General features: G+C 65.9%; 102 protein-coding genes, 2 tRNA genes and 1 pseudogene (1 of these 105 cut by a window edge). 50 read left to right on the forward strand and 55 right to left on the reverse strand.

What is annotated here, in order from left to right; translation table 11 throughout:
* Window positions 1-4,314, reverse strand: the start of a protein-coding gene (locus tag OG874_RS29175) for a non-ribosomal peptide synthetase (RefSeq protein ID WP_330250306.1). It extends 20,151 nt beyond the left edge of the window; 4,314 of the gene's 24,465 nt are visible here — the first part of the coding sequence; the start codon lies at window positions 4,312-4,314; its stop codon lies off the left edge, out of view.
* A gap of 863 nt (window positions 4,315-5,177) precedes the next feature.
* On the opposite strand from OG874_RS29175, the gene OG874_RS29180 reads away from it, so the two are divergent.
* Entirely contained in the window at window positions 5,178-5,444 is a 267-nt protein-coding gene (locus OG874_RS29180) for an MbtH family protein (RefSeq protein ID WP_330250307.1), read from the forward strand.
* Window positions 5,445-5,488: 44 nt separating this feature from the next.
* On the opposite strand, the pseudogene OG874_RS44905 reads toward OG874_RS29180, so the two are convergent.
* From OG874_RS44905 to OG874_RS29200, 5 genes and pseudogenes are all read right to left on the reverse strand, one after another.
* Window positions 5,489-5,677: pseudogene (locus tag OG874_RS44905) on the reverse strand (IS982 family transposase); the annotation flags it as partial.
* Window positions 5,678-5,968: 291 nt separating this feature from the next.
* Entirely contained in the window at window positions 5,969-6,433 is a 465-nt protein-coding gene (locus tag OG874_RS29185) for a hypothetical protein (RefSeq protein WP_330250308.1), read from the reverse strand.
* Between the two features lie 709 nt (window positions 6,434-7,142).
* A tRNA-Leu gene (locus OG874_RS29190) sits at window positions 7,143-7,216 on the reverse strand.
* 133 nt (window positions 7,217-7,349) lie between these two features.
* Entirely contained in the window at window positions 7,350-8,873 is a 1,524-nt protein-coding gene (locus OG874_RS29195) for an amino acid permease (RefSeq protein ID WP_330250309.1), read from the reverse strand.
* Between the two features lie 55 nt (window positions 8,874-8,928).
* A complete protein-coding gene (locus tag OG874_RS29200) occupies window positions 8,929-10,395 on the reverse strand; it encodes a peptide MFS transporter (RefSeq protein ID WP_330250310.1) in 1,467 nt (488 codons plus the stop codon).
* Between the two features lie 274 nt (window positions 10,396-10,669).
* Here OG874_RS29200 and OG874_RS29205 point away from each other — a divergent pair, with 274 nt between their 5' ends.
* Both OG874_RS29205 and OG874_RS29210 read left to right on the forward strand, forming a co-directional pair.
* The gene (locus OG874_RS29205; protein ID WP_330250311.1) at window positions 10,670-11,122 is read left to right on the forward strand and encodes a VOC family protein; all 453 of its coding nucleotides are present in this window, start codon (window positions 10,670-10,672) and stop codon (window positions 11,120-11,122) included.
* Window positions 11,123-11,236: 114 nt separating this feature from the next.
* Window positions 11,237-12,061, forward strand: coding sequence for a neutral zinc metallopeptidase (locus OG874_RS29210; protein WP_330250312.1), 825 nt, complete (start codon window positions 11,237-11,239; stop codon window positions 12,059-12,061).
* A 3-nt stretch (window positions 12,062-12,064) separates the two neighbouring features.
* On the opposite strand, the gene OG874_RS29215 is transcribed toward OG874_RS29210, so the two are convergent.
* The 9 genes from OG874_RS29215 to OG874_RS29255 all read right to left on the reverse strand — a co-directional run bounded on the left by OG874_RS29215 (window position 12,065) and on the right by OG874_RS29255 (window position 21,478).
* Window positions 12,065-13,012, reverse strand: coding sequence for a Ppx/GppA phosphatase family protein (locus OG874_RS29215; RefSeq protein WP_330250313.1), 948 nt, complete (start codon window positions 13,010-13,012; stop codon window positions 12,065-12,067).
* A 17-nt stretch (window positions 13,013-13,029) separates the two neighbouring features.
* Window positions 13,030-13,551, reverse strand: a complete 522-nt coding sequence (locus OG874_RS29220) for a DUF501 domain-containing protein (RefSeq protein WP_330250314.1) — start codon at window positions 13,549-13,551, stop codon at window positions 13,030-13,032.
* Window positions 13,548-14,183 carry an FtsB family cell division protein gene (locus tag OG874_RS29225; RefSeq protein WP_330250315.1) on the reverse strand — a complete coding sequence of 212 codons (636 nt, stop codon included), beginning with the start codon at window positions 14,181-14,183 and terminating at the stop codon, window positions 13,548-13,550. The genes OG874_RS29220 and OG874_RS29225 overlap by 4 nt, the downstream gene beginning before the upstream one ends.
* 17 nt (window positions 14,184-14,200) lie before the next feature.
* Window positions 14,201-15,487, reverse strand: coding sequence for a phosphopyruvate hydratase (eno, locus tag OG874_RS29230; protein ID WP_330250316.1), 1,287 nt, complete (start codon window positions 15,485-15,487; stop codon window positions 14,201-14,203).
* 137 nt (window positions 15,488-15,624) lie between these two features.
* On the reverse strand, window positions 15,625-16,350 hold the full coding sequence (locus OG874_RS29235; protein ID WP_330250317.1) for a lytic transglycosylase domain-containing protein: 726 nt from the start codon (window positions 16,348-16,350) through the stop codon (window positions 15,625-15,627).
* Between the two features lie 140 nt (window positions 16,351-16,490).
* Window positions 16,491-18,089 (reverse strand): ABC transporter ATP-binding protein, encoded by a 1,599-nt coding sequence (locus OG874_RS29240; protein WP_330250318.1) that lies wholly within the window; start codon window positions 18,087-18,089, stop codon window positions 16,491-16,493.
* A complete protein-coding gene (locus OG874_RS29245; protein WP_330250319.1) occupies window positions 18,082-19,038 on the reverse strand; it encodes an ABC transporter permease in 957 nt (318 codons plus the stop codon). The genes OG874_RS29240 and OG874_RS29245 overlap by 8 nt, the downstream gene beginning before the upstream one ends.
* Window positions 19,035-19,961, reverse strand: coding sequence for an ABC transporter permease (locus OG874_RS29250; protein WP_330250320.1), 927 nt, complete (start codon window positions 19,959-19,961; stop codon window positions 19,035-19,037). The genes OG874_RS29245 and OG874_RS29250 overlap by 4 nt, the downstream gene beginning before the upstream one ends.
* Window positions 19,961-21,478, reverse strand: a complete 1,518-nt coding sequence (locus OG874_RS29255) for an ABC transporter substrate-binding protein (RefSeq protein WP_330250321.1) — start codon at window positions 21,476-21,478, stop codon at window positions 19,961-19,963. Before OG874_RS29255 ends, OG874_RS29250 begins: the two co-directional genes overlap by 1 nt.
* Before the next feature lie 315 nt (window positions 21,479-21,793).
* Here OG874_RS29255 and OG874_RS29260 point away from each other — a divergent pair, with 315 nt between their 5' ends.
* From OG874_RS29260 to OG874_RS29285, 6 genes are all read left to right on the forward strand, one after another.
* Complete coding sequence (locus tag OG874_RS29260; protein ID WP_330250322.1) at window positions 21,794-22,987, forward strand: TauD/TfdA family dioxygenase; 1,194 nt, start codon at window positions 21,794-21,796, stop codon at window positions 22,985-22,987.
* A complete protein-coding gene (locus OG874_RS29265) occupies window positions 22,959-23,969 on the forward strand; it encodes an ornithine cyclodeaminase family protein (RefSeq protein WP_330250323.1) in 1,011 nt (336 codons plus the stop codon). The genes OG874_RS29260 and OG874_RS29265 overlap by 29 nt, the downstream gene beginning before the upstream one ends.
* Window positions 23,960-25,480 (forward strand): Y4yA family PLP-dependent enzyme, encoded by a 1,521-nt coding sequence (locus tag OG874_RS29270; RefSeq protein WP_330250324.1) that lies wholly within the window; start codon window positions 23,960-23,962, stop codon window positions 25,478-25,480. Before OG874_RS29265 ends, OG874_RS29270 begins: the two co-directional genes overlap by 10 nt.
* 49 nt (window positions 25,481-25,529) lie before the next feature.
* Entirely contained in the window at window positions 25,530-26,564 is a 1,035-nt protein-coding gene (locus OG874_RS29275; protein WP_330250325.1) for a PLP-dependent cysteine synthase family protein, read from the forward strand.
* 13 nt (window positions 26,565-26,577) lie between these two features.
* On the forward strand, window positions 26,578-27,981 hold the full coding sequence (locus OG874_RS29280) for an MATE family efflux transporter (protein WP_330250326.1): 1,404 nt from the start codon (window positions 26,578-26,580) through the stop codon (window positions 27,979-27,981).
* Between the two features lie 72 nt (window positions 27,982-28,053).
* Window positions 28,054-28,968 carry a putative PEP-binding protein gene (locus OG874_RS29285; protein ID WP_330250327.1) on the forward strand — a complete coding sequence of 305 codons (915 nt, stop codon included), beginning with the start codon at window positions 28,054-28,056 and terminating at the stop codon, window positions 28,966-28,968.
* Here the strand turns inward: OG874_RS29285 and OG874_RS29290 are convergent.
* The gene (locus OG874_RS29290; protein ID WP_330250328.1) at window positions 28,950-29,525 is read right to left on the reverse strand and encodes a TerD family protein; all 576 of its coding nucleotides are present in this window, start codon (window positions 29,523-29,525) and stop codon (window positions 28,950-28,952) included. The two genes, OG874_RS29285 and OG874_RS29290, sit on opposite strands and share 19 nt — an antisense overlap.
* A 108-nt stretch (window positions 29,526-29,633) precedes the next feature.
* Entirely contained in the window at window positions 29,634-30,110 is a 477-nt protein-coding gene (locus OG874_RS29295; RefSeq protein ID WP_330250329.1) for a hypothetical protein, read from the reverse strand.
* A 658-nt stretch (window positions 30,111-30,768) separates the two neighbouring features.
* Here OG874_RS29295 and OG874_RS29300 point away from each other — a divergent pair.
* On the forward strand, window positions 30,769-32,214 hold the full coding sequence (locus OG874_RS29300; RefSeq protein WP_442943438.1) for a stealth family protein: 1,446 nt from the start codon (window positions 30,769-30,771) through the stop codon (window positions 32,212-32,214).
* On the opposite strand, the gene OG874_RS29305 is transcribed toward OG874_RS29300, so the two are convergent.
* The 6 genes from OG874_RS29305 to OG874_RS29330 all read right to left on the reverse strand — a co-directional run bounded on the left by OG874_RS29305 (window position 32,162) and on the right by OG874_RS29330 (window position 40,987).
* Window positions 32,162-33,115, reverse strand: a complete 954-nt coding sequence (locus OG874_RS29305; RefSeq protein ID WP_330250330.1) for a phosphodiesterase — start codon at window positions 33,113-33,115, stop codon at window positions 32,162-32,164. The two genes, OG874_RS29300 and OG874_RS29305, sit on opposite strands and share 53 nt — an antisense overlap.
* A gap of 399 nt (window positions 33,116-33,514) precedes the next feature.
* Window positions 33,515-34,606 carry a glycerol dehydrogenase gene (locus OG874_RS29310; RefSeq protein ID WP_330250331.1) on the reverse strand — a complete coding sequence of 364 codons (1,092 nt, stop codon included), beginning with the start codon at window positions 34,604-34,606 and terminating at the stop codon, window positions 33,515-33,517.
* A 311-nt stretch (window positions 34,607-34,917) separates the two neighbouring features.
* Window positions 34,918-35,715: a MazG family protein gene (locus OG874_RS29315; protein ID WP_442943134.1), complete on the reverse strand. Its 798-nt coding sequence runs from the start codon at window positions 35,713-35,715 to the stop codon at window positions 34,918-34,920.
* Window positions 35,712-39,326: a transcription-repair coupling factor gene (mfd, locus tag OG874_RS29320; RefSeq protein ID WP_330250332.1), complete on the reverse strand. Its 3,615-nt coding sequence runs from the start codon at window positions 39,324-39,326 to the stop codon at window positions 35,712-35,714. Before mfd ends, OG874_RS29315 begins: the two co-directional genes overlap by 4 nt.
* A 217-nt stretch (window positions 39,327-39,543) precedes the next feature.
* Entirely contained in the window at window positions 39,544-40,191 is a 648-nt protein-coding gene (locus OG874_RS29325) for a TetR/AcrR family transcriptional regulator (protein WP_330250333.1), read from the reverse strand.
* A gap of 181 nt (window positions 40,192-40,372) precedes the next feature.
* Window positions 40,373-40,987: a TetR/AcrR family transcriptional regulator gene (locus tag OG874_RS29330; protein ID WP_330257466.1), complete on the reverse strand. Its 615-nt coding sequence runs from the start codon at window positions 40,985-40,987 to the stop codon at window positions 40,373-40,375.
* Window positions 40,988-41,329: 342 nt separating this feature from the next.
* On the opposite strand from OG874_RS29330, the gene OG874_RS29335 reads away from it, so the two are divergent.
* The 7 genes from OG874_RS29335 (at window position 41,330) to OG874_RS29365 (ending at window position 46,534) form a co-directional block, all read left to right on the forward strand.
* Window positions 41,330-41,400: transfer RNA gene (locus OG874_RS29335), tRNA-Gln, on the forward strand.
* Window positions 41,401-41,491: 91 nt separating this feature from the next.
* Window positions 41,492-42,982 (forward strand): bifunctional UDP-N-acetylglucosamine diphosphorylase/glucosamine-1-phosphate N-acetyltransferase GlmU, encoded by a 1,491-nt coding sequence (gene glmU, locus OG874_RS29340; protein WP_330250334.1) that lies wholly within the window; start codon window positions 41,492-41,494, stop codon window positions 42,980-42,982.
* Window positions 42,979-43,959: a ribose-phosphate diphosphokinase gene (locus OG874_RS29345; RefSeq protein ID WP_330250335.1), complete on the forward strand. Its 981-nt coding sequence runs from the start codon at window positions 42,979-42,981 to the stop codon at window positions 43,957-43,959. Before glmU ends, OG874_RS29345 begins: the two co-directional genes overlap by 4 nt.
* A 100-nt stretch (window positions 43,960-44,059) precedes the next feature.
* Window positions 44,060-44,653, forward strand: a complete 594-nt coding sequence (locus tag OG874_RS29350) for a hypothetical protein (protein ID WP_330250336.1) — start codon at window positions 44,060-44,062, stop codon at window positions 44,651-44,653.
* 70 nt (window positions 44,654-44,723) lie between these two features.
* Window positions 44,724-44,984, forward strand: a complete 261-nt coding sequence (locus tag OG874_RS29355; RefSeq protein ID WP_330250337.1) for a hypothetical protein — start codon at window positions 44,724-44,726, stop codon at window positions 44,982-44,984.
* A 36-nt stretch (window positions 44,985-45,020) separates the two neighbouring features.
* Entirely contained in the window at window positions 45,021-45,752 is a 732-nt protein-coding gene (locus OG874_RS29360) for a hypothetical protein (protein ID WP_330250338.1), read from the forward strand.
* A 137-nt stretch (window positions 45,753-45,889) separates the two neighbouring features.
* Complete coding sequence (locus OG874_RS29365) at window positions 45,890-46,534, forward strand: DUF2461 domain-containing protein (protein ID WP_330250339.1); 645 nt, start codon at window positions 45,890-45,892, stop codon at window positions 46,532-46,534.
* A gap of 2 nt (window positions 46,535-46,536) precedes the next feature.
* On the opposite strand, the gene egtD is transcribed toward OG874_RS29365, so the two are convergent.
* The 4 genes from egtD to egtA form a co-directional block, all read right to left on the reverse strand.
* Window positions 46,537-47,508 (reverse strand): L-histidine N(alpha)-methyltransferase, encoded by a 972-nt coding sequence (gene egtD, locus OG874_RS29370; protein WP_330250340.1) that lies wholly within the window; start codon window positions 47,506-47,508, stop codon window positions 46,537-46,539.
* Entirely contained in the window at window positions 47,505-48,344 is an 840-nt protein-coding gene (egtC, locus tag OG874_RS29375; protein WP_330250341.1) for an ergothioneine biosynthesis protein EgtC, read from the reverse strand. The genes egtD and egtC overlap by 4 nt, the downstream gene beginning before the upstream one ends.
* A 142-nt stretch (window positions 48,345-48,486) precedes the next feature.
* A complete protein-coding gene (gene egtB / locus OG874_RS29380) occupies window positions 48,487-49,827 on the reverse strand; it encodes an ergothioneine biosynthesis protein EgtB (RefSeq protein ID WP_330250342.1) in 1,341 nt (446 codons plus the stop codon).
* 61 nt (window positions 49,828-49,888) lie between these two features.
* On the reverse strand, window positions 49,889-51,220 hold the full coding sequence (gene egtA, locus OG874_RS29385; protein WP_330250343.1) for an ergothioneine biosynthesis glutamate--cysteine ligase EgtA: 1,332 nt from the start codon (window positions 51,218-51,220) through the stop codon (window positions 49,889-49,891).
* A gap of 167 nt (window positions 51,221-51,387) precedes the next feature.
* Between egtA and OG874_RS29390 the strand changes: the two genes are divergently transcribed.
* From OG874_RS29390 to OG874_RS29405, 4 genes are all read left to right on the forward strand, one after another.
* Window positions 51,388-52,572: an aminotransferase class V-fold PLP-dependent enzyme gene (locus OG874_RS29390; RefSeq protein ID WP_330250344.1), complete on the forward strand. Its 1,185-nt coding sequence runs from the start codon at window positions 51,388-51,390 to the stop codon at window positions 52,570-52,572.
* Window positions 52,572-53,489 (forward strand): ribonuclease Z, encoded by a 918-nt coding sequence (locus OG874_RS29395; RefSeq protein WP_330250345.1) that lies wholly within the window; start codon window positions 52,572-52,574, stop codon window positions 53,487-53,489. The genes OG874_RS29390 and OG874_RS29395 overlap by 1 nt, the downstream gene beginning before the upstream one ends.
* Window positions 53,490-53,734: 245 nt before the next feature.
* Entirely contained in the window at window positions 53,735-54,007 is a 273-nt protein-coding gene (locus tag OG874_RS29400) for a hypothetical protein (protein WP_330250346.1), read from the forward strand.
* Window positions 54,008-54,163: 156 nt separating this feature from the next.
* Window positions 54,164-55,816: a fatty acyl-AMP ligase gene (locus tag OG874_RS29405; protein WP_330250347.1), complete on the forward strand. Its 1,653-nt coding sequence runs from the start codon at window positions 54,164-54,166 to the stop codon at window positions 55,814-55,816.
* 63 nt (window positions 55,817-55,879) lie between these two features.
* Here the strand turns inward: OG874_RS29405 and pth are convergent, their stop codons facing one another.
* Window positions 55,880-56,461 (reverse strand): aminoacyl-tRNA hydrolase, encoded by a 582-nt coding sequence (gene pth / locus OG874_RS29410; RefSeq protein WP_330250348.1) that lies wholly within the window; start codon window positions 56,459-56,461, stop codon window positions 55,880-55,882.
* A 23-nt stretch (window positions 56,462-56,484) separates the two neighbouring features.
* Window positions 56,485-57,090, reverse strand: coding sequence for a 50S ribosomal protein L25/general stress protein Ctc (locus OG874_RS29415; protein WP_330250349.1), 606 nt, complete (start codon window positions 57,088-57,090; stop codon window positions 56,485-56,487).
* 302 nt (window positions 57,091-57,392) lie between these two features.
* Here OG874_RS29415 and OG874_RS29420 point away from each other — a divergent pair, with 302 nt between their 5' ends.
* Window positions 57,393-59,036 (forward strand): peptide chain release factor 3, encoded by a 1,644-nt coding sequence (locus tag OG874_RS29420; RefSeq protein ID WP_442943136.1) that lies wholly within the window; start codon window positions 57,393-57,395, stop codon window positions 59,034-59,036.
* Between the two features lie 9 nt (window positions 59,037-59,045).
* On the opposite strand, the gene OG874_RS29425 is transcribed toward OG874_RS29420, so the two are convergent.
* Both OG874_RS29425 and OG874_RS29430 read right to left on the reverse strand, forming a co-directional pair.
* Window positions 59,046-59,594, reverse strand: coding sequence for a nuclear transport factor 2 family protein (locus OG874_RS29425; protein ID WP_330250350.1), 549 nt, complete (start codon window positions 59,592-59,594; stop codon window positions 59,046-59,048).
* A 101-nt stretch (window positions 59,595-59,695) separates the two neighbouring features.
* Window positions 59,696-60,574 carry an Abi-alpha family protein gene (locus OG874_RS29430; protein WP_330250351.1) on the reverse strand — a complete coding sequence of 293 codons (879 nt, stop codon included), beginning with the start codon at window positions 60,572-60,574 and terminating at the stop codon, window positions 59,696-59,698.
* A gap of 337 nt (window positions 60,575-60,911) precedes the next feature.
* Between OG874_RS29430 and OG874_RS29435 the strand changes: the two genes are divergently transcribed.
* Both OG874_RS29435 and OG874_RS29440 read left to right on the forward strand, forming a co-directional pair.
* Complete coding sequence (locus OG874_RS29435; RefSeq protein ID WP_330250352.1) at window positions 60,912-62,234, forward strand: DUF445 domain-containing protein; 1,323 nt, start codon at window positions 60,912-60,914, stop codon at window positions 62,232-62,234.
* Window positions 62,225-63,145: an Abi-alpha family protein gene (locus OG874_RS29440; protein ID WP_330250353.1), complete on the forward strand. Its 921-nt coding sequence runs from the start codon at window positions 62,225-62,227 to the stop codon at window positions 63,143-63,145. The genes OG874_RS29435 and OG874_RS29440 overlap by 10 nt, the downstream gene beginning before the upstream one ends.
* Window positions 63,146-63,324: 179 nt before the next feature.
* On the opposite strand, the gene OG874_RS29445 is transcribed toward OG874_RS29440, so the two are convergent.
* The gene (locus tag OG874_RS29445; protein ID WP_330257468.1) at window positions 63,325-65,115 is read right to left on the reverse strand and encodes an ABC-F family ATP-binding cassette domain-containing protein; all 1,791 of its coding nucleotides are present in this window, start codon (window positions 65,113-65,115) and stop codon (window positions 63,325-63,327) included.
* 485 nt (window positions 65,116-65,600) lie between these two features.
* On the opposite strand from OG874_RS29445, the gene OG874_RS29450 reads away from it, so the two are divergent.
* Entirely contained in the window at window positions 65,601-66,449 is an 849-nt protein-coding gene (locus OG874_RS29450; RefSeq protein ID WP_330250354.1) for an LLM class flavin-dependent oxidoreductase, read from the forward strand.
* Between the two features lie 56 nt (window positions 66,450-66,505).
* Here the strand turns inward: OG874_RS29450 and OG874_RS29455 are convergent, their stop codons facing one another.
* Window positions 66,506-67,438 carry a 4-(cytidine 5'-diphospho)-2-C-methyl-D-erythritol kinase gene (locus OG874_RS29455; protein WP_330250355.1) on the reverse strand — a complete coding sequence of 311 codons (933 nt, stop codon included), beginning with the start codon at window positions 67,436-67,438 and terminating at the stop codon, window positions 66,506-66,508.
* A gap of 234 nt (window positions 67,439-67,672) precedes the next feature.
* Between OG874_RS29455 and OG874_RS29460 the strand changes: the two genes are divergently transcribed.
* Window positions 67,673-67,879, forward strand: coding sequence for a heavy-metal-associated domain-containing protein (locus OG874_RS29460; protein WP_330250356.1), 207 nt, complete (start codon window positions 67,673-67,675; stop codon window positions 67,877-67,879).
* 80 nt (window positions 67,880-67,959) lie between these two features.
* The gene (locus OG874_RS44910; RefSeq protein ID WP_442943137.1) at window positions 67,960-68,334 is read left to right on the forward strand and encodes a hypothetical protein; all 375 of its coding nucleotides are present in this window, start codon (window positions 67,960-67,962) and stop codon (window positions 68,332-68,334) included.
* 242 nt (window positions 68,335-68,576) lie between these two features.
* Here the strand turns inward: OG874_RS44910 and rsmA are convergent, their stop codons facing one another.
* Complete coding sequence (gene rsmA, locus OG874_RS29470) at window positions 68,577-69,494, reverse strand: 16S rRNA (adenine(1518)-N(6)/adenine(1519)-N(6))-dimethyltransferase RsmA (RefSeq protein ID WP_330250357.1); 918 nt, start codon at window positions 69,492-69,494, stop codon at window positions 68,577-68,579.
* 123 nt (window positions 69,495-69,617) lie between these two features.
* Between rsmA and OG874_RS29475 the strand changes: the two genes are divergently transcribed.
* Window positions 69,618-69,890, forward strand: coding sequence for an alpha/beta fold hydrolase (locus OG874_RS29475; protein ID WP_330250358.1), 273 nt, complete (start codon window positions 69,618-69,620; stop codon window positions 69,888-69,890).
* On the opposite strand, the gene OG874_RS29480 is transcribed toward OG874_RS29475, so the two are convergent.
* Both OG874_RS29480 and OG874_RS29485 read right to left on the reverse strand, forming a co-directional pair.
* Window positions 69,887-71,014, reverse strand: a complete 1,128-nt coding sequence (locus OG874_RS29480; protein WP_330250359.1) for a transglycosylase family protein — start codon at window positions 71,012-71,014, stop codon at window positions 69,887-69,889. The two genes, OG874_RS29475 and OG874_RS29480, sit on opposite strands and share 4 nt — an antisense overlap.
* A 186-nt stretch (window positions 71,015-71,200) precedes the next feature.
* Entirely contained in the window at window positions 71,201-72,028 is an 828-nt protein-coding gene (locus OG874_RS29485) for a TatD family hydrolase (RefSeq protein ID WP_330250360.1), read from the reverse strand.
* A gap of 184 nt (window positions 72,029-72,212) precedes the next feature.
* Here OG874_RS29485 and metG point away from each other — a divergent pair, with 184 nt between their 5' ends.
* On the forward strand, window positions 72,213-73,772 hold the full coding sequence (gene metG / locus OG874_RS29490; RefSeq protein ID WP_330250361.1) for a methionine--tRNA ligase: 1,560 nt from the start codon (window positions 72,213-72,215) through the stop codon (window positions 73,770-73,772).
* A 44-nt stretch (window positions 73,773-73,816) separates the two neighbouring features.
* On the opposite strand, the gene OG874_RS29495 is transcribed toward metG, so the two are convergent.
* Entirely contained in the window at window positions 73,817-74,569 is a 753-nt protein-coding gene (locus OG874_RS29495) for an isocitrate lyase/PEP mutase family protein (RefSeq protein ID WP_330250362.1), read from the reverse strand.
* Between the two features lie 104 nt (window positions 74,570-74,673).
* Entirely contained in the window at window positions 74,674-75,534 is an 861-nt protein-coding gene (rsmI, locus tag OG874_RS29500; protein WP_330250363.1) for a 16S rRNA (cytidine(1402)-2'-O)-methyltransferase, read from the reverse strand.
* Window positions 75,535-75,700: 166 nt separating this feature from the next.
* Here rsmI and OG874_RS29505 point away from each other — a divergent pair, with 166 nt between their 5' ends.
* Window positions 75,701-77,302, forward strand: coding sequence for a dolichyl-phosphate-mannose--protein mannosyltransferase (locus OG874_RS29505; protein WP_330250364.1), 1,602 nt, complete (start codon window positions 75,701-75,703; stop codon window positions 77,300-77,302).
* Here OG874_RS29505 and OG874_RS29510 read toward each other — a convergent pair whose 3' ends face one another.
* Both OG874_RS29510 and arcA read right to left on the reverse strand, forming a co-directional pair.
* Entirely contained in the window at window positions 77,303-77,662 is a 360-nt protein-coding gene (locus OG874_RS29510; protein WP_330257469.1) for a GntR family transcriptional regulator, read from the reverse strand.
* Window positions 77,663-77,669: 7 nt separating this feature from the next.
* The gene (gene arcA / locus OG874_RS29515; protein ID WP_330250365.1) at window positions 77,670-78,971 is read right to left on the reverse strand and encodes an arginine deiminase; all 1,302 of its coding nucleotides are present in this window, start codon (window positions 78,969-78,971) and stop codon (window positions 77,670-77,672) included.
* Window positions 78,972-79,291: 320 nt separating this feature from the next.
* Between arcA and soxR the strand changes: the two genes are divergently transcribed.
* Complete coding sequence (soxR, locus tag OG874_RS29520; RefSeq protein ID WP_330250366.1) at window positions 79,292-79,777, forward strand: redox-sensitive transcriptional activator SoxR; 486 nt, start codon at window positions 79,292-79,294, stop codon at window positions 79,775-79,777.
* On the opposite strand, the gene OG874_RS29525 is transcribed toward soxR, so the two are convergent.
* The 7 genes from OG874_RS29525 to OG874_RS29555 all read right to left on the reverse strand — a co-directional run bounded on the left by OG874_RS29525 (window position 79,746) and on the right by OG874_RS29555 (window position 87,855).
* Window positions 79,746-80,585, reverse strand: coding sequence for an SDR family oxidoreductase (locus OG874_RS29525; protein ID WP_330250367.1), 840 nt, complete (start codon window positions 80,583-80,585; stop codon window positions 79,746-79,748). The two genes, soxR and OG874_RS29525, sit on opposite strands and share 32 nt — an antisense overlap.
* An 84-nt stretch (window positions 80,586-80,669) precedes the next feature.
* Entirely contained in the window at window positions 80,670-81,797 is a 1,128-nt protein-coding gene (locus tag OG874_RS29530; RefSeq protein ID WP_330250368.1) for a glycosyltransferase, read from the reverse strand.
* A 121-nt stretch (window positions 81,798-81,918) separates the two neighbouring features.
* Window positions 81,919-83,736 (reverse strand): putative bifunctional diguanylate cyclase/phosphodiesterase, encoded by a 1,818-nt coding sequence (locus OG874_RS29535; RefSeq protein ID WP_330257470.1) that lies wholly within the window; start codon window positions 83,734-83,736, stop codon window positions 81,919-81,921.
* A 67-nt stretch (window positions 83,737-83,803) separates the two neighbouring features.
* A complete protein-coding gene (locus OG874_RS29540; protein WP_330250369.1) occupies window positions 83,804-85,963 on the reverse strand; it encodes an Rv1355c family protein in 2,160 nt (719 codons plus the stop codon).
* A complete protein-coding gene (locus OG874_RS29545) occupies window positions 85,960-86,724 on the reverse strand; it encodes a hypothetical protein (RefSeq protein ID WP_330250370.1) in 765 nt (254 codons plus the stop codon). Before OG874_RS29545 ends, OG874_RS29540 begins: the two co-directional genes overlap by 4 nt.
* Before the next feature lie 256 nt (window positions 86,725-86,980).
* On the reverse strand, window positions 86,981-87,415 hold the full coding sequence (locus tag OG874_RS29550) for an effector binding domain-containing protein (RefSeq protein ID WP_330250371.1): 435 nt from the start codon (window positions 87,413-87,415) through the stop codon (window positions 86,981-86,983).
* Complete coding sequence (locus OG874_RS29555) at window positions 87,415-87,855, reverse strand: GyrI-like domain-containing protein (protein ID WP_330250372.1); 441 nt, start codon at window positions 87,853-87,855, stop codon at window positions 87,415-87,417. The genes OG874_RS29550 and OG874_RS29555 overlap by 1 nt, the downstream gene beginning before the upstream one ends.
* 253 nt (window positions 87,856-88,108) lie before the next feature.
* Here OG874_RS29555 and OG874_RS29560 point away from each other — a divergent pair, with 253 nt between their 5' ends.
* Window positions 88,109-89,395 carry a M20 metallopeptidase family protein gene (locus OG874_RS29560; RefSeq protein ID WP_330250373.1) on the forward strand — a complete coding sequence of 429 codons (1,287 nt, stop codon included), beginning with the start codon at window positions 88,109-88,111 and terminating at the stop codon, window positions 89,393-89,395.
* Between the two features lie 21 nt (window positions 89,396-89,416).
* On the forward strand, window positions 89,417-90,148 hold the full coding sequence (locus OG874_RS29565; RefSeq protein WP_442943138.1) for a uracil-DNA glycosylase: 732 nt from the start codon (window positions 89,417-89,419) through the stop codon (window positions 90,146-90,148).
* A 15-nt stretch (window positions 90,149-90,163) separates the two neighbouring features.
* On the opposite strand, the gene OG874_RS29570 is transcribed toward OG874_RS29565, so the two are convergent.
* Window positions 90,164-90,826, reverse strand: coding sequence for a hypothetical protein (locus OG874_RS29570; RefSeq protein ID WP_330250375.1), 663 nt, complete (start codon window positions 90,824-90,826; stop codon window positions 90,164-90,166).
* A 482-nt stretch (window positions 90,827-91,308) separates the two neighbouring features.
* Here OG874_RS29570 and OG874_RS29575 point away from each other — a divergent pair, with 482 nt between their 5' ends.
* A complete protein-coding gene (locus OG874_RS29575) occupies window positions 91,309-92,559 on the forward strand; it encodes a KasA/KasB family beta-ketoacyl-ACP synthase (protein WP_442943139.1) in 1,251 nt (416 codons plus the stop codon).
* A 199-nt stretch (window positions 92,560-92,758) separates the two neighbouring features.
* Complete coding sequence (locus OG874_RS29580) at window positions 92,759-93,655, forward strand: alpha/beta fold hydrolase (protein ID WP_330250376.1); 897 nt, start codon at window positions 92,759-92,761, stop codon at window positions 93,653-93,655.
* Between the two features lie 36 nt (window positions 93,656-93,691).
* Here the strand turns inward: OG874_RS29580 and OG874_RS29585 are convergent, their stop codons facing one another.
* Both OG874_RS29585 and OG874_RS29590 read right to left on the reverse strand, forming a co-directional pair.
* The gene (locus tag OG874_RS29585) at window positions 93,692-94,912 is read right to left on the reverse strand and encodes a fatty acid desaturase family protein (protein ID WP_330250377.1); all 1,221 of its coding nucleotides are present in this window, start codon (window positions 94,910-94,912) and stop codon (window positions 93,692-93,694) included.
* Between the two features lie 11 nt (window positions 94,913-94,923).
* On the reverse strand, window positions 94,924-95,097 hold the full coding sequence (locus OG874_RS29590; RefSeq protein WP_330250378.1) for a hypothetical protein: 174 nt from the start codon (window positions 95,095-95,097) through the stop codon (window positions 94,924-94,926).
* 174 nt (window positions 95,098-95,271) lie between these two features.
* Between OG874_RS29590 and OG874_RS29595 the strand changes: the two genes are divergently transcribed.
* Window positions 95,272-96,057, forward strand: coding sequence for a TetR/AcrR family transcriptional regulator C-terminal domain-containing protein (locus tag OG874_RS29595; RefSeq protein ID WP_442943141.1), 786 nt, complete (start codon window positions 95,272-95,274; stop codon window positions 96,055-96,057).
* Window positions 96,023-96,436 (forward strand): DUF5994 family protein, encoded by a 414-nt coding sequence (locus OG874_RS29600; RefSeq protein ID WP_330250379.1) that lies wholly within the window; start codon window positions 96,023-96,025, stop codon window positions 96,434-96,436. The genes OG874_RS29595 and OG874_RS29600 overlap by 35 nt, the downstream gene beginning before the upstream one ends.
* 10 nt (window positions 96,437-96,446) lie before the next feature.
* Here the strand turns inward: OG874_RS29600 and OG874_RS29605 are convergent, their stop codons facing one another.
* Entirely contained in the window at window positions 96,447-97,163 is a 717-nt protein-coding gene (locus tag OG874_RS29605) for a TetR/AcrR family transcriptional regulator C-terminal domain-containing protein (protein ID WP_330250380.1), read from the reverse strand.
* A gap of 295 nt (window positions 97,164-97,458) precedes the next feature.
* On the opposite strand from OG874_RS29605, the gene OG874_RS29610 reads away from it, so the two are divergent.
* The gene (locus tag OG874_RS29610; protein ID WP_330250381.1) at window positions 97,459-97,908 is read left to right on the forward strand and encodes a DUF5994 family protein; all 450 of its coding nucleotides are present in this window, start codon (window positions 97,459-97,461) and stop codon (window positions 97,906-97,908) included.
* Complete coding sequence (locus OG874_RS29615; RefSeq protein ID WP_330250382.1) at window positions 97,905-98,399, forward strand: DUF5994 family protein; 495 nt, start codon at window positions 97,905-97,907, stop codon at window positions 98,397-98,399. The genes OG874_RS29610 and OG874_RS29615 overlap by 4 nt, the downstream gene beginning before the upstream one ends.
* A gap of 33 nt (window positions 98,400-98,432) precedes the next feature.
* On the opposite strand, the gene OG874_RS29620 is transcribed toward OG874_RS29615, so the two are convergent.
* Window positions 98,433-99,524, reverse strand: a complete 1,092-nt coding sequence (locus OG874_RS29620) for a glycosyltransferase family 4 protein (protein WP_330250383.1) — start codon at window positions 99,522-99,524, stop codon at window positions 98,433-98,435.
* A 246-nt stretch (window positions 99,525-99,770) separates the two neighbouring features.
* Here OG874_RS29620 and OG874_RS29625 point away from each other — a divergent pair, with 246 nt between their 5' ends.
* The 6 genes from OG874_RS29625 (at window position 99,771) to OG874_RS29650 (ending at window position 106,030) form a co-directional block, all read left to right on the forward strand.
* Entirely contained in the window at window positions 99,771-100,952 is a 1,182-nt protein-coding gene (locus tag OG874_RS29625; RefSeq protein WP_330250384.1) for a glycosyltransferase, read from the forward strand.
* The gene (locus OG874_RS29630; RefSeq protein ID WP_330250385.1) at window positions 100,949-101,959 is read left to right on the forward strand and encodes a glycosyltransferase; all 1,011 of its coding nucleotides are present in this window, start codon (window positions 100,949-100,951) and stop codon (window positions 101,957-101,959) included. Before OG874_RS29625 ends, OG874_RS29630 begins: the two co-directional genes overlap by 4 nt.
* A complete protein-coding gene (locus tag OG874_RS29635) occupies window positions 101,959-103,233 on the forward strand; it encodes a glycoside hydrolase family 130 protein (protein ID WP_330250386.1) in 1,275 nt (424 codons plus the stop codon). The genes OG874_RS29630 and OG874_RS29635 overlap by 1 nt, the downstream gene beginning before the upstream one ends.
* Window positions 103,234-103,442: 209 nt before the next feature.
* Entirely contained in the window at window positions 103,443-103,886 is a 444-nt protein-coding gene (locus OG874_RS29640) for an SRPBCC domain-containing protein (RefSeq protein WP_330250387.1), read from the forward strand.
* Window positions 103,886-104,230 (forward strand): ArsR/SmtB family transcription factor, encoded by a 345-nt coding sequence (locus tag OG874_RS29645; RefSeq protein ID WP_330250388.1) that lies wholly within the window; start codon window positions 103,886-103,888, stop codon window positions 104,228-104,230. Before OG874_RS29640 ends, OG874_RS29645 begins: the two co-directional genes overlap by 1 nt.
* Window positions 104,231-104,575: 345 nt before the next feature.
* Complete coding sequence (locus OG874_RS29650) at window positions 104,576-106,030, forward strand: hypothetical protein (RefSeq protein WP_330250389.1); 1,455 nt, start codon at window positions 104,576-104,578, stop codon at window positions 106,028-106,030.
* A gap of 91 nt (window positions 106,031-106,121) precedes the next feature.
* Here the strand turns inward: OG874_RS29650 and OG874_RS29655 are convergent, their stop codons facing one another.
* Window positions 106,122-107,747 (reverse strand): IS1634 family transposase, encoded by a 1,626-nt coding sequence (locus OG874_RS29655; RefSeq protein WP_330250390.1) that lies wholly within the window; start codon window positions 107,745-107,747, stop codon window positions 106,122-106,124.
* A 728-nt stretch (window positions 107,748-108,475) separates the two neighbouring features.
* Window positions 108,476-109,186 (reverse strand): hypothetical protein, encoded by a 711-nt coding sequence (locus OG874_RS29660; protein WP_330250391.1) that lies wholly within the window; start codon window positions 109,184-109,186, stop codon window positions 108,476-108,478.
* 681 nt (window positions 109,187-109,867) lie between these two features.
* On the opposite strand from OG874_RS29660, the gene OG874_RS29665 reads away from it, so the two are divergent.
* The 4 genes from OG874_RS29665 (at window position 109,868) to OG874_RS29680 (ending at window position 112,619) form a co-directional block, all read left to right on the forward strand.
* Window positions 109,868-110,272 carry a hypothetical protein gene (locus OG874_RS29665; RefSeq protein WP_330250392.1) on the forward strand — a complete coding sequence of 135 codons (405 nt, stop codon included), beginning with the start codon at window positions 109,868-109,870 and terminating at the stop codon, window positions 110,270-110,272.
* Between the two features lie 165 nt (window positions 110,273-110,437).
* The gene (locus OG874_RS29670) at window positions 110,438-110,917 is read left to right on the forward strand and encodes a hypothetical protein (RefSeq protein WP_330250393.1); all 480 of its coding nucleotides are present in this window, start codon (window positions 110,438-110,440) and stop codon (window positions 110,915-110,917) included.
* Window positions 110,918-111,303: 386 nt separating this feature from the next.
* A complete protein-coding gene (locus OG874_RS29675; RefSeq protein WP_330250394.1) occupies window positions 111,304-112,131 on the forward strand; it encodes a hypothetical protein in 828 nt (275 codons plus the stop codon).
* 35 nt (window positions 112,132-112,166) lie between these two features.
* Window positions 112,167-112,619, forward strand: coding sequence for a hypothetical protein (locus OG874_RS29680; protein WP_330250395.1), 453 nt, complete (start codon window positions 112,167-112,169; stop codon window positions 112,617-112,619).
* A gap of 865 nt (window positions 112,620-113,484) precedes the next feature.
* Here the strand turns inward: OG874_RS29680 and OG874_RS29685 are convergent.
* Window positions 113,485-114,303 carry an alpha/beta fold hydrolase gene (locus OG874_RS29685; RefSeq protein WP_330250396.1) on the reverse strand — a complete coding sequence of 273 codons (819 nt, stop codon included), beginning with the start codon at window positions 114,301-114,303 and terminating at the stop codon, window positions 113,485-113,487.
* A gap of 78 nt (window positions 114,304-114,381) precedes the next feature.
* Between OG874_RS29685 and OG874_RS29690 the strand changes: the two genes are divergently transcribed.
* On the forward strand, window positions 114,382-115,206 hold the full coding sequence (locus OG874_RS29690; RefSeq protein ID WP_330250397.1) for a helix-turn-helix domain-containing protein: 825 nt from the start codon (window positions 114,382-114,384) through the stop codon (window positions 115,204-115,206).
* Window positions 115,207-115,343 lie beyond the last annotated feature (137 nt).

Raw genomic sequence — 115,343 nt, forward strand, 5'->3', positions numbered from 1 at the left:
CGCACGGTCCATGTTCTCGAAGGCGAGATAGACCTGGCACAGCGGTGCATACGCCATCGACCGTGCCAGATCGAGTTCCTCGACGACGCGTTCGTACGGCAGGTCGCTGCAGGCGAAGGCATCCACATCGATGTCTTTGACCCGCGCCAGGAATGCGGTGAACGATTCGTCATCACGCACCTCGGTGCGCAGCGGCACAGTGTTGACGAACATCCCGATGAGCGGCTCGAGCGCGCGCTCACCCCGACCTGCGACCGGCGTCCCGACGGTGATGTCCGAGGAGCCCGACAGCCGGGCGAGCAGCACGGCCAGCGCGGCGTGGACAACCATGAAGGTCGTGACGTTCGCGGCGCGAGCCAACCGCTCGATCTCGGCGAAGGTCTCAGCCGGGATCACCGTGCCCGCGACGTCGCCGCGCATGGACTGGCGGCCAGGACGTGGACGATCGGCAGGTAGCTCCAGCAGCGGCGGCATTCCCGCCAATTGCTCTGTCCAATAACCCAACTGGTGTGCGGCCAGCGAGTTCGGATCGTTCTCGTCGCCGAGCAGTCCATGGTGCCAGATGCTGTAGTCGGCGTACTGCACCGTCAAAGGCTGCCAGTCCGGAGTCTTTCCTTCCGACCTCGCGCCGTAGGCGGCTGCCACATCGGCCGCGAGTGGTCGAAGAGATGAGCCGTCGCAGCAGATATGGTGCAGGACAAGGACCAGTACGTGGCATCGGCGGTCGCCGGTCGCAAGCAGGGCGCACCGGATCGGCGGACATTCGCGCACGTCGGTCCCGATCGACGCCAGCTCACGAATACGGTTCGCGATCTCGTCGGGGTCGGTCGGCTTCGGGGTCAGATCGAGCTCCGCGACGACCTGCTCGGCCGCCAGAATGACCTGTGTCCCTGCACCGTCCACAGCCGGGTAGAAGGTGCGCAGCGACTCGTGCCGATCGATCACGTCCATCAGGGACGCACGCAAAGCCGCGGTGTTGAGACGTCCGGTCAGCTGCACCACCAGCGGAATGTTGTACGCCGCGGATGCCGGGTCGGCCTGATTGACCAGCCACATCCTGTTCTGCGCGGGCGACAATGGAATCGGCTCGGTCCGCCGCACCGTGCGCAGCGCCGGCCGACTGGCGCGGTGCCCGTCTTCGATATGCGCGGCGAGTTCAGCGACGGTCGGTTTACCGAACAGGTCGCGGACCGACACGTCGCATCGGGTTATCTCAGCGATGCGCACGGCGGCGCTGGTCGCGGTGAGCGAATTGCCGCCGAGTTCGAAGAAGCTGTCCAACACGCCTACCCGCTCGGTGTCGAGAACCTCGGCGAAGACGTCTGCGATCGACTCCTCGACCACCGTGCGGGGCGCGACGTACGCTGCGGCCGAATCGAATACCGGCTCGGGCAGCGCACGGTGGTCCACCTTGCCGTTGACCGTCAGCGGCAACGTCGCCAACACGACGATGCCCACCGGGACCATGTATTCCGGCAGTCGCGCACCAACGTGCGCGCGAAGGGAATCGGCCTCGCAGATGGCGTCGCCGGCGGGCACGACGTATCCGACGAGCCGGGCCGCCTCCGTGCCGGGACGATGCACGACGACGGCCGCCGCCGAGACAGCGCTATGGCTCAACAGCGCGTTGCGGATCTCGTCCAGCTCGATCCGGAAACCGCGCAACTGCACCTGTTGGTCGGCTCGGCCGCGGTATTCCAACTCGCCCTTGTGATTCCATCGTGCGACGTCGCCGCTGCGATATAGGCGCTCGCCCGACGTCCCGAACGGATCGGCAACGAAGCGTCCCGCGGTCAACGCGGGTCGGTTCAAATAGCCGCGCGCAAGTTGGGCTCCCGCGACGTAGATCTCGCCCCACGCTCCCAGCGGAACCGGACGCAACCGTTCGTCCAGGACAAACGTCCGCAAACCCGGCAACGCCGGTCCGATTGCGCTCGGCGCGCCCGGCACGGCGATGTCCGGTGTCAGGCCGAGGTAGGTGACGAAGACCGTGGTTTCGGTGATCCCGTAGCTGTTGGCCAGCACGGGCAAGTTCGGGTTGTGTTCATACCAGTCCGCCAACCCCGCCGGATGGAGAGCCTCGCCCGAGAGAATGACCAATCGAAGGGAAAGTTCACCGTGCGGCACAGCTGCGGTCACGTACCGCTGTTGCGCGGCCGCGAACTGGAAGAACGCCGACGGTGTCTGGTTGAAAACGGTCACCTTCTCGCGTGCCGCGAGTCGCACGACATCGTCCGGCGAACGCGTGGTGAGGCTGTCCACGACGACGACACGGCCACCGGTGACCAGCGCGCCGAATATTTCCCATACCGAGTAGTCGAACGCGATCGAGTGGAAGAACGTCCAGACGTCCTCGGACCGGACTCCGATCTCGGCACACGCGTTCACCAAGTAAGTGGCGACGGCGCGATGGCTTATCGACACGCCCTTCGGTCGACCGGTCGATCCGGACGTGTAGATGACATAGGCGACGTGGTCGGAACACAGCGGGCCCCTCCGATCGGCATCGGTGATCGGATCCGAGGCATCATCGCGGGCAGCACCGGGAACGTCGTCGAACAGCACGACGCGGCCGGGGTCGCCCGGCACGTGCTCGCGCACGCTCCGGTTCGTCACGACAACGATCGGATCGGCATCGCTCAGTACGTATTCAAGCCGCTCGGTCGGGTGGGCTATGTCCAACGGCAGATAACCGGCGCCCGACTTCAGCACGGCCAGCAGAACGACGATCAGATCGGCATCCCGTGGCAGTGCGATGGCCACCAGTGATTCCGGCCCCGCACCGAGGGCGATAAGCCTGCGAGCGAACCGGTTGGACAGCTCGTTCAGCTCGCGGTAAGTGAGGGCGGTCTCGCCCGACGTGACGGCCACCGCAGACGGCGTCGCGGCGGCCTGTCGCGCCAGCAGATCCACCAGTGTCGCGCAGGGCGATTCACCGTCGCGGCCGGCGAGTTCCCCGACGATTCGCAGCTCCTCGTCGGGGTCGACGAGCGGGATGTCGACAACAGGGGTGCCGGGAGGCGAATCGATCAGCCGATGCAGGAACTCGATGAACCGGTGTGCGTGCGATTCGAGTTCATCCTGGCCATACAGGTTCGCGTTGCCGTGCAGTTCGATGAGCAGCGGCGCATCGGCCCCGGAACGGTACATGTTGAGCTGCAGGTCGTCGAGCACCCCCGAGGTCAGTGCGCGGTATCGGCCGACGGCTGCCCCGAGGCGAATCTCGGAGTCGAAGAACAGGATGTTGACGATCGGACCGAACGAGTTCGCGGCCGCGTCCAGCGCGTTCGAGTCGCGGCGCAGATCCTCGAATCGGTAGAGCTGGTGCCGCATCGCCGAGACGAGTTCGGACACCGACGCACCGACCAACTCTTCCACGGTGGTCGTCGCGTCCACGGCGAATCGAATCGGCACCATGTTCGCCAACATCGCGGCGGCATTGCGCAGCCGCATCGTGACACGCCCGCTCACCGGCATCGACAACACCACATCGTCGGTACGTGTCATCCGGGCGAGGAACGCGGCGAATGCGGCGATCACCACCTGCGCGGGCGAGGCGCCCAGGTTATCGGCGAAGCGATCGAGCATGTCGGACAACCGCGACGGAAGCTGCAGACCGGCTATGCGGTCGTCGCTCCACCGTGCGGTGCGACCGGACAGACTCGCCGGCGTCGGAAGGTCGGCAACCTTGTCGAGCCAGTATGCCTTGTCGTTATCGAACCGCGAGCTGGCGCGATAAGTGCGCTCCGCCTCGACGATGTCGTGCAATTTAGCCGCCACCAACCGTGCGGGCGGCCGGTTCTCGAGGATGGCGTTGTAGTGCTCGGCGATTCGGGTGACGACGTTGAACGCGCCATAACCGTCGATCACGAGATGATGAGCGCGCCCGTACCAGAGATACCGGTCTTCGCCGAGTCGGATGAGCCGCGTCGCGGTGAGCCGGTCACGGCTCAAGTCGACAGCCTTGGTGTTGTAGTCGCGGCGCATCCATTCCATCGCCGCCGCGAACGGATCGTCCTCATCACTGACATCCAGCACGGGCTCGTCGTAGATGATGCTGCGGTCGACGAATTGATATGGGCGACCATCGGACTCGATCACCCGTACCACCAGAGACTCGGTGTCCCGCCCGGCGCTGTTCACCGCCTGAGCGAACACATCCGCGTCTATCGGGCCTTCGATCTCGACGTACTGTGCGATATTGACAGGCGGGCCACCGGGCATGCTGTCTGCGAACCATATACCGTACTGCGCCCTGGACAGCGGAATCAGATCCAGATCGCCGTCGGCAGTTCCTGCTGACTTCAGACTCATCCTGTAACCCCTCGCTCAGACTCGCAGGCACTGCGACGGAACTACGCCGTGCCACCTGTCCGAAATTCCCCTTGTATCTACTTTTTCCAATTTCGAACCGGCACTACCCCTGCTCCCGAATGCGCCGATTACATACGGCGCGTGTAGCTCGATACGCCCTGCCCATCGATCAGCAGGCGGCACCAGCCCAGCCGGACCGAGACGCACGGCCGCGAAATCGCACTCACACGGACCGTCCTGCCGGTCGGTGTCACCGCCCGCGAGATGGCATCAAGACCTATTCGAAGCCGCGGAGATCGTGGATCGTAACAATTTTTCGCAGTCTCGTTTGCCATTGCGTGCACGGTATGAGCTGATATCGGCGGTCTGTCCGATTCGGGGTCGAACAGGTTCCGACCCGCACACTTCGGTACTACCTATTAGCAGTTGATGACTTCTTGCCCCACGGCGGGAGATATCATTTCGCTCCCATCCGCACGTCGTGCTGCCTCGAATACTGTGCAGTTCGTAACCTTCACCTGCCAGGAATGTCGCCCCAGAGTATGAAGGAGAACCCGAAAGTGTGGCAGCGTATCGGTCATCCGGTCGGAGCAATCGCCGCTGTGCTCGAGACTCCTCTCACCGCGTGATCGCGAATCCCCAATCCCCCGGTTGTGTGCCACCGATACACATACCCGGGGATTTTTCTGCTCGCTATTCCTGCTCGCGGTGAACAAGGTCCTGTTCTTCTTCCGAGCCGAGATACCCGCCCTTTTGTCAGGGTGCATTGCCAGGCCGATGCACCGCTCGGGAGATCCGACCCGGATGAGACGGACTACGAGCGTTGTCCGTCCGTGCACAATGTCAGTATCCAGTGAGGTGAAATGAGCACCAATCCCTTCGACGACGAAGACGGCCGGTTCTTGGTTCTGGTCAACGACGAGGAGCAGCATTCCCTCTGGCCGACCTTTGCCGAGATCCCGTACGGCTGGAGAGTCGTGTTCGACGAAAACAGCCGGGCCGCCTGCGTCGAGTACGTCGACAAGAACTGGACAGATATGCGGCCGAAGAGTCTGCGCGATGCAATGGCCGCCGACAACGCGGCACGCAAGGCCGCCAGGCCCAGGTCCTTAGCCGGCGATAGCAGATAGTGCGCAGCGGCGGTTCGGCCCAAGATACGGGGCTGTGTGACGCCGCCGGTGTCACATGCCCCCGCACCCGCCCGCTCACTTCCCGTTTCCCGAGACCGGCCACACTCGACCAGGGTGGAATCGTCCACCACACCGTCGGTCCGCAATCTGGTGTCTGCCAGTGCCCGGGTCACCGCACAGATCAGTCCGGCGGCGTTCCGCGGCCGCTTGTTATAGCCGGGCTGTTTCGGTAGGCAACGAGCAGGTACACCACCGATCGGCGATCTCGAGTTGGCCGGAGATTCGATCGATCCCGAATATGTGCCTGTTCTTCCCGTGTCGCACGCGCCTCCTTCACTTGCTTAAATGCAAAGACCGCAGCTCCAACAGCGACAGCAGTGGTTGTCCATCCGGCGCTGGCAGCCCAAGCATCAGCGGTCATCCCGAATAATTGGTCCCACACATCTCCGAACCAATTGCCAATATCTTGTGTCCACTCGGGTAGAGCAAGGTTCACGCGGCGATTCTGTCACCCGGCACCGACATCACACCGCGCTCATGTCCGGGTCAACGCGGCGCAACGCCGACGCCAGCAATTCACTTCGGAGGTGCTCGGCTGGCATCGCGGCCAGCCCGTGTGTCGCTTCCCCAACAGCTTCGGCCGTGCGCCCCAGCAGCGACAGAACACCGCCACGCTGCACCGCCCCGAATCCGGTGCTCCACCAATACATCGACGCCGGAGGTTCAACACCGTCCGCCGCTTCTGTCGCAACGTTGGCCAGAGCGAGCGCGCGTTGCGCTTCGCCCTTGTCGCCGTGCGCGGCCAACAGCTCAGCCCGCCGCATTCGCCCGTAGGCCGTGATGACGGGGTGCGCGTTCCGTACCGCCAGCGCTGCATCCGACAGGGCGACAACCTCGCCGTACTCCCCCGCGCTCACGGTCACGTAGCCGAGGAATCCTAGACTGTGCGCCAGACGGTCCGCGTCGCGAGATTCCTTGGCCAGGTTCACCGCCGTACCGAGGCTGCGACGCGCTGCTGCGTCAGCTCCGATCGCGTGCTCCAGCCATCCCCGATATTGCGTGATCTCCGATGCGAGGGACGCCGAATGCTCCGCCCTGTGCGCGCCTCACCGGCAAAGGTCTCGGCCATCTCGCCCATGCCTCGGACAGCGGGCAGAACCGTCAAAGCCCCTGCTTCGTCCTCGATTCGCCGGGTAGCCGCCAGCATCAATGCACCGGGCTCCATATGTCCAGCCTCCGCTAGCACACCCTTGTAAACCCGCATCCGTACTCAACCCCAAAAACCGATGCCACGGCCGCGATTGCCGCTGCGACGTTCGCACCAATTGACGCGGACCTGCTGGCCGATGTCTACGGGGGCCTCCTGTCCCTGCCGCCGGCAATCGACATAGAGCCAACGTCGGTGCGAGACACCGGAATGCCGTGAGCAGCGGCATGAACACATTCGACTGATCCTGGCGATTGGTATTCCGCTGGTGGTGCTGTTCGGTGCGTTGTTCTGGCCGGAGCGCATTCCGAAGGACCGCACTGTTCGCGCAATCCGAGCGCGCATCACCGAAGAAGACAGCTCAGACGACCACCTGCGTAAACGCCACCTGGGTAGTTGCCCACCCGCAGCGGGATGGCACGGGGGTGGCATGGCAGGCCGTGTTGACCTGTCGCACCATCCTCGTAAGCCCCCTACCAGGTGCGATGCAGTGCCCCCAGTCGGACTCGAACCGACACTTTGCAGATTTTAAGTCTGCTGCCTCTGCCAATTGGGCTATAGGGGCCTCAGGCTAGCGTACCGACCCGTACGGCTGTACCGGAATCCCGAGTGGTCTTGGCAGGACCGGGCGCCTGAGCCCTGAGCGGGGCACATATGTGCTGCTCGGGGTGCGGGCGCTCGGAGTCCTTGGGGGACAGCTATTCTCGCGTGGCTGCCGAGGTCGGCGGCAGTGCGTCGTCGGCGGAATTCGCCGTGGGCGTGTTGCCGAGGACGGAGTGTCGGCGGCTGTAGGCGAAATACACGATCAGGCCCAGTGCCATCCAGATGATGAAGCGCAGCCAGGTTTCGACCGAGAGGTTGAGCATCAGCCAGAGGCAGGCCAGCACGGCCAGGATCGGGATCAGCGGGACCAGTGGGACGCGGAAGCCGCGCGGGAGATCGGGGCGGGTACGGCGCAGGATCAGGACGCCGACCGAGACCAGCACGAAGGCGAAGAGGGTGCCGATATTGACCATCTCTTCGAGGGTGCCGAAGTCCACGAATCCGGCGAGTAGGGAACAGACGATGCCGACAACGATGGTGAGCCGGACCGGCGTGCCGTGCTTGCCGGTGTGGGCGAGGCGGCGCGGCAGCAGACCGTCGCGCGACATCGCGAACAGCACGCGGGTCTGCCCGAGGAACATCACCATGACGACCGTGGTGAGCCCGGCCAGCGCGCCGATGGAGATGATGTTCTTCGTCCAGGTGGCCCCGTGCTGCGCGAAAGCCGTTGCGAGCGTTGCATGCTCGCCGGACAGCGCGGTGTAGGGCACCATGCCGGTGAGGATCAGGGATACCGCGACGTAGAGGATCGTGACGATGATCAGCGATCCGAGGATGCCGCGGGGCACCGCGCGCTGCGGGTTTTTCGTCTCCTCGGCGGCGGTCGCGACGACGTCGAAGCCGATGAACGCGAAGAACACCAAACTCGCCGCAGCGAGCAGGCCGTACCAGCCGAAGTTGCTGTGCCCCGCGCCGGTGAGGTAGGAGAACAGCGACTGGCGCAGCCCCTCGCCTTCGGCGCCCGGCTGTGACGGCGGGATGTAGGGCGTGAGGTTCGACTTGTCGAAATAGGTCGCGCCGACGACGAGCACCAGCGCGATCACGCTCAGTTTGATGGCGACGGCCACCGCCGAGACGCGCGAGGACACCTTGGTGCCGATTGCCAGCAGTACGCCGAGTACCGAGATGAGAAGTACTGCGCCCCAGTCGAAGTCGATCGAACCCAGATGCACGATCGGTGAATGCGACCCCATCACCTCACCGAGATACTGCGACCACCCCTTGGCGACCACCGAAACCGCGAGCGCGAACTCCAGAACCAGGTCCCAGCCGATGATCCACGCGACGAGTTCACCGAAAGTGGCGTAGGAGAAGGTATAAGCGCTGCCCGCCACTGGCACGGTCGAGGCGAATTCGGCGTAGCACAGCGCGGTCAATCCGCAGGCGATGGCGGCGAAGACGAAGGCCAGCGAGACCGACGGCCCGGCCACATTGCCGGCGGTCCACGCGGTGAGCGTGAAGATGCCTGCACCGACGACCACGGCGACACCGAAGATGGTGAGGTCCCAGGCGGTCAGGTCCTTGCGCAGTTTCGAGTCGGGTTCGTCGGTGTCCCGGATCGACTGCTCGACCGACTTGGTGCGGAACAGACCGCCCCATCGAGTTCCAGGGGTCGCCACACTCACTCCTCGCTGTCGACGACGGGTTCTCCGCCGATGTTTCGATCCACCGGTGTCAATGCACACCGGCCATATGTCGGCTCACCCATGGTGTGAGTGCGACGACGATCAGACCGGCACAAATCGCCACCGCTCCGGTGATACCGAAGTAGGCGAATTCGTGGTCCGCGTCATAGAACCGAGCCAAAGTACCGGACATCGAGGTGCCGATGCCAACGGAGAAGAAGTACAGCGCCATCATCTGTGCGCGGAACGCCTCGGGCGCCAACTGCGTGGTCACCGAGAGACCGATCGGCGAAAGCAGCAGCTCCGAGACCGCGAAGGCGCCCATGATGAGCAGCACCGCCAGCGCCGGAACCGACTTCCCGCTGGTGCCCGAGAACAGCACGAACAACCAGAACGCCAGTCCCATCCCGATCACGCCGAGCGCGAATTTGCGCGGTGTGCTCGGCGCGCGATTGCCCAGCTTGGTCCACATCAGCGCGAACAGCGGCGACAGGCAGATGATCCACACCGGTTCGACCGAGCCGATCCAGTTCGACGGTGCGGTCCAGCCGAAGACGCGCCAGTTCATCCGCTCGTCGGAGTAGACCGCGAGCACGGTGAAGATCTGCTGGAACAGCGACCAGAAGACCGCGTTCGCGATGAACAGCGGAATGAACGCGCGGACCCGGCTGCGCTCGATCGGCGTCACCTCGGCGCTGGTCAGCATGATCACGAAGTAGGCGAGCGCGGCCGCGATGATGACACCCGTGGTGACCTCGGAGAGGTTGTCCAGATTCACCAGTCCGGTGACCATGGCCAGCACGACCACGATGGCCGCACCCACCACCAGCGCGGCGATCGGCCCGACGGCGCTGCGCGGCAACGGATTGGGCACATGCTTGCCCGCGTCGCCGAGATTGCGCCGGAACACCACGTACTGGGCAAGTCCCAATGCCATGCCGACCGCGGCCGCGCCGAAGCCGTAGTGGAAGCCCCAATTCCGTTGCAGCAGACCGGTGAGCAGCGGGCCGACGAACGCGCCCAGGTTGATGCCCAGGTAGAACAGTGTGAAGCCGCCGTCGAAGCGCGAGTCACCGGGCTGGTACAGCGTGCCGAGCAGCGAGGACGCATTGGCCTTGAGCCCGCCGCTGCCGAGCGCGACCAAGACCAGGCCGACGCCGACACCGGTCAGCCCCGGCAGGATCGCCAGCGCGATATGTCCGGCCACCACCACGACGCCGCCGTAGAAGACGGTGCGCTCCATGCCGATCAACCGGTCGGCGACCCAACCGCCGAGCACCGTCGACAGATACACCAGACCGCCGTACGCGCCGACGATGCCGACACCGGTGCTCTGCGACAGGCCGAGTCCGCCCTCGGTCGTCGAGTAGTAGAGGTAGTACCCGAGGATGGTGAGCATCCCGTAGAACGAGAACCGTTCCCAGAGTTCGACTCCGAAGAGGTTGGTCAACCCGATGGGGTGACCGAACAGGGTCCGGTCCCGGACCGATTGCTCCGCCATTGCTGCATCGGACATGCTCCGACCATCCCATATGGGCAGAGAATTTCCGGCATCCCGAAGAAAGTTTCCCTGTTCACCCGAGATGCCTGCACGAGCCCGCACACCAGGGGAATCGCAAACCGCTACCCACGCTATGCAGCATGGAAATAGTCGACCAAGGCGGCGCCATGGCGAATTTTCGGCAACATCGAATATTCGTCGAGCGTCAACGATCCCGGGTGGCTCAGCAAGTCCGGCGAGTATCGAGATCGTGCCGGTGTACCGCGAAGCCCTAGATCAGACTGGTCATATGGCATTGAGTTGGAAGCTGGTCATCGACAGCGTGAACGCCCCCGCCCTCGCCGACTTCTGGGCCGCGGCACTCGAGTACGAGGTGGAAGATCCGAGCCCGCTGATCGAGCAGTTGCTCGCCGCCGGGCACCTGCCCGAGGAGGCGGTCGTCGAATATGGCGGCCACAAGATCTTCCGCGGCTATGCCGCGATCCGCCACCCCGAGGACCCATTCGACCAGACCAGTGGCGTCGGTCACGGTCGGCGACTGCTCTTCCAGGACGTGCCCGAGGGCAAGTCCGGCAAGAACCGCCTGCATATCGACATCCATAGCGAGTCAGGTGACCTCGACAAACTGGTGGCCCGGCTGGAAGAGCTGGGAGCGACCCGCGTCCGCGAGGTCGACCAGGGGCCCGCCGGGCACTGGTGGATCATGCGAGATCCGGAAGGCAACGAATTCTGCGCCGCGTAATTGTGAGCCAGCTCATCCAGCGATAACGCTCGACGAGAAGCCATCGGGACTTCCCGGTAGAGTGCGTCCTCGATAGACGGGGAACCCTCGTTGTTGGCTACCCGGGGGAACCTGATGAAGTGCTCGAGCGCGCGAGTTGCGCTGTTGATCGCCGCGATCGTCACGCTGGTTTCGCTGCTCGGCACCGGGTGCGCACCGGTATCCGCGGTGGACGCGGTGCAGATATCCGATCCGGTCGAAATGGCCGCGGCCGAGCCGCCGCTGTCGGCCAATACCCTGCACGCCGATCTGCGGCTCGCACCATTTCGGTGTGGGCTGCCTGCGATCGGCATGAGCGCGGCCGACCAGCGGCAGTTCGTCCAGACTGCCCTGGACTGCCTGGCGAAGACATGGGGCGCGACCCTGAGCTCGGCCGGTATGACCGTGGCGCCGCTGGAGCTGGTCGTGGTGGACAGCGTGACGTCCGGCTGCTCGAAGCAGGTCCAGCCGACCGATGCCGCCTTCTACTGCGGCGGGCGCGTGTACTGGCCCACCGACGATCCGATTCATCACGGCTGGGGCCCGTTGCTCCCGCAGTACCTGCTGTTCGTCGTGATGCACGAATACGGCCACCACCTGCAGTCCTCCACCGGCATCCTGCGCAAGGCCGATACGGACATCGGTAGCGCGGGCGAGAAGTCCCCGCTCGGCCTGGAACTCAGCAGACGAATCGAACTGCAGGCCCAATGCCTGGCCGGAGTGACGCTGGCAGCCGCACAGGCGGGCGGCCTGGTAACCCCGTCCGCGGCCGCCGAGTTGATCGAAATACAAGCCGATACCGAAGAGGACCCGACCCACGGCACCGGGACCAACAGCCAGCGCTGGGCCGAGGCGGGTTATCGAAGCACGTCCACATCGGTATGCAATACGTGGGCAGCAGCGCCGGACGAGGTGAACTGACGGTCAGGCGATGGACAGGGCGATGCCGTCGAGGATGTCGTGTTCGCTGACGATGAGTTCGGAGATGTCGGCGCGGCGGGACAATTCGGCGGCGAGGACTTCGGTGATGACGGCGCCGCCGCCGATGACGTCGACGCGGCCCGGATGCATGGGACCCAGGGCGGCGCGCTGGTCGTGGTTCATGGCGATGAGGCGGTCGCAGACGTCGCGGATCTGATCCAAGGTCAGGTGGGTGAGATGGACGCGCTCGGAGTCGTATTCGGGGAGATCGAGGGCTACGGCGGCGATGGTGGTCATGGTGCCAGCCACGCCGACCCAGGTGTGCGCGCCATCGACGGGCACCTCGGCGAAGGCCTCGGCTAGTCGTTCGGCGGCGAATTCCCGTGCGGCGGCGACCTGTTCGGCGGTCGGCGGATTACCGGGCAGACAGCGCTCGGTGATCCGGACACAGCCGATATCTGCGGAGAACGCGGCCCGCACACCGGCGCTGTCGCCCAGGACGAGTTCGGTCGAACCGCCACCGAGATCGACGACGACGAAAGGCCCTGTCGCACTGGACAGTTCACCGACCGCGCCGGTAAAGGACAGCCGCGCCTCCTCGTCACCGGTGATCACCTCGGCCTCCGCACCCGACACCACGGCGCCGAGTTCGGCACGCGCCATGGCGAAGAAGTCCTCGCGATTGGCGGCATCCCGAGTGGCCGAGGTGGCGACCATCCGCACCCGGCTGACACCGGCCTCCCGCATGAGCGCGACATAGTCGGCGAGCGCGATCCTGGTGCGCTCGATGGCCTCCGGCGCGAGCGAACCGGTCGCGTCCACACCCTGCCCGAGCCGGACGATGCGCATCTCCCGGTGCACATCCGCCAGCCGCCCGTCGCCGAGCACATCGGCGATCAATAGTCGAATGGAGTTGGTGCCGCAATCCACGGCCGCTACCCGGTCACTCATATCCTGCTCCGCTCATATCACTGCCCGTCGTGGGACCGCTTGTACTCGGGCCAGTCGGCGGGAATCGCGGTGCCGCGCAACCCATTGTCGGCGGCCATCGCCACCGCTTCGTCACCGAAGGGATTGACGCCAGGGCCCTTGGCCAGCGCATGTGCGATCAGCACGTGCAGGCATTTCACCCGCTCCGGCATGCCGCCGCCGGTGAAATCGGTACCGAGCGACTCGATTTCGTTGCGTTCGGCCAGATAGCTCTCGTGGGCGGCGCGATAGGCGGCGGCCAATTCCGGGTCGGTGGCGAGGCGTTCGGTCATTTCCCGCATGACGCCGGCGGATTCCTGCCTGCTCGCCTCGGCCGTGAGCCGCGGATCGGTCAGGTAGTACAGGGTCGGGAAGGGGGTGCCGTCGGGCAGCCGCGGCGCGGTCTTGACCACCGCGGGCAGCCCGTCCGGGGTGCGGTACGCGACGGCGAGTACGCCGCGCGGCTCGCGTCCCAGCTGCTTGGCGATGGTCTCGAGATCGCGCTCGTTCGGCGTGCTCACCTGGGTCCTTCCGATGCTGGCGGCGCGGCAGGCGGTGGCGCGGCCGGTGCGGCCGCGGGCGCCGGAGCCGGCTGCGGTTGGGAGATGCTGCGCCACAGGTCGGTATACCAGGGCTCGGGCGCCTTCGACTGGGTCGGCGCGGCGGGCGGAGCGGGCGCTTCGATGCCGGGCACCTGCACGATGTAGGGCGTCTCGCCGGGCATCACCAGCCGCAGCCGGTCCCTGGCCTCGGAGCGGACATAGGCCGGATCCTGTTGCTGCGCACGGCGATCCCGCAGTCGAGCCAGATCGGCCTCGAGTTCGCTGCGCTCCTGGGCCAGGTTTGCGGCCTCGGCGCGCTGGGTGAAGTAGGTGCGCAGCGGCACGGCCAAGGTGAGCGCCAAAGCGCACACCACGATGGCCAGAATGACCGCTTTGCCGGTGGAGAGCCCGAGAATGGTGCGATCGTGCCTGTCCTCGTGCCCGGCGCGCGGCTCTATCTTCTGCGGCTTCGCCTTCTCACTGGACTGTCTGCGCGTCCGATTGGGCGCGGCCGCCGGACTCTCGGCGGCCGGGCGGGATCTGGCGGCGCGCGACGTGCGGCGGTTCCCACGTCCGGCCGGACTGGTCCCACGCGCACGTCGCTCCGTCATATATCCACCCCTATTGGCTAGCCCTCGAACGCGAACCGCGGGAACGCGACATCCCCCGCATAGCGCGCGGAGTCGCCGAGCGCGTCCTCGATGCGCAGCAGCTGGTTGTACTTGGCGACGCGCTCGCTGCGCGCGGGGGCACCGGTCTTGATCTGACCGCTGCCGACGGCGACGGCGAGATCGGCGATGGTGGTGTCCTCGGTCTCGCCGGAGCGGTGGCTCATCATCGTCTTGTAGCCGTTGCGGTGCGCCAGCTCGACCGCGTCCAGGGTCTCGGTGAGCGTGCCGATCTGGTTGACCTTCACCAGCAGCGCGTTGGCCGCGCCCTTGGTGATGCCCTCTTCCAGACGCTCCGGGTTGGTGACGAACAGGTCGTCACCGACGAGCTGCACCTTGTCACCGATCTGATCGGTCAGCGCGACCCAGCCGTCCCAGTCGTCCTCCGACAGCGGGTCCTCGATGGAGACCAGCGGGTAGGCGGTGAGCAGATCGGCGTAGAACTGCGCCATCTCGGCGGCCGAACGCACGCTGCCCTCGAACTTGTAACCAGTGCCCGCGGTGTAGAACTCGGTGGCCGCGACATCGAGGGCCAGCGCCACATCGGTGCCCAGCTTGAGGCCGGTCTTCGCGATGGCGACACCGATCAGGTCGAGCGCCTCCTTGGTGCCCGCGACGGACGGCGCGAAGCCACCCTCGTCGCCGAGACCGGTGGACAGGCCCTTGGACTTCAGCACCGACTTGAGCGCGTGGTAGACCTCCGTCCCCCAGCGCAGCGACTCCTTGAACGTCGCCGCGCCGATCGGGGCGACCATGAACTCCTGGACGTCGACGCCGCTGTCGGCGTGCGCGCCACCATTGAGGATGTTCATCATCGGCACCGGAAGCACGTGTGCGTTCGGGCCGCCCAGGTAGCGGAACAGCTCGAGGCCCGAGGATTCGGCGGCGGCGCGGGCCACCGCGAGCGAGACGCCGAGCAGCGCGTTCGCGCCGAGGCGGGACTTGTCCGGGGTGCCGTCCAGATCCAGCAGGACCTGGTCGACGGTGCGCTGCTCGACCGCGTCGAGTCCGATGACGGCGGGCGCGATCTCGTCGAGGACGCCCTCGACGGCCTTCTGTACACCCTTGCCGCCGTAGCGCTCCCCACCGTCACGCAGTTCGACGGCCTCGTGCTCGCCGGTGGATGCGCCCGAGGGCACGGCTGCCCGGGTCAGGGTGCCGTCGTCGAGGGCGATCTCGACCTCGACAGTGGGGTTTCCGCGAGAATCCAGGATCTCGCGAGCTCCGACCTGTTCGATGATGGCCACGAAAACGACTCTCCTTCAGCTGCCGGCACGGTAGGTCTGAAGCCTAGCGTCCTCGGCGATCACCGAGTAACCGGCACTCCGACGAAAGCCTTCCCGTTGTCGCGGCCGACACCTGTCATTTCCGCCAATCGGATCGATTACGCCCTGCGTCCGACGCTGTACGCGGCGGCGCGATCGCGCACGGTGAGCAGATAGGTATTGGATTGGTTGTAGGTCAACAGGGCTTGCTGCCAGCCGCGCTCGGAGGTCAGATCACCGCTGCTCGCGCACAGGTAGCGGGCCGCGGTGAGGGCGGCGTCGTCGATGTTCTGCGGATCGGTCACGCCGTCGCCGTTGGCGTCGACACCCCAGCGCTTCCAGGTTTCCGGGATGAATTGCAAGGGGCCCAGGGCCCTGTCATAGACCGAGTCGCCGTCGAGTTTGCCGCCGTCGGTGTCCTTGACCAGCGCCACGCCCGGCGCACCGTCCAGCGCGATGCCGATGATCGGCGGGCGCACGGTGCCGTCGGCGTCGACTTCCGAACCCCGGTGGCTGCCGTGCTTACTTTCCACGCTGGCGATTCCGGCGACGGTGGTCCAGGCGATCCCGCAATCGGGCCGGGATCTGCCCATGATCGCCGCGGCATAGCCGTACGCCTCCAGCGCGACGCTCGGAATGCCGAGAGTGTCGGATTGCTCATCGGCCCACCCGCGCAACTGCACGGCGGTCCGACCCGGAGCGTCCAGATCGATGACGGGCAGCGGTGTGCCGGGACCGGGCGGAATGCCTTCGGGAATCGGCGGCAGACTGCGTTCCGAACCGCAACCGGCTAGCACGAGGGTCACCGCGGCGGCGGCCAAGGCGCCGGTCAGTTTCAGGAGCACCACTCCATCATCCAGACTCCGGCATATGCCGCCCTTGGCGTTCGCATAAGACGCGCCGAGGGTTCAGCGCGCACAGATCCAGTATTCGTCGCGCACAGGGCATAACCCTGTGTGCGGCGATAAACCGGTGTGCGGGAGCGTCAGCCGAGTAGTTCGCGGGTTGCGGTATGGGTTGGGGACGCGAGAACCGTGGTGACGTCACCGGATTCGACGATGCGGCCGTGGTCGAGGACGACGAGATGCGAGCAATGGCCGGCAACGAGGGGCATGTCGTGGGTGATGACGAGTAGGCCGGTGTCGTGGTCGGCGCGGATGCGGTCGAGCAGTCGCATGATCGAGACGGCGGTGGTGTGATCGAGGGCCGAGGTGATCTCATCACAGACCAGGACGGCGGGCTCGGCCGCGAGCGCTCTGGCCAGTGCCACGCGCTGACGTTGGCCGCCGGAGAGTTCGTGCGGGTAGCGGGTCGCCAATTCGGGGGCGAGGTCGACGGAATCGAGCAGATCGGTGATGTGCTGCGCCAGTCGCCGTTTCGGTATGCCGCCGATCCGGCGCAGGGGGCGGCCCAGCGTCTGGGCGACGGTGCGGCGCGGATTGAGTGCGGACAGCGGGTTCTGGGTGACCAGCTGAATACCATTGCGGCCGTTCCGAGTTCGCCGACCGCGCCCGACCGGGACCGGTGTGCCGCCCAGTTCGAGCGAGCCCGTTGCCGTGCGGTGCAGACCGGCGATCACTCGCGCGAGGGTGGTTTTGCCCGCTCCCGAGGCTCCGACAATCGCCAGTGCCGCGCCGCTGGGAAGCGCGATATCGATGTCGGCCAGCACGTCGGTTCCGGCGATCGAGGCGTTGATATCCCGAGCGTGCAGTAGGGGTTTCATGGGCTCGGTCGCCAACTCGACTGTCCTGGCTTGTACTGCTACCGAACCATTTCCCTCGAGAATCGGCCGCACACTTACCGAACCCGACGCAATGGACGCCTCGTGGACCGGCGTGAGCGCGTCGTCTGCCTCGGCCGACCGGTCCACCATGGGTACCGCGGCGCTCGGTACAGGCAGGTGTAGCGCAACTCCGATGCCTTCGGTAGCCACGGCACCGAGTTCCACCACATCATCCGCGATGGTGTGGATAGTGGCGGTGTCGTGACCGGACAGCAGTATGGCGGCGGACCGCTGAGCCGCGATATCGACCAGCAGGCGGGCGATTTCGGTGCGCAAGGATCCATGGAGACCGGCGAGGGGTTCATCGAGGACGAGGATCCCGGTATGGCGGACCAGGGCGCGCGCGAGCGCCACCCGACGCTGCTGACCGCCGGAGAGTTCGCCGGGGCGGCGACGCAGATGCTCTGCGGATAGCCCGACCAGTTCCAAGGTTTCGTGCACCGCGGCGGCCGACGGATGGCTGACCTCGTTGAGCAGCGTGCGCACCCGCATCATGGGATTGAGCGCCGAGCCCGGATCCTGGCCGACGTAGGCGATATGATCACGCCGGAACCGTTGCAGCGCCTTGGAATTCAGCGCGAACACATCGTGCCCGGAAACCAGCGCCGAACCCGCGGATCGGGCCGCCCCCGTCGGCAGATGCCCCAGCAGCGCACGCATCAAAGTCGTCTTGCCCGACCCGGACGGACCGGTCAGCGCCGTAACGGCACCTGCCGCAACGCGAAACGTGGTGGGCCCGAACAACTCCTGACCATTCGATCCGCGCACGGTCAGCGCATCGACGACGACAGGGTCACTCATCTCGACTCCGCACCGAAATCTCCTCACCCGGCGACACCGTGTCTCGGTGCGCGACAAGTCGATCGGTTCGGGTTCGGCCGGACACCCGGTGCGGGCGCCACGCGGCAGGCTCCTTGCCCCCGCCCGCGCGACGCGAGGCCCGCCCGATCGCTGCGACGCGCTTGGACCGACGGCCGTGCTCGAACGATGTCACCGCGAGATTCACGCTGACCGCCACCACCGCGATGGCGAGGCTGGGAGCCAGCACCGCCCAGGGGTTGAGGAGCATTCCGGAGGAATTCTCACGCACCATGACCGCCCAGTTGCTCGCACCGAGAGTGGTCGGCAACTGAAGGAACGACGCGGTGCTCACCACATAGATGCCCTCCACGAAGCGCAAGCCCAACTGCGCGGCGAGCACCTGACGGAGGTTCGGGATCACCTCACCGAACACCAAGTGCCACAGCGTTTCCCCACTCGCCTGCGCACTCTCGACATACCCGCTGGCCGCGACCCCGGCGGCAGCGGCCGCGAAGACTCTTGCGCAGTACGGTGTGCCGAACAGCAGCGCGACCGCGATCAGCCCGTAGGTGCCCGCATCCGGCCATGCGGTCAGCACCAGCAAGATGCCGAGCACGGCCGGGAGCAGCATGACGAAGTCGGTGGCGGTTTCGATCACCACACCGACCCTCGGTCGCAGTGCCGCCACCGCGCCGAGCACGCAGGACAACCCCGTCACCGCGACGGCGATCACCGCCGCCAGCAGCAGCAGACCCCAACCGCCGTACAGCAGTTGGGCTACGACATCTCGACCGAGCCGATCGGTCCCCAACCAGGCATCCGCGCTGGACGGCCCGAACGGGATCCCGACCGCTTCCTCGGCGGGCCGGGTCGCCAATGTCGGTCCGAGCGCGGCCGCGACGACCACCAGCACCGCGGGCAATACCGTGAGCAGTCGGAACTTGTTCATGCCCGCCCCCGCAACGCCCACGCCCGAATGCCGTCGGCCACCGCCAACATCACCATGATGACCACTCCCGTCAACGCGACCACCGCAGCGATCAAGGAGGTGTCGCGATCGGCCACCGAACCGGCCAGCACCGCCCCGAGTCCCGGGTAGTTGAAGATCGTCTCGACTACCAGCGCGCCGCCGAGCAGCATGCCGACCGTGGTCGCGAAGCTCGCCACCACGGTCGGCAACGCGAACGGGAATACCTGGCGCGTCAGCACCTTGGTGGGCGAAAGGCCGTCCAGCACAGCGCTTTCCACATGCGGCGCGCGAGCCGCGTCGAGTAGCGCCGCGCGCACCACCCTGGTGTTCCAGCCGATCTGCGGTATCGCCAGCGCGAGCACCGGCAGCACCAACATGTCGGGACTGGCCGGGAAACCCGAACGGCCGGTAATGGTTACGGCGGGCAACCAGCCGGTCGCCAACGAGAACACCAGGATCAACAAGGTGGCGACAACGAACTCCGGAATCGCCACGGCCGTAGTGGTTGTCGGCTGCAGCAACCGCGACAGCATCGACCCGCGCCGAGCCGCCCACCAACCACCCAGCACCAGCGATGCCACCACCGTCACCAGAAACGCGATCCCACCGAGCAGCAGCGTCGGCGGAAACTTGTCGGCCAGTAGCTCATTGATCGATCGCCCACGCGCCGTGCGCCCGAAATCGCCGGTCGCCACCCCCGAGATCCACTCGAAGAAGCGCACCGGCAGCGGACGGTCCAGTCCCAGTTCGTGTTCCTTCGCCGCGATCTGATCCGGACCCGCCTCGCGCCCGAGCACCGCGCGAGCGCTATTGCCCGGCAACAGGTCGACGGCCACGAACACCGTCGCGAGCAGCGCGATCAGCAGAGCGACGCGCCGGATGAGGAGTCGGGCGAAGGCCATCAGTCCGCGAGCCAGGCTCGTTCCAGCTGCACCCTGGCGAAGCCGCCGAGCGTCGGCACGTCGCGCACCTGGGAGGTCGCGATATCGATGCCGTCGGCCATGCCCCACACCAGGTAGCCGCCGCGGGCGTATTCGATCCGCTGCACGTCGCGGCAGGCCGCCGCGTATTCCGAGTCACCGGGCGCGGCAAGGGCTTTAGCGGTGGCGGCATCGAATTCGGCGTCCTTGAAGCCGGTTTCGTTGCGATTGGAGCCCGAGGACATCAGCTTGGTCGCGAAGAACAGCGCGGAATCATTGGTGCCCCAGGAGACCGTGTAGAACGGGGCTTTCAACCAGGTCTGGTCGTAGAAGGCATTCGACTCCTGTGTCACGACGTCGAGCCGCAGCCCGATATCGGCCAGTTGGGTGGCGATCACCTTCGCCGATTCGACCTCGCCCGGCGCCTCGGCCTTGGTGAGCAGCTGGTAGCTCTTACCGGTATCGAAACCGGCCTCGCGCAGCAGCGTCTTCGCCCGGTCCACATCGCGGGTCCGCTGCGCGATGGTCTTGTCGTACAACGGATCTCCGGTGCCGAGAATATCGTTGCCGACCGTGCCGTACCCCGAATGCACCTGGTTCACCAGTGCCTTCCGATCGACACCCAACCGAACCGCCGCACGCACCCGAGCATCCGCGAACGGTCCATCGGAGGTCCGCATCGCGACACCGACCATGGTGTCGTTCGGCCGCCGGACCACGCGCAGATCACCACGCCCCTCGGCGGTACGTCCAGCGATCGCACCGACATTGGAGGCCAGATCGATCTGCCCGCCGAGCACCGCATTTCCCAGCGCGGTGACGCTGTCGAACATGGTGATCTCGATGGCGTCCAGCAGCGGCGCCGGACCGTGCCACCGCTCGTTGCGCACCAGTCGGGCATTGCCGTCCTGGTAGGACTCGAGCCGGAACGGCCCGGTGCCGATGGCCTTGGTGAAGTCGGTGGTGTCCTTCTTGACGGTGAAGGTCATCAGCTGAACCAGCAGCGGCAGTTGGGTATTCGGTTCGGGCAGCGCGATCACCACCCGGTTCGGACCGTCTGCGGTGATGTCCTCAACGGCGGCAGGCATTTTCGACGCGCCACCGACGGTGCGCAGCCTGCGCAGCGACCACACCACGTCATCGGAGGTGACCGGGGTTCGGTCATGGAAGGTCGCGCCGTCGGCGATGGTGAAGGTCCAGCGCCGGCGCTCCGCATCGGATTCCCACCGGTTGGAAAGGCGCGCAGCAACATTCGGGTCCGCGGCGGGTACCGTGAGCGCGTCGTATACCAGCGAGGTGATGAGGAAGTCGCTGTCATTGCTGAGATTCGCGTGCGGATCGCGTTCGATCCGCGCCGCGCTGCCGAGCGCACCGACCCGCAGGGTGCCGCCGCGGCGCGCGGGGCCGCCGGAATTCCCGCCGTCCGAGCATGCGGCGACCAACAGCACCGCGCCGACGCCGAGTCCCGATCGCAGGAGCTGTCGTCGATTCCATCCCATGGCGCTGCCTTCCTCGAACCTTGCGAGTTACCCACGCGCGATCGCGAAACTCTAGCCAACCGAGCTAGGACAGGCTAGCCTAATGGCGGTCCGGCCGTTGAATTTTCCCGCCGTTACACCCCCGCTCACCACCCCAAGATCTAAGCCACGAATTAACTACAGCTACACCCACTGAGCCCTGGCCTCAGTCATGCGCACTTGTCATTTTTCGCAACGCGCTTAGGTAAGCCTTGCTTAAGGAGGCCAGAGGCACTAGCTTCGCAGATCGAATCGTCATCCCCCACTTTTCGACCCGATGCGAAGAAGGGATCCCTGGTGAAAGGCGTTCTCTCCGAACGTAAGACGCTTCACCCAGTAGAAATCGAACGTCGCGAGCTACCGACCACCGCCGGATATGCGGTGCGCGCGCTCGCCCGGGAGATATGTATCACACTCGACTCCGAACCCGATGGCGCAGCCGATATCGCGCGCACGCTGACCGATCCGGCATTGCTCGAGCAAATCGATGCCCGTGTCGGCGAGTTGCCCGAGCAGGTGCGCGTCGCGCTGCGCCCACCCGCCACCGCGGCGGGCGCCACCATCGTCGGCAAACTGCCGCTGACCGATGCCGAATTCGGGCCGACCCCGCCGAGTTGGGTCGAGGCGGCCCGCTGGAGCGGGGAGGCCGCGCGCCGCGCGAAATCGTTCGAACTCGATATCGCCATGCTGCTGCTCGCCCGGAGTGCGGGTGAACCGTTCGGCTGGTCCGGCCAGCAGGGCGGACGGCTGGTCAACAACATCGTGCCCTCCCACGGCCACGAACACGAACAATCCGGCGCGAGCAGCAGAACCCTGCTCAGCCCGCATACCGAGGACGCGTTCCATCCGGACCGGGCAAACCTGCTGATGCTGGCTTGCCTGCGCAATCCCGATGGCGTCGGCACCACCGTCTCCTCGGTGCGCCGGACCGATCTCGCCGACGACGAGCGCCGACTACTGAGCACGGCGACGCTGCCGATCCTGCCCGACGTCTCCTACGGCACCGGCCACGAGCGCTACCGCGCCACCCCGCTGCCGACCCTCTGGACCGCCGAATCCGACAGCGACACAGCGGATCTCACACTGCGCTACGACCCCGCCTACACCCCGCTCGACGACGCCGACCCGGCATTCCGGCTCGCGTACACGCGCCTCACCGCGGAGCTCGAACGCGTCTGCGTCACCGCCGCGCTCACTCCTGGCGAACTGCTCCTGGTCGACAATGACGTCGCCGTGCACGGTCGGGTACCGTTCGCCGCGCGCTACGACGGCACCGACCGCTGGCTCAAGCGCGTCAATATCCGTTTGCCCGAACGACGCCGTCGGGCCGCAGAGGCCGACGAAAATGGCTATGGGCAACGGATCGTCGCCCCGTTCCGAGCGATAGGCAAACCGCTCGCGATCGACGGTGTACCGGCCCGGGTTACCGCCCGGACCGCTGTGAGGCTGGATACAACACACGATGATCGAGGAACCGTTGAGCACTCGTGACCGGAGCACACCACTGCGTGTGCTGAGCCGCAGCGACCTCGCGGACGTGCCCATCACGCCCGCCGATGTCGTGCGTGCGGTGGAGGATGCGTATCTCGCGTTCGCCGCGGGCGATTCGGATAACCCGCGCAAACTCAGCGTGGCGAATCCGGACGGCTGGTCGGTGGCCTACGCCATGCTCGGGCGCGACGGCCGCCGCCGGGTGGTCGCGATGAAGACCTCCTACAAATTCGATCCCGGCCACGACCGCAGCACCAAGCGCTATTACACGACGATCACGCTCTACGACGACAGCACCGGCGCGCCGATCGCGATGATGGACTGCGCCAGGGTCGGCGCGCTGCGCACGCCGGCGGTCTCGGCGCTGCTCGTCCGCGAGACCGCGCGCCGTGGCGCGGAGAGCGTACTGCTGATCGGCACCGGCACGCAGGGCCGAAACGCGTTGCCGCACTTGCTCGCCGCCAATCCGCAGCTGCGCAAGCTGATGCTCTACGGCACGCATCCCGAGGGACTGGCGGCGGTTCGCGACTACCTCGCAACATACAACCCGCACGCACTGCTGGAAACGGTCGAGGATCCGCGTGCGGCCGCGGGCAGCGCCGATGTCGTACTGGCCACCGCGGGCCCCGGCACCGAAGTCGCCATCGAATCCGAGGATCTCGCACCGGGATCGACGGTGGTCCTGGTCGGTTATGGATTGGCGCCGTCCACCCTGATCGACGCGGATCGCGTCATCGCGACCAGCGCTGAGCAAATGGCACTGACCGGCATCGATATGGCCGGTCCTGACGGCAGGCTGCGGCCGGTGGACGCCGAACTGCCGCAGATTCTCAACCGCCGCGCGGTCGCCCGCCGCTCCGACGACGAGCGGATCTTCGTCTACAACAGCGGGTTGGTGCTCACCGATATCGCCGTCGCGCACGCACTGGCCGAGCGGGCCATCGCCGAGGGCCGCGGCACGGAGGTACCCCTGTGGGACTAGACATCAGCGGCGTCGGGTTCGACAAGAAGATGCGCGCTCCCGGCATCACTGAACCCGACGGCACGCTGCTGTTCGACAACGGCTCGCACCGCGACAAGGTCAAACTGGGCGAGCAGCCGACGAGTGGGGAAAGCACAGTGGATCCGGCGGTGCTGGAGGCCGTGCACGCGCTACTGAGTATCTGCGCGGCGCCACTACCCGCGCGCACCGACGATTGGGAACGGCGGTTGCTCGCCGACCCGAATCTGCTGGGCGATATCGCCTTTGCGATCGGCGGGCCGTTCCACGTCATGTATCCACCGCGAGTCGCGGTGAATATCAACGGATTCCGGCAGGCGTTCGAGCAGTACGGGGTGGACGGCGCGATCTACTACGGGAAGAAGGCGAACAAAGCGGCCTGCGTGGCGCGCGCCTGCGCCGAACATGGTGCGGGCGTTGATGTTTCCAGCATCGGCGAACTGAATGCGGCGCTGTCGCATGGCGTTCGCGGCGACGAGCTGATGGTGACCGGCCCGGCCAAATCCGATGATCTGCTGTGGCTGGCGGTGCGACACGGTGCGTTGATCGCCCTCGACAGCCTCGACGAGCTCGCGCGGTTGGCCGCATTCGCCACTCCGGGCGCGGCGGCGCGCGTCCTACTGCGCGTGCTGCCCAACGGATCCGCCAGCCGATTCGGCATGACCGGCGATGAACTCGACCGCGCGATATCGGTGATCGGCGCTTCCGGCACCGTCGGCCACGAATCAATACGCCTGCAGGGCTTCAGCTTCCACCTGTCCGGCTACGACGCCGTCGCCCGTGCCGAACACGCCGACGAACTGATCACCCGTTGCCTGGATGCACGCACCCTCGGCCATCCCGCCACCACCATCTCCATCGGCGGCGGATTCGGCGTCGATTACGTCCCGGCGACCGCCTGGTCCGAATTCACCGAGCACGCGAACCGGCAGTGGTTCCACGCGGGCAAGTCCTTCGACTCGTATTACCCGTACCACTTCCCGGCACCCGGCCCGGCCATGCTGGCCGCCATCTTGGCACCCGACGGTCTGGCGGAACGACTGCGCGACAACGATATCCGGCTCGCCATCGAACCCGGCCGGGCGCTGCTGGACCGCGCCGGATCGACGGTCTTCCGGGTGCAGGGCAGCAAGACCCGCCACGCCGACGGCCACCCCTACCAGCTACTCACCGTCGACGGCACCAGCCTCAGCTTGTCCGAGCAGTGGTTCGACAGCGAGTACCTACCCGATCCGATACTGTGGCCGCCGCGTCCCGGCGAGCTCACCCCGACCTGCGTAGGCGCGGCCAGCTGTCTCGAATCCGACATGCTCAGCTGGCGGCGCATCCCGCTCCCCAGGCAGGCCGAGGTCGGCGATCTGCTGATCTACCCGAATACCGCTGGCTACCAGATGGATTCGAACGAGTCGGCCTTTCACGAACTGCCGATCCCACCGAAGGTGGTGCTGCGTGATACCGGCGATCGGCTCCGCTGGACGCTCGACGCCGGATAGTCCGGCCCCTTTTCGACCTACCCCTTCCGCCCCGAACGAGGAGACCTCCATGCCGCTCGTCACGCGCGTGACGGATCTGATCGGCCGCACCCCGCTGTTCGAACTCGCGACCACCACGACCGGCACCCGGCTGCTGCTCAAGCTCGAGCAGTTCAATCCCACGGGCGCGGCCAAGATCAGGATGGCGCGCGCGATGGTCGACGATGCCGAGCGCAGAGGTTTGCTGAGCGATGGCGGGCATATTATCGAGTCGACATCCGGTAACACCGGGCTCGGCCTCGCGGTAGTAGCTGCCGAACGTGGGTACCGCTTCACCGCAGTGGTCGATCATCACGCATGTAAGGACAAGCTGCGCGCGATGCGAGCAATGGGTGCGGAGTTGGTATTCGTCGCCGATGACGGCGACGACAACCTGGCCACCTCGGCGCGGGAGGATCTCGCCGAGGCGATGGCGGCCGAGCGGTCGGACGCGTACTTCACCGAACAGCACAACAATGACGCCAACGCGGTCGGCTACTACGCCGTGGCCGAGGAATTGCTGGAAGACGTCGACCGCGTCGATATCCTGATCTCCGCGGTGGGTACCGGCGGTTCGCTGTTCGGCACCGCGACCCGGCTGCGCCAACTCGGCTGCACGCCACGGGTGATCGGTGTGGAGCCGGTCGGCTCGATCGCCTTCGGCGGTCCCGGCGGACCGTACTGGCAGTCCGGCACCGGCACCCCGCCGGGCGCCACCATCGGCACCGCCGTCGACTATTCGCTGCTGGACGAGGGCGTCAAGGTCTCCGATGTCGCGGCCTTCGCCGCCGCCCGCGCGGTCGCGGCCGAACTCGGCCTGATGATCGGCGGCTCCGCGGGCGGCTCGGTACACGCCGCACTCACCCGGCTCGAGGAATTCCCGCCCGGCTCGACCGTGGTCACCATCGTATGCGACGGCGGCGAGAAATACCTCGACTCCGTCTTCGACGACAACTGGATGAACGAGCGCGACCTGCTCGACGCCGCCGCCGAACGTGAGGTGCGCGCGATGCTCGACCGCTACGCTCCAGCTACCCGGAATGATCAGCTTGTGGAGGCGCGATGAACAGGAGTGTGCGGTGATCTTGTCTCGGTACCGCGCCGATGGACGCCAGCTCACCGCGCTGGCCGCACCCATCGCGTTGACCCAGCTGGCGCAGATCGCGGTGTCCACCACCAATATCGCGCTGATGGGCACGCTCGGTGTGCGTGAGGTCGCCGCGGGCGGGCTGGCGATGGTGCTGTTCAACCAGATTCGCACCATGTGCGTCGGGTTGATCACCGGGACCGGGAACCAGATCGCTACCTCGGTGAGTGCGGCGGGCAAGCGGGGCGAGTCCCCGGATCGGGAGGTCCGCGCTATCGTGCGGTCGAGTTTCCTGATCGCCACCGTCGCCGGAATCGTCGGCGGCGCAGTGCTCGTCGGTCTCGGCTGGGCGTTGCGGTGGCTCGGTCAGGACACGGCGGTGCTGGCCGACGCGCGGCCGCTGATGATCGCGCTCGCGCCCGGACTGCTGCCCTGCCTGTGGTTCCAGGTGCTGCGGCAGTACACCGTCGGTATGCAGCGTCCGCAGGCGCTGCTGCTGGTAACCCTGGGCTCGGTGGCGCTGAATCTCGTACTGGCCCTTGCCTTCATCCACGGCTGGGCCGGACTGCCCGCCCTCGGGCTGACCGGCATCGGCATCGCGACCTCACTGGTCTTCCTGATCACCTTCGGCGTGTTCTGGGCGATGGTGCGCGCGGATGCCGAACTCGGCGCGACGCTGCCGCTGCGGCCGTGGCCGGTGCACCCGCCGACCATCCGGGCCGAGTTGAAGCTCGGCGCGCCGATCGCGCTCACCTACGGTTCGGAGGCGGGCATGTTCTCGGTGCTCGCCCTGGTGATGGGCAGCATCGGACCGGCCGCGCTGGCCGCGCACAATGTGGTCTACCAGATCATCTACATCGTCTTCCAGGTCGCGATCGGCCTGTCGCACGGCGCGTCCATTCTGGTCAGCCATGCCGTCGCCCGCGACGAATACGGGCACGCCCGAGCACTGGCGTGGCTGGCGCTGCAGCACGCCGGCATCGTCGCCGCGGTCACCGGCGTGGTCTACATCGCCGCGCCGAAGCTCGTGCTGACCCCCTTCCTGGAACCCAGCGACACCGCGACGATCGAACTGGCACGCTCCCTGCTTCTCATCGGCATCGTGCTCCAATTCTTCGACGCCGCACAGAACATCGGCACCGGACTGCTGCGCGGCCTCGAGGAAACCAAGGCGGGCTTCCGCCTGTCCCTGGTCGGCTACTGGCTCGTCGGCCTCCCCACCGCCCTACTCCTGGCCTTCCCCGCCGGCCTCGGCGCCGCGGGCGTCTGGTGGGGCCTCACCGCGGGCCTGGCCGCCACCGCCGTCCTCATGCTGCGCCGCTACTTCACCCTCCTCGACGCCGAACAGCGGGCTCACCCGCACCGCATCCCCGAATCCCTGCCCAGCCCCGGCTGACCCGAGGCGGGCAAATAGGCGTGGGTGGATCCGGCGGAAAGTGTTGGCGGGCAACCTGATAGCCTGCCGGGAATGCGGCAGAGCCTGGCATTGAGTTGTGAGCGGATCTCCGCTGAACTGCTCGACCACTTCGACGGTGTCGGGATGGTGCGCGGTGAATATGTATTCCGCGCGGCCGGGAAATACCCGACACCGGAATCGGTTTCGGGTTATCTGGTGCCGTATCTGCGGCATATCTCCAAGCGTGCGAGCGGGACCATCTGGTATCGCACCATGGAAGCCGATACCGCCGAATGCAATACCCTCGACGGCGTCGAAGAGATCATCCACGAGCCGAACACCCTGCTCGGTCTGCGCGGAATTCGCCGGGCGCGCCGCTTTCCCGAGGCATTCGTCGCGGAACTCGAGGGCATCGCGCAGGTGCGCGACGAGGGCGCCGATATCGGCGTGCTGTTTCCCTTCGTCACCTATGTGGACGAATTGCAGTGGGCCATCCAGCAAACCAGGGCCGTCATCGGTGACTGCCCGGTCGCCACGATGGTCGAAATCCCATCACTGCTGCTCGAAGTAGACCGCGTCGTTGCCACCGGGGTATCGCGCGTGGTGATCGGTTGCAACGACCTGTCGTCGCTGCTGCTCGGCCAGGCCCGCGCATCACTGCGACCGGTGCGCCCCGTTCCCCCGCTGCTGCGCGCGATCGAACGCGTCACGATGGTGGCCGCCGCCGCGGGCGTGCAGACCGCGGTCGCGGGTTATCTACATCCGGACCTGGTCGCGGCCTGCGCGAACCTCGGCGTCGACGAATGCGTGCTGCACTACTCCGACCTCCCCGAACTACTGGGTGACGAGTTCGCGGAGCTGCCGGATCTGGATGTGCTGCAAGCGATCAAGCGCAAGACGCGCGCCGCGATCGCGATATTCGAGGCCGAGCGGGCGGCCGGTTCCGATCCCGACCACCCGCAGGCCCATCAGACTTTGACGCCGTAGTCGCGGGCGATCCCCGCCAGTCCGGAGGCATAGCCCTGACCGATGGCGCGGAACTTCCACTCGTTGCCGTACCGGTACAACTCCCCGAACACCATGGCGGTCTCGGTGGACGCGTCCTCGGTGAGGTCATACCGGGCCAGTTCGGCGCCCGTGGTCGCGTCCACCACTCGGATGTACGCGTTGCGGATCTGTCCGAACGACTGTCCCCGCGCATCGGCATCGTGGATCGAGACCGGGAAGAAGATATTGGTGATCGTCGGCGGCGTGGCCGCCAGATCGACATTGATCACCTCGTCGTCGCCTTCGCCCTCACCGGTGAGATTGTCACCGGTGTGTTCGATCGTGCCCTCGGGCGAGCGCAGATTGTTGTAGAACACGAAGTGCTGATCGGACAGCACCCGCTGATTCGAGCCCGTGGCGAGCGCACTCGCGTCGAGGTCGTAATCGGCCCCGGTGGTCGTTCGCACATCCCAGCCGAGCCCCACCGCTACCTTGGTGAGGTTGGCCGCCTGCTTCGACAGCGAGACATTTCCGCCTTTGGCCAATGTGACGCTCATGATCCCCTTCCGTTCGACGCGTTCGCGCCGCCTTTCTCCACGATTATTACCCTGTCCGGGACTGGTTACGCCCGTTCAGTTCTGGTTGTGGGCCTTCGCGAGCAGTCGCTAGCGGGCCCAAGCGCGCAGCGTCTGGACGCGCCCTTCGAGTGCGTGCAATTCGCTCGCGTCGAGCACCGTGCGCTCGATGCCGTGCGCCACCGCGAATGCCGATTGGCGGTGATCGTCGATCACCTCGACATCGATCTGCACCGCCACATACTCTGGCGCGCCGGGCATTTCCTCGGCAACGACCTTCGCCCGTCCGCGCGCGCACAGTGCGACATTGCCGCCGCCGAGAATCAGCAGGGCGACCTCGGACCGCTCCCGCAACCGGGCCAGCGAACCGCGGTCGAATTTGAGACTGAGCAGAATGCGCCGGTCACCGGCGCGCACGGGCCAGGAGACCGGAATCGCATGCGGCGCGGGATCGGTGGTGACCAGCACCGCGATCGTTTCCTGGGGCCATTCCGGTAGCACGTCCAGCTCGGGATGATCGGTCGTCGAGTGGTCCTGATGTTGCGCGGGGCTCGCTGCGGCTGCCATCTTCGTCACCTCATGGATTGATGCAACGCGGCGGGCTGTGCCACGTTACTTGCAAGTCTAAGGTGCTGTGTCCCTTGTTCGCTGGCCCTGCCAGCTTTGTCCGAAGTGCTCTCAGTGACCTCTAAGGACGCCAGCGCGGCGCCGCTGGCTATCTTTGCTCGTTCGTCGGAGATTATGCGGTGAGGCTACCCTTATTTCAATGGGACAATCGCGCTGAACAGTCTGTCCCGGACACTATTGGAGTGTCCGGATTGACGGGTCGGCACAGTCGATGCATCATTCCTAACAGCACCCTGTTCATCAGGGACTTCTCCATTCGTCGGCCAATGATTGTCCGGCCCGGCGTGCTGCTCCCGTCACGCTCGGCCGCCGCGCCGTGCCCAGGTGAACAGCACTCCTTTCAAGAAGACGCGATGGCGTCCGGCCGTGAGTGAGGTGAGAACGACATGGTTTACCGATCGTCTGAGACTCGGCTGATCACATCGTTGCTGCACTACGGCATCGTCCCGAACTTCTGAATTCAGCCGCGCCGGGCGCGGCATCCGGAGGACGACGTCGAGGACGTCGCCCGGAGCACTGCTCGGGTTATTGCGCGGCACCTCGGGACATTTCGGCACAGCTACGGACGTGGAGCGGACACATGGTGGATTTCGGGGCAATGAATTCCGGGGCGATCGATATGGTCGCGTGGCCGACGACGGGCAATCTCGTCGTCTCGCCTGCGATGCTGGCGGATCTGGGATATCTACGGGGCGAACTGGCGGCGGCGGAGGTGCCGTTCCTGCTCATTCGCGACCGCGACCATCGGCTGGCGCTCGCCGCGGATGCGGCGCACCAGGCCATGGTGCGCCGGGTGCGGGCCACCGCGATCGCCGCGGGTTTCGCCTGTGCCGAGGTGGGGCACAACGTCTTCCGATTCAGCCGCAACGCCGATCCGGCGCACTACGTCGATCTGGAACTGTGGGAGTACCACGGCGACACCGTCGCATGCCCGCGCCCGAATGCCTTCACCCGCAACGTCTTCGACCTCGCCGATGTCGAGCGTACCGAAGTCCGCCTGTTCGACCGCAACTGGCCGACGCTGACCGATATGTTCGCACCACAGCCGACCGACGTCGGCTTCGATATCGACCTGGTGTTCTCCTGGGTCGACGGGACCGATCCCGAATTCCGTGCGCGCCGTGCGCGAATGCTGGCGCAGGTCGTCGTCGGCGAGGGCGATGACGCCGATGCCAGGATCCGTCAGATCGATGAACTGAAATACGCGCTGCGTTCGGTATACAAGAACGCGCCGTGGATCCGCCGGATCTTCATCGCCACCGACTCCGCGGTGCCGCGCTGGCTGGACGAGCATCCGCGGGTGACGGTGGTGCGCGCGGTCGATCACTTCAGCGACACCAGTGGGCTGCCCACCTTCAATTCCCATGCGGTGGAATGCCAACTGCAGCACATCGATGGCCTCAGCGAGCACTTCCTCTACTCCAACGACGATATGTTCTTCGCCCGGCCGGTGCGCCCGTCGATGTTCTTCACCGCGGCCGGGGTGAGCCGGTTCATCGAGGCGGACACCAGGATCGGGCCCGGTCGAAACAACGAGCGACGCAGCGGTTTCGAGAATGCTGCCCGGGTGAACCGGGAACTGCTGGCCGGGCGGTTCGGTCACCTCATCACCCGGCATCTGGAACACACTCCGGTTCCGTTGCGGCGCAGCGTATTACTCGAGATGGAGCAGGAGTTCGCCAGTGACTTCGCGCGGACCAGGTCCAGCAGATTCCGTGCGGCCACCGACATTTCGGTGACCAATTCGCTGTACCACTACTACGCCATGCTCACCGGGCGCGCGGTACCGCAGGACGCGGCGCGGATGCGCTACGTCGATACCACCAGCCAGCGCGGGCTCACCCTGCTCGACGGGCTCGCACAGCATCGCGACGTCGACTTCTTCTGCCTCAACGACGGCAGTTTTCCGGAGATCGCCGAGGTGGATCGCGTGCGCGCGGTCTCGGCGTTCCTGTCCACGTACTTCCCGGACCGCGCGCCCTGGGAGCGGGTCAGTGAACGGCCTCGTCATCCGATTGCGGAGTCTGCGCCTGGCGCCGCATGACCCGCGGGATGCGCGCGGCGGGCGGGATCACTATGCCCGCCTCGGCCAGCTTGCGCGCGGCCTCCTCCGGGGTGGACGGTGCGCCGACGGTCGGGCCGCGATCGATCGGGACCACCGAGTGCACGATGGTGTCCGGGTAGATGTGCACATAGTTGAAGCCCTGCGCGCCGTCGCGGCCACGCAGCCCGCCCTCGGCGACGGCCAGATCCTGGCTGTAGCAGGTCGCCGAGGCGACCGAGACCGGGATGCCCGCGAAGGTCGCGCTGGTCGAAAAGTGCAAGTGCCCCGCCAGGATCGCGCGCACGTCGCTGCCGTCCAGCACATCGGCCAGCCTGCGCTGATCACGCAATTCCACGGTGACCGCGAGATCGAGCACGCACGGCACCGGCGGGTGGTGCATGGCCAGGATGGTCCCGAACGGAGCCGGTTCGGCCAGTACCGACCGCAGCCAGGCCAGCTGTTCGTCGCGGATCTCGCCGTAGTGGTGGCCGGGGACCGTGGTGTCCAGGGCGATGATGCGCAGACCGTCGACCATGTGCACCCGATCCAGCGGCTTCGTCGACGCGCGCTCACCGAGCAGGGTCTGTCGCAGCACACCGCGATCGTCGTGATTGCCGGTGACCCACACGATCGGCGCACGCAATCGGCGCGCGAACGGCTCCACCATCGCGCGTAACTTCTCGTACGCGTCGGGCTCGCCCTGATCGGTGAGGTCACCGGTGAAGACGATCGCGGTCGGCCGGATCCCGCTGGCCGCGGCCTGGTCGAGCAGCTGCCGGAGCCGCTCATCGGCATCTACATCCCCATAGAGCTCGCCGTCGCCGCCGATCAAATGGGTATCGCTGAAATGGAACAGCACGTGATTCGGTCGCGGGTGCTCCGCGACTCTGCTGATGGGCACCGGACCGAACGTCCTCCCCGGCGGATTTGCCCGCCATTGGCTTCGGGTTCCATCGCCAGGATAGCGAAGACCTATTGACAGGCTGCCCCACGGAGGGTGACGACATGCTTGCGGGAAGGTGAGAGTTCGATGTCATCGACGCCCGCCGCACACCATTGCCGCTCGATAGACCGAGCTCGTGACGGCTGATTCCACTAGCGACCGGCCCCGTCGGCGATCACGCATCGGCACGCTGGGCCGAACCGGATCCAGCCGAGAAGTCCGCACAGTCCGTGCGGAAGCGCCTCAGCGGCGAGGATCATCCTCGACACCGCGGCGGTGGGGCATTTTCGAGCGGTGCGACCGGCATGCCAAGCGTTCGACGTGCTTCCGCGAGGGCGGGATTCAGGTGGTTCGCACTCACCTCGTGCCGAGGGCATCGGCGGTGCGGAGGGCGTCGAGGGTCATTTCGGCGTCGACTGTGAAGGGTTCGTTGTGGATTGTTTCGCCGGGGGCGGTGGCGCGAGTTGCGATGGCGGACAAAGTTTTCTGGTCGGCGTCGCGGAGGCCGAGGGCGGCGAGGGTGGTGGGGAGGCCTACTTCGGTGCAGAAGTCGAGGACGGTGGTGATTTCGGTGGCGGGGGCGCCCTCGAGGACCAGTTGGGTGAGTACGCCGAAGGCGACCTTTTCACCGTGTAGGAACGGGTGGGTTTGCGGGGCGGCGGTCAGGCCGTTGTGGACGGCGTGGGCGGCGGCCAGGCCGGAGGATTCGAAACCCAGGCCGGACAGCAGGGTGTTGGCCTCGACGATCCGTTCCAAAGCCGGTGTGACCGTGTGGTTTCGGACTGCGGCCAGCGCGTGGGACCCGTCGGCGAGCAAGGTGCGGTAGCAGAGTTCGGCGAGGGCGGTCGCGCTGCGGGTGGACGCGCCGCCGCGCATATTGCGCACCCGGGCCGCGCTGCAGGTGCGTGCCTCGAACCAGGTGGCGAGCGCATCGCCCATTCCCGCGGTGAGCAGCCGTGCCGGGGCCTGCGCGATGGCGGAGGTATCGACCAGGACCAGCGCCGGGTTGCGGCGGACCAGTTGATAGGCCTCGAATTCGCCGGTATCGGTGTAGATCACCGACAGCGCACTGCACGGCGCATCACTCGACGCCGCCGTGGGACAACTGATCATCGGCAGGTCCAGGTCGTCGGCGACCGCCCGTGCGGTATCGAGCACCTTGCCGCCACCCGCGCCGAGTACGACGGTGCTGCCGCTGTCCCGCACCGCCGCGGTCACCTCCGCGATCTCGGCCCGACTGCATTCGCCGCCCGAACGGTGCACGGTGTATTCGATCTTCGCCTCGGTCAGCGACTGCTCCCAGATATCGGCGAGCAGCCGATACGCACTGGCGCCCGCGACAATCGTCACCGGCCCGCCGATGCCCAACCTGGTCATCTCCGCCCCGAGCGCGGCCGTCGCATCCCGCCCCTGCACATAGTGTCCGGGCGAGGAGAACACACTGAGCATCTGGCACCTCCTGATCGCGGGCACCCGCCGGTTGCGCCGAACGCGCACACCACCGTTGCCCGACAGCCGCTCTCGGTACCGGCAACGCTACGCGCTCGCCGCCGCCGCCGGCCCCTGGTGCCGCGATGCTCGTCCATTACGGCGACACTCTGTACTTCTGCCACCGATAGCCCTCGGTTCCGCGATGACGCATCAGCGAAGGGAGTTTTCATCGTCGCGATCGATACGGAATTCGGTCGGTACCGCATCGACAACCGCATGCGCTGGTTGTCGAATGAGCGTGCGGCTCGGCTGCTCTTTCGAACGCGCGGTCAGTCGCCGACGGGCCAGTGCTTGTGCCAGTCGGCACTGGACAGCGGCGCGCGGTCGCCGCGGGTGACTTCGGCGGCGTCTTCGGCGGCACGAATAGCGGCGGCGAAGGCGAGCGCGGCCTTACGCACGCGTTCCTCAGCACTGTCGGCACCCCCGAGGTGCACCACGCGCAGCACGTCGGGAATCAGATCGTCGGGGAGACCGGCCTTGGCGCTGCGGTCGCGGATCTTTTCGGCGAGTGCCAAGGCGGGCTGGGCCAGCGCAATACCGTCCAGACAAGAACGGCGGGATTTCTCGGCCGACTTGCGTTCCTCCCAGGCGGCTTCCTGCGCGGCGACCTTCTCCGCGACCGTTGCGGCGGGGGCGATCCGCGAATCGACCAGGTGCGGGCTGCGATTGACGAGTTTGGCGACCAAGGCCGCCGCGACGTCATCAACGGTGAATTCGCCTGCCGCCTGGGCGATTCGGGAATGGAAGAGAACCTGCAGGAGCAGGTCGCCCAATTCCTCTTTGATGGTTTCGGCGTCATTGTGCTGAATGGCGTCGAGAAGTTCGTAGGTTTCCTCGAGCAGGTAGGGGCGCAAAGAGTCGTGGGTTTGAGTTACTTCCCAGCCACCGAAGTTCCAGAGGCGGTCCATGACCTCTACGGCGTCGGCCAAACCTGCCGCAACTAGCGCAGTATCGGTTTTCGGCCGCGCGGCGTCGGTCTGGTATCGCGCACCCTGCCGCGCTCCATTCGGCACCGCACTAGCAGCCCGAGCAGCCCGCAATACCGACTCGTCGCGGTCGCCACTCATCGGGCCGCCGAGGCCTCGGTGGCGACCCGCAGCTCGACGAAACCCGGTGGCTTCCCGTCCAACTGGAGCAACAAGTCGGCGACGAATTGCAGCAGGACCACATCGCGGACACGGTCCGCACCGACACTGTCCTGCACCCTCGGCAGCGGCAACTGCACCACGCCGCTGGCGGCGCGATAGCCCGCACTGGGGTAGAGACGCTTGAGCCGCGTCTGCTTGGAATCGGGCAGACTCAGTGGAGAAACCTTCAAAGTGGTTCCGGTGACCGCGATTTCGGTGAGGTTGTACTGGCGGGCCAGCAGCCGCAGCTTCGCGACCGAGACCAGCCTGCCGACCTCGACGGGCAGCGGGCCATAGCGGTCGAGGAGTTCCTCGACCACCGACTCCAGCGCCGGATCATCCTGCGCGGCAGCGAGTTTGCGGTAGGCCTCCAGCCGGAGCCGGTCGCTGGTGATGTAGTCGGGCGGAATGTGCGCGTCCACCGGGAGGTCGATGCGGACCTCCTTGACCTCCTCGATAGTGATCGGCTTACCGTCGGCAGCGGCGCGATAGGCCTCCACCGCCTCACCGACCAGGCGCACGTACAGGTCGAAGCCGACACCGGCCACGTGCCCGGACTGCTCGGCACCGAGCACATTTCCCGCACCGCGGATCTCGAGGTCCTTCATCGCCACGGCCATACCCGCGCCGAGATCCGAGTTCTGCGAAATGGTGGCGAGCCGGTCATAGGCCGTCTCGGTGAGCGGCTTCTCCGGCGGGTAGAGGAAGTAGGCGTAGCCGCGCTCACGACTGCGGCCGACCCGGCCACGCAGCTGATGTAGCTGCGAAAGACCGAGGGCGTCCGCGCGTTCCACGACTAACGTATTCGCATTCGAGATATCGAGCCCGGTTTCGATGATGGTGGTGCACACCAGCACATCGAATTCGCGCTCCCAGAACCCCTGCACGGTCTGCTCCAGCATGTCCTCGTGCATCTGGCCATGCGCGACCACGACCCGCGCCTCCGGGACCAGATCCCGAATCCGCTTGGCGGCCTTGTCGATCGAGGACACCCGGTTGTGCACGTAGAAGACCTGGCCGTCGCGCAGCAGTTCGCGCCGGATCGCCGCGGTGACCTGCTTGTCGTTATAGCCGCCGACATAGGTGAGCACCGGATGCCGCTCCTCCGGCGGCGTGAGGATGGTCGACATCTCGCGGATACCGGCCAGGCTCATCTCCAGCGTGCGCGGAATCGGGGTGGCGGACATGGTCAGCACGTCGACGTGCGTGCGCAGCGCCTTGATGTGTTCCTTGTGCTCGACACCGAAACGCTGCTCCTCATCGACGACGACGAGCCCGAGATCCTTCCACCGCACGCCCGTCTGCAGCAGGCGATGCGTGCCGACCACGATATCGACCGAGCCGTCGGCCATCCCCGCCAGCACCGCGCGGGATTCGGCCAGGTCGGTGAAGCGCGACAACCCCTTCACAGTCACCGGGAAACCCGCGACACGTTCAGCGAAGGTCTGCAGATGCTGTTGCGCCAGCAGGGTTGTCGGCACCAGCACGACGACCTGCTTACCGTCCTGCACCGCCTTGAACGCGGCGCGCACGGCGATCTCGGTCTTGCCGTAGCCGACGTCACCGCAGACCACGCGGTCCATCGGGACCGCCTTCTCCATATCCGACTTCACCTCGGCGATGGCGGTCATCTGGTCGACGGTCTCGGTGAACGCGAACGCGTCCTCCATCTCCTGCTGCCACGGCGTATCCGCGCCGAACGCGTACCCCGGCGCGGCCTGTCGCGCCGCGTACAACTGCACCAGCTCACCGGCGATCTCGCGAACCGCCTTGCGCGCCTTGCGTTTCGTATTCGCCCAGTCGGACCCGCCGAGTTTGGACAGGCTCGGCAGCTCGCCGCCGACGTAGCGCGAGAGCTGATCGAGGGATTCCATCGGCACGAACAGCCGGTCACCGGGCTGGCCGCGTTTGCCGGGCGCGTATTCGATGACGAGATATTCGCGCCGGGCCCCGCCGATGGTGCGCTCGATCATCTCCACGAAACGGCCGATGCCGTGTTGGTCGTGCACCACCATATCGCCGGCGTTGAGCGCCAGCGGGTCGACCTGGTTGCGACGCTTGGCCGGTAGTCGCTTGCCGTCCGCCGGTGCGGTGACCCGGTTACCGGTGAGATCGGATTCGGCGACCATGACCAGACCGGCGTCGTCGAACACCAGGCCGTCGTGCAGCGAACCGCACAGCACAGCGACCACGCCGGGCGTCGGCTCGGCCCCGGCGGCCAGTGCCGCGGCGGGCACATCGGCATCGGCGAGTCGTTCCAGAATGCGTTGCGCCGTACCGTGGCCCGCGACGACCACGACAGCGCGGCCACCGGTCAGCACATGCGCGCGCAGCGACGCGAAGATCGTCGCCACCAGTTCGTCGGAGCCGCGCGCCGCGGGACCGGCCAGCACCGGCAGCACCACCTCGGCGGGATCGCCGGAGGTCAGCGGGCTCAGACTCCACCAGGGCAGGCCGTGTTGATTTGCGCTGTCATGGATTTCGGGCAGCGCGCGGTACCCGGAGGCGGCCAGATCCAACCCGTGCCCACCCAATGGGGCCGCGCCACCGAACGAGGCCGCGGTCCAGGACGCCTCCAGGAACTCCTCGCCGGTGCGCACCAAATCGGCCGCGCGCGTGCGGATCTTCTCCGGATCGCACAGCAGCAGCTGGGTGCCCTCCGGCAAAACCTCGGTGAGCAACCGCAATTCGCCGGGCTGCAGCACCGGCAGCAGCGCCTCCATACCATCGACCGGAATGCCCTCGGCCAATTTCTCCAGCATTTCGACCAGCGCGGCGTCGGCGGCGTTCGCCACCGCGACCTCGGCGGCGCGTTCGCGTACGGCCCGGGTGAGCAAAAGTTCCCGGCACGGCGGCGCGACCACGACACCCACCGCCACATCGGTCAGCGACCGCTGGTCGGCGACCGCGAAGGGCCGCAGCTCGGTCACCTCGTCGCCCCAGAACTCCACGCGCACCGGATGATCCGCCGTCGGCGGGAAAACGTCGAGGATCCCGCCGCGCACCGCGAACTCACCGCGTTTGCCGACCATATCGACGCGGGTATAGGCGAATTCGACCAGACGCAAGAGCAATTCATCGAAATCGAATTCCGCGCCGACGCGCAGCACGATCGGATCGATATGACCGAGGCCGGCGGCCATCGGCTGCATGAGCGAACGGACGGTGGTCACCACCACCCGCAACTGTTCCGGGAACAGCTCGTCCTCGGGATGGGCCAACCGGCGCAACACCTCGAGCCTGCGTCCCACCGTATCCGCACCCGGCGACAGCCGCTCATGCGGCAACGTCTCCCAGGACGGGAACTGCGCGACCGAACCACCGAGCATCTCCTCGAGTTCGACCGTCAGATCGTCGGCCTCACGCCCGGTCGCGGTCACCACGACCAACGGCCGCTGCGCCGCGATCGTCGCGGCCACGAACGGCCGCACCGCGGACGGCCCGACCAGCTCGACCGGCGACTTCCCGACCAGCTCAGCGACGGTCCGCAAGGCGGAATCGGCCCCGGCCACCGCGGCCAGTCCGGCGAGAGGTGGACGGTGGGTGGGCATCAACACTCCTGGAACTCAGGCGGGGCTTGGGGCGGCCAACCGAGTCTAAGCTCCCCCGCCTCCCCGGATCTTCTGCCGGTCGCTGAGTGCCACCATGGTCACCTCGCGGACCGGCGGTCGAGGAGTGGGGCGAGCTCTGGGCGTACTCGACGAGTTACCCATGTGCTCACGAAATCAGTCGGCCAGCAGATAACCTACCAACGCACTCCGACACCTTTTACGGCACGTATCGCCGCAACCGCCGGGCCGCGAATTCGCGGAAGTAGGACAGCTTCTCCTGCGGCACGAGCGAGGGCAGCAGGAAGTACCACGCCCGCTCCATGCGCGTCGCCATCTGATCGATCGAATCGGTGCCGACCGCCGTGATGTGCACGCCGGCGGTCATCTCCTGCAGCAGCAGACCGATCACCTCGGCGTGCAGGTCGGCCTCGAGATCGCCTTGGGCGATGGCACGCTCGGATAGCAGACGGTAGGTATCGCCCCAGGTCTTGGCGATATTATCGCCTTGGGCGCCGCGGTAGTCGCCGATCTGATGGGTCAGCTTGAGCATCGCGCCGACCATCGGATCGTTCATGGATAGGTCCGCGACGACATAGGTGATCCCGATACACGCCTCGAGCGCGGGTACTCTGGGATCGAAGAAGCCCTGACACGAACTGGTCAGGCGCTCGTTGCCCTGGTCGACCACGGCGCGCGCTAGCTCTTCCTTCGAACCGAAGTGAAAGTACAAGGCGCCCTTGGTCACGTTCGACTGCGCGATGATCTCGCTCAGGCTCGCGTTCGCATATCCCAAGCGCAGAAAGACATCGGCAGCGCCCGCCAGAACGGAATCGCGGGTGATCTCCGCGCGCGCTTGCCTAGCCATCAGATCCGCCTGTCATCCTTAAAACCAGCCATCCTGAAGTAGACCGACATCCCGAAGTAGACCGACTTACCGCTCGAACAGCACCCTGAGGATGGGTGAACCGTACCACCAGGTGGGCGCCCGCCAGGGAATTCGAGCATTCGGACGGGCACACTGCGCAATTCACTGGCTACCAATGTGTTCAGTCCCCTGTACCGGCGCGCCATTCCGAGCTGAGCCGCGGCTCGGCCTCCAGATGACTGAGCCCGTTCCAGCACAGGTTCACCAGGTGCGCCGCCACCACCTCTTTGGACGGTTTGCGCTCGTCGAGCCACCAGGTTGCTGCGGTCGACACCATGCCGACCAACGCCTGCGCGTACAGACCGGTCAGGCTGGTATCGAAGCCGCGGCGTTCGAAATCCCCGGCGAGGATGTGCGCGACCTGGTTGGTGGCCTCGTTGAGCAGGCTCGAGTAACGGCCCTCCGCAGTCGCGGCGGGCTGGTCGCGCACCAGGATTCGGAATCCGTCGGTCCGTTCCTCGATATAGGTCAGCAGCGCGAGCGCGACCTGTTCGAGCCGGATCCTGGACCGATTCTGAGTCAGCGAGGAGGTGATCATGTCCAGCAGCATCGACATCTCGCGGTCCACGACCACCGCGTAGAGCCCCTCTTTACCGCCGAAGTGTTCGTACACCACGGGTTTGGAGACCTGGGCCCGCTGTGCGATCTCCTCGATCGATGTCGCGTCGTATCCCCGCTCGGCGAACAACGCGCGACCGATCTCGATCAACTGCTGCCGCCGCTGGGTCCCTGTCATTCGCGGCCGGGACACCCGCTGCGGCTCACCCGAAGACACCAGCCCCGCCTCCTCGCAATGACAATCCGTTCGCATAACTGTTCCAGACAGCTTCGCGAGGTTCCCAGCCGCCCCGGCCAGCGGCTCTCGATGAGCTTCCCGACGCGGCAACTGATCTCGCGCGAACGTGGGTCACGCGCCGGGGACATCCGAGAATCGGCCCATCCGACGACCGTCGGACCGCAACCGCGGCCACACGGCTGCGAGGCTCGGCAAAGATTCGCGGGGAGGCGGGGCAGTGTGCGAAGATTCGTGCCGTGCCGTGGGCACAGCGGCGGGTTTCCCGATCCGCCGGTGTGACAATCCGCCGTAGTGTAATGGCAGCACCTCTGATTTTGGTTCAGATAGTTCAGGTTCGAGTCCTGGCGGCGGAGCACACCGGCACGATGGCCTATCGTTGGCCCCGCACATCGCTGACCATCACGACGACAGCCCAGCACGATGACAGGCAGCCGAGGGAGATCCATGCCACAGCAGACCGCCGTCGTCGTTCTCGCAGCCGGTGCCGGGACGCGAATGCGGTCGAAGACTCCTAAAGTACTGCATTCGCTGGCCGGTCGGAGCATGCTCGCGCACGCGCTGCATGCGGCGAACGAGATCGACCCCGCGTTCCTCATAACCGTGGTGGGACACGATAGGGAACAAGTCGGCGCCGCGGTCGCCGACGTCGCCACCGAACTCGGCCGCGAAATCATGACCGCGATCCAGGAAGAACAACTCGGCACCGGGCACGCGGTGCAGTGCGCGCTGGCCGCGGTTCCCGACGATTTCACCGGTGACCTGCTGGTCACCTCGGCCGATGTCCCGCTGCTGGACGGACACACCCTGTCCGCGCTACTGGACGAGCACCGCAGCTACGCCGACCGTTCGGCGGTCACGGTGCTGACCTTCGTTCCCGGGGACCCGAACGGCTACGGCCGCATCGTCCGCAATGCCGACCGCCAGGTCACCGAGATCGTCGAACATGCCGACGCCACCCCGGAGCAGTCGGCGATCACCGAGGTCAACTCGGGTGTCTACGCCTTCGACGCGGCGGTGCTGCGCACCATGATCGGACGCTTGTCCACCGCCAACGCCCAGCACGAGCTGTACCTGACCGACGTGCTGCGGCTGGCCCGCGAGGCCGGACATCCGGTGCACGGCGCGCGCCTGATCGACGCGGCCAAGGTCACCGGCGTCAACGACCGGGTGCAGATGTCGCAGGCGGCGCGCACCCTCAACCGCTACATCCTGGAGCGGCATATGCGCGCCGGGGTGACCATCATCGACCCCGCCAGCACCTGGGTCGATGCCAGTGTGCGGATCGCCAGGGACGCCGAGATCCGGCCGGGGGTGCAGTTGCTCGGCGGCACCGTCATCGGCGAGGACGCGGTGATCGGGCCGGATTCCACGCTCACCGATGTCGTCGTCGGCGACGGCGCACGTGTTGTTCGCACCCACGGTGATCAGGCCGTGATCGGTCCCGGCGCGAATATCGGCCCCTTCAGCTATCTGCGGCCGGGCACCATCGTCGGCGATTCCGGGAAGCTCGGCGCATTCGTCGAAACCAAGAACGCATCCATCGGCGCACACTCCAAGGTGCCGCACCTCACTTATGTCGGCGATGCCACCATCGGTGAGCACAGCAACATCGGCGCCTCGAGTGTTTTCGTCAATTACGACGGTGTGAAAAAGCATCACACCGTTGTCGGCTCACATGTGCGCACCGGCAGCGACACCATGTTCGTCGCACCGGTGACGGTGGGTGACGGCGCGTATACGGCGGCGGGTACTGTGCTGCGTAGAAGCGTTCCGCCGGGGGCACTCGCGGTTTCAGGCGGGCCACAAAAAAACATTGAGGGCTGGGTGCAGCGACACCGTCCAGGGACGGACGCGGCGCACGCGGCGGCGGAAGCCATCGCGGCCAAAGAGATGTCGGGTCAGGCAATCGAGCAAAAGGATGGCAATCAGCAGTGACCGCGTCATGGATCGACAACCAGAAGAACTTGATGCTCTTCGCGGGACGCGCACATCCTGAGCTGGCCGAGCAGGTCGCCAAGGAACTCGACGTCCACGTCACCCCGCAGACCGCGCGCGACTTCGCCAACGGTGAAATCTTCGTCCGTTTCGAGGAATCCGTGCGCGGCTCGGATGCCTTTGTGCTGCAGAGCTTTCCGGCCCCGCTGAACCAGTGGCTGATGGAACAGCTCATCATGATCGACGCGCTCAAGCGCGGCTCGGCCAAGCGGATCACCGCGGTGCTGCCGTTCTACCCCTACGCCCGTCAGGACAAGAAGCACCGCGGCCGTGAGCCCATCTCCGCCCGCCTCGTCGCCGATCTGCTCAAGACCGCGGGCGCGGACCGCATCATCACCGTCGACCTGCACACCGATCAGATCCAGGGCTTCTTCGACGGCCCGGTCGATCACATGCACGCCCAGCTGCAGCTGGCCGAGTACGTGCGCAACAACTACACCCTCGACCACATCACCGTGGTCTCCCCCGACTCCGGTCGCGTGCGCGTCGCCGAGAAGTGGGCCGATTCGCTCGGCGGCTCCCCGCTGGCGTTCATCCACAAGACCCGCGACCCGCTGGTGCCCAATCAGATCAAGGCCAACCGCGTGGTCGGTGCGGTCGAGGGCCGCACCTGCATCCTGATCGACGACATGATCGACACCGGTGGCACCATCGCCGGCGCGGTCAAGGTGCTCAAGGAGGCCGGTGCCGGTGACGTGGTCATCGCCGCGACACACGGCGTACTGAGCGATCCGGCCGCCGAGCGCCTGGCCAACTGTGGCGCCAAGGAGGTCGTGGTCACCAATACGCTGCCGATCAGCGAGGACAAGAAGTTCCCCCAGCTGACCGTGCTGTCGATCGCGCCGCTGCTGGCGCGCACCATCCGCGAGGTCTTCGAGAACGGTTCGGTCACCGGACTTTTCAACGGCAACGCTTGATCACTGCTTATAGGATATGGCGGCTCGGATATTGTCCGGGCCGCCATTTTCGTCTGGGTGTATACCCTCGAGGCGTCTGCAATGACATAGGGGGGACACCATGACTACACCGCAGGATCCGGCACCGAATATCAATCTCGGGAAGTCACCGGAGCCGCCGCCGGTCGATCCGACGCAGGTCTGCCAACCGCAGGACGGCGCGGACGCGACCAAGGTCTGGGCGCCCGATAGTGCGCCCGGTGTCGATCCGACGCCGGCTTATCAACCGGGACAACCGTTTCCGGGCAGTGCCGCGCCCCCGTACACCCCACCTGCGGGCTACCCGCAGCCGACCGTCTACCCGCAGCCCGTCTACCCGCCGCAGCCGGGTCCCTATGGTGCGCAGCCCGGATACCCGCCACCCGGCGGATACCCCGGGTATCCGTACCAGCCTTACACTCCGCCACAGCAATCCGATGTCCCGATCTTCTCGATCATCAGCTTCTCCTGCCTCGCGGCGACCGCGCTGTCGGTGGTGATGTTCTGCGGGTTGCCCATCGTGATCACCGGACCGGCGGGCATCGTGCTCGGCATCATCGGACACAACAAGGGCGAATCCCTCGGCAAGTGGGCGGCCATCGCCAACGGCGTGGTGCTGGCCCTCGCGATCGTCCTGGTCATCGCCTTCATCGGATTCCTCGGAGCTTTCAGCTGAATCCAGGCGGATCGCCGCCGGGAGGGGTCGGATCCCGTTTGCCGCCGAGGTCCAGGGGGATACTGAGGATATGGACCGCGACCCACTGGACATGGACATGGGGGACGACAAGCAGGCGGACGATATCCGCGCATATGCGCGCAATGTCGAGGATCCGCCCGATGACCTGGAGATTCGCTATCGCGAGGGCGAGGATGACGGCAGGCTCGGCATCGCCGATGAACTCGCACAGGAGTGGACCCCGAGAGAGCAGGCCGCCGAACTCGCCGAGGAGGACGAGCGGCCCGCTGAGGTCGCCGCGATGGAGATCGTCGACGATACGGATCTGTAGTGCGCACCCCGCAGCCGCCGACGTGAGGAGAGTTCGATGACCACTCCGCAGCATCCCGAGCGGGGCGATGCGGTGCCCGAGAAACCGGACGACGAGAAATCCCCCGCCGAGCCGCTGGAATCCGCGGGCACGGATTGGGCCACACCGGCTGCCGGCGAGCCCTGGGAATCAGCGCCCGTCGAACCGGCCGCACCGCTACCGGCCGGGCCCGCCGCACCGGATATCGACGCACAGCCATCGGGCGCGGAACCGGCCGCACCGACGCCGGCCGAGCGCGCGGCCGCCGAGACCGCACCCGATCTCGTGGCACAGCCGCAGCCGTGGAACGCCGGTGACCAGCAGCAGGCGCAACCCTCGGGCACACCGAACCAATCTCGGGCGCAACCAGAACCGTGGCACCCCGCGGCGGGAGCACAGTACGAGCGGCAGCCCTACCCGCCGGGCGCCGTCTACCCGCCCATCACCGACAAAACACCGGAATCCCCGTACGGCGGCTATCCTCCCTACACCCCGCAGCCCTACAGCACACCCGAACCGAGATCCGGCACCCAAACCCTGTCGATCATCGCCTTCGTCTGCGCGGGCATCTCATTGCTGTTCTGTCCCTACCTGTTCGGCCCGGCCGGCATCATTCTCGGCCTCATCGCCCACAACAAGGGCGAATCCCTCGGCAAGTGGGCCGCCATCGTCTCCGCACTCACCCTGATCATCGGACTCATCCTCGCCTACGCGGTCTTCAGCGGCAGCATGATCCCCGACTCCAACTGACCGCGCTCGAACGGATGGGCGAGGTCGCGATACCGCAGGCTGACGTCGTAGCGTGTTGCCATGAGCGAACGCAGTGAGCGAATCATGTCGCAGCGTCCACGGCGAATGCGGGAGCCGAGCGCTAGCGAGGCGCACGCATGAGTCGATTCGGTGGATTCCCGCTGGCGGGGCTGGACTTCTATGAGGATCTCGAGGCCGATAACTCGAAGGCCTTCTGGAGCGCGCACAAGGATGTGTACGAGACGGCGGTCAAGGCGCCGATGGTCGCGCTGACCGCGGAGTTGGAGGCCGACTTCGGCACCGCGAAGATCTTCCGGCCGTACCGGGATGTGCGTTTCTCCAAGGACAAGGTGCCCTATAAGACGGCACAGGGCGCGGTGGTCAGCGTCGCGCCGGGCACGGGCTGGTATGTGCAGATCAACGCGGCGGGACTGTTCGTGGGCGGCGGGTTCTACGCGGGCTCCCCCGCGCAGGTCGCCCAGCTGCGCAGCACCATCGATGACGATGTGCGCGGCGCGGAGCTGGAGGCGATTCTGGCGAAGCTCACCAAGGCGGGGTTCACGATCAGTGGGGACAAGCTGAAAACCAAACCGAAGGGCTACGAGGCGGATCACCCGCGCATCGATCTCCTGCGGCACAAATCGCTTACGTGCAGTAAGGAATTCGGTGCGCCGGCCTGGCTGGACAAACCGCGGACCGCGAAGGAGGTCCGCACCGCCTGGGAGACGATGCGGCCCTTCATCGACTGGCTGGCCGCGGTGGTCGGCGGCGGGCCCGCCTAGTCCTAGCCGCGCGCGGCCAGTACCAGGGCGAAGCGGTTGTCGGGATCGGTCCAGACCTCTTCGGTCTTGAAACCGGTGGCGGCCAGTTCGGCATCCAGCCCGTCGATGCGGAACTTGGCGGAGATCTCGGTGCGCATCTGCTCGCCCCGCGCGAAGTGCACGGTGAGATCCAGGTCGCGAACCGTCACGGTCATCTCTTCGGTAGCCTCCAAGCGCATTTCGATCCACTCGCGCTCGGCATCCCATTTGGCGACGTGCGCGAACTTGTCCGGTTCGAAATCGGCGTCGAGCCGACTGTTCAACACGTGCAACACATTTCGGTTGAACTCGGCGGTGACACCGGCCGCGTCGTCATAGGCGGGGACCAGCACCGCCGGGTCGATGACCAAGCCGGCGCCGAGCAGCAATTGCTCGCCCGGTTCCAGCACTTCGAAAATGCTGGACAGGAATTCGGCCCGCTCATCCGGGACCAGGTTGCCGATGGTGCCGCCGAGGAAGGCGATCATGCGCCGGCCTCCACCCGGCAGGTTGCGCAGGGTGTCGGTGAAATCGCTGACCACCCCGTGCACCGCGAGTGTCGGGAATTCGGCGGCGATCTCGTCAGCGGCGGCCCGCAGCGCCGAGGACGAGACATCCTGCGGAACATAGGTTTTCAGCGGTCCTCCCGCGATCAGTGCGGAGAGCAGCAGCCTGGTCTTGGCGGCCGAACCCGAGCCGAGTTCGACCAGGACCTCGGCCTGTGCGGTGCGGGCGATCTCGCCGACGACCCGCTCCAGCAGCGCGCGTTCGGTGCGGGTCGGATAGTACTCGGGGAGTTCGGTGATCTGCTCGAACAATTCACTGCCGCGGGCGTCGTAGAACCACTTGGGTGGCAACCACTTCGGATCCGCGGTGAGACCGAGCCCGGCATCCGTCCGCAACGCCGAGGTGAGGTCGTCATCGGATAGGTGGATCTCCAGCGTCGGAGCGGTCATAACAGCGAGCCTTTCGTGCTTGGAACAGCGAGCAAAGGTGTCACGGAGAGCGCACCGGGGCGGGCGCTGACCAGCTGGCGATCCGGAATCGGCTGCCAGCGGGGGTCGTCGTCGAAGGGTTCGGAGGAAAGGATGGCGAAATCGTCGGTGACCAGCGCGGATAGCGAGTGGTACCCGGTGGTCGCCCACAGCTGTTGGCCGTCGCCGAGTAGGAAATTCAGTCTGGCGTCCGGGGCTCGGTCCAGGATCGCGGCGACGAGCAGACTCAAGGCCGCCGGGGCCGCCGCCCACGAACCGTCCGGTGCGCCGGTGGACAGCAGGCCGCGCAGGATGACCCAGAGCGTTGCCGAATCGGTCGCGGATTCGGTCTCCAGCAACCGCATCGGCTCGAACAGCTGACCCGCGCCGAGTTCGGTTGCGGTGGAGCCGAATTCCTCGGCCACCGCACCGAGCGTGCGGCGCCAGTCGGGCACCACGCCGTTGTGACTGAACGCCCAGCGGCCATCGGTGAACGGCGCGCAGGCATTCCGCTCGACCGGCATGCCCACGGTGGCCGACCTGATCGAGGCCAGCACCGCCCACGATTCCAATTGCGGGAGAACCTCTTCCACCGCCGGATCGGTCCAGATGGGTGCGGGATTGCGGTACCGGCTGACGGTCACCGAATCGTCATCGGCATCCCGCCACCAGGCCACACCGAACCCGTCGGCATTGATCGTCCCACCGCCCCGCATATCCCGTGGCGCCCACGCCTGCGTCCGCAGCGAATGCGACCCGAGCGTCAGCATGTCACCCACCCGCACTTGCGGGCCGAGGTAACCGAGGTGTCGGCACATCAGCGTTCACCTCCCGCGGCCATGGGTCGTCGCGCCGCGACACTCCCTCGCCTACGGGCCGGATTCCCATGCAGCACTGCGGCACTCGCCCGCACTGCGGCGTCACGAGTCCGGTCGGGACTCGCACTCATCGCCGTGCCGCTCACTCGCCCTCGCCTTGTCGCAGATCGCGGGCCAGCCGGAAGCCCGCGAAGATCTGACGGCGGATCGGGTGATCCCAGTTGCGGAAGGTGCCACGGCAGGCGACCGGATCGGTGCCGAAGGAGCCACCGCGCAGTACTCGGTAGTCGCCACCGAAGAAGACGTCGGAGTATTCGGCGTAGGGGAAGGCGCGGAAGCCGGGGTACGGGGCGAAACCCGATGCCGTCCACTCCCATACGTCGCCGATCAACTGGTGCACCCCGGCCGGTGACGCACCCGCCGGATACGCGCCGACATCGGCGGGTTCCAGGTGGCGCTGGCCGAGATTCGCGGTGGCGGAATCAGGTTCGGTATCGCCCCACGGATAGCGGCGCGACGCTCCGGTCGCCGGGTCGAACCGGGCCGCCTTCTCCCATTCCGCCTCGGTAGGCAGGCGCTTGCCCGCCCAGGTGGCATAGGCCTCGGCCTCGAACCAGCAGACGTGCACCACCGGCTGTTGCGGACGTACCGGGGCCATCACGCCGAATCCTCGCCGCCACCAGTGGCCGCCCGGATCGCGCTCCCAGAATTGTGGCGCGACCAGGCCCGCCTCCTGCCGGTGCGCCCAACCGCGTTCGGACCACAGCTCGGGCCGTTCGTAACCGCCATCGGCGATGAAGGCCAGGTACTGCTCGTTGGTGACCGGCGCGACGTCGATGGCGAAGGCGGGCACGTGCACCGGATGCGCGGGCCGCTCATTGTCCAGTGCCCACGGGTCGGTCGAGGTGCCCATGGCGAATTCGCCTGCGGGAATGACAACTTCACCGCTGACCGGAGTGGCCGCCGCGGGCGGGGCGGGCGCGGCCAGCACGGCGGGGCCGGTGCGCAATTGATGGGTGGCGAGCATGGTTTCGTCGTGCTGCTGCTCGTGCTGGGCGATCATGCCGAAGGCGAATCCGCCGTCGACCAGCGGATCACCGCGTAAAGCACTGGTGTCCAACACATCCCACACCTTGTCGCGCACGGTGCCGACATAATCCCGGGCCTGGGACGGATCGAGCAGCGGCAGCTCGGGGCGATGGGCGCGGGCGTGTTTGAACGCGTCGTACAGCTCATCGATATCGGCGCGCACGGGTTCGCGGCCGCCGACATCGCGAACCAGCCACAGTTCTTCTTGATTGCCGATATGGGCGAGATCCCAGACGAGCGGGCTCATCAGTCGCGAATGCTGCGCGACCAGCTCTTCTTCATCGAGGGTGGTGAGGCCGATGGTGCGATCCCGTGCGCGGGCGAGCACTTCGGCGATCCGGTCACGCAACTGTTCGGTGCCGGAATGGTCGGTTGCGGGGTGCTGAATAGTCACGATGGGTATCTCCGGAACTCGTTCTGGTCAAGTTCGTGCGGGTCGGGTAGTCCGGGCGCGATCACGGGACGACCCCATTGGAATCCGCACTGCGCGAAACGAGTTCATCGGTCGGGGTGCGACCGCTGCGACATCGCTCGGCCGCGGATTCGATCTCGTGGGCCGCCGCCGGACTCGCCGCGTGGGCCGCGGCCAGGCTCAGCAATGCGACGGCGGCCTCCTGGATCTCGGGATCGGCCAGCCCACAGCGAGCCGCGTCGAGCCACCGGCCCGCGAGTGGCGCGGCGATCGCGGTCGCCTCGGCGATCACGGCCGGGGCCGACAGCAGTGCGTCGAATACGTGGATCGGGACGGTCCAGTCGTCGTCCGGCTGGGCGTCGAGGTAGCGGACCTCCAGATGTCCCGAGGCGCGGACCGGCGGGAACAGGGTGGTCAGGTGATAGTCGAGATCACCGACATCGGGACGGCGACCGATCTCGTCGTCCAGCGCACCGGACAACCAGTCCGCGAAGGTCGCTTCCGGCGGCGCTGACCAGCCATGACCATCGCCCTCGGCGGCTACACCATTGGGGTGACGAACACACAGCAGCGGGACATCCAGGGCCCAGCGCGCATAGCCCCTGAGCGGATCCGGCCAGGATTCCACCGCCGGACGGGTGCGGGCATGGTCGAGGCGCAACCAGGTCCGCATGCGCTGCGACACCCACGTTCCCGCCGGTGCGCCGTGCAATTCGGGTGAGCAGGCGAATGCCGCAAGCAGTGCGGGGCCGATCGTGTACAGCGCGGTCCAGCGAGCGGTGACCTCGGCGCGATCCGCACCGGCGTCGACGCTGACCTGGGTCGCGGCGGTATTGCACATCATCAGCTTGCCGAACGGGCCGATACCGCTGAAGGACTGTTCCATGGCGCGATAGCGCGGTAACCGCAGTACCCGTTTGGGGCGGCGGTCCGCGTCGGCGGCGGCGGAGATGGTGCGAATGGATCGGGATTCGAGTAGATCCCGCAGCATCCGAGCGTCGGATTGCAGGCCCTCGCACAGCTGCGCGGCAGCGGCGAACGGAGCGCTGGAGAGTTCGATTTGACCGCCGGGTTCGAGGGTGACCCGGCTGCCCCCTGGCAGCGAGAGTGCCGGTGAATCGGGGGCAATGGACCGTGGTGCGTACGGTCCGAGTGCAGCCACGAGTGCAGCCAGCTGCGGGCGGGGTGCGGCGGATGGACCTGACGGCGAACACTCACCCTGCACGGTGAGCCACTCGAGTTCGGCGCCGATGAGCGTAGGTGGGCCCAACTTGAAACAGATTTTTTCGATATAGGCCTCGGCCGCGGCCCGCGAGGACAGTTCACCGTGTTCGAGCGCGGTGACCCGCTGCGGGTGTTCGAGCGTGACCGCCATACCAACCTCCACCATGTGAATCCGTGTACCAGGCCGAATGTGCGCTTAGTCCTGTATCGCCGCAGTCGCCCGGCATATTCCAGACGCGACGATCCATCCAGGGTAGCCATGGGCACCGACAGGAAACCGAAGAGAAACCGAACTCCGTACCCATTACTGTCGGTGCCATGCTGGACGAGAAGCGCGTACGTGCCGATACACCGGGCTGCGCGTCCGGTTCCGAACCGGGTCTGGTTTTCCTCGACAGCGCGGGATCCTCGCTACCGCCGCGGATCGTCCTGGACGCGGTGATCGGCCATCTGCGGCGCGAAGCCGAGATCGGCGGCTATCGGGCGGCGAACGAACGCCTCGCCGACCTCGACGCGGTGAAAACCGCCATCGGCACGCTCATCAACGCCGCCCCGAGCAGTATCGCGCTCAGCGACAGCGCCACTCGCTCCTGGTCCGATTTCTACTACTCCGTCCCGCTGGCACCCGGCGACCGGATCCTCATCTCCGGCGCCGACTACGCGAGCAATGCCATCGCGGCGCTGCAGCGGGCCAAGGCCACCGGCGCGGTCGTCGAGCCGATTCCCAGCGACGGCACCGGCCAGATCGATCTCGACGCGCTCGCCGAGATGGTCGACGAACGTGTGAAGCTGGTGTCGGTGCTGCACGCCCCGACCAACGGTGGCCTGGTAAACCCCGCCACCGAGGCCACCAGGATCGCGCATTCGGTCGGCGCGCTCGTCCTGCTCGATGCCTGTCAGTCGGCTGGGCAACTACCGATCGATGTGGCCGAGCTGGACGTCGACGCGCTCTCGGTCACCGGCCGCAAATGGCTGCGTGGGCCGCGCGGCACCGGATTCCTCTATGTGCGACCGGAATTGGCCGCATCGATGGAGCCACAACGCCTCGACTTGCACAGCGCGCAGTGGACCGGGCCCAACGAGTACACCCTGCACCCCGACGCGAGCCGCTTCGAATTCTGGGAATGCGATGTCGCCGCGCGCCTCGGTCTCGGTGCCGCCGTGCGGTACCTGCTCGAGCTCGGCCCCGAGGACGTCTACGCGGCGATCGCGGCGCGTGCCGAACACCTGCGCAAATCACTGCCCCAGATATCCGGAGTTACGGTGCGCGATATCGGCATTCGGCACAGCGGTATCGTCTCGTTCACGGTCGACGGGACCTCCGCCGTCGAGGTGCGGGATCGGCTCGCGGCGCAGAACATCACCGTGACCGTCAGCCACGCCAGCTCCACGCTGCTCGACATGACCTCGCGCGGACTGGATTCCGTGGTCCGGGCCTCCCCGCACTGCTTCGTCGGCTTCGATGAGCTGGACCGGTTCGTGGCCGCCGTGGCCGCGCTCTGATGTCGCCGCGCGAGCTGGTTGTCCTCGGCACCGCAAGTCAGGTTCCGACCAAGCAGCGCAACCACAATGGATATCTGCTGCGCTGGGGCGAGGAGGGCATTCTCTTCGATCCCGGTGAGGGTACCCAGCGGCAGATGACGTTCGCGGGCGTCTCCGTCACCGACATCACGCGCATCGCGGTGACACACTTCCACGGTGACCACTGCCTCGGTCTGCCCGGGGTTATCCAGCGGATCAATCTGGACAAGGTCGCGCATCCGGTGGACGTGTACTACCCGGCGTCGGGCCAGCAGTATTTCGATCGGCTGAGCAGTGCCACCGTTTTTCACCGCACCGTCGAACTTCGTACGCATCCGATCGCGAGTTCGGGCGCAGTGGTCGCGCCGAACGCACCGTTCGCGCTCGAGGCAGTAGCGCTGTCGCATCCGGTCGAATCGTTCGGCTATCGACTCACCGAACCCGACGGCCACCGCATCCTGCCGGACCGCCTCGCCGAACTCGGTCTGCGCGGTCCGGCGGTCGGGGCATTGCAGCGCGCGGGCCGCATCGAATTCGACGGGCGCACAATCACGTTGGCCGAAATCAGCGAACCGCGCCCCGGCCAGAGCGTCGCCTTCGTGATGGACACTCGCCTCTGCCCGGGCGTGCTGGCACTCGCCTCGGGGGTGGACATGCTGGTAATCGAGGCGACGTTCCTGGACGCTGATATCCGCCTCGCCGAGGAGTACGGCCACCTGACGGCCGGACAAGCGGCCCGAGCGGCCGCCGAAGCGGGCGTGCGCACCCTGGTCCTCACCCATTTCTCGCAGCGCTACCGTGATCTCGAAGACCACCGCGCCGAGGCGGCTCGACACTTCACCGGCGAGATCGTGATCGCCACCGACCTGGCGAGAATCCCACTCCCGCAACGCCGTTGACAGTTCGATAGCTCGTGCGGGAGGTTCGGGGATGGTGCGAGCTTGCCGGACGCGGCAGTTGCGAGGGGCGGGCAATGCGCTCAGGTGAGGTGACGAGCGATCACCTGGGTGACCAGGGCGCCGGCGTCGAAGCCGGGGTCGACCAGGCGCAGGCTGCAGTTGGCTTGTAGGGCGGCGATGCCATGGAGGTTGGTCCACAGCGTGATCGCACGGACCCGGGGTTCGGCGGAGTACGGGGCCGATTCGTGGACCAGGGTGGCAAAACGTTCAAAGAGGGGCAGGGTGGTCTGGCGGAGGTTTTCGCCGCCGGCACCGACAAGGTGAATCCGCGCGGCAGCCGGTTGCTGCGTTTCGGCAAGGTTCGGATCAGCTTCGGCGCACCGCGCTACTACCCGCAGCTCACCCCACTGCTCGCCGCGAACGACGTTCGTACCGCGACCGACGACCTGATGCGCGAACTCGCCGCGCGTTCGGGCCGCCATTACGTCGACCGCTACGCCGCCACCTTCCACTCCTGATTCGACCCTCAAAATCGGACCGTTCAGTACGCTTACCGGGCAAGCTCTTGGACAACCGAACGGATCGGTTAACGCGGGAGCGGATTGGCGGGATAGTTGGAAGCAGGGCCGGTAGAACGTCCGGCCACCGTATCGGGGTGATCAGGGAGTTGGACTTTGAGTAGGTTCACCGATGAGATGTACGCGACGGCGCAGACCTCGAGTCGGGGGCTGGTGAGCGGGGAGCCGAACGCGCCGTTGCGGCAGTCCTGGGGCGATATCCACCACATCGCCCGGCGGATGGCGGGCGGCCTCGCCGAGGCCGGGATCGGACACGGTGACGCGGTCGGCGTCCTGGCCGGAATGCCGGTCGATATCGCACCGGTCTGCCAGGGCATCTGGATGCGCGGCGCATCCATCACCATGCTGCATCAGCCCACCCCGCGCACCGATCTCGTGGTCTGGGCACGCGATACCGAAACCGTGCTGTCGATGATCAAGGCGCGCGCCGTCGTACTCGGCGCGCCCTTCGAAGCCGCGGAGCCGCTGCTGCGCGAGCGCGGCATCACCGTGGTGCGCATCGACCAACTGCACGACGGCCCGGAGACCGAACCGCTGCCGACCGTCGAGACCGATATCGCATTGCAGCAGTTGACCTCCGGATCGACCGGATCGCCGAAGGCGGTACGGATCACGCACGGGAACTTCTACGTCAACGCCTACGCCATGTTCGATCGGGTGAAGTTCCAGCTCGACGAGGATGTGATGATCAGCTGGCTGCCCCTGTTCCACGATATGGGCATGGTCGGATTCCTCAGCGTCCCCATGCAATTCGGCGCCGAAGTGGTCTGCGTGACGCCGATCGACTTCCTGATGCGTCCGCTGGTGTGGGCCGAGCTGATCGACAAGTATCGCGGCACCGTCACAGCGGCACCGAATTTCGCGTACTCGCTGCTCGCCCGCCGACTCAAGCAGGCCGAGGACGGCGCCTACGATCTCAGCAGCGTCCGGTACATGTGGAATGGCGCCGAACCCGTCGACCCGGACACCATGGACGCACTCGCCGTGGCCGGAAAACGCTTCCGGCTCAACCCGATGGCGCTCACCCCGGTCTACGGCATGGCCGAAACCACACTGGCCGTGTCGATACCGGATCCCGGACTCGGCCAGGTGCTCGACGTCGTCGACGCCGACCTGCTCGAAGCGCTGGGAAAGGCCGTGCCGGTGCCCGAGCCACACGGCACCCACGGCAACGTCCGCCGGATGCCGACCCTGGGCTACCTGGTCGACGAACTGGAGGGCCGAATCGTCGACACGGAGCGCCAGACGCTGCCGACCCGCTCTGTCGGCGTGATCCAACTGCGCGGTCCCGCAGTCACTTCCGGCTACGTCACGGTCGACGGATTCCGCGGCGCGCAGGACGATGAGGGCTGGCTCGACACCGGCGATATCGGCTACTTCACCGATGAGGGCCTGATCGTCGTGTGCGGCCGGATCAAGGACGTCATCATCATGGGTGGCCGCAATATCTACCCCACCGATATCGAGCGCGCCGCGATGCGGGTGCCGGGCGTGCGCCCCGGCAATGCGGTGGCGGTTCGCTTGGACGCGGGCGACAAACGTGAAAGCTTCGCCGTCGTGGTGGAGAGTAACGACCACCAGAATCACGATGTGGTCAAGCGCATCGAGCACGATATCGTGCACGCGGTCTTCTCCGAGGTCGGCGCCCGGCCCCGCACCGTCGCGGTGCTCGGCCCCGGCGCACTGCCCAAGACCTCCTCCGGCAAGCTCCGCCGCGCCGCCACCGCCATGCATCTGCCACGCGGCTGAGGGGGGCGAATGTGCCCCTGACACCCGACGCTACCGCTTCCCGGCCTGACGAGCGGTTGCGGCTCAGTGCAGCTGGTTCTGGGCGGGTTCGAGGCCGACTCGGAGCAGCAATTCGACTGCGTCCGCGGCTTGTTCGACGATGACCGGAACTTCCTTGCGCTCCACCGACGAAAACGGTTTGAGCACATAGTCCGCCGGATCCTGACGGCTCGGCGGGCGGCCGATACCGATGCGGGTGCGCAGGTAGTCCTTGGTGGTCAGGGCGCTGGAGACCGAACGCAGACCGTTGTGCCCGCCCTCACCACCGCCGCGCTTGAGCCGGACCTGGCCGAAGGGGAGGTCGAGTTCATCGTGCACGACGATCACCTCGGTCAGCGGCACCGAGAAGAATTTCGCCAGGGCCGCGACCGGACGCCCGGACAGATTCATGAACGTCCGTGGCTTGGCGATCAGCACCTGGCGCCCGTCCAGCCGCGCCTGCAGCAGGTCCGCACCGGATTTCTTGTGCACGGCAAAACGGCCGCCGACGCGCTGCGCGAGCACATCGGCGACCAGAAAGCCGACATTGTGCCGGGTGCGCTCGTACTCGGGACCGGGATTACCCAGTCCGACCACGAGCGCGGGCCCGGTCGAGGATTCGGTCATCGAATAACCGACCCGGGGAGTTCTTACTCTTCGCTCTCGGACTCCGCGGCAGCGGCAGCGGCCGCTTCGGTCTCCTGCGCGGAGGCCGGGGCCGCGATGATGTTGACGATCAGGGTCTCCGGGTCACCGGCCAGGGTGACACCCTTCGGCAGCGTGATCTCACCCGCGGTGATCTGGGTGCCCGCCGCGACACCCTCGATCGAGACCTCGATGGACTCGGGGATGTTCAACGCGTCGGCCTCGATGGACAACGTGGTGGTGTCCTGGGTGATCAGGGTGCCGGAGGCGGCATCGCCGGTCAGCGCGACGTTCACATCGGCGGTGACCTTCTCGCCACGCTTGACGATCAGCAGGTCGGCGTGCTCGATGTAGCGGCGAATCGGGTGCACCACAACGGATTTGGTCAGCGCCAGCTGCTTCTTGCCGTCGATGACGAGGTTCAGCACCGCGTTGGTGCCGTGCTCGCGCAGGATGGCGGCGAAGGCTTGGGCGTTGAGCGAGAGGTGCTGCGGGTCGGCGGCGTGACCGTACAGTACGGCGGGTACGTTGCCCGCGCGACGGGTACGGCGGGCGGCACCCTTGCCGAACTCCGTGCGGACGGCGGCTTCGAGAAGGTTGGCGTCAGACATGACTGGATCTACTCCCTACGGCTCTTCCGGGCTGTCAACAGTGCGCCAGGGACTGCTTCCGCCCTGGCAAAGGTTGGTCTATTCGTCGGGCGAAAACCGAACGAGGACGGCAGAGAGCCGAGCCGCGTCGATCACGGTGAGCGCAAAACGTCTGCGGTCACCCTCGCCGAGACAACCCGAACACCATAGCGCAACCGTTTATGTCCAGCTGAATCGGGTGGTGGGGTCGGCACATCCGGATGGTTACTCGGGTCCAGTACGCTGGATCGGTTGCCGACCGGCCATCTGAAAGGTTGTTGAAGTTGACCGCCTCCACTGAGGGTGTCCTCGCGCCCGCCCCGCGTGGGTTGCCCGCCGAGGTCGCCCGACGGCGCACATTCGCGGTGATCTCCCATCCCGACGCGGGCAAGTCGACGCTCACCGAGGCGCTCGCGCTGCACGCCAAGATGATTTCCGAAGCGGGCGCCATCCACGGTAAGGCCGGGCGGCGCTCGACCGTATCGGACTGGATGGAGATGGAGAAGGCGCGCGGTATCTCCGTCAGCTCGACCGCGCTGCAGTTCAATTACCGCGCCGCGGGCTCCGATATCGACAACGTCATCAACCTGGTCGACACCCCAGGTCACTCGGATTTCTCCGAGGACACCTACCGCGTGCTCACCGCCGTTGACGCCGCGGTCATGCTCATCGACGCCGCCAAGGGGCTCGAGCCGCAGACGCTGAAGCTGTTCCAGGTCTGCCGCCACCGCGGCATCCCGGTGATCACCGTCATCAACAAATGGGACCGCCCGGGCCGCGCGCCGCTGGAACTGCTCGACGAGATCAACGAGCGCATCGGCCTCACCCCGACCCCGCTGTTCCTGCCGGTCGGCATCGCGGGCGACTTCCGCGGCCTGCTGCGCCGCGGCCCCGAGGGCGAGGCCGCCGAATACATCCACTTCACCCGCACCGCGGGCGGCGCGACCATCGCGCCGGAGGAATCGATCACCCCGGAAGCCGCCGAGGCCCGCGAGGGTGAGGCGTGGACGACCGCCGCCGAGGAGAGCGAACTGCTCTCGGCGACCGGACAGGATCACGATCAGGAAATGTTCCTGGCCGGTCAGACCTCCCCCGTCATCTACGCCTCGGCAATGCTGAACTTCGGTGTGCGGCAACTGCTGGAGACGCTGGTTTCGCTCGCGCCGGCGCCGGGTTCGCGCGCCGATGTGCACGGCACCCCGCGCACCACCAACGACCCGTTCAGCGCGGTCGTATTCAAGGTGCAGGCCGGAATGGATGCGGCACACCGGGATCGGCTCGCGTTCATGCGGATCGTCTCCGGCGAATTCGAGCGTGGCATGGTCGTGACGCATGCCCAGACCGGTCGGCCGTTCGCGACCAAGTACGCGCTCACCGTCTTCGGCCGTGAGCGCACGACCGTCGACACCGCCTACCCGGGCGATGTGGTCGGCCTGGTCAACGCCACGGCGCTGGCCCCGGGGCACACGCTGTTCGTGGACAAGAAGGTGGAGTTCCCGCCGATCCCGTCCTTCGCGCCGGAGCATTTCGCGGTACTGCGCGCGCAGAGCGCGGGCAAGTACAAGCAGTTCCGCAAGGCCATCGATCAGCTCGACTCCGAGGGCGTGGTGCAGGTGCTGCGCAATGACGCGCGCGGCGATGCGTCACCCGTGCTCGCGGCGGTCGGCCCCATGCAGTTCGAGGTCGTCACCGCACGCATGCTCGCGGAGTTCAACGTCGAGACGCATATGGAGCATCTGCCCTACACGCTGGCGCGGCGCACCGATGCGGACTCGATGGGCGAACTCGACCGGCAGCGCGGCGTCGAGGTTTTCACGCGCTCCGACGGGGCGCTGCTGGCGCTGTTCAGCGATAAGTGGCGGTTGCAGTACATCGAGAAGGAGCATCCGAAGCTCACGCTCGAGCCGTTGGTCGCGGCGGCGGACTAGTTGGCCGATTCACCCCGCCTCGGGCTCCGCTTCAGGTGCGGGCTCGCGGCGAAAAGTCGTACCCGGATTACGCTCGACCGACGCGATGCCGTCCTCCCGCGCGATCAGCCCCCAGCGACTCGACGTCAACCGCAGGCTGGGCAGGTCGCTGAGCGATAGGACCACCTCGTAGGTCCGCTCGTACCCGGTGTGCGCGATGCGCCAGCGCCCGTCCTGACAGCGCACATAGCGGTCGGTGTAGAACGCCGCGCCGCGTAGCAGCATGTTGTGCGCCGGTATCAGCACGGTATCGGCGAGATACCAAGTGCCGGTGGCGGTATCGCCGTCGACATCGATCTCCGGATGGTCGCATCTGTGCTCGGTGATGACATGTGGACCGAGGGTGTTGCGCATGAATGCCAGGAACGCGTCCCGCGACTCGAACTGCAGGTACTCGCTGTACGTGGCGGTCGCCTCGGGGATCATGGTATCCGCGAATTCATCCCACGACTTGGTGTCGAGGGTGCGCAGATACCGAAACTTCAGGCGACTGATCGCTGACACAGCATCCTGATCCATATATCAACAATCCCATTCGAAGCCGCAGTGCTACAGGAATTGGAAGATTTGTATCAGATTGCTATCACCAGTACCCGATAATCACCGGGTTGACACGGCGGTCAGTTCCCGATGGTGAAGCAGGTGTGGCAGAAGTCGCTGCCGAACTCGGTCAGTCGCAGACTCTTGCGCACGATCTTGGGCGCGCGCCCGGCCTTCTTCAGCGCCGCCTCGACCACCGGCTGCACCTCGAGCACCATGTACCGGCTGAGCACCACCGGATCGTCGGAGACCTGGGCCAGCCCGAGCCGGGTGAGGTTGATCAGATAGGTGCGCGCCCGGTCCGGGTAACGGACACCGGCCTGTTCGGGCACCGAGGTCAGATCCCCGGTCACCAGTTCCGAGCCGATGCCGAGCGGACGGTTGGTCCGCACATCGACCGAGGGCTGCGGACCGTTCAACGCCATGAACCGCAGAATGCGCGCCTCATCCGGAGCCAACTCGTCGAGGATCCGGTCGTAGGCGGGGTGCACATCTTCGGTGAAGTAGACATCGGCCGAGCGGGCGAGCAGCGCATCGCCACGGCGGCGCAGTTCCTCGCTGCTCGCCGAGTGCAGCGGCGTGCCGATGCCGAGCGCCTGCTGCTGCGCCGCACCGTTCGAAGTCGGTACGTAGCTGACGATTTCGCGCACCGACCCCTCGGTGACGCCGAGCGCGCTGCGCGCGATGGAGCGCAGCGCATTGCCGGTGCGTTCGGCGATATCGGCCGACGACTCACCGTCGAGCGCGGCCTGGGTGATCTCCTTGGTCACCTCGTAGGTCGTCTCGACGGCCCACTGACTGCCGCGCGCCACGGTGCCCGCCGCGAGCCCCGCCGCTCGGAACACACCGCGAATCAGCCGTGCCTCATTGCTGATCTGCCGCTGTTCGACATCCGAGCTGCGCTCCATCGAGCGGGAACCGGCCCGGGCCACGTCCTGTCCGGTCCTGTCGTCTGCCACGTTCTACTCCGATGTATTGCCTGCCAAGTGAACGAATACGCCCACAGATTATTGCCCGCAAGCCTTCCAGGTAGGTCCAACCGCGAGCCGAGTGGGGCCAGCACGCACGCCGACCCCTGCTGTCGAACGTGTGGCGGTCGTCATTGTCTCCGTCGCTGATTGACAGTACGACATTCTGGACACGCAGTGTGACTGACGTCTCAGACACTCCGGTGTGGGTCGGAACACTCGCGGTGGACCGGGCTCTCTACCGCACAGTAGGGTCCGTCTGCCGACTGAGTGCTAGTTTGAGGTCCCGGTGAGGCGGCGGTCACCGGGTATTCGGCAGGAGGGTGTCGTGTTAGAGAGTGTTTTCGGTGTCCACCCGACGCTCCTGCTCGAGCTAGTGACCATCCCGCTTTTCACTGGCATCATCGGCTACGTCACCAACTGGACCGGCATCCTCATGCTGTTCAAGCCGGTCGCCTTCCATGGCACGCATCTACCTGGTCTACGCGCAGTGTTTCCGTTCCTGCCCAAGCGAATTCAGGTGCTGCCGCTACTGAGTTACGACGGCAGAATCGGCTGGCAGGGCATCGTGCCGTCGCGCGCGGACAAAATGGCGAGCATCGCGGTCGACAAGGGCCTGGCGAAACTCGGTAGCGTCGCCGACTTCTATCGCGAACTGGAGCCCGACAAGCTCGCCGAACACCTCGCCACTATCGCCGACGCGCAGATCAAGGACATCGTCGAAGAAATCCTGCGCCGCGAACACCCGCAACTCTGGTACAACTTGCCGACCGGCGTGCGCGAGATGATTCACGCGCGGGTCCGCCAGCAGCTGCCCGATATTCTGCGCGAGCTGACCGAGGAATTGGGCGCCAATATCGATCAGCTGCTCGACGTCAAGCAGATGGTCATCCGCTATTTCCAGGCGCGGCCACATCTGCTCAACACCCTTTTCCAGGTGCTCGGCGCCAAGGAACTGCGCTTCATGCAGAACTTCGGTTTCTACTTCGGCGCTCCGATGGGTGTGGTGCTGGTCGGGGTGCTGCATGTGACCGGTTGGTCGACACTGGTGGTGCTGCCGGTCGGCGGCGTCATCATCGGCTGGGTGGTCAACTGGATCGGCCTGAACATGATCTTCGCGCCCGCGTATCCGAAGTGGTGGTGCCCGTGGCGGCAGGGTCTGCTGATCAAGCGGCAGTCCGAAATCACCGACGGCTACGCCGAATTGGTCTCCAGTCAGGTGATGACCGTCGCCAATATCGGTGACGAACTGCTGAACGGCCCGCGCTCGGACCGGACCATGCAGATGCTCGAGGACACCCTGCGCCCCGCCGCGGACCGCGCGCTCGGACCCGCCCGACCGGCGGTGAAGTTCATGCTCGGCAGCCGCGAGTACGACTCGCTGCAGTCGACACTGACCGCCGAAGCCATGACCATCGCCCCCATCGCCTTCGCCGATCCGGACTTCAACATCCAGCAGGGCAGGCAGATCAACGACTACATCGCCAAACAGATGTCGGCCCTGTCGCCCCCCGACTTCGTGGATATGTTGCGATCGGCCATCAAACAGGACGAATGGCTGCTTTTTCTGCATGGCGGCGTGTTGGGCCTGTTCGCCGGATACGCTCACATCCTGATCTTCGGAACGGGAGTAGCGACATCATGGCTGTGACGGAATCGGGCGGCGACGATCTCTCGGCCGCCGGGCAGCGCTCTGCTCGTGTGGAGCCCTCCGAAACGGCCGAAACACCCCGGCCCGCAACAGAAATCGCGCGGCTGCCGAGCGCCGCGGTCGAGCTCGAATCCGCCACGCGCAAGCGGGAACTCGGGTCGGTGCGCAAGACCGTCCGCGCGACCACCGGCGTGGCGCGCGTCGCGGTGACCGCCGCTGGCGCGGTAACCGCGTGGAGCATCGACACCGCGCTCGGTGTCGGCGCCACCGTCGTCAAGGGCAGCATCGCGGGCAACCCGCCGCGCGAAGTACTCGCCGAGGCCGAGGCGGAGGTCCGCGACGCCGTGCGCCGCGCCCTGCGCCTGCCCGCCACCCCCGAACAACCCACCACCGATGCCGTGCCCACCCTGCGCGAACAAGGTGCCGCGCTGCTGCGACTGTCCGCGAGCACCCAGGGCGAACATCACGAAACCCACCCCGCCTTCGCCCGCATGCTCGAGGAACTGACTCCCGACGAAGCCCGCATCCTGCGCTTCCTCCACCTCGACGGCCCGCAACCCGCCATCGACATCCGCGCCGGGCGCCCCCGTGCCCTCGGCACCGAACGAATCATCTCCGGCCTCAACCTGATCGGCGACCACGCCGGCCTGCGCTTCCCCAACCGCATCCAGCAATACCTCCCCAACCTCCGCCGCCTCGGCCTCATCGATTTCGCCAAGGACCCGGTCGGCAACCCCAACCGCTACCAAATCCTCGAAGCCCAAGCCCCCGTCCGAGAAGTCCTGAAACGCTCCGGCTTCGGCACCAAGATCTACTACCGCAGCATCACCCTCACCGGTTTCGGCGCCGACTTCGTCCAAACCTGCCTACCAATAGTTGTCCAAGACGGCCGAGCCTCCGGCACCGACTAGCAGCGCGCCCAGTCCGCCGACGGCTCGGCCCCGACCGAGCGTAGTCAAATGGTGGTCCGCCCCATCGCGGGTAGTGAAATGGTGGCTCTAAAGGCCCAATGGCAACGACCATTTGACTACCGTCGACGGAAAAGCCACAGCTAGTGCCTGGTCCAGAACCTGCCGATCCATCGGGGAGGTCAGGCGCCGTCGGCTAGTTCCAGCCAGCGCTCCTCGGCGGATTCCTTTTCGGCGCGGACCTGTTTGAGTTCCGCGCCGAGGGTGATCAGTTTGTCCGGGTCGGTGGCGGCGTCGGCTAGGGCGGCGTGGAGGCGTTGTTCGCGTTCGGTGAGTTTGTCGATGGTGCGTTCCAGTTTGGCCAGCTCCTTGCGGGCGGCTCGGTAGGCGGCGGAGTCCGTGGCGGGGGTGTCCGGCTTGGTTTCCGCGGTGGATCGCGTTGTGGCAGAGCTCAATACGGCGCGCTTCTTCAGGTACTCATCGATGCCGCCAGGGAGGTTGGTGAGTTTGCCATCGCCGAACAGAGCCCAGGTGGAGTCACAGATGCGCTCGATCAGGTAGCGGTCGTGGCTGATCACGACCAGGGTGCCCGCCCAGTTGTCGAGGAGATCCTCGAGCTGTTGAAGGGTGTCGATGTCCAGGTCGTTGGTCGGCTCATCGAGGAGCAGGACATTCGGTTCGGCCATCAGGATACGGGTCAGCTGGAGTCTGCGCCGCTCGCCACCGGACAGGTCGCCGACCGGAGTGCGCTGGCGGGCCGGGGTGAAGCCGAGGCGCTCGGCCAACTGGCCCGCGGAGATCTCTTTATCGCCCAGCATGAGTCGCTGTGCGATCTGCTGCACGGCTTCCAGCACCCTAAGGTGGGTCGGCAGGTCGTCGAGTTCCTGACGCAGCCAGCCGATCTGGACCGTCTGCCCCTGAACGCGTTTGCCCGCAGCGGGTTCGGCCGCACCGGCCAGCGTGCGCAGCAGGGTCGTCTTACCGGAGCCGTTCACCCCGACCAGGCCGACCCGCTCCCCCGGCGCCAACCGCCAGGTCAAGTCGCGCACCAGTTCTCGGCCATCCGGCGTGGTGAGGGTGGCGTCCTCGAGTTCGATCACGACGCGGCCCAAGCGCTTTCGCGCGAATGCGGCCAGCGAGACGCTATCGCGCGGCGGCGGCACATCGGCGATCAGCGCCTCGGCCGCCTCCACCCGATAGCGCGGCTTGGAGGTGCGCGCCTTCGCGCCGCGCCGCAGCCAGGCCAGTTCCTTGCGTGCCAGGTTCGCGCGGCGAGCCTCGGTGGCGTCGGCCTGGCGTGCCCGCTCGGCGCGCGCGAAGATCCAGTCGCCGTAACCGCCCTCATAGCTCTCGACCTTGCCGCCGACGACCTCCCAGGTATCGGTGGCAACGGTGTCGAGGAACCAGCGATCGTGCGTCACGACTACCAGTGCACTGCGGCGGTTGAGCAGGTGTTCGGCGAGCCACTGCACACCCTCGACATCGAGGTGGTTGGTCGGCTCGTCGAGCACCAGCAGATCGAGGTCGCGCACCAGTGCGGCAGCCAGTGCGACGCGGCGGCGCTCACCGCCGGAGAGGTTGTCTACGGAGGTGTCCAGGCCGAGACCCGCGATCCCGATGCCTTCCATCACCGAACGGATGCGCGGGTTCGACGCCCATTCGTGTTCGGCGACATCATCGGTCATCGCGTCGTCGGCCAGGCCGGCCAACACCACCGAACCAACGGTCGAGCCCGGCGGCAGCACACCGCGCTGGGTCACCACCGCCATGCGCAGCCCACCGACCCGGCTCACCCGGCCGCTGTCGGGCGGCTCGAGACCGGTCAACACCTCCAACAGGGTTGTCTTGCCGCCGCCGTTGAGGCCGACGACACCGATTCGCTCGCCCGCGTGAATGCCGAGCGATACGTTATCCAGGAGCGGCTTGATGCCGAAACTCTTGGCGACCTGTTCGAGGTTGATCAGGTTGGACATGAATCCTTCCGAGGTCATGCGCAGGCGTGTGCTTGCCCTGGGCAAGCGTACTGTTCCGTCGCTGGACGCACTGAGGCCCTACGAGTCGCTGCCGGGCAGCGCTCGAGCGCCGTCGACCGTTACCGCCCAACCCGCCGCTAGCAGGGCGGCTCCTCTGATCGATGCACCGACACCGAAGTATCTCCCGAACAAGGCGCATATCGATCGGCACAATCGGCCGGAACAACGCATTCGCCCGGTGCTGCCTGGCGGTCAGCGACGCGGCACTTCGACAATGATCGATGCGAACCAGGTCGGGACGATGCTCCATCACGAACCCGAGGTTGCGGAACGAACAGCGTTCGTTTAGAGTTGATCCAGCGAACACTGTTCGTTACGAACGAAGTTCAATGGCGCTCTCGACTACAGCCGCAGCATGGGAGCCCCACCTCGGGTCGAGGTGCGCGGGGCGGCACGGTTCAAATACCCCTTACCTGGAGGTTTTCATGCACGTCGGACTCGGTCTGCCCATCTCCGATCCCGCCGCACTGCTCGACTGGGCTCGCCGCGCCGATGCGGGCCCCTTCTCCACCCTCGGTCTGCTCGACCGGCTCGTTTACGACAATCCCGAACCACTCGTCGCGCTCGGCATGATCGCGGGCGCCACCAACCGCATCAAGGTGCAGACCGAGGTGCTCATCGCGCCGTTGCGCGAGCCGTCACTGCTCGCCAAGCAGGCCGCCACCCTGGACCGCATGTCCGGCGGCCGACTCGTGCTCGGCCTCGGCGTCGGCGGTCGCGCGGACGATCACCTCGCCTCCGGCACCGACCTGCGCACCCGCGGCCGCCGCCTGGACGAGCAGCTCGAGATCATGCGCCGCCTCTGGTCCGGCCAGCCGTACGGCCCCGACTGCGGTCCGATCGGTCCCGCGCCGCTGCGACCCGAAGGCCCCGAAATCCTGTTCGGCGGCTTTCAGCCCGCCGCCATCGATCGCGTCGGCCGGTGGGGCGGCGGCTTTCTCGCCGCCGCCGCACCCTCCTGGGCCGGTGGCCTCTTCGACACCGCCCGCTCCTCGTGGAAGGAACACGGCCGCGACGGCGAACCCCGCATCGTCGCCCAGGTCAATGTCGCACTCGGCACGCCCGACCTGATCGAAGACGCCCGCACCTCGATGGGCGACTACTACGAATTCAGTGGTCGCGCCGACTACATGCTCGCCGGCATGCTCACCACGCCCGCCGAGATCCGCACGACCATCAGCCAATTCGAAGATCTCGGCGCCGACGAGGTCATGCTCTACTGCTACGGCCGCGACGCCGACCAGGTCGACCGCCTCGCCGAGATAATCGCTTAGTCCCAGGTGGACGGCATCGCTCGACGATGCCGTCCACTGATCTGGACCGCGAAACGTCAGCGCTTCCCGTGTGTGTCGCTGATGACCCGGGCACCTGATACGGGGCCGCTGGCGATGCGGACGCTTCGGCACACACCTGCACCGGCGAGTTCCGCCGCCACCGCCACCGCGGCATCCTCGCTGTCGCAGAGGAACGCGCACGTCGGGCCGGAGCCGGAGACCAAGCCGGCGAGTGCGCCGGCGCCGACGCCCGCGCGCAACGCCCGGCGCAGCTCCGGCTTCAGTGACAGTGCCGCCGCCTGCAGATCGTTACCCAGCAGCGGCGCAAGCTGTTTCGGATCACCCGAAGCCAGTGCCTGCATCAACGCCTGCGGCTGGCCGAGCCGGGGCGGAGCGCCGTTCTCGCGTAGTCGATCGAGTTCCGCGAAGACCGCGGGCGTGGACAACCCACCCTTGGCCAGCGCGAGCACCCAGTGAAAGGTATTGCGCGACAACACCGGAAGCAGCCGTTCACCACGACCGGTGCCGAGCGCCGTACCCCCGTGCAGCGCGAACGGCACATCGCTGCCGAGTTCGGTCGCCACCGCGAACAGTTCGTCGCGGGTCAGTCCGACATCCCATAGTTCGTTCAGCCCGACGAGCGCGGCGGCGGCATCGGCGCTGCCGCCCGCCATCCCACCGGCCACCGGAATGCCTTTGTTGATGACGATCTCCACCAGCGGCGCTCGCCCGGCCAGGTGCGCGACCCGCACCGCCGCCTTCCAGACCAGGTTGGTGCGATCGGTCGGCACCTCGTCAGCGCCTTCGCCGCTCACCCGGACGGCCAGCGCGGCGGCGGGCGCGATCTCCAGATCGTCGCTGAGCGATAGCGCTTGGAACACCGTGGTCAGGTCGTGGTAGCCGTCCGCGCGCAAGTCACCGACGCCGAGATGAAGGTTCACCTTGGACGGGGCGCGCACGACGACGGGACTTGGCACAACTGACAACACGGTGCTCAAGCCTATCCGGTGGGTCCGACAGACGCGCAGCACGAGATGAGACATTCACCCACCATGTGTCGGACAGTTACAACAGCGCGCCACCTGTGGCATCGATCCGCGGGGACAGTGATGCAAGGTAGGGCCAGGCAACTCATACTTGCACTAGATACCCTTGGGGGGTATGTTTCTTGTCGTGTCGGAGATACCCCCGCACCGTATGATCGAAATGCGAAGGAGTCGGAGATGGCCACGAGCACTTACACCGTCACGGGAATGACCTGCGGACATTGCGTCAGTTCGGTCAAGACCGAGATCGGCAAGATCGATGGCGTGACCAGTGTGGACGTCGACCTCGCCACCGGCGCCGTCCGGGTGGACAGCGCGGCTCCGCTCGCCGCTGCCGATATCGCCGCCGCCGTGGACGAAGCGGGGTACGAGGTCGCCGTCTGATACCGGCCCGGCTGACGTTCGCCGCGGTCGGTGGCGGACTCGTCGCGCTGTTCGGTGTCACGCTCGGAATCGTCGCCCCGGTGGGCGATCCGGCCGGGCCGACACCGGACCACGGCGCGATACCGTCTCCCGCGCAGGATGCCGGGCTGTCGGATTCGCGATCCGGTTACCCCCTGACCGCACCCGCGGAGCCGAATCGAGCCGGGCACCTGCGTTTCGGATCACCGGACCGGACGCCAGCTCCGGTCACCCGATTCACCGTACAGCGCGGCGGCACGCCGGTGACCGACCTCGAACCGCATCTGGGCGCCTACGCACATCTGGTCGCGTTGCGCGCCAACGACCTTGCCTACCTGCACGTTCATCCGCAAGGTGAAATCGGCCGCACACCAGCCGATCCGGAGTCATCTTCCATACACATGCCCCGAGTGCGGGCGCATATCGGCTGTATCTAGACTTCTCACACAGCGGTGCCGTGCACAGTGCGGAATTCATGTGCACGCCGAATCATCCACAGCGCCATCCACATCCAATGATGGGCAACATTCGGGTGGCGGTCACCCCTGACCTTGCCGCCGACCAGCGCTCGATCGGGCTGGCAAACGGCGGGGTGACCTGCGCCTTTGGCACGAGCAGCGGCTCGATCGCATCGACGGGGGCTGCCGAGCTCCTCGATGTCGCCACGAAAAGGCAAATGTCAGGTATCCACAATCTGTTTCGGCGCGGCCGCCGTCGGAGCCTGGGCGGCCAGACGGACGAAGGCCGCAGTGTCGAGAGTTTCGCCGCGGGCGGTCGGAGCGATGCCTGCGGCGACCAGGCGGCGTTCGGCCTCGGCGGGTGAACCTGCCCAACCACCGAGGGCCGCGCGAAGCGTCTTGCGGCGCTGGGCGAAGGCGGCGTCGACGACCTCGTAGACGCGGCGTCGGTGCGCGGCGTCCATCGGCCATGGCGGTTCGGCGTAGCGCTCGATGCGGACCAGGCCGGAATCGACGCGTGGAACCGGCCAGAAGACCTGAGTGCCGACCGCGCCGGCTCGGCGCACGGTGCCGAAGAAGCCCGCCTTCACACTGGGGACGCCGTAGATGCGACTGCCCGGCTCGGCGGCGAGGCGGTCCGCCACCTCGGCCTGCACCATCACCAATGAGGTTGTGATACTGGGCAATTCGGCCAGCAGGTGGAGCAGCACCGGTACCGCGACGTTGTAGGGCAGATTCGCGACCAGCGCCGACGGTTCCACCGGCAGATCCCCCGCCCGAACCCGCAGCGCGTCGGCCTCGACCACCTTCAGCTGCCCGGCCAGTTCCGGCGCGCGTTCGGCGACCGTCACCGGAAGATGCCGCGCGAGAACAGGATCGATCTCGACCGCGACGACCGAATCGACCACATCCAGCAGCGCCAAGGTCAGCGAGCCGAGCCCGGGCCCGACCTCGAGGACCGTGTCCTTACGCCCAACACCCGCGGCCGCGACAATGCGCCGCACCGTATTGGCGTCGTGCACGAAGTTCTGCCCGAGCGTCTTGGTCGGCCGCACGCCGAGCCGCTCGGCCAGCGCCCGCACTTCGGCGGGCCCGAGCAACGCGGCGCTCCCACGAGCGGAGATATCGGGTTCGGACACGTCGCACAACGTATCAACCCCACCCGCGGCTCCCGAGCGGCGCACACCCGCTGACCGGATCGCGACACAGAATGTCCGATCAGCTCGTTGTGAGCGATTCCGCCACCGTCATACGCTCCGCCCATGTCGAAGTTCACCTTCCACGGCAGCGATGGGTGCCCACTGCACGCCACCGTTGTCGGCACCGGGCCCGCGTTGGTCCTCATGCACGCGGGCGGCCCGGATCACCAGAGCATGCTTCCGCTCGCCGCCCGATTGGCCGACCGGAATACCGTGGTGCTGCCGGATCTGCGCGGCTACGGCCAGTCCGTCTGCGCCGATCCGGCACGGCACACCTGGGCGCAGTACACCGAGGACGTCATCCGGGAATTCCTCGAACAGAACCCCGCGACCTAGCCTATTCCGAGCCGGCTGGTGCAAGCAGGCCAGGCACCCCAGCCCTGCCGCGCCCGGGTGACCTCGGCGATGGCGATCTGCTCTTCGCGGGTGGCCAGATCGGCGCGGGGCGCGTACTTCGTTCCGCCCTGGCGCTCCCAGGTGCTCTGGTCGAACTGGATGCCGCCGAAGTAGCCGTTGCCGGTGTTGATGGCCCAGTTACCGGTGGATTCGCAGCGGGCCAGCGCATCCCAGATCGCGCCGTCGCGCACGGGCGGCACTTCGGTTCCAGGCTTGGCGCCCTTGCGGACCGTCTTCGGCTGCGCCGTCACGGTGACATTCGAGGCGATCGGCTGCCTGCCGACCTCCTGGCCGTTGACCATGCTGACCGCGAAGGTGACGTCCTGGACGCCGGGCGCTCCGGGACTCTCCACTACGGTCCGGCTCATATTCAGGGTCGGATCCTCGATCACATTCTCCGGCGGATCCAGCGGCATCGTCTCGACCCTGTTCTCGATCCGCTTGCGGGTCACCACGATGCGCAGACCATCGGTCAGCGGGGTGGTCGCGGCGGGCTCGACGCTGTCCTCCTGGATCAGCGGAATGCCCGCCACCGCAAGGAATTCGCCGACGGTCGGCGCGGCGAGCCGGACGTCGACCGGATTGCCGATGCCGTCGAGCAGCGAGACCGAACGGGGGCTGGAAATACTCAGCGCGGCACCTTCCAGCGGCAGCCGTTCGTTGCGTGCCGGGGATACGAACACCTCGCCCGGCAGGTGCAACTGGTCGAGGACCTCACCCGCCGTCAGACCGGTGGACCACACCTTCTCGACCTTGCCGTCCAACGACAGCGCGACCTCACGAGCCCGGTTCAACGTAATGGTCGCGCCATCGGTGATCACCGCGGCCAACGCGGGCCGGACCAGATCGCGATCGTTCACATCGAACCCCGCGGCCCGCAACACTCCGCTGACGTTGCGCGACATGGTGGTCTGCGTCGTCTGCTCGCCGTCCACGACGACCGTGACCGTCTTGCGGTTCACGATCGCCATCGCGGCACCGACGATCAGCGTCACCAGCAACGCCGCGACCGCCGCGTACAGCAGCGGCGAGCGCGACTGGTTGATCCTCGAGAATGGAGACATGGTCACAGTACGATAACGAAGGGGTCAGGAGTCGACAACCGCAGAGTTCTCAGCGGCGGATATCAATATCACAAACCGATATCGATGCCGCAGGTAAATCACAAAACATGTCGAGCAAAGTGACCTAGGACACACTTACCCGATCCAGCCCCCTTGCGCATCCGCGCGGCTGCGGATACCGCCGTTTCAGATTCCGTAAATGCGGCGAGCGTTCGCGGTGGTCGTTTTCGCGAGCTCCAACGGATCCTGTTCCCGCAATTCCGCGAGGGCGCGCACGGTGTACGGCAGGCAATACGGCTCATTGGGCGCACCGCGGTACGGATGCGGGGTCAGATACGGCGCGTCGGTCTCCACCAGAATCTGATCGGCGGGCACCACCTTGGCGGCCTCGCGCAATTCATGCGCATTCTTGAAACTCACCGTGCCGGAGAAGCTGAGGATGTAGCCCTCGGCCACACAGGACATCGCCATATTGGTATCCGAGGAAAAGCAATGGAAGATCACGGCTTCCGGCGCGCCCTCGTCCAGCAATACCGTCAGTAGATCGTGGTCGGCCTCGCGGTTGTGGATCATCAGCGGCTTGCGCATGCGCTTGGCAAGATCAATATGCCAGCGGAAACCTTCGACCTGATCCTCGATATCGGCGCAGCCATCGAGCTTGCCCGGCCAGTAGTAGTCCAGGCCGGTTTCGCCGATCGCGACCACGCGCGGGTCGGCGGCCAAACGCTCCAGTTCAGCCTTGGCCGCGTCGTCCAGCGCGTTCGCGCGCGTCGGATGCAGGGCGACGGCGGCGAAGACCCGGCGGTCCCAGTTCGCCGCTCGCACGGCCCACTGCGCGGCGGCCAGATCGTCGGCGACGGTGACCACCTGACCGACACCTACCGAGGCTGCCCGGTCCACGATCACGGCCGTCGACTCCGCATCGGTCGCACCGCAGGCGTCCAGATGTGTGTGCGCGTCCACCAGCGGCGCGAGCGGTTCCGGCAGATCGGGCGCGGGACGCCGCGCACTCATCGGCGGGCTCCGGCGAAGCCGAACACGGGCCCGGGCCGGCGGCGAGCGCGTGCGGGGATATTCACGTGAGCGTCGGAATCCACGCGCATTACAGTAGACACACCATGAGCGAGCGAAGCGAGCGATCTATCAATACAGCCGACTTGTCGGTCATGCCGGAGCTGAGCGCCAGCGAGGCGCAGGCATGAGCGACGTCGACCGCCCCGCCTTCTACATCACCACGGCCATCGCATACCCGAACGGTGCGCCGCACATCGGGCATGCCTACGAGTACATCTCGGCCGATGCCCTCGCCCGCTTCAAGCGGCTCGACGGTTATGACGTGTTCTTCATGACCGGCACCGATGAGCACGGGCAGAAGATGCAGCAGACGGCGCTCGCCGAGGGCGTGCCGGTGGAGGAGCTCGCAGCGCGCAACTCCGATGTGTTCGAGGCGATGGACAAGGCGCTCGACATCTCCTTCGACCGCTTCATCCGCACCACCGACGACGACCACCAGGTGGCCAGCTTCGCGATCTGGGAGCGGATGCTCGCCAACGGCGATATCTACCTGGACAACTACTCCGGGTGGTATTCGGTGCGCGACGAGGCGTTCTACACCGAGGAAGAGACGACGCTGCTCGACGACGGCACCCGGATCTCGACCGAGTCCAAGACGCCGGTCACCTGGACCGAGGAGTCGAACTACTTCTTCCGGCTGTCCAACTACCAGGACAAGCTGCTCGCGCTCTACGACGAGCACCCCGAATTCATCGCGCCCGCAACGGCTCGCAACGAAATGGTGAGCTATGTCAAGGCGGGTCTGAAGGACCTGTCCATCTCGCGCACCACCTTCGACTGGGGTGTGCCGGTACCCGGCCATCCCGATCATGTGATGTACGTGTGGGTGGACGCGCTGACCAACTACCTCACCGGTGTCGGCTTCCCGGATACGGAATCCGCCGCGTTCCAGCGGTTCTGGCCCGCCGACGTGCACATCATCGGTAAGGACATCACCCGGTTCCACACCGTGTACTGGCCCGCGTTCCTGATGTCGGCCGGTATCGAGTTGCCGAAACGCGTTTTCGTGCACGGGTTTCTGTACAACAAGGGCGAGAAGATGTCCAAGTCGGTCGGCAATGTCGTCGACCCGCTGGCGCTGGTGGACGAATACGGCGTGGACTCGGTCCGCTTCTTCCTGCTGCGCGAGATCTCCTACGGCCAGGACGGCAGCTACAGCCACGAGGCGATCGTCGGCCGGATCAATACCGATCTGGCCAATGAATTCGGAAATCTGGTGCAGCGCAGTCTGAAGCTGGTCGCGCGCGATTGCGGCGGCGTGGTGCCGACGCCGGGTGCGTTCACCGACGCCGACCGCGCCCTGCTCGACCGCGCCAACGGCCTGCTCGAGCGCTGCCGTACCGAATTCGATGCCCAGCAAATGCATTTGGCGCTGGAGGCGATCTGGCTGACGCTCGGCGAGGCGAACAAGTACTTCTCCGCCGAGGCACCGTGGGCGCTGGCCAAGGCCGGTACCGAGGAATCGCTGGCGCGTGAGGCCACGGTGCTGTACGTGACCATCGAGATGTTGCGCATCGTCGCCATCCTGGTTCAGCCGGTGCTGCCCGAATCCGCGGGCAAGATCCTGGACCTGCTGGCCACGCCGAATCGCACCTTCGCCGATATCGCGACACCGCTGGTCCCCGGTACGCCGCTGCCGGCGCCGGAGGCGGTCTACCCGCGCTACGTGGAGCCGAAGAACTGAATACGACAGAGCCCCCGAGATGATCGGGGGCCCTGCGGTATTGCTTACTTCCAGCGATCCAACAAGCGATTCATCTCGGCTGTCAGCGCCCATTGGAGCAGAGGTCCGAAACTGATGCGGCCGACGCCCTGATCGGCGAGGACGGCCCGATCGGATTCACCGGGCACCCCGACCACGCTGATCGGCCGCGGCAGTTCACTCGTCAGCCGCCGTACGTCGGCGTCGTCGCGCGCCCCCGCGGGGAACAGGGAGTCCGCGCCCGCCTCGGCGGCCAGCCGCAGGCGCGCGATGGCGCGGTCGACGCGGTCGCTGTCGGCACCGTCCTTGCGCATGAACAGATCGGTGCGGGCGTTGACGACCACGTGCACGCCGGCGGCATCGGCGAATTGCCGCAGCCCGCGCACGAAATCGGCATGCTCCTCAGCGGTGCGCAATCGACCGCCCTCGCTGTGCACCGTGTCCTCGATATTGAGGCCGATCGCGCCCGCCTCCAGTAGACCCTCGATCAACTGCGCGGGCTCGAGCCCGTACCCGGATTCGATATCGACCGAGACCGGCACGTCGACCGCGCCGGTGATCTGCCGCACGCGAGTCAGCAGCTCAGCGAACGTCATACCTTCCCTGTCGCTGCGCCCGACCGAATCGGCGACCGGATGACTACCCAGGGTCAGCGCCGAAAATCCCGCCGCCACAGCGACATTCGCCGACCACGCGTCCCATACCGTCGGAAAGACACCGGGATCGCCCGGGATATGCAATTCGAGAAATGCCTTCGCCTTGCTTTCCAAAGAGGTCATGACACCGATCATCGTCCGGCCCGTGATCGATAGCACTATGACACTCCCCATCCACTCGCCCGAGTGTGTCCGCGACGGCGAGTCGCGCGACGAACTGTCGAGGACTACTCGCCGCTCTCGCGACGCGACGTCAGCACAGCGTCGTAGAGTTCGCGTCGCGAGACCCCGGTTTCCGAGGCCACCTGGGCACAGGCGTCCTTGAGGCGAATACCTTCGGCGGTCAGCGATTCGACCTCGTCGACCAGATCGGCGGGGTCGGCCGGTGCGGGCTGCGCGCCCGCGAGGACAACGGTGATCTCGCCACGTGCCCCGTCGACGGCCCACGCCGCGAGTTCGCCGAGATTGCCGCGCACGACCTCCTCATAGGTCTTGGTCAACTCACGGCAGACCGCCGCGCGCCGATCCGGACCGAGCACCTCGACCGCATCGGCCAGGCAGTCGGCGAGCCGGTGCGGGGCCTCGAAGAACACACACGCTCGCGGTTCGGTGCGCAAGGTGCGCAACCACTCTCGGCGCTGCCCGGACTTGCGCGGCGCGAATCCGTCGAAGCAGAAGCGCTCCACCGGAAGTGCCGACAGCGCCAGCGCGGTGGTCACCGCGGACGGCCCGGGCAGGCAGGTCACCGCGAGCGAACGCTCGACGCAGGCCACCACCATGCGATAGCCAGGATCGCTCACCGAGGGCATGCCTGCATCGGTCACCAGCAGCACCGTGCGCCCGTTCGCGATCTCATCGAGCAGTGCGGGAATCTTCGCGGTCTCCACATGGTCGTCGAAGCGCACCACCCGCCCGGTGATCTCCACTTCGAGCGCCTTCGCCAGCGCACGGGTGCGCCGGGTGTCCTCGGCCGCGACGATATCGGCGGAGCCGAGCGCATCGCGCAGCCGCTGCGACGCATCGCCGATCTGCCCCATCGGCGTCGCCGCGAGCACCAACCGCCCCGTCGCCGCCACCTCGTCCGTCACGCAGGCTCATCCGCCTTTCCGCATACTGGGCCTTATCAGTGATTGATTGTGTCACCATCGGAAATCGAATCCGGGGCCGGGCAATGACGCTGCTCAGTGTGTGATTCGCGCGGCGGCGCGCTCACCGGTGCGGGTCACGGTGGCGCGCACAGCATACGATCGGGGCGTGACCCAGGTGACCGACCAGCGCGCGACTGTAGCCGAGGCCGTGCCCTCTTGGTCGAGCCCCGCGCCACTGCGGCCGTCGCCCGATTTCGGACCGCTCGACAAGCTGCAGGGGTGGGTGGTCACCGCCGTCCTCACCACGATCGCGGCGCTGACGCGGTTCATCATGCTCGACTATCCGACCGACGCGTACACCCCCGTCTTCGATGAAAAGCATTACGCGCCGCAGGCCTGGCAGATGCTCACCGGCGGCGGTGTCGAGGACAATCCCGGATACGGGCTGGTGGTGCATCCCCCGATCGGCAAACAGCTGATCGCGGTGGGCGAGTGGATATTCGGCTACAACGGCTGGGGCTGGCGCTTCAGCGCGGCCATCGCGGGCACGGTGCTGGTGCTACTGGTGATCCGGATCGTGCGGCGGATGGCGCGCTCGACGATGGTCGGTGCGATCGCGGGCATGCTGCTGATCGCCGACGGGTTGACGTTCGTCTCCTCGCGCATCGGCATGCTCGACATCTTCATGGCGGTGCTGGTGACCGCCGCCTTCGGCTGCCTCATCGTGGACCGTGACGAGGTCAGGGCCCGAATCGCGCGAGTGGACTTCGAGGGTCGCGGCGGGCTGAGCGATTGGGGCCCGCGACTGGGGGTGCGCTGGTGGCGATTCGGCGCCGGGGTGCTGCTCGGACTGGCCTGCGGCACCAAGTGGTCCGGTATGTACTTCATCCTCGCGTTCGGCATCATGAGTGTCTGGTTCGACGCGTCCGCTCGGCGCGCCTACGGGGTGCGCCGTCCCTGGGTCGGCGCGGCGGTGCGCGATGTGGGGCCCGCGCTGTACGTGCTGGTGTTGATCCCGCTCGGGGTGTATCTGGCCACCTACTGGGCCTGGTTCGCCAGCGAGGACGGCGTGTTCCGGTACGCGGTCGGCAATCAGGTCGGCCGCGACGGGACCTGGTCGTTCCTGCCGAACGCGCTGCGCTCGCTGTGGTACTACAGCGGCGAGTCGCTGCGCTTCCACGAGGGCCTGACCAATTCGGCGGGCAACCATCACCCCTGGGAATCCAAGCCGTGGACCTGGCCGATGGGCCTGCGGCCGATGCTCTACTACTACGCCGACAACGGCGTGACCGGATGCGGCCAAACCCAGTGTGTGAAGGCCGTGATGTTGATCGGCACCCCGGCGATCTGGTGGATCGCCTGCCCGATACTCGCCTGGATGCTGTGGCGCAGTGTGGTCCGCCGCGACTGGCGCTACGCCACGGTGCTCACCGGCTACAGCGCCGGACTGCTGCCCTGGTTCTTCACCCTCGATCGGCAGATGTACTACTTCTACGCGGTACCGCTGGCCCCGTTCCTGGTGATGGGAATCGCGTTGGTATGCGGCGACATCCTCGGCTCGGCCCGATCGATGCCGATACCGCGAAGTCCCGCGGGCACCTATCTGCCCGCGATACCGAACGAACGGCGCAGCCTCGGATTACTCGCGGTCTGCATCTACCTGGGTCTGGTGATCGCCAACTTCATCTGGCTCTGGCCGATACTCACCGCGCTGCCGATCACCCCGGGCAACTGGCACGACCACCTGTGGCTCCCGAGCTGGCGCTGATCAGCCCTCCAACGCCGATTTGACGTACCGCAGCGCCGCTTCGTCGTCCAATCCCAGTCGTCGGATAGTGGCGACATAGTCGGTCGCGGCCCGGCCCGCCAGGTCTTTGGTCGGGTCACCGGACGAGGCGATGAAAGATCCCTGCCGGCCCCGGGTTTCGACGACACCGTCGGCCTCGAGTTCCCGGTACGCGCGGGCGACGGTATTCGGCGCGAGCCCCAGTTGCGCGGCCAGCGCCCGCACGGTCGGAATCTTCGTGCCCGCCGTCAGCTCCCCCGAGCGCACCTGTGCGATGACACCGAGTCGTAACTGTTCGTAGGGCGGGATGGGCGAATCGTGGGTAATGGTAATGGTGAACATCGCACGCTCACACATCATCTCGGGACAGTGGACAGGACATGCACCGCGGTCCGCCGCGCCCGGAACCCAATTCGGAACCCGGGATGGGCAGCACCTCGATGCCGGCGACCTCGAGCCGCGCGTTGGTCATATGGTTGCGCTCGTAGGCGACCACCACGCCGGGTGCGAGAGCCAGCGTGTTGTTCCCATCGTCCCACTGCTCGCGCTCGGCGGTGACACCGTCGAGCCCGGTATCGATGACCCGCAGTTTCCCGATACCCATCGCCTCGGCGGCCGCGGGCAGGAACGGATCGGGACCGCGCATGCTGACCCGCGCTTGGTCGTGCTGACCGCCATATTCATCTTCGCGATGAATCGTGAACGCGCACAGCGAATCCCGCACCGCCGGATACATCACCACGGCATCGGTGTCGACCATGGTGCACACGGTGTCCAGATGCATGGTCGCGCGGTTCTGCGCGATCGGAACGACCAGCACGGTATGCGCGAGATCGTCGTCGAACAGACTGCGCGCCAACGCTTCCGCACCCGCGGGCGAAGTGCGCTCACCGACGCCCACCGCCACCACGCCCGGCGCGAGCAGCAGCACATCGCCGCCCTCGATCGGCGCGGTATGCGATTCGTAGGCCCGGCGCACCCCGAGGAAACGCGGATGGAATGCGTAGATGAGATCGGTCAGCGAGGTCTCGCGTATCCGGGCGGGCAGCGCGAGTGAGGTGATCGCCACCTTTGGGCCGACCCAGAACGAGGAATCCCTGGTGAACAGCAGATTCGGCAGCGGATCGATGACGAAATCCGCGCCGTGGTGCATGCGCCGCACCAGGGATGTGTTGTCGCCGCCGAAGGGCAGTTCGTCGAAGGTCATTCCGGCCATCAGAATGTTGGCCAGATCCCTGGCCCGGACGCCGCGCAGGAATCCCGCGAGCTCATCGGCCAACGTATGCCCGAGTTTGCGCGCGTCGACAGCGCCGGAGATGCCCTGGATGCGGGCGGCGCCGCTGACCGACAGGGTCTCGGCGAGCAGATCCGCGAGCAACAGCACCTCGACGCCGCGCTCGCGCAGCACGCCGCTGAAGGTGTCGTGCTCCTGCTGGGCCCGCTCGACCCAGGGGATCCCGTCGAAGAGCAATTGATCGTTATTGCGCGGGGTCAGCCGCCGCAGTTCATCCCCCGGCCGGTGCAGCAGCACCGTGCGCAGAGTGCCCACCTCGGAGGTGACCGCTAGCCGACCGCCGGGATCACCGACGCCGTCCAGCCCGTCCTCGCCCGCACCGCCATCGTGCCCCGCCCGCACCGCGTCTGCTCCCATGATCCGACCGTAGTTCGCCAAGGGCGTAAGAGCACGCAATTGGCCGATCGTTTCGAGCGACCTGCAAGCAGTCGCTAGCGGCCCGTTTCGAGCGACCTGCAAGCAGTCGCTAGCGGCCCGTTTCGAGCGACCTGCAAGCAGTCGCTAACGGCCCGTTTCGAGCGACCTGCAAGCAGTCGCTAACGGCCCGCTTCGAGCGACCTGCAAGCAGTCGCTAACGGCCCGCTTCGAGCGACCTGCAAGCAGTCGCTACGGAGACACCGATTCTCACCCGAGCACACCCTAACCTGAAGTATTGTTGAGGTGAATGGAGGAGCGTGATGTCGACAACCGATTGGCGGGCGAAGGAGCTGACCCCCGGGCAGCTGTCCGAGCGTAGCGGAGTAGCGGTCTCCGCGTTGCACTTCTACGAACGCGAGGGCCTCATCACGAGTCGCCGCACCAGCGGCAATCAGCGCAGATACGCGCGGGAAACGCTGCGGCGCGTCGCCTTCATCCGCATCTCCCAGCGAGTCGGCATTCCGTTGAGCGAAATCCGGTCCGCCCTGGACAAACTCCCCGAGGGCCGCACGCCGACCCGGCGCGACTGGGAGACCCTCTCCACCACCTGGCGCGCCGACCTCGACGATCGCATCACCCAGCTGACCCGCTTGCGCGACAACCTGACCGGCTGCATCGGCTGCGGCTGCCTCTCGCTCGGCAGCTGCCGCCTGGTCAACGAACACGACCGCCTCGGCGAGCAGGGACCGGGTGCCCGCGTGCTCGACGTGACGCTCAACTGCCCTTCGAAACCAGCAGCCTGTTGAACCGATCACTGGTGCGGCGAATCACGAATTCGTAGGGGTAGGCGAATTTGCGTGCCCACCAATAGCTGAAGCGAATATCGAACGAGGTGTAGACCAGGAACCGATTGCGCTCGATACCGCGAAGGATCGCTGCCGCAACATGTTCCGGCTCCACCGCATGCTTGGTGAATGCGGCGGTGAGTCGCTGGATCCGCGGATCGTCTTTGTCCACGCCGACCAGCTCGAAGGTCTCGACCAACGGCGTATTCACCGCGCCGGGCACCACCAGATGCACCGAAATGCCGTGCCGCCGCAGGTCGAATCGCAATACCTCGGAGACGCCGCGAATGCCGTATTTGGCCGCGCTGTAGGCCGCGTGCCAGGGCAGTGCGAGCAGTCCGGCGGCCGAGGAGACATTCACCAGGGCACCACCGCGTTTCGCCCGGACCATGGGCGGCACGAAGTTCTCGATCACATGGATCGGGCCCATCAGGTTGACCTCCACCATCTTTCGCCAATGCCGGTGCTCGAGATTCTCGACCGTGCCCCAGGCGGAGGTGCCCGCGATATTCATCACGATATCGAGGCTGCCGAATTCGGCGTGCACATCGGTGGCGAAGGCGGTGACTGCGTCGTAATCGGTGATATCGAGTGCGCGATATGCGAGAACGACACCACTGGATTCCTTGATGGTGCGCACCGTATCCTCGAGCCCCTCGGCATTGATATCGGTCAGCACCAATTCGGCTCCGGCTTCAGCGGCGGCCACCGCGGTAGCCCGGCCGATACCGCTGGCAGCCCCGGTGACCAGCACCTTCGCGTCCCGCACCGTCTTTCCGCGACCAAATCCCAACACGCCGGAGTCCCATCTCGATCAGTCCGAATCGGTTCCCCGCAGGGTACGCGCCACGGACTACCGCCCCAATACCGCCAGCATGCCCGCGACCGCCCTCGGCCAGGTGAACTGCTCGGCGCGGCTGCGCGCCGCCCTTCGCCGTCCGGCGGTCGGCAGCGCCAATACGTCGGTGACCGCCTGGGCGAAGGCCGACGGGCGATCGGCGGCGACCGCGCCACAGTCGGCGGTGACGATATCGGCGAGCGCCGAGGACCGGCTCGCGACCACCGGCGTACCCGCGGCCAGCGCTTCCAGTGCGGCCAGCCCGAAGGTCTCGTGCGGACCCGGTGCCAGTGAAACATCCGCGGTGGCAAGCAGTTTCGCGACCATCGCGCGGTCGCTGATGAATCCGGTGAAGTGCACCGCCGCCCGCCCGCCCGGCAGCGGCGGCAAGGTGCGCGCCCGGCGCTCCAGGGCTTCGCGCCGCGGCCCCTCCCCGGCGACGACCAACCTGGCCTCCACGCCCGCCTTGCGCAGCGCGCCGACGGCCTCGATGCTGCGATCCACCCGCTTCTCCACCGACAGCCTGCCGCAGTGCACCAGCAGCGGATGTCCCGGCACACCCAGGTCGGCGCGTAGTCGGTAGTCGCGCCGACGCGGGCTGAACAGCTCCAGATCCACCCCGAGCGGAACCAGTTCGACATTGGGCGCATCGATGCGCAGAAACTCCGCGCGCGCGAATTCCGTTGTGCAGACCACGATGTCGTAGTCGGCGGCGGTTCGGCGATTGGCGATATCGGCGCAGCGGCGGGCCGCGGGACCTGGCAGTACCTGCCCGAGCAGCCGATCGAGACGCTCATGCGAGATCATCACACTGGCCACATCGCGGGTGCGCGCCCAACACCCGAATCCGCGCAGCGTCAGGCGATCGGATACCTCGAGCACATCCGGGCGCAAACCGGCCAGCACATCGGCCACCCGTCGCGGATCCGCCGCCCGGTAGCCCCCGGTCCACGGAATCGCCAAGGCGGGCAAGGTGATCCGCACCGCGCCGGTGGGCAGGATCTCCTCGGCCCGGCGTGGTCCCGGCACGATCAGCACTACCTCGTGTCCGGCCGCCACATAGCCCTCACCGAGGTGGTGCAGCGCGGTGCGCAGACCACCCGACCGCGGACCGTAAAAGTTCGCCAGCTGCACGATGCGCACATCGCCGATCGTGCAGCGGATCGGGTTACCCACGGGACCGGTGCGCCCAACAGGGCATGAACAGCCGTGAAAGACCCTGCTAACTGCCGAGCAGGCCCGCGCCACGCACGGGATATGCGGCTCAGGCTCGCGGCGTACCTCGCCCCGCCCGAGGTAGATCGAGGTCCAACGGAATACGGCCGACGGCCAGATGCGACTCCACCTCATCGGCGGGCATCGGTCGCGCGATCAGGAAGCCCTGCGCCCGATAGCAACCGAGCCCGACCAGCGTGCGCGCCGCCACCGGCGTCTCGACGCCCTCCCCGACCACACCGAGCCCGAACGATCCCGCCAGCCCGATGATGGATTTCACGATCGCCAGATCGTCGGTGCTCGTGCCGAGGCGCTGCACGAATCCGCGGTCGATCTTCACCGCGTCGACCGGAAGCGCCTTGAGATGCGACAGCGAGCTGTAACCGGTGCCGAAGTCGTCGATGGCGATCTGTACGCCCATCCGCTTCAACCCGCGCAGCGTGACCTGCGTGCGCGCCAGATCCTGCACGACCACGTGCTCGGTGATCTCCAGACAGACCGAACTGCCGTCGATCCCGAACAGCCGCAGAATATCCTCGATCCGCTCCACGAAGTCCAGGCTGACCAGCTGGACCGGCGAAACATTGATCCGTATCACCACATTCGCGGCCAGACCGCGTCTGCGCCACTCGGCGAACTGGGCACACGCCGATCGGATCACCCAGCGACCCAGTTCACCGGCGAGATTGGTGGCCTCGGCGACGGTGACGAACGCACTGGGCGGTAGCAGACCTCTGGTCGGATGCAACCAGCGCACCAGCGCCTCCAGCGCGACGATCCGGCCGGTGCGCAGGTCGACCTCGGGCTGATAGTGCAGCAGCAGCGATCCGTCGGAGACCGCGCCGCGCAGATTCAGCTCCACATCGTCCTGCAGTTCGAACTGGGCGCGCATGGCATCGGTGAACACCGCGACACCATTGCCGCCGCCCGACTTCGCGGAAAGCAGCGCGTGATCGGCCCGGCGTAGCACATCGGCCACCGTGGTCTCGCCCGGAATCCCGACCGCGACACCGACGCTGGCACCGCGGCTGACCGATTCACCACCGACGGTGACCCGCCGTCCGATAAGCTGCTGGATCCTGGTCGCCTCCAGCTCGGCCGCCACCGCGTCCATCGGTTTGGCGGGCACGATGACGAATTCGTCGCCGCCGAGCCGGGCGATCATGTCATGGGGATCGAGGTTCTCCCGCAGCCGCGAGGAGAGCGTGCGAATGAAATTGTCCCCCGCGGTGTGCCCGAGAAAATCGTTGAGCGCTTTGAGCCGATCGAGATCGAGAAAGAATGCGGCCACCGGGCCCGGACTGCCCTTTCGCAGCCGCTCCTCCATATGTTCGAGCAGCGCGCGCCGGTTCGCCAGCCCGGTCAGATCGTCGTGCAGGGCGATGTAGCGCAACCGTTCCTCGGCCACCACGCGGGCCTGCAGTTGGGCGAACAGCGATGCGATCGCCTTGAGCACATTCAGCTCCCGGGTGCTCCAGTCGCGATCGCCCTGTTTGATGAAACCGAGCACCCCGGTCGAATCGCCGCGCGAGAGCAGCGGCACGGCGGCCATGGCGACCTGCGGGATACCGGAGGAGCGCCGGATCGTCTCTTGATAGTCGGCGGATTGCTGGTCGGGCCGCACGATGATCGGCTCGGTGGCGTATTCCAACTCGCGAAAGACCGAGTCCGCCTTCTCGAAATGCACGATTTTCAGTGGATCGGGATCGGGCACGTCCCCACGATGCGGCCACTCCGCGATGAGTACGGTGGCCCGCTGCTCTCTATCGGTATGGCGTAGGTAGCTGAAATCGACATCGAAATGCTCGACCAATCTGGCCAGCACGCGCTCACTCGCCGCCACCATCGTCGTGGCGTCGACGCCCATCAACTCGGAGGCGACCTGAGTCACCAATGAGTCGAGCGTTCGCCGAGGCACCTAATCTCCGATCGCGCTAGCTGTGGTTGCCTGCGCCCGGCACTGGAAGCCGCCTACTGCGGACCGTGGCTGCTGCCGCGTAGCTCAGGCGAAGCACCAATGCCATGATCTCATGCCCAGGCACTCCCAGCAGGTCCAGGAAACGGCCCTGAAGTGACGTCAGTGTATCCGCGAAATCCGGGGAAATCCCTTCCAGCTCGTCGGGGTGCCGCGCATACAGGAACAACGGCGAGACCGGTTGCACCGCGAGACCGAGCCGTTGTGCCTCGACCCAGACGCGCTGCACCGCCGCGCCGCCGCGCGCGTAGTCGGCGAGTTCGACCGCCGACGACCCGGATTTGCGCGGAAATGTCACGGCCAGCACCGCCGAACTCGACAGCACGCGGTCCCGGGTGTATTCGCCGAGCGCGGCCCCGCCCTGCCATTCGCGCAGCCGATCCATCACGTCCGAACGCACCCCGATACGGATTTTGGCCTGCTCATCGGCGGCCAATTCCATACTCCGGATATCGATCCCGGTGCGCGGATCCTCGCCGGGCCAGCGCAGTTCGCCGAACAGCTCCTGGTGTAGGCGCGGGGTCAGATGGCGGATGCGGTCGGATTCGGCGAGCAGCGCGGCCGCCGTCGCGAGATCGTCGGGTTCGGTGACGGCATGGACCATGGCGTCCGCCTCGGCGGCGACCGCGGCCAGCGCGGGCAGGACATCGGCCGCCAGCGGCGCGCCGGTGCCGAGCCGTCGGTTCGTCTCGCGGGTCAGCGTGTCCGGATAGGCGCGGGCCAGTCCCGGATCAGTGCTGTTGCCGAGGTGTAGCACCGCGGTCAACGCGGTGGCGTCGCCCTCGATGAACTCGTGGTCGCCGAGCATGTCGTGCGCGGCGGCCGCGGCGCGTGCGTTGTGCAACGCCGCGCCGATGGATACGGCGCTGGCGCGATAACCGATGTCCAGTCCCGATGACCGGGTGCGGGCCAAGTCGATTCGCAACTGGTCGCCCTCGACCCGCAGGAACCACGGCTGGGTGTTACCGCCCGACGGCGCGCGCTGCGCACACTCGAGCATCTGCTCGATCGCGGATCCGCCGCGCGGTAGCCCGTCGCCTTCGTAATCCGGATATTCGTCGCGCACCTGCTCGCACGCCGGCTCCGGTTCGGCCAGCTCATCGAGGCCGCGCTCCAGATCGAACCGGGTCCGGCCGGAGGACAGCTTCTGCCCGAGCCCGATCCGGCGCACGGCGGCCGCCACGATGGCCGCGCCGAGCTGCACATCGCCGCCGAGCTGCGGCCAGGTCGTCACGGTTTCGTCGATCTCGACCAGACTGGCGGCCATTCGGGCCGAGAGCTCCTTGGGATCCAGGATCCGCATGACATGCGGTGCCTTGTCCTTGGTGGACAACCCGCGCAGATCCGCGCCGACGGTCGCGCCGAGCAGCCCGTGGAACGGCGGACGATCCGGTTCGAGGTCATAGCGCTCGACATCGAGCAGGCCGCGATCGCTGGTATCCATCAGCAGCGGAATCCGGTGTCGGCGTGCGCTTTCCCGAACGGCGAACTTGATATCGAGCGAATCGCACTCCTCGACCACGATCGACAACCCGCGCATGAATTCGTCAACGGTGTCTTCGCCGACGCCCGCGGTGTAGACCTCGACCGGCAGATAGGGATCGAGTTCGGCGACCCGGCGCGCGGTCACGATCGACTTGTTCACGCCGATATCGAAGATCCCGGCCGGTATCCGATTCAGATTCGACAGCTCGATCTCGTCGAAGTCGGCCAGGCGCAGCAGCCCGCAGCTGCCCTCCTGGGCCAGCGCGTACGCGACCGCGTGCCCGACGCTCTGCCCGATCACCCCGACCGCGAGTCCGGCGCAGCGTTGCTGTTCGGCGCGGGTGAGCTTGTTCTGATTGCGGTCCAACCGAATTGCCCGATAGGTCTTTTCGCCGGGCAGACCGACGAGAGTGCGCCGCCACGGGTAGAAGACCCACCGATCCGTCTCCGGACCACCGAGATCCGGCGGCGGTGTGCGCACCTTGTCGAGTTCGGCGCGCAGCACGTCGCGCAGGTCGAGGATGCGTACCCACGGCCACTTCCGCAATTGCACCAGGATCTGCGCGTCGTCGGTTGCTGTCTCGTCGAGAATCAGGGGGCGATGGTCCGCCATCGGACCGAGATCACCGATCATGGCTGCGCCAGTCCTCCGCTCCCTGGTCTACTCGAGAGTGCTCGGCCGTGCGGCGACAGCCATGCATCGAGTGCCGCACGCTCCAGCGCGATCAACGAACTCTGCAATTTTGTGGCTAATGACCGGTATGTCCGGATATCCCACCACAGCGGGACGGTGCGATACCGGTCGTCCGGATAGGGCACCGACGGTATCCGATCGGCGACGTACCCACCACTCGATCGGTACAGACCGATATTTCGCGTGGCAGTGGTGACGAAGCCGAACCTGGCATCGAGCAGCCGGGCGGCGTGCACAACGCAGCGCGACACCGCGGCGGCGAGCGCGGTGCGATGCTCGGCCTCCCGCGCGACCCAGACCGCTTTCACCTCGACTATGCCCTCTGGTATCCGTTCGGCAACCACCGTGCGCAGTTGATCGGCACCGGGTCGACCAGCCCAGGCGCCGAGCGCGTGCACCTCGTCGGCGACTCCATAGGGACCCTGTGCCCGCAATCCCGCGAGGACCGCGCCTGCGGGGTCGACGGCGGTGAAGAACAACGATGTCGAATGGCCGTCGACAACACTGTCGTATTCCAAAGCGTGATCAACGCCAAAGTGCCGGTAAACCCGCAGCGCACCATGCAGATAACGGCGCCACAGATCGGGATGAGCCTGCGGAGTAGCGATATGAAAGACATAACCGGAATGCATGTCGCGAAACCGCAACACCTCGGCATCGCGCGTGCCCCCGGGGCCGACTGCGATTGTTTCGACAGTCATGGTTTTCCTACTCCGTTTGCTACCGCACAGCTGCACGGTCATCGAGCCGGTCCGGCCAGCTCACCAGACGACTCGCCGATCAGGTGAGTTTGCCTAGGGCAGTATCCGTCATTCGACAAGAATTGACCAGATATCTGGTTAATCTTCCGAAAACTTACTGATTGCCCCGAAATTACCGCAGGTCAGACCCCTCGAACAAGGCGTCGAACGGAAGGGGGAGACCAGTCGGTACTGACACAGCTAACATTGAGCAAAATTACACCAGGATGGAGATGAACAGCTCGACCGACTCCGGCCCACGCCAGATCTCGATCTCTTCCCGGTAGGCCCGGGTGATCTCCGCGGAGGCCGTCGCATCGTCGACCTGGGCCCACACATCCTCGACCGGATCGTGATAATCACCGTTCGGCTCGAACCGGGCGTAGACACCCTTGGGCACCTTCACCAGTACGTCACCGACCGGAACCGCACTCGGATCCGAGTACTCGAAACATACGACGGCGTTGTAGTTTCCGGCCGGATCCGGCACGTAGACCGTGTACATCGGCTGGTCGTCGCCCGCGCGATCGCGCAGCCGATCCTTGAGGAATTCGATCAGCTCGCTATTGCTGACCTTGAAGCTCGGACGTACCCGCGGCACCACCAAGCCGCCGTAGATGGCCTCGCGGCGCACCACGATCGCATACGTCATCACGCATCGACCGCCAAGTAGAGGTCGATCTTGTACGCGTGCGGATAACACTCGAAGTCGCCGGTGTAGGTGCGTTTGATGTGGTTGTGCTCCTCGGCATAGGCGATCTGCGTCCACAGGTCGGTCATCACCTGCGGAAAGTTACCCACCGAAGAGAACCTGGCATAGGTGCCGCGCGGCAGCCGCGCCACCAAATGCCCGCGGGTGACATCGTCGAAGGACGCGCACTCGTAGCCGACGATCTGGGTGTTGTAGGTGCCGAGTTCGCCGGTGTAGTCGGTGAATGCGCTGGCCAGCGGGCCGCCGAGTTCCTGATGCAGGACCGCCGCCCATGCGGCCTCGAGGTCGTGGTCACGCAGTTTCCCGAGCGCACGTTTCGGGCTGCGCACCGGCAGCCCGGCAACCCACGTCTCGTCTCGCTCGACGATTTCAAACTGCATGAAAAGACTCTTTCGAGGTGATCCCGGGGGCGTGGCCCGCATCCGGTCGGTCAGAAAGGCCATGCTATCAACTCGCCGCTGGTGGTTCCGATCACATATCCGCGTCGTTACCCGCGGCTCGCGATCCCACCGAACTGGTCGGCCGTCCTGTACGCAAACCGATGGCTATCGATGCATAGTGGACATGACAATCGCCGATCTCACGGCGTCGATCTACGACCGCGGTCCCACGGGCACACCGAATGGAGTCCTGATGAAATCGAGCGCGATCTACGACGAATTGGACAGCCACGCTGGCGAGATCGCCGCTCAGGTGGTGCGCTGGCGTCGGCATCTGCATCAGCATCCGGAGCTGTCGAATCGGGAGGCGCAGACCGCCGCGCTCATCGCCGAGCATCTGCGCTCACTGCGGCTGGACGAGGTGCGCACCGATATCGCCGGGCACGGCATCGTCGGCGTGCTACGCGGCGGCGCGCCGGGCGAGAACGTCATCGCGCTGCGCGCCGATATCGATGCCCTGCCGGTGCCGGACCTGTGCGGGGTCGACTTCGCCTCGCACGCGGTCGACAACGACTATCCCGGGGGACCCTTCCCGGTCTCGCACGCCTGTGGTCACGACTGTCACACCGCGATGCTGATGGGTGCGGTGAGCGTGCTCGCCCAGGTTCGGGAGCGGCTGCCGGGGACAGTGCTGTTGGTCTTCCAACCGGCCGAGGAGGGACCGCCGGTGGACGAAACGGGCGGTGCGCGCGAGATGCTCGCACAGGGCGCACTCGCCGATCCGGCACCGACAATGGCGTTCGGCTTCCATGTCACGCCATATCCCAAGGGCTACATCGGTTATCGGATCGGCAACCAGTTCGGCGCGTCATCGCTGGTGAAGATCACCATCACCGGACAGCAGGTGCACGGGTCGACACCGTGGATGGGTATCGATCCGATGCCCGCCGCCGGCGCGGTGCTGACCGGGATCGGGCAGCTTTATCGGCAGGTCAGCGCGTTCGATCCGGTCACGGTGTCGATCGGGCATATCCAGGATGTGGGCCGGTTCAACATCATCGGGCAGACGGTGACGCTGTGGGGCACCATCCGCTGCGCGGTCGAATCCGATATGGGCGAGGTGCAGAAGCGGCTCACCACCCTCGCCGAACATACCGCCCAGGCCTACAACGCCACGGCCACCGTGGATCACCTGCAGGATGTGCCCGCGGTGCACAACGCGAAGAAATGGGTCGACGCCGCACTGCCGACCTTCCAGCGCGTCGCGGGGGCCGACCGGGTGGTGCCGTCCATCCCGACGCTCGGTTATGACGATGTCTCGGAATTCATCAATCGCTATGGCGGGTTGTACGTCACGCTCGGTGTGCAAGACGCCGAACTCGACGCGAACGGTATGCCCATTGCATCACCCGGCGGACGCGGGCTGGCGGTGAACCACAATCCGCATTTCTACGCCGATGACGACACGCTGGTCACCGGTGTGCGGCTGCACGCGCACGTCGCCTATGACCACCTCATCGGCGCGTTGTCGCCGGAATGATCCGCCGCGAAATGTGATCGAATGCCACCCGTGTGCGAGACCATCGCCGAACTGGACGCCGCGGTCGCGGATTGCTTCGCCTGCCCGCGCCTGGTCGCCTGGCGGGAGCGGGCGGCGCGGGAGAAGCGCGCCGCCTATCGTGACGAGACCTATTGGGGCCGGGCGGTTCCGGGCTACGGTCCGGACGACGCAAGGCTGCTGATCGTCGGGTTGGCTCCCGCCGCGCACGGCGGCAATCGGACCGGTCGGATGTTCACCGGTGATCGCAGTGGCGATTTCCTCTACGCCGCGATGTACAACGTCGGGCTCACCAATCAACCGACGGCGGTGCACCGCGATGACGGGCTACGGCTGATCGGCGCGCGGGTCACCGCGCCGGTGCACTGCGCACCGCCGGACAACAAGCCGACACCCGATGAACGCGACCGCTGCCGTCACTGGCTGGAGACCGAATTGGGCCTGCTCACACCGACATTGCGGGCGGTCGTCGTACTCGGCGCGTTCGGTTGGCAGGCGCTGCTTCCGGTGCTCGCGTCGGCGGGCTGGGTCATTCCGCGCCCGCGCCCCAAATTCGGGCACGGTGCGCATGTGGTGGTGGATCCGGCTGCCGATGACCGCGAACCGCTGCACCTATTCGGCTGCTACCACGTCAGCCAGCAGAACACCTTCACCGGCCGACTCACTCCTGCGATGCTCGAGGCGGTCCTGGCCGACGCCGCGACCGCAGCGGGTCTGCCGGTCGGCGGGAGCTGATCGGCCGGAAACCGATCAGGACGGCGGCGTGATCTTGGTGATGACGATGATGCCCTCGCGCGGCGCGACGCTCACGAACTGCCGGTAGGTGCGGACGGTCGAATCGGCCCGGATCTCGGTGATCACCACATCGAAGCGCCCGTCGGCCATCGGTGTGATCAGCACGCAGTGCTGGGTGCCCGGCGGAATGGATTTGATTCCGGCGTCGATGAGCGCAACCGCGGCGACCCCCGCATCCGGGCTGGTCAGCGTCCGCGCGTCCGCTCCGGACCGGGTCACGTAGTAGGCGTATTGGAAGGCCAGGATCACATCCGGCCCCGATTTGGTCGAACCGGTGCCGTTGCCGCGCACCAACTGTTCGCTGCGCATCGGCTCGCAGTTCGGCCCGCCACCGAGCACCGGATCGGTGATCGTCGCCGTCGCCTGCCGGGTATTGCTCGCCGCGGCCGTATACACCAACACCAGCGCCACCGCCGCCATCGTCCCGAAGAGCGCGGCCGTACCGACCAGCCAGGGCGGACGCGGCGGGTGGCGGCGTTTGCGCGGCGGGCGCGGCGCGGGGAGGACGCGTGGCGCTGCCGCGGGCGCGATCATGCCAGGCCAGAGCGGCGCGGCCGACTGGCTCCGGTTCCGGCGCATGCCCGTGTAGAGCGCGGCGGTATTGCCGGGCTCGGACATGTTCGACGACACCATGATCTCGCCACACCCCTTTTACCGGTGCCGCTGAAGCGACCTCAGTCCCTTTCAATGCCGTTGTGCAATAACAAGATTGCACATCAGCAGCGTATTGGCGACCGAATCGGCCAGCGAGAACCGGTCAGCGGACCAATAGATTTCGCCCGACCGCGCCGTGCGCGGCTCCAGCGGCTTTGGAGGTTTCCCACAAGCGCAAGGCCGAAGGTTCGTAACGACGGGCATACCATGATCAAGTCGTATCGGTAAGCTCGTCCGGAAACGATGTCCGGTGAAAACACCTGTTCAGCAATGTGTTTCAGCACAGTCCGCAGCAGGGGAACGCACCCGCGGCCATGCCACTCGACAACGACGTCCGGCGGCCGCGGCCCCCTGTCGTGCGCCCCTAACGTCTGTTCACATCGCATAAGGTACTCGCCAGGACGCCGAAACCGAGTTACTGGATAGAGAAATCAGGAGTGACACTCGTGCGCAACCTGTTTGCCGCCAACGGGCGATTCCCGAACGTTGTCGTGACGAGCCTCGCGGCATCCACTTCGATCGCGGGCGATGTCGACGCGACGTGGAAGGGACTCCTCAATGGCGAGAGCGGCATCGACGTTCTCGAGGATCCGTTCATCGAGGAGTACGACCTGCCGGTCCGCATCGGCGGTCACCTGAAGGTTCGGCCCGACACGCTGCTGTCCCGTGTCGAGTGCCGCCGGATGGCCTACGTGGAGCAGCTCGCGATCGTGCTCAGTCGCGAGGTGTGGCGCAACGCGGGCAGCCCGGAGGTCGACCCCGAACGACTCGGCGTGGCGATCGGTACCGGGCTGGGCGGCGCGGATGCGATCACCGACGCGAACAACAAGCTGAAAAGCGGTGGCTACCGTAAGATTTCACCACTGGCCGTGCAGATGATCATGCCGAATGGCCCGTCCGCTGTTGTCGGCCTCGAATTGCAGGCCAAGGCCGGAGTGGTCACCCCGGTCTCGGCGTGCTCATCCGGTTCCGAAGCAATTGTCAACGCGTGGCGCATGATTGCGATGGGCGACGCCGATATGGTCGTCACCGGCGGCGTCGAGGGATATATCGATGTGCTGCCGATCGCGGCGTTCACCATGATGCGCGCGATGAGCACCCGTAATGATGACCCGAAGGGCGCATCACGCCCGTTCGACAAGGATCGCGACGGTTTCGTCTTCGGTGAGGCCGGTGCGCTGATGGTCATCGAGACCGAGGAGCACGCCAAGGCACGCGGAGCGACAATTCACGCTCGGCTGCTCGGCGCCGGAATCACCTCAGACGGTTACCATTTGGTCGCTCCGGCGCCCGATGGCGACGGTGCCGCCCGCGCGATGACCCGCGCCATGCAGACCGCGGGTCTGACACCACAGGACATCACCCACATCAACGCACACGCCACCGCGACCCCGATCGGCGATACCGCCGAGGCGAACGCGATCAACAAGGCCGTGGGTAACCACGCTTCGGTGTACGCACCCAAATCCGCACTGGGACACTCGATCGGCGCCGTGGGCGCGCTGGAATCGATTTTGACTGTGCTCAGCATTCGCGACGGCATCGTCCCGCCGACGCTGAACCTGGAGAACCAGGATCCGGAGATCGATCTGGATGTGGTGCACGGCGAGGCCCGCCACCAGGAGATCGAATACGCGATCAACAACTCATTCGGTTTCGGCGGCCACAACGTCGCGCTCGCCTTCGGCCGGTACTAGCGAGGGTAGAGCGACTGAAGGCCCATCAGCAGGGCTGCCCGGGCGCCGGGAGAGTCGTCGTATCCCACCACGATCGGCTGGAACACACCTCCAGTGTGACCCTCCGGTTGATCGTGGTCCAGCGCGGCGATACTCGCCCCGACCTGCGTGATTCGGCGACACACTGGTTCAACCGGCCGCAGCGAACTATCGTGACCATATGCCTGATACCGGTGGTACCACTATCTCTGAGCCGCCCACCATCCCCGGCGTGCGCCGTTCGTTCGTGACCGCTCGCGGCGTCCGATTCCACGTCACCGAATCGGGACCGGTCGACGGTCGTCCGGTAGTGGTGCTGCACGGGTGGCCGCAGCACCACTACGCCTACCGCGACCTGCTCGCCGACCCGCCCGAGGGTCTCCGGATCATCGCGCCCGACCTACCCGGCTACGGCTGGTCGGGGCCGGCGCCCCACAAGTGGGCCAAGGAGGACGTCGCCTCCGATGTGCTCGCGCTACTCGATGTTCTGGGCCTGGAAAAGGTGCTGCTCGTCGGACACGACTGGGGCGGCTATGTCGGGTACCGCATGCTGCTGCGCGAACCCGACCGTTTCGACGGCTACCTGGTGCTGAACATGGCGCACCCCTGGGTCCGGCCAACGACGGTGCTGCGCCAACTCTGGCGCTTCCTCGCCTACCAGCCACTGATCGCCACCGCGGGTGTCCCGCTGCAAGAGCACACCCGGTTCCTCCGATGGCTGATCGGCAGCGCGATCACCGATCGCAACGCGGTCGGCCCCGACGTGGTGCGCATCTTCGCCGACCGCTTCCGCGACCCGGTCTGCGCCCGCGCGGCCACCGACACCTACCGCACCTTCTGGCTGCGCGAAATCCCCGATGCCGCACGCAATCCCGAACGCCGCCGCGCCACCATCCCGATCCGCGCGCTGTTCGGCGTCGACGATGTCGCCGTCCACCACTCCCTGGCCGCCGCCGACACCGCCCGCGCCGACGACTACACCTTCGAACCCGTCACGGGCTGTGGACATTTCGTCGCCGATGAACGCCCCGACCTCGTCCGCGCCCGCCTCATCGAGCTGGCGGCGGATACGAAATAGCCGCCCGCACCGCGGCTTTCGCGCCTCGGTCCTGGATCAGCCGCGGGCTATCCGACGGTTGTTGGCTACCCGTCGCAACGCCGTGCGCAACCCGCGTCTGCGGTCGGTATCGACGGCCGGCGACGAGTCGATGCCGTTGAACTTACGTTCGGATGCGGTTTCGGGTGCGTCATCGGAGGTGGCGATCAGCAGACTGTCGGGCAGCGCCAGTTTGTGGATGGTGCGCAGCGTCAGCAGATATTGGTGCAGTAGTGGACCGGTGGTGTATGGCAGGTCGTACTTTTCGCAGAGTGCTCGCACGCGCTGAGCGATCTCGGCATAGCGGTTGCTCGGCAGGTCGGGGAACAGGTGGTGTTCGATCTGGTAGCAGAGGTTGCCGCTGAGGAAGGCCAGCACCGGGCCCGCGTCGAAATTCGCGGTGCCGAGCATCTGGCGCAGATACCACTCCGGTTTGGTCTCGTGTTCCAGGACGGTCGGCGCGAATTTCTCCGCGCCGTCGGGGAAATGTCCGCAGAAGATCACCAGATAGGCCCACAGGTTGCGCAGAACATTGGCGCTGGTGTCCGCGGCCAAGGTGCGCCGCCAGCGCCGACCGCTGAACGCGGGGAACAGTAGATAGTCCTTGCCGGCTTGCCGGGCGATCTTGGCATAGAACGCCTTGGTCTGGATCGCTTTCTGGGCCGGGGGCAGCGCGCGGAGGTGTTCGGAGTCCAGGCCGTGCATCGCGATGCCCCACTCGAAGGTGGCCGCCAGCAATAGGTTCAGCAACGGCTGCAGCAGATTCGCAGGGCGCCAACGGTCATCGCGGGTCACCCGTATGACGCCGAATCCGATGTCCTCATCCATGCCGAGCACATTCGTGAAGACGTGATGGCGATAGTTGTGCGAATAACGCCACTGCGACGACAGACCCGCCATATCCCATTCCCAAGTGCTGGAATGGATTTCGGGGTCGTTCATCCAATCCCATTGGCCGTGGCAGACGTTGTGGCCGATCTCCATGTTCTCGATGCTCTTCGCCATCGCCAACCCGGCGGTCCCGAGGAGCCAACCGGTTCGGTGACGACTGAGGCCGATCATCAGCCGCGATCCGGCGTCGAGTGTCCGCTGAAAGGCGATCGTGCGGCGGATATAGGCCGCATCCCGCGCATCACGCTGATCGATGATGTCGCGGCGAATCGCGTCGAGCTCATCGCCGAGTGCTTCGATATCGGCGGCGCTCAGATGCGCGTAGACAGCGACCTGTGTGATTGCCATGCGTTATGTCCTCAGCGTTTGAACACGTCTCTCAGTGCTTTCGAGATGCGTTCGACCATGCCGTGGGGACGCTTGCCGCCACGGTCGGTCCGACGCCGACTGTCATCGTCGGTTCTCGCGAGCAGCGTGCGCAGGCTGGTACGGACTACCCGAACCTGGTGCGCGATCTTGCCCTCGAAGGTCATCGGAATGTTCCTGTCTCCGGATTGCGCTATCGGTCGCGGACAGCCGAAACCGGCTGACCAGCCGCTGCGCAATCCGGTATACCCCGAGCTTATGCTCTATCTACACCGCCTGTCTACGGCGTAGGCTTACAGCGTTAACAATTGCGCTGTTTCTATCGAGAGGCGCTGAATCAGATGAACCGAATCAGGGCAGGACCCACTGGTTCTCCCGACAGTCCGGCAGGTCGCGCACACCGCACCAATGCCAGGAACACTCCATTGACCCGGGCCGCGATGCTGGCGGCCGCGCTCGAGATCATCGACCGCGACAGCATCGACCGGCTATCGATGCGACGCCTCGGCGCGGCCCTCGGCCGGGACCCTATGGTGCTCTACCGGCTTGCCGCAAATAAGGCGGCGCTCCTCGACGGTGTCGCCGAGATCGTGTTGGACCAGTTGACCGTCGACACCACCGACCACAATTGGCGCAACCAACTGCGCAGCATCGCGCGCGACTTCCGCCGTCTCGCGGTCGACCACCCGAATGTTGTTCCGCTGCTGGTCACCCACCCGCTGGCCACCCCGCTCGGGCTGCGACCGGTAGGCACGCTGCGTCCGCTGGAGGACATTCTCGCGCTGCTCACCCGCGCCGAATTCAGCAGCACCGATGCGCTGCACATCTACCGCGCGCTGTTCGGCTTCCTCTACGGCCACATCCTCAACGAGCGACAGGAACTCGTCGAACGCCCCGAAGAAACAACCGACCTGCTTCGCCTCGGCTTACATCGCCTGCCGATCGGCGAATTCCCGCTGCTGCGCGGCCTCGCCACCGACCTGGCCGCCTACGACGGCGTCGCCGAACTCGAACAGGGCCTGGACATCCTGCTCACCGGCCTCGCCGGCACCATGACCCGACCGCCACGCGGCCGAGAGAGGAGCATCGACCATGACGCACCAACTGACCCGAACCGACTCGGGTAAATACGGACCGACCCCCCGTCGGCCGCGACTGCGGCTCGAATCCTCAACGGACGACACCGCTTCGGTCGACGGAGTGTGGTGCCCGCGCGGCAATGACCTCGTGGCCGAACTTCCGGATCTGCTCATGGCAGTCGCGACTCGACTCGGCCCGATCCATCGAGTGATCTATCACCTCGACGAATGGGCCACAGCACCAAGGAAACTCGCCAGTGGCGGGCGACTGGTGCGGCTCGACGGCTACCGGCACAAGCCCCGGCACACGCTCGGCGTACTCGGGGTGAGCGGCGCTCAGCTCACGGTCGCGGTGGTCACCCCGGCTGACACCGAAACGAGTGCGGCACAGCAACGTTGGGACTCCGAAGGTGGGGCGGGGGCCTGAGTGGCAAAGATCATCGCCCTGGACCGGACAGCGTCGCCGCGAGTCCGGTCAGCAGGATGTCCAGACCTCGTTCGAGTTCGGTCGCGCCGTCGTAGGCGGCCAGCACCGGAGCCAGCTCGCGCAGCAACGGGAACTCCCCGATCGGCAACCGATGCAGCCCGAGGCGCAGCACCTCATCGGTCTCCTCGGGACGTTCCACGATCTCCTGCAACTCGTTGAGTACATGACCGTAGAGAAAGCCGAACAGCGCGCGGTAGATGTGCAGGGCTTCAGCGCCGGAAAACCCGGCGCGGGTGAGCAGCGCGAGGATGTCCTCGAGCGGACGGACCACCGCCGGGGGACGCAGCCCCAACGGAGTCGCCAACGGCCGGGTCACCAGCAGCGGCACCGCCTTGGGATGGGCCAGTGCCAACCGTCGGAAATCGCGTGCGACCACCCGCAATTGAGCGTCCCAGTCCGCGTCGGAGGCATCGACCGACAACTGAGCGAAGACGACCTCGGCGACACCATCGAGCACCGCGGCCTTATTCGCCACATGCCGGTAGACCACCATCGGATCCCGGCCCACCGCGTCGGCCAGGCGCCGCATCGAGAGTCCGTCGACCCCGTCCCGATCGACGATCTCGAGCGCCGCATGCAGCACCGTCGCCCTCGTAACCGGACCGTCCCCTCGGCCCGTGGTGGACGAGCCGGGCCGCCCGGATCGGGAGTTCGTGTGATCGGTCATTTCGGAAGCATTCTCCATTCCCAGCATCTCCGCTGTAGGTCATGATCGTAGACCTACAACGTTGACATAGGGGCATAATCGGCGTCTACTGGAAGAACCAACAGATTCGAGGATCTGATGGCCGCAGTCATTGTCGTCGTCATCGGACTGGTGCTCATGCTCGCGGGCACCAGCGGCCAACCCCATCCGCGGGGGCGCCACTTCTACTGATCGTCCAGACGGCACGCGGCACCGTCACACATCCCCGCGACGGCCATCGATCGGCGGGCACCACAGCCGAAACAGGAGCGTCATCATGGCACCGAAAAAGATCCGCTCACCGTCCGCTCGACATAGCGTTCCACCGGAATACACACCTCGACTGAGATTGAAGCCGAAGGCCGAACGCGATGGATACATCGACGGCGCCTGGTGGCCCCGATCCAGCGAACTCACCGCCGAACTGCCAGATCTCCTGGCAGTCCTATCGGTAGGGCTCGGCCCGATCTGGCGCGTCGTCTACGACCCCGCGTGCTGGTCACGCGTACCCCAGCAAATGACCGTCGACGACCACACGGTCCGACTCGACCCCTACCGGTTCGAGCGGTGGAACACGATGTTCGTCTTCGGCCGCGACAGCGGCTTGATCGTGCTCCGCGTGATCCCATCGGCCACCGCCGAGGACATTGCCCATGCGGCCCTGATGGCCACCGTCAAACCTGAACCGGCGACCCTGGCCGCCAGCGGAATCGAGACCAGATCATGACCCACTTCAAGGCACGCCGCCCGATCACCAACCACCGCGATATGACCGGGAGCATCGGCCCGCCCGTGCGCAACCGGCAACCGTTCCGGACACCTACCCGCACACCACGCCTGCTACTGCGCGGAACCGGCTCCGGCTCGGGGCCGGTCGACGGCGCGTGGTGGCCGTGGACGGCCAACCTCACCGCCGAACTGCACGATCTGATCAGCGTCCTCACCCCACGCCTCGGCTCGACCGTGCGAATCGGCTTCGACTGGAACGCGGTCAGCCTCACCCAACGCCGTATCGACCACGACGACGGCATCCAACTACACGGACCGGGCAGTGCCCAACCAAACGACATCATGCACCTGGTAGGCACCGGCGGAACTCGTCTGACCCTGCTGGTCATCCCCGCCGATACCCCGCCCGATGAAGCAAACAATCGGATGCGGTGGGCGTCGCGAACCGAAACACCGCACCTACTCGGCACCCGGTCCGGGACGCACTAGCCCTGGAAGCCAATAACCTTGGGGCACTGTCAATTACAGTCCAGCGTGGGAGAACAGTCCGGGCGAGCCGATGGCCTGTTGCTGAACCGGCTGGGCCGGTTCGGCGCGACGTCCGGAATCTCGTACGATCCGCTCGAACAGCGCCAGATAGGCATCGATCATGCGGTCAGCGGTGAAACGTTCGAAGACATCGTCCCGGCATGCGGAACGGTCGAGTCCCCCGATTTTCGATACCGCCGCGACCGCACCCGCGACATCGGCGACGAGGAATCCGGTGCGACCGTGGCGGAGGATCTCCGGCATCGAACCCAATGGTGTTGCGATGACCGGTGTCCCGGTGGCCATGGCTTCGACGACCGACAGACCGAAGGGCTCGGCGAAACCGATCAAATGCAGCAGTGCGCGGGCGCCACCGAGCAGCGCGTCCCGCTCTACCGGACCGACCGGACCGAGATAGGTCACATCAGTACCGGTGACGTGCGGTTCGACCGCCGAACGGAAGTATTCCTCGTCTTGAATCACACCCGCGATGATCAATGGCAGTCCGGCCTGGCGCGCCACTTCGATCGCCAGGTGCGTCCCTTTGTCCGGATGAATTCTGCCCAGGAAGAGCAGATATTCGCCGTGCTCCGGCCGGAATGTGAACTGGGCGAGATCGATACCGTGATGAATCGTCGCGGCATAGCGCAGATCCGGGTCGCGATTGGCATCGGTGATCGCCACATAGTGGGCGATATCACCGAACTCCCGATAAACCGGAACGATTTTCGGCGAGGAGAAGCCGTGAATCGTCGTCACCATCGGCGTCGATACCAGCCGGCTGTAGGTCAGCGGCATGAAGTCGAAATGGTTGGCGAGTATGTCGAATTCCCCGGCTCGCGCGAACGCCGTCGAATTATGCAGTGCTTCAAATACTTTCGCATCCGCACCGGCGGTCTCCGCATACCCCGACGGTACGGCGGAGACCAGCCGCGCCGAGGTCTCGGAATCCGCCGTAGCGAACAGTGTGACATCGTGCCCGCGTGCGAAGAACCCCTCGGCCAACGTCGAAGCGATTTGCTCCCATGGGCCATAGTTTTTCGGAGGTGAACGGTGGGCGACCGACGCGATAACGCCGATTCTCATATAATCCTCGATTACTGGCGGCAATGCCACCGAAAGCCGCCCCAGATGTGGGCGAACATGATGAAGCGATCATATCACACCAATTTTCGCCGATCCGAGTGTTACGATCTAGACCTAGTTGCCGATCCCTCCGTGTCTTTTTTCCGGAGCGGATTCTCAAGCGCTTCAGCGCAACACGATCAGCCAATTGAGTGGCTGCAGACAGCGGCACCGTCGGCGCTGCCTCGAAGCAGAAAGGCTGGCGTAGTGTCAGTTCGGTCCTACGGCGTTCTGAGCACCTATTCACCGACCCAGTGCGGGCTGGCGACCTTCACCGGCGCACTGGTCGACGCATTGACCGCGCCCGGCGAAATCGGTTTCGTGCCAGTCGATTTCGGGCGCCGCCCGACGGTCGGCGTCGTCGCCGTGGTCGACAGCTCGGATCCGACACCGCCGCCCGAGGTGGCACATCAGTGGGAGCGCAGCGACCACCGCGGCGCCGCCACCGCGGCCACCGCACTCAACCGCTTCGACATTGCGATCATCCAGCACGAATACGGCATCTACAGCGGGCGAGACGGCGTCGATATCCTCGAAACCGTTCGCGCCCTTCGGGTTCCGACCATCATCGTACTGCATACAGTACTGGTCACCCCGACACCGCAGCAACGGATGATCCTCGAGCAGCTCGTCCGCCATTGCGCGGCCGTCGTCACCATGACGAACACGGCCCGCCAACGACTCATCGACCACTACGTGGTCGACCCGACCAAGGTCCGGGTAATTCCGCACGGTGCCACCGACAATCGCTCCGGACAGTCCGGCGACCAACATCAGCCGATCTCCCGAACACCGGTAATCCTGACCTGGGGACTGCTCGGCGAGGGCAAAGGCATCGAATGGGGCATCGACGCGATGGCCCACATCACCGACCTGCGCCCGGCCGCACAGTACCGGGTGGTGGGACAGACACATCCGAGAGTGCTCGCGCGCCACGGTGAGTCCTACCGCACCGGCCTCATCGACCGCGCCCATCGTCGCGGCGTCGCCAACGCCGTGCACTTCGACGCCCGCTACCTGGCCAACGTCGAGCTGTACCGGCTCATCCGGCAGGCCGATGTCGTTCTGCTGCCCTACGATTCGCGCGAGCAGGTGACATCAGGAGTGCTGATCGAGGCGGTCGCGGCGGGCAAACCGGTGATATCGACCGCCTTCCCGCATGCCGAAGAACTGCTGTCGAGCGGCGCGGGACTGCTGGTGGATCGAGAGTCGCCGACCGAGATCGCCGCCGCACTGCGCCGCGTGTTCACCGAACCCGGCCTCGCGGCCGGCATGCGAGCCGAAGCGAAACGCATTGCACCAGAACTACTGTGGACTTCGGTAGGCCGAAAGTACCGAGACCTCGCCGCGGAAACGCTGCGGGCCGACAGGAAGCTGGCTACGGCATGAATACCATCAGCATCTCCTACACGCACCTCTTCCGGCTCAGCGACGAGTGCGGCATCTTCGAACACGCGAAGTTCACCACGCCCCGCACCGAAAACGGTTACTGTGTCGACGATGTCGCGCGCGCCCTCGTGGTGGCCGTCCGCGAGCCCGAGCCGACCGAACAACTACTCGACAACATCGCGGTGTATCTGAACTTCATCGTCGCGGCACTGAACGAGGACGGAAGCTGCCACAACCGTCGGGGCACCGACCGGAGTTGGCAGGACGAACCGAGCCTCGAAGATCATTGGGGCCGCGCCCTGTGGGCACTCGGCTCGGTCGTCGCCCGCAAACCCGACCTGGCGCAGGTCGCGTTGGCGCACTTCACCATTGGTGCGCGACGGCGGTCCCCATTCCCCCGGGCCATGGCCTTCGCCGCACTCGGCGCGGCCGAGGTGCTGCGCGTCGAGCCAGGAAACACCGAAGCGCGTGAACTACTGGCCAGCGCCACCGCCGCGATCGGCCCGCCGACCCGCCGTCTCGACTGGCGCTGGCCCGAGCCGCGGTTGCACTATGCCAACGCGGTGCTGGCCGAAGCGCTACTCGCGGTCGGCACGATGCTGCCCGGACAGGGCCGCGTCTATGCCGATGGACTCGCGATGCTGCGCTGGCTACTCGAGATCGAGACCTCGGGCGACCACTTATCGGTCACCCCGGTCGACGGCTGGACGACCGGTGAAACCCGGCCCGGCTTCGACCAACAACCCATCGAGGTCGCGACCCTGGCGGACGCCTGCGCCCGCGCCTACGACGACACCGGCGACCAGCACTGGAAGGATGCGGTACTGCTGTGTGAAGCCTGGTTCCGCGGCACGAACGATGTCGACACTCCCCTGATCGACCCGGCCAGCGGCGGCTGCTGCGACGGACTCGAGCACACCGGCCGCAACGAGAACCAGGGCGCCGAGTCGACGCTCGCGCTGATCTCCACCCAGCAGCAGGCGCGCCGACTCACGCGGACACCGTAGTGGCCGATCTCGTCCGGCGCAGCGCCACGGTGCTGTTGCCGGACGCCCGCCGCGTCCTGGCCAGGCTGTTCCTGCCCGGCCAAGAGATTCTCGGACAAGGGATCTCGCGCGCCGAGGCCATCATCGACCGGGTGCTCGCACTCGCCGACGCGGATATACTGGCCGGCCTGGCTTCCGTGCGAACTCGGTTCGGCGACCGCCACCGCGATATCGACGCGACGTTCGCCGAGCACGCGGCGCTCGTCGAACATCTGCTGCCGCGCACGGCGACGCTGACGCCCGAGCGCCGACAGCTCATCGGCGCGTATTTCACCCAGGAGTACGCGGTCGAAGCCGCGGCGCTGTTCAACCCGTCGATCGTCGCGCACCCGGACCAATCCGGCCTGGCCGCGGGCGAACTGCGGTTCGTCATGAGCATGCGAGCCCTCGGCGAAGGTCATCTCTCCAGCATCGAATTCCGAACCGGCGTGCTCGCCCAACACGATTCGCTGCGCTTCGACGAGCCGTCGCCCTTTCTGGATATCGGCCGGGTCGCCGCGTCGACGGCGGGCGATTACACCGTGACCTTTCCCGCCGATCGTCCGCTATCGGAGCGCGTGATCTTTCCCCAGACCTCCGCCGAGAGCCGCGGCATCGAGGACGCGCGGCTGACCCGGTTCACCGAGGTGGACGGGGCGGTGACGTACTACGCCACCTATACCGCCTTCGACGGCGCCCATATCGCGCCACGTCTGTTGCGCACCAACGATTTCGACACGTTTGTCAGCGCCCGGCTGGCCGGGTCCGGCGCCGAAGACAAAGGGATGGCACTGTTTCCGCGACGCGTCGACAACCGCTACCTGATGCTCTCGCGGTGGGACCGGGAAAGCATCAGCGTGGTCAGCTCGGCCGACACCCGCGTATGGCGTGCCCCGGTCACCGTCTATCGACCGACCCAACCGTGGGAGCTGATCCAACTCGGCAACTGCGGTCCGCCGATCGAGACACCCGACGGCTGGCTGGTGCTGACCCACGGCGTAGGTCCGATGCGCACCTACGGCATCGGCGCGATCCTGCTCGACCTCGACGATCCGACTCGACTCATCGGCGCACTCCGCGAACCTCTGCTGACCCCCATCGAAGACGAACGCGACGGTTACGTACCCAACGTCACGTACTCGTGCGGCGCGCTCGTCCATCGGAATACCCTGGTCCTGCCCTACGGCTGCAGCGACTCCGCCATCAGATTCGCCTTCATCGACCTGAGCGCGCTGCGGCGACAACTCCTCGCGTAGATCTTCAGCGGGCAGCAGTCACCTCGGCCGGATCCTCCTTCGGGTTGGGCTGCCCCTTGACCGGTGGTGATCAACTTCCGCAGGCTGCCGATTTCCCTCGGGGTTTCGTAGTTCGGATTGCAGCGATGTGCAACCTCAGGGTTGCACCTGACGCGCCGATGTGCAACCCTGAGGTTGCACAAGATGCCGACAACGAAGGAGTCCCCCTCATGAGCGAAGACCGGATCGAACGGGAAACCCTGATCAACGCATCCCTCGAACGGGTGTGGTCACTGGTGGCCGAACCCGGATTCTGGGTGGGCGACGAGGCGAGCGTCTCCGGCACCGTGGCGGTCGAGGGCACCTCGATCGTCGCGAAAAACGCCGAGTACGGCGACTTTCCGGTGCGCGTCGAGAAGGTCGATCCGCCGAAGTACCTGGCCTACCGCTGGGCCAGCGCATTTCCGGGTGAAGAGCTGCGCGACGACAACAGCACGCTGATCGAGTTCACGCTGACCGAGGAGGGTGGCCAGGTGCGTCTGCGCGTGGTCGAGAGCGGGTTCGCCGCGCTGGCCGGATCCGAGGAACTGCGCTCGAAGGCGGTACAGGACAACAGCGGCGGCTGGCCTCAGGTGTTCGACGCGTTGCGGAAGCGCGCCGAACAGCCGTCCTAGTGACGGAGGAACCGCGCAGCGCCGTCGACGACGTCATCGGCGCACTCGCCGATCCGATGCGCCGCCGACTGCTCGATCTGCTTGCCGCACAAGGCGAGGTCACTGCGACCACCCTCGCGGCGGGTCTACCCGTCTCGCGCCAGGCGGTGGTCAAACATCTCGCCGTCCTGGACGCGGCCGGACTGGTCACCAGCCACCGGGTCGGCCGTGAGGTGCGGTATGCGGTGCGACCCGCGGCGCTGGACGCGACCGCGCGATGGATGGCCGCGCTCGCCTCGGACTGGGATCGGCGGTTGGCCAGGATCAAACGGATTGCTGAAGCAGGAGAACGGGATTCGTCCTAGGACAGATCACCCCGCATTTCGGCTACTCCTCCAGGACGAATGAATCGGCTTCACCCCTGGCAGAGCCTGCCACTTCCACACACCGAGCACGATCGACGTGCTGCGACGAGCCCGGTTCGACAAGTGGCTCGAGGGAATCGACAAACGGAAGCGGACGAACCATGTCCTGTTGGCGCCGGGTCACGTACTGCGGCAGCATGTCCGGCGCACACACCGGCGGGAAGATGACATGCGTCGGACACGCCGATATCCGGTTGTAGCCTTGATCAACTCCGCAACCTACGACGGCCGCGCGACTTACGATCGCAGCTTCGATCACGTCCACGATGTTCGAGGAGCAAGGGGTTGGGCGCGGCCATGGATTCAATCATCGACGCAACACTGCAGTTACTGTGGCTTGGTCGTCCACCGAGCCTCGAGGATCGGGTCATCCAAGCCGCGCTCACTGGTGTCGAGCTGGAGCTCTCGAACGTTCGCCCAACCGCGCCGTCGGAGGTCAACCGGTTACCGGGCGAACTGATCTACGAAGCGCTGTCCGGCAAGTTCGGGACCTTGCACCACCGGGGCCTGCGGCTGAAGGGCTGCTACATCGACGGCAACATCGACCTGTCGTACCTCGAATGGCAGGGGCAGCTTGCGCTCCAAAATTGCCTGGTTGACGGGGACTTGCTCATGGAACGCGCCCGGGTTACCGGAGACGTTGGCCTCGAAGGAACCCGGATCGGATGGGTGAATGTTCGCGGCGCGACAATCGACGGCAGTCTGGCGCTGCGAAATGATTTCAGAAGCGAGCGGGGACTCTACGCGATCGGAGTGAAGATAGCCGGTGGCTTATACCTGCAGCACAGTACTATCATCGGGCCGAAAGATGTCACGCATAGAATGGCAATCGAACTGTTCCGATCCAATATAGGCGATCTATTCTTGCATGCTTCTACAGTAACCGGCGGCATGTACGCATCCGGGATGACCGTCGAGCGTAACGTCCGGCTACAGGGAACTACATTCACCTCACGCAATTCGCTGGGCTGGAGTCATGAAGGCGCCGACTACAAGGGCGCGCTAAGCCTTGCCAACTGCGATATCAAGGGCACTCTTTATATTCGCACAGTAGCGCTGCCACAGTTTTCCACCGAGGGCAACGTCAGCCTTCGCGGAGCAGCATGCAAGCAGATATATGTGCGTAAAGACGTATTTGAACGATGCACTTTCGAGGTCGAGGGCTTCATCTATGACCGGCTGCGCGGCATATCGGCTGGCGAGTGGCTCGACGTGTTGGACAAATCCAATGCGTTTCCTCCGCACGCGTACATCCAACTTGCGTCATACTGCACTTCTATCGGAGAGCTTTCGACGCGTCGCCGCGCCTTGATACGGCTCGAAAATCGATTCACTCAGCGGCTCCCCAAACTGTCGCCAATGCGGTTTGCGCGACGGCTGCACGGCGCACTGGTCGGGTACGGCTACAGCGCATGGCGTGCGGTTGTCTGGTTGGCCTGTATCGTCGTTGCGGCAGCGGCGCTACTGCATTATGGCGATGTATTTGCACCCAAGTCCCCCGTTGGACAGCCTGCCAATTCAGCGAATATATTAGGGTGGTCGGACTCGTTCAGGGTCGTAATCGACAGCTTCCTGCCGTTTGCGCCGCTCGGCATGAAGGACCTGTGGGTCGCCGCACCTGCCAACGGAAGACAATGGGCGTGGATGGCCGGCTTCCTGTTGCTGCGGTTTATTGCATGGGGACTCGCGGCGCTAGCACTGTTGTCGTTCACCAACGTGGTGAGAAATCCGCGCGCATAGGAGCGTCGCAGCGAACCCGGCGAGCGGAAAACCCGCGGTGACCAGCGCTTCTCGATTCCTGACCGGTCTGACCTGAGTTAGGACATTTGGTTTAGTACCCCGGTTCGGGTCCGAGGCGGTCGAGGATTTCGGCTTGTGCGGTAGGGATTTCGGGTGGGAATGATTCGGTGACACCGTTGATGGTGATGGTCGCGGTCCGTAGTGGCCGGAGTTGTTTGACGACGTTCCCGATCGCTAGGCCGGTGCGTTCTTGAACGGCGCGTGCGACTGCGAGAGCTGCGAAGACGATGGTCAGGTGGGCTTCGATCGCGTCGCGGGTGCGGTGGAACATCGGCCGCGCCCGCAGGTCGGTTTTCGACATCCGGAACGATCGTTCCACCTGCCAGAGAGCATGATATTTGCTGATCACCTCGGCGGCTGGCATCTTCGTGACTGGCAGGTTGGTGACGTAGCCTTTTAATCCGACCAGCGCCCGCGCTCGATGCAGCGCCTTCTCGTCGAGACTGCGATCTTTTCCGGCGATTTTGACGAAGCGGGTGGATTTGACCTGCTTGTTGTCAGCGATCACGGCACGGGCTTTGGCTTCTTGGGCATTGAGGGTGATCTGGTCGCGGCGGGCCCGCGACGCCGAGTACTGCCACACCGCCCGCCACGCTTTCGGCTGCGTGTCGGGGTCCCACACGGGTTCGGCGCGTTTGCGGCGGTCGTTGACCTGGGATTTGGCGTGGCGTGGGGTGACGGTGTCGATGATCTGCCCGTCGGTGAACACCTCGCCGTTCCAGTGGAAGTGTGACGCCAGATCGACTGGCGCTTTCACCGTGCGGGAGCCGACGATGAACGACAGCCCTGCCGAGTCGAGCTCGGTCAGGTTCGACGCCGAGAGCATCCCGGCGTCCGCGGCGACGACCATACGGGTGGCAGCGATTCCATGACGGGCCTGGAAACCGGCGATGATCGGCACGATCGTGGTGGTCTCGGCGGTGTTGCCTTCGAAACAGCCGATCTCCAAGGGGAACCCGGTGCGGTCGACCAGCAGCCCGACCAGGATCTGCGGATCGACGCGTCGTTCCTTCGAATACCCGACCTTGCGCAGGTCGTCTTCTTTCTCGGCCTCGAAATACAGTGTCGTCACGTCGTAGAGCACCAAGCTCAAGCCCCCGGTGGCGGCGGCGTGGGCGAAGCACTTGCCCGCGATCAGGTCCCGATATCCGGCTGGCCCGATTTGGGCGAGGTGTCGTTGAATCGTCTTGTACGACACCGGATCCGCGCCGAGATCGGCCAGGACACGGGGTGCGTCGGCCTTCGACGTCGCCTCCACGATCCGCGCGATCACCAGATCCCGAAATACCGGATCGACAACGACGCCGAAACCGAGTCGATCGTAAACACCTCCGAGGACGTCGTAGAGCAACCGGGAGCTGGTGCCCACAGTCCGCGCCGCAGAAGCGAACATCGCCGGCCTTGGTTCGGGCGGCAGCAACGCCGGGGCACGGAAGTCAGCCACATCGGCGACCCGCTCGACCGGATCCGGCACATCGAGGTCGAGTACACCCTGGCCCCCACCGACGATCCGCCGCGCCCGCTCCAACAGAATCCCCAGCTCAGCATCGGTGTGAGCCGACCCGACATGCTCAACGATCCGCACCCGGCCGCGGTCCTTGCTCGCGACCTGCACCGCCACCGCTCCAGACGCGGTGCGCACCTTCCGCACGTACACCCCGCCGAACCCTACCCGCCCGCGTTAGTACCCCACAGACCCCTTCAATGCCACCAAAACCCCAGGTCAAACGATTACAAGATCAAAACGACACCGAAGGCGTCCTAACTCAGGTCTGATCACCCAGAAGTCGGCCTGGCCACTGGGCCTTGTGCATTCCGGATGATCCGGGCGATTTCCGGGGCGTGGGTGAAGACCAGCCCGTGATCGGCGTCGAGCCAGGACGTGCGATGTGCGGCTGCTCGCGCACGAGAAGGAGTACCGGTCAGCGGGCGAGGCGAGCCCATGGACCCTGAGGTCGAAGGTCACCACGTCGTGGTCGCGCCGCAGCAGCTCGACCAGCTGATATAGATCGGCCTGTGTCGAGCTCAGCCCGGGGCGGGACCAGCGGCCGTCCCCGGCCGCCGCGAGACACCGGGATCGTGACACCGTCGTGGTGGATTGCGAAGTGCTGCATCGCCTTTGTCGCCCCTCTCAGCCCGCTCCCCGTCGACACTCGGTGATCGTCGGCTGGTGCGGCCTCCGGCAGATAGATCAACGACCGAGATTATCGTCATCTGACCGGAGACCTCGTTGGCGAGGCTATCGACTGGTGCCCGTCAGCACACCTTCGTACTGCCCGGCAGCGGCATTCGGTGCATCTCGCACCGAATACCGCTGCGTATCAGCGGGCTGTTGTCGACTGGGTGAACACGACCGTCAAGTGATGGTCGGCCTGAGTCAGGTTGTCACGCAGCGATCTTCGCGCGATATGGTCGCGGCGTCGCAATTATGGGGAGTACGGTGATCGACTGTTTGCGCAGTCCCATCGCGGCGGCGGCCAGCGCGGCGCCGAAGGCGGAGAGAGCACTGAGCGTCGCGCTGAGGTCGAGCCCAGCACTGGCGATTCGGTGCTCGCCCAGCCCGAGGTTCGACGCCACGTCATTGCCGAAGAGCCAGCTGAAGAGTCCGGCATTAGCGGCGGATTCGGTAAGTTCGCGTAGCTCCGGCGCCTTGCTGTTGAGATAGAGCAAGGTGATGAGCGCGAAGAGAGCCGCAGCGCCGCTGGTGCCCATGACCAGGCGGGACAGCGTCTGGCTGCGCACCCGGAAATACAGCACGACCGAGAAGACGGTGCCGGCGACTGCCATGGCGGTGAGGACGGCCCATGCACCGCTGATGCTCACCGCGTCCTGCCCGCCCGATTGCGAACTGCTGCTGGTGAAGCCGTCGATTCGGCCGAAGGCATTGGCGCTGACCTTGCCGTTCGGTCCCGATGCCGAAACCCAGGGCTGGAACAGCAATAGGAACGTCAGCAGGCTCAGGCCCGCGGCGCACAGGTAACCCCAGTCGGATCGTAGATCGAAACGTTGCGCGGTCAGTTCGCGAATGCGATAGCCACTGTTCTCGGACGGGACGAGCTGAACTTCATTGACTTGCCAAGGCGTTGCGTATGCCATTTCTAACCACACCTGCTGCGCCGCTGCCTGATCAGAGGAAGCGGGCACTGCGGGGCATGTCCTCCTGAGGGACCGAATAAAAGGAATTGGTCAGGACGACATCGTCCTGTTAACAGGAAGTTACGTTATGCCGCCACGCTCCGAAGGGGCAACGTGATCCCCTGCACAGACGACAGCGCTGTACCCACCCCGAAAGCCCTGGTCCGAGCGCCGCTCAGCCGGATAGCTTCGGTGAATCCTGCTCTCTCGTAGGTGTTTTCGTAGCTCTCGTGCTGCTGCGGCAACCGAGCCGGTGCGGCGATGGTTGCGATGGCGTCGGCGCGCCGGTTGTGACCCGATCAACAGCTCCGGCAATGGATTCGGGCTACTGACTACCCAGTAGTAACTGGAATCGGCCCTGGAGTCCGTCCAGTAGCGATTCGAGGCCGACCGCGAATGCGACTCGATCGATGCGCTGCTGCCGGTCGGCGAGTACGTGCGGTAGCAGTTGGTGAATTCGGGTCCCCGCCGACCACTCCTGGTGCGACGCAAGGTTCCCAGATCTGGGAGGCCGCGAATACGCGGTCGTCAACTGCCGCCGTAGGTTCGGCACGGCAGCAGCAACGGTGCCCGAGTTCGGGTGCCGAGCGTGCGGGGTGAACCCGGACGCTAGATGTCACTTGCAAGAGGAAAGGTGCCACATTGATCAACGCCAGAAAGCCGATCGCCGTGTGTGCGGCCGCAATCGGGATCACTGCCGGGGTGGCGGTATTCCTCCCGGCCACTGCGTCCGCGGCAACATATGACGGCCAGTGCGGTGCAGGCTTCAAGGTGATCGACTCACACGATTTGAAGGGCGGCACGGTCTTTCTGACCTACAACGGTAGGACCAACTGCGTGGTCACCGTGCGGGACAAGGCGGGCGAGCCGATATCGATGGGCGCCGCTGTGCGGCAGTCGAAGGACCACTCCCAGGTGGTCATCAACGACGACCGCCAATTCACCGACTTCGCTTATGCGAAGGTCGAGGCGGAAGGCAAGTGCATCGACTGGGGCGGCCGCATCAAGGACGACCTCTGGGAGGAATTCGGCGTGCACTGCGGGTGACTGAGCCTCGATCCACCGACGGCCTTGTGGCAGGCCGGCCCAATCGGCAGGCAGATCAGCGAACGGCAACGTAGAGGTTTCGCTCTGCCATCGAATGGCGTTGATCGACACGCGAATTAGGTGTTCGTTGCCATTGTGCCAGTCCGGGTACGCAGAATTGTCGGCGTGACCGGTGGTTCGAATCAACCGTTATTGTTCCTGGACGTCGATGGGACATTGCTTCCCTACCGCGCTACCGCTTCGTCGGTGAGCAAGGTGGACTGGTCTACCTGGCAGCAGCCATCGAATCCGATCCTGTCCCGGCTGACCCGAAGCCTCGGCGACCGACTGCTGGCACTGGGCTGTGAACTGATGTGGGCCACCGGGTGGGGCGAGGACGCCAACCGCGTCCTCGCTCCGATCCTCGGTCTGCCACAGCTGCCGGTGGTGACATTGCCCGAATATCCCAACGGCGACTACTACGACGATGAGTTGCATTGGAAGACCAGAACTTTGGTCAGCCTGGCCGCCGGACGCTCATTCATCTGGATCGACGACGAGATCAGACAGCAGGATCGGACTTGGGTCTGCGGGAACCACCCCGGCCGCGCCCTCCTCCGAGCTGCGGCGCACCGACAAACCGGTACACGACGCCGTCAAGGGTGAATGTGCAGGCATGGCCGGGGACGCCCCCGGATGCAAGCAATGGGGCGAAGCGTACGACCAGTACGCACGCGACACTATGCAGACCTGCACACACCTGGCCGACGCCCTCACCAACTTCGGCAACGTCCTCTACGCGAATGGCTACAAATACGCGATCGCAGACAACGCCAAACCCCAGCGACCAACTCTCCGCCAGGTCTCCGAGTACAAGGTAACCATCCCGCTCCGTCCACGACAACGGCGACGGCGTCAAACACAACGGTGGCGTAGAGGAGTTCTTCAACGAACTCACTGCGAAGATCGTCAGTACCTTCGGGAAACTTCCCAACGGTGACGTCGACAAACTCTCCAAGGCCGCAGACACGTGGAAAACCTTCGCCAACCACGTGACCATCACCGGAGCTGCGGCCAAGATCGGCGGGATCTCCGCGTTGTTCGACGATATGGATGCGGCAGAGAATCGCGCCAAGATCCAGGAACACTTCGGGACACTGAAGTCCAGCGCCGATCTCCTGGCCTCCGCGTCCCTCAATGTCGCCGCCCCTGTTGCGGGCTATCACAGCTCGACAGTCGAAGTCGGCGAAGGCATCAAGACGGCGATGACCACCTTCGCCTGGGCCGTCGGGCTGCTGGTCACCGGCGCCATCGTCGGAGCGATCTTCAGCTTCGGCGGCAGTCTCGCGGTCGCCGGCGGCGGTGTCGCCCTCGCTGTTGAGGACACGATCGCCACCATTCGCGGCCTCTACACGACAAAGCGGCTCTTCCAAATCCTCAAGATCACCCTGGCTGCGAGCGTCGCCGTCGGTGTCATCGACGCCTTCGGCAAGGTCCCCGACCTCACCGCCACACTCACCAAACTGGCCGCCATCATCGCCATGAAGGCCCTCATCGACGACAACAGCCCTACAGCGGCGCCAGCCCTAGGCGGGAACGATCCGATTACACAAGAGATCGCGAAGAAGATCGCCGAACACGCAAATGGACGTGCCGCGCAGGGAGATGGCTCACACTACGTACCCGGCGTAGGCGCCGCGGAACTTCCCGAGTACGTTCGCAAGGTCCTCGACGGCGAGGTACCAACGGAGGTAAAGCATCTCCCCAGGGGCCGAACGGCATATTGGGATCCGGAGAAAGGTGCTGTAGTCATCGAGGATGGAGATGGAGGAACCGTGTTCACGCCAAAGGACGGACGCGAGTACTTCGACGGCCTGTGACAATGACTTGGATTGACAGGAAGGACCCGGAGAAGATGTCAGCACCGGACCCCGGACATTATCGAGAGCATCTCGTCAGCGCAGAAAATTTCCAGGTTATTCGGCAGCTAACATTCGAGCTGGCTAATGTGCCCCGAGAACCGATGGTCGAGTTGGGATGGAATCCGAAGAACGGCGATTATCTGAAACAACTCGCCCGATCGGTGCCATCTCAGATCACAGCTCCTACCCGGGTTAAGCTCGTTATCCTCGATGAGGAAATTAACGATCCGACCTCGCCGGGCCGCTCCTCTGTCTCCCAGGAAGAACCCGAATCACCGAGCGATATCGTGAGATACTTACCCAAGTCGATCGCGGCCGTGTATCCGAAGCTATTGAGAGCCGCTTTTGAAGCTCTGGGAGAGCTTGAAACACGCTATCGAACAGGATATTACGAAGCCGAAGTAGCAGAGGCCCTGAATGCAATTGATGGCGTCAGCGGAAATTAAATGGGATTAAATAATCCCAGCCGCACACTGATTACCCCTTGTTCCCCACATCGAATGACATAAATTCGACGTGATCGAACACACATCGCCAGCGAATTCGCCGAACTAACGGGTTCAAGTCCCACCTGCACTCGTCTTTCCGACACATCCGCCAACTTCCACTCTCCGAGACTCGGCAGCAGCATCCGCCGCCGCCGAACTGCGACTCCGCCAACGACCGAGCAACCATGGTCACCACTGCGAGCCAGAACCTTCTGCCCCGGGCACTCACCAACGACCGGCCAAGCCCATCGACGACACCATCGGGCCCGAGCTCAGATCATCATCACCATTCCCACTCCCCGCTTCGACACCGGCTTGGCCTAACGGGCCGGACGGAGGAACGCTGAACCTCAGCGGGCATAGCGCCGCCGGTCCAGGTACCCGCCTGACGGTCGTAGCACACCCAGAGGCCGAAGAGTGGTCCGGAACGCATGACTGCACGAGGCGGGCCGAGTTCGCTTGTACTCCGGTACTTGAGTTCCCCTCGGGCGGCGTTTCACAGAATTCCGACGATCGGCGGCCCGCGATCGGTCGCCTGGCCCGCTGTCGCCTGGCCCGCTGTCGTATGGAGCCGGTTCGTGAGCTGCGGGTTTGCTATTGAAATACCGGGACAGTTTCACCGCGTCGTTAGAATTGAGCCATGAGCAATCCGATGACGCAGCCACCGGGATCCAAGTGGTCCCGGTTCAGCGGCGTCGTTGGAGGAGGACGTGCGGCTGACGCGCATTATCAGTCGGTCGTACAGCACGCGGATTTGCACTCTTCCTCGCCCGTCTTCAGGGATTTCGCCAAACGCAATTAGGTGGAAATGCTTCGGGACGACCTAGAGTGCGCGGTCGAGAATCAAGCGGGCGAGGGCGTCGCGGTCCTCGAGCATCGCGATATGCCCTACTCCGCGAAGGTATTCCAGCTTGGCACCCGGCACCGCCTCATACTGGTGCGCCGATGCTGGGTCCCAACGAGGGTCGGAATCCCCGAAGATCACGAGGAGGGGCTTTCCGGCGTCGATGAGGCGTTGGGGCACGGTCCGCGCGGCGATGTAGTCGACGTTGGCGGCGAGAATCGCGCGGAAAGCTCGATAAGACGTCCTTCGCAAGTCGGCCACAGCCCCGTCGGGCACCGTGATCGGGGCCGCCGCAGTCGCTGCCAGTCCGCGGCGGATCATCGAGTCGGTACGGATCGCCCACACGAGCGGACCGAAGGGCGGCGAGGCGAGAACCCGGATGATCGCTGGCTCGGGGAGAAGCGCTGCGTGACTCGGCCCCGTGCTGACCAGGACCAGCTCGCCGACCAGGTCTGGACGACGCTCCACGAGGGCGGTAGCGACATACCCTCCGCTGGAGTGACCGACCACCTTCAGATTTCGGACGCCGAGCTCGTCCAACACCGTCGCCGTCCGATCCGCCTGCTGCGCAACGGCATACGTCGACGCTGGCTCGGACTGGCCGCATCCCGGAAGGTCGATCGTGATCACCCGATACTCCGTAGCGAGCGACGGCACCACCGGTGCCCACATCGAACCGGTTGCGCCCGAACCATGGATGAGTAACAAGGGCGGTGCCGCCGGGTTCCCGTCGATGACGACGTGCAACCCGCGGACTGTCGTGTCATCGCGTGTTCGGGTGGGACTCGATTCGCTCATACCGACAGCTTCGTCGCGGGCTCGTCACGCCGTATTGGACGAATGTCACGTTATCCCGCTCCGGCTAGCCTGGGATGCATGACCGCAACGGGCAGATTGGACTGGAGTCGGGTCGACGTCGCCGTCCCGGTCCGACCACCGACTCCGGGAGTCCAGATGGCGGGTTTCCGGTACCACCAAGTTGCCCCTGTTGACATCACGATGATCCCGCATCCCTTGGTCACGCTCCTGCTCGATCTCAGCGAGCACGGAGTCATCTCCGACGTTCTCGGGCGCCCGGTCACGGGGAACGCGATCGTCGGCCTCCGTGCCGGCGCCTTACGCATCACCAGCGCAGGGGCCGGCGACGTCCTGCAGATCCGCGTGTCCCCCGTCATCGCCGCAGCGATTCTCCGAGACACCGACATCATCGGCGGCACCGTGACACCGCTGCCGGAACTGTGGGGCAGCCGCGCTGCCATCTTGACCGAGCGACTCCGTTCGACGCCGTCGTGGGACGACCGGTTCGCAATCGCAGCCGCGTTCCTTCGAAGCCGGGTACCTCGCGGATTCGGTGTAGCACCCGAGATCACGTACGCCTGGGACCAGACCGTCCGCACCAGAGGCCTGCTCCGCATCGAGGCCCTTGCCGCAGAGACCGGCTGGACCCGCCAACGACTCTGGTCTCGCTTCCGCACCCATATCGGGGTCTCGCCCAAGCATGCGTCCGAACTCGTCCGCTTCGACCATGCCGCCCATCTCCTAGCGACAGGGCGCTCGCCTGCGGATGCCGCCGTCGAGGCCGGCTACGCCGACCAATCCCATCTTCACCGTCGAACCAAGGCGATTACCGATATGACCCCCACCGTCGTCGCGAGGGCACCGTGGCTCGCGATCGATGAAGTCGCCTGGCCGACAACCTGATCCCCGCAGCCGAACGAACATCGACCGCCTATCCGAGGGGCACATGTGGACCGGACTGAGCACGACTCGTCCCGCGAGGTCAGCCTGCGGTCCCGCCAGATCTGCTGGGGTCGCGATTCCCGTTGCGGGCCGGTCTG

This window comes from Nocardia sp. NBC_00565 (genome assembly GCF_036345915.1).
GTDB lineage: Bacteria > Actinomycetota > Actinomycetes > Mycobacteriales > Mycobacteriaceae > Nocardia.

Coding starts and splice junctions, on each gene's coding strand:
- OG874_RS29680 (WP_330250395.1), top strand. CDS start 112,167: ATGTCAGCACCGGACCCCGGACATTATCGAGAGCATCTCGTCAGCGCA.
- OG874_RS29325 (WP_330250333.1), bottom strand. CDS start 40,191: ATGGCTAGGCAAGCGCGCGCGGAGATCACCCGCGATTCCGTTCTGGCG.
- OG874_RS29545 (WP_330250370.1), bottom strand. CDS start 86,724: ATGACTGTCGAAACAATCGCAGTCGGCCCCGGGGGCACGCGCGATGCC.
- OG874_RS29605 (WP_330250380.1), bottom strand. CDS start 97,163: ATGACCGATCACACGAACTCCCGATCCGGGCGGCCCGGCTCGTCCACC.
- metG (WP_330250361.1), top strand. CDS start 72,213: ATGAGCGACGTCGACCGCCCCGCCTTCTACATCACCACGGCCATCGCA.
- OG874_RS29690 (WP_330250397.1), top strand. CDS start 114,382: ATGACCGCAACGGGCAGATTGGACTGGAGTCGGGTCGACGTCGCCGTC.
- egtC (WP_330250341.1), bottom strand. CDS start 48,344: ATGTGCCGACACCTCGGTTACCTCGGCCCGCAAGTGCGGGTGGGTGAC.
- OG874_RS29355 (WP_330250337.1), top strand. CDS start 44,724: ATGGACCGCGACCCACTGGACATGGACATGGGGGACGACAAGCAGGCG.
- OG874_RS29550 (WP_330250371.1), bottom strand. CDS start 87,415: ATGACGTATGCGATCGTGGTGCGCCGCGAGGCCATCTACGGCGGCTTG.
- OG874_RS29570 (WP_330250375.1), bottom strand. CDS start 90,826: ATGTCCGAGCCCGGCAATACCGCCGCGCTCTACACGGGCATGCGCCGG.
- OG874_RS29600 (WP_330250379.1), top strand. CDS start 96,023: ATGACGCACCAACTGACCCGAACCGACTCGGGTAAATACGGACCGACC.
- OG874_RS29450 (WP_330250354.1), top strand. CDS start 65,601: ATGCACGTCGGACTCGGTCTGCCCATCTCCGATCCCGCCGCACTGCTC.
- OG874_RS29350 (WP_330250336.1), top strand. CDS start 44,060: ATGACTACACCGCAGGATCCGGCACCGAATATCAATCTCGGGAAGTCA.
- OG874_RS29390 (WP_330250344.1), top strand. CDS start 51,388: ATGCTGGACGAGAAGCGCGTACGTGCCGATACACCGGGCTGCGCGTCC.
- OG874_RS29205 (WP_330250311.1), top strand. CDS start 10,670: ATGGCATTGAGTTGGAAGCTGGTCATCGACAGCGTGAACGCCCCCGCC.
- OG874_RS29200 (WP_330250310.1), bottom strand. CDS start 10,395: ATGTCCGATGCAGCAATGGCGGAGCAATCGGTCCGGGACCGGACCCTG.
- OG874_RS29360 (WP_330250338.1), top strand. CDS start 45,021: ATGACCACTCCGCAGCATCCCGAGCGGGGCGATGCGGTGCCCGAGAAA.
- OG874_RS29540 (WP_330250369.1), bottom strand. CDS start 85,963: ATGATCGGTGATCTCGGTCCGATGGCGGACCATCGCCCCCTGATTCTC.
- OG874_RS29210 (WP_330250312.1), top strand. CDS start 11,237: ATGAAGTGCTCGAGCGCGCGAGTTGCGCTGTTGATCGCCGCGATCGTC.
- OG874_RS29395 (WP_330250345.1), top strand. CDS start 52,572: ATGTCGCCGCGCGAGCTGGTTGTCCTCGGCACCGCAAGTCAGGTTCCG.
- OG874_RS29300 (WP_442943438.1), top strand. CDS start 30,769: ATGAATTCCGGGGCGATCGATATGGTCGCGTGGCCGACGACGGGCAAT.
- OG874_RS29275 (WP_330250325.1), top strand. CDS start 25,530: ATGCCGCTCGTCACGCGCGTGACGGATCTGATCGGCCGCACCCCGCTG.
- arcA (WP_330250365.1), bottom strand. CDS start 78,971: ATGGGAGCAGACGCGGTGCGGGCGGGGCACGATGGCGGTGCGGGCGAG.
- OG874_RS29610 (WP_330250381.1), top strand. CDS start 97,459: ATGGCACCGAAAAAGATCCGCTCACCGTCCGCTCGACATAGCGTTCCA.
- OG874_RS29630 (WP_330250385.1), top strand. CDS start 100,949: ATGAATACCATCAGCATCTCCTACACGCACCTCTTCCGGCTCAGCGAC.
- OG874_RS29245 (WP_330250319.1), bottom strand. CDS start 19,038: ATGAACAAGTTCCGACTGCTCACGGTATTGCCCGCGGTGCTGGTGGTC.
- OG874_RS29660 (WP_330250391.1), bottom strand. CDS start 109,186: ATGGCATACGCAACGCCTTGGCAAGTCAATGAAGTTCAGCTCGTCCCG.
- OG874_RS29620 (WP_330250383.1), bottom strand. CDS start 99,524: ATGAGAATCGGCGTTATCGCGTCGGTCGCCCACCGTTCACCTCCGAAA.
- soxR (WP_330250366.1), top strand. CDS start 79,292: ATGTCGACAACCGATTGGCGGGCGAAGGAGCTGACCCCCGGGCAGCTG.
- OG874_RS29510 (WP_330257469.1), bottom strand. CDS start 77,662: ATGTTCACCATTACCATTACCCACGATTCGCCCATCCCGCCCTACGAA.
- OG874_RS29595 (WP_442943141.1), top strand. CDS start 95,272: ATGAACCGAATCAGGGCAGGACCCACTGGTTCTCCCGACAGTCCGGCA.
- OG874_RS29485 (WP_330250360.1), bottom strand. CDS start 72,028: ATGAGTGCGCGGCGTCCCGCGCCCGATCTGCCGGAACCGCTCGCGCCG.
- OG874_RS29590 (WP_330250378.1), bottom strand. CDS start 95,097: ATGACCTTCGAGGGCAAGATCGCGCACCAGGTTCGGGTAGTCCGTACC.
- OG874_RS29475 (WP_330250358.1), top strand. CDS start 69,618: ATGTCGAAGTTCACCTTCCACGGCAGCGATGGGTGCCCACTGCACGCC.
- glmU (WP_330250334.1), top strand. CDS start 41,492: ATGCCACAGCAGACCGCCGTCGTCGTTCTCGCAGCCGGTGCCGGGACG.
- OG874_RS29615 (WP_330250382.1), top strand. CDS start 97,905: ATGACCCACTTCAAGGCACGCCGCCCGATCACCAACCACCGCGATATG.
- OG874_RS29535 (WP_330257470.1), bottom strand. CDS start 83,736: ATGGGCGTCGACGCCACGACGATGGTGGCGGCGAGTGAGCGCGTGCTG.
- OG874_RS29240 (WP_330250318.1), bottom strand. CDS start 18,089: ATGAGTGACCCTGTCGTCGTCGATGCGCTGACCGTGCGCGGATCGAAT.
- OG874_RS29295 (WP_330250329.1), bottom strand. CDS start 30,110: ATGGCAGCCGCAGCGAGCCCCGCGCAACATCAGGACCACTCGACGACC.
- OG874_RS29480 (WP_330250359.1), bottom strand. CDS start 71,014: ATGTCTCCATTCTCGAGGATCAACCAGTCGCGCTCGCCGCTGCTGTAC.
- OG874_RS29290 (WP_330250328.1), bottom strand. CDS start 29,525: ATGAGCGTCACATTGGCCAAAGGCGGAAATGTCTCGCTGTCGAAGCAG.
- OG874_RS29255 (WP_330250321.1), bottom strand. CDS start 21,478: ATGGGATGGAATCGACGACAGCTCCTGCGATCGGGACTCGGCGTCGGC.
- egtD (WP_330250340.1), bottom strand. CDS start 47,508: ATGACCGCTCCGACGCTGGAGATCCACCTATCCGATGACGACCTCACC.
- OG874_RS29555 (WP_330250372.1), bottom strand. CDS start 87,855: ATGCAGTTTGAAATCGTCGAGCGAGACGAGACGTGGGTTGCCGGGCTG.
- pth (WP_330250348.1), bottom strand. CDS start 56,461: ATGACCGAATCCTCGACCGGGCCCGCGCTCGTGGTCGGACTGGGTAAT.
- OG874_RS29180 (WP_330250307.1), top strand. CDS start 5,178: ATGAGCACCAATCCCTTCGACGACGAAGACGGCCGGTTCTTGGTTCTG.
- OG874_RS29425 (WP_330250350.1), bottom strand. CDS start 59,594: ATGGATCAGGATGCTGTGTCAGCGATCAGTCGCCTGAAGTTTCGGTAT.
- OG874_RS29580 (WP_330250376.1), top strand. CDS start 92,759: ATGCCTGATACCGGTGGTACCACTATCTCTGAGCCGCCCACCATCCCC.
- OG874_RS29315 (WP_442943134.1), bottom strand. CDS start 35,715: ATGAGTGGCGACCGCGACGAGTCGGTATTGCGGGCTGCTCGGGCTGCT.
- OG874_RS29215 (WP_330250313.1), bottom strand. CDS start 13,012: ATGAGTGACCGGGTAGCGGCCGTGGATTGCGGCACCAACTCCATTCGA.
- OG874_RS29445 (WP_330257468.1), bottom strand. CDS start 65,115: ATGTCCAACCTGATCAACCTCGAACAGGTCGCCAAGAGTTTCGGCATC.
- mfd (WP_330250332.1), bottom strand. CDS start 39,326: ATGCCCACCCACCGTCCACCTCTCGCCGGACTGGCCGCGGTGGCCGGG.
- OG874_RS29250 (WP_330250320.1), bottom strand. CDS start 19,961: ATGGCCTTCGCCCGACTCCTCATCCGGCGCGTCGCTCTGCTGATCGCG.
- OG874_RS29495 (WP_330250362.1), bottom strand. CDS start 74,569: ATGACCTCTTTGGAAAGCAAGGCGAAGGCATTTCTCGAATTGCATATC.
- OG874_RS29310 (WP_330250331.1), bottom strand. CDS start 34,606: ATGCTCAGTGTGTTCTCCTCGCCCGGACACTATGTGCAGGGGCGGGAT.
- OG874_RS29225 (WP_330250315.1), bottom strand. CDS start 14,183: ATGACGGAGCGACGTGCGCGTGGGACCAGTCCGGCCGGACGTGGGAAC.
- OG874_RS29585 (WP_330250377.1), bottom strand. CDS start 94,912: ATGGCAATCACACAGGTCGCTGTCTACGCGCATCTGAGCGCCGCCGAT.
- OG874_RS29565 (WP_442943138.1), top strand. CDS start 89,417: ATGCCACCCGTGTGCGAGACCATCGCCGAACTGGACGCCGCGGTCGCG.
- OG874_RS29330 (WP_330257466.1), bottom strand. CDS start 40,987: ATGACAGGGACCCAGCGGCGGCAGCAGTTGATCGAGATCGGTCGCGCG.
- OG874_RS29265 (WP_330250323.1), top strand. CDS start 22,959: ATGATCGAGGAACCGTTGAGCACTCGTGACCGGAGCACACCACTGCGT.
- OG874_RS29460 (WP_330250356.1), top strand. CDS start 67,673: ATGGCCACGAGCACTTACACCGTCACGGGAATGACCTGCGGACATTGC.
- OG874_RS29365 (WP_330250339.1), top strand. CDS start 45,890: ATGAGTCGATTCGGTGGATTCCCGCTGGCGGGGCTGGACTTCTATGAG.
- OG874_RS29685 (WP_330250396.1), bottom strand. CDS start 114,303: ATGAGCGAATCGAGTCCCACCCGAACACGCGATGACACGACAGTCCGC.
- OG874_RS29640 (WP_330250387.1), top strand. CDS start 103,443: ATGAGCGAAGACCGGATCGAACGGGAAACCCTGATCAACGCATCCCTC.
- OG874_RS29285 (WP_330250327.1), top strand. CDS start 28,054: ATGCGGCAGAGCCTGGCATTGAGTTGTGAGCGGATCTCCGCTGAACTG.
- OG874_RS29440 (WP_330250353.1), top strand. CDS start 62,225: ATGGCTGTGACGGAATCGGGCGGCGACGATCTCTCGGCCGCCGGGCAG.
- OG874_RS29560 (WP_330250373.1), top strand. CDS start 88,109: ATGAAATCGAGCGCGATCTACGACGAATTGGACAGCCACGCTGGCGAG.
- OG874_RS29415 (WP_330250349.1), bottom strand. CDS start 57,090: ATGTCTGACGCCAACCTTCTCGAAGCCGCCGTCCGCACGGAGTTCGGC.
- egtA (WP_330250343.1), bottom strand. CDS start 51,220: ATGGCGGTCACGCTCGAACACCCGCAGCGGGTCACCGCGCTCGAACAC.